Annotated in this window: 104 protein-coding genes and 3 tRNA genes (2 of these 107 running past the window's edge); 63 read left to right on the top strand and 44 right to left on the bottom strand. The window is 69.0% G+C overall.

All coding sequences use genetic code 11. The annotated features are described in order from the left end of the window. Both ASD65_RS04670 and ASD65_RS04665 read left to right on the top strand, forming a co-directional pair. Positions 1-860: the 3' portion of an ABC transporter permease gene (locus ASD65_RS04670; protein ID WP_056219145.1), read on the top strand. Its footprint begins 676 nt before the window's first position; only the last 860 of its 1,536 coding nucleotides appear in the window; its start codon lies off the left edge, out of view; it ends in the stop codon at positions 858-860. After that, a complete protein-coding gene (locus ASD65_RS04665; RefSeq protein ID WP_082561570.1) occupies positions 860-2,020 on the top strand; it encodes an ABC transporter permease in 1,161 nt (386 codons plus the stop codon). Before ASD65_RS04670 ends, ASD65_RS04665 begins: the two co-directional genes overlap by 1 nt. A 14-nt stretch (positions 2,021-2,034) precedes the next feature. On the opposite strand, the gene ASD65_RS04660 is transcribed toward ASD65_RS04665, so the two are convergent. Then, positions 2,035-2,646: a PH domain-containing protein gene (locus ASD65_RS04660; protein ID WP_056219142.1), complete on the bottom strand. Its 612-nt coding sequence runs from the start codon at positions 2,644-2,646 to the stop codon at positions 2,035-2,037. Between the two features lie 38 nt (positions 2,647-2,684). On the opposite strand from ASD65_RS04660, the gene ASD65_RS04655 reads away from it, so the two are divergent. From ASD65_RS04655 to ddaH, 9 genes are all read left to right on the top strand, one after another. Further along, positions 2,685-4,469, top strand: coding sequence for an ABC transporter ATP-binding protein (locus tag ASD65_RS04655; protein ID WP_056219138.1), 1,785 nt, complete (start codon positions 2,685-2,687; stop codon positions 4,467-4,469). A 149-nt stretch (positions 4,470-4,618) separates the two neighbouring features. Further along, positions 4,619-6,532 carry a translational GTPase TypA gene (typA, locus tag ASD65_RS04650; protein WP_056219135.1) on the top strand — a complete coding sequence of 638 codons (1,914 nt, stop codon included), beginning with the start codon at positions 4,619-4,621 and terminating at the stop codon, positions 6,530-6,532. Positions 6,533-6,681: 149 nt separating this feature from the next. Beyond that, complete coding sequence (locus ASD65_RS04645) at positions 6,682-7,374, top strand: AzlC family ABC transporter permease (protein WP_056224471.1); 693 nt, start codon at positions 6,682-6,684, stop codon at positions 7,372-7,374. Continuing rightward, entirely contained in the window at positions 7,371-7,685 is a 315-nt protein-coding gene (locus ASD65_RS04640) for an AzlD domain-containing protein (RefSeq protein WP_056219134.1), read from the top strand. Before ASD65_RS04645 ends, ASD65_RS04640 begins: the two co-directional genes overlap by 4 nt. A 34-nt stretch (positions 7,686-7,719) precedes the next feature. Next, entirely contained in the window at positions 7,720-8,127 is a 408-nt protein-coding gene (locus ASD65_RS04635; protein WP_056219131.1) for a DUF6113 family protein, read from the top strand. Positions 8,128-8,137: 10 nt separating this feature from the next. Beyond that, positions 8,138-8,530: a ferredoxin gene (fdxA, locus tag ASD65_RS04630; protein WP_056219129.1), complete on the top strand. Its 393-nt coding sequence runs from the start codon at positions 8,138-8,140 to the stop codon at positions 8,528-8,530. A gap of 10 nt (positions 8,531-8,540) precedes the next feature. Next, positions 8,541-9,656 (top strand): succinyldiaminopimelate transaminase, encoded by a 1,116-nt coding sequence (gene dapC / locus ASD65_RS04625; protein ID WP_056219127.1) that lies wholly within the window; start codon positions 8,541-8,543, stop codon positions 9,654-9,656. A 215-nt stretch (positions 9,657-9,871) separates the two neighbouring features. Further along, complete coding sequence (locus tag ASD65_RS04620) at positions 9,872-11,167, top strand: citrate synthase (RefSeq protein WP_082561569.1); 1,296 nt, start codon at positions 9,872-9,874, stop codon at positions 11,165-11,167. A gap of 4 nt (positions 11,168-11,171) precedes the next feature. Further along, positions 11,172-11,933 carry a dimethylargininase gene (gene ddaH / locus ASD65_RS04615; protein WP_056219124.1) on the top strand — a complete coding sequence of 254 codons (762 nt, stop codon included), beginning with the start codon at positions 11,172-11,174 and terminating at the stop codon, positions 11,931-11,933. Between the two features lie 13 nt (positions 11,934-11,946). Here ddaH and ppk2 read toward each other — a convergent pair whose 3' ends face one another. After that, positions 11,947-12,765, bottom strand: coding sequence for a polyphosphate kinase 2 (ppk2, locus tag ASD65_RS04610; protein ID WP_056224467.1), 819 nt, complete (start codon positions 12,763-12,765; stop codon positions 11,947-11,949). Between the two features lie 42 nt (positions 12,766-12,807). Next, a complete protein-coding gene (gene dapD / locus ASD65_RS04605) occupies positions 12,808-13,779 on the bottom strand; it encodes a 2,3,4,5-tetrahydropyridine-2,6-dicarboxylate N-succinyltransferase (RefSeq protein ID WP_056219122.1) in 972 nt (323 codons plus the stop codon). 52 nt (positions 13,780-13,831) lie between these two features. Here dapD and dapE point away from each other — a divergent pair, with 52 nt between their 5' ends. From dapE to ASD65_RS18690, 3 genes are all read left to right on the top strand, one after another. Further along, positions 13,832-14,908, top strand: coding sequence for a succinyl-diaminopimelate desuccinylase (gene dapE / locus ASD65_RS04600; RefSeq protein WP_056219120.1), 1,077 nt, complete (start codon positions 13,832-13,834; stop codon positions 14,906-14,908). After that, positions 14,890-16,116, top strand: coding sequence for a hypothetical protein (locus ASD65_RS04595; protein WP_082561568.1), 1,227 nt, complete (start codon positions 14,890-14,892; stop codon positions 16,114-16,116). The genes dapE and ASD65_RS04595 overlap by 19 nt, the downstream gene beginning before the upstream one ends. A gap of 93 nt (positions 16,117-16,209) precedes the next feature. After that, positions 16,210-16,383: a DUF3117 domain-containing protein gene (locus ASD65_RS18690; RefSeq protein WP_082561567.1), complete on the top strand. Its 174-nt coding sequence runs from the start codon at positions 16,210-16,212 to the stop codon at positions 16,381-16,383. Between the two features lie 62 nt (positions 16,384-16,445). Here the strand turns inward: ASD65_RS18690 and ASD65_RS04590 are convergent, their stop codons facing one another. Then, positions 16,446-17,084 (bottom strand): O-methyltransferase, encoded by a 639-nt coding sequence (locus ASD65_RS04590; RefSeq protein ID WP_056219115.1) that lies wholly within the window; start codon positions 17,082-17,084, stop codon positions 16,446-16,448. A gap of 73 nt (positions 17,085-17,157) precedes the next feature. Here ASD65_RS04590 and ASD65_RS04585 point away from each other — a divergent pair, with 73 nt between their 5' ends. Then, the gene (locus ASD65_RS04585; RefSeq protein ID WP_056219112.1) at positions 17,158-17,559 is read left to right on the top strand and encodes a hypothetical protein; all 402 of its coding nucleotides are present in this window, start codon (positions 17,158-17,160) and stop codon (positions 17,557-17,559) included. Between the two features lie 32 nt (positions 17,560-17,591). Here the strand turns inward: ASD65_RS04585 and ASD65_RS04580 are convergent, their stop codons facing one another. The 3 genes from ASD65_RS04580 to ASD65_RS04570 are packed head-to-tail and all read right to left on the bottom strand — an operon-like array spanning position 17,592 to position 20,565. After that, a complete protein-coding gene (locus ASD65_RS04580) occupies positions 17,592-18,749 on the bottom strand; it encodes an Mrp/NBP35 family ATP-binding protein (protein ID WP_056219109.1) in 1,158 nt (385 codons plus the stop codon). Then, entirely contained in the window at positions 18,746-19,264 is a 519-nt protein-coding gene (locus ASD65_RS04575) for a DUF1003 domain-containing protein (protein WP_056219106.1), read from the bottom strand. The genes ASD65_RS04580 and ASD65_RS04575 overlap by 4 nt, the downstream gene beginning before the upstream one ends. Next, positions 19,264-20,565: a magnesium transporter MgtE N-terminal domain-containing protein gene (locus tag ASD65_RS04570; RefSeq protein ID WP_056219104.1), complete on the bottom strand. Its 1,302-nt coding sequence runs from the start codon at positions 20,563-20,565 to the stop codon at positions 19,264-19,266. The genes ASD65_RS04575 and ASD65_RS04570 overlap by 1 nt, the downstream gene beginning before the upstream one ends. Before the next feature lie 91 nt (positions 20,566-20,656). Between ASD65_RS04570 and ASD65_RS04565 the strand changes: the two genes are divergently transcribed. After that, complete coding sequence (locus ASD65_RS04565) at positions 20,657-21,346, top strand: general stress protein (protein ID WP_056224465.1); 690 nt, start codon at positions 20,657-20,659, stop codon at positions 21,344-21,346. A 4-nt stretch (positions 21,347-21,350) separates the two neighbouring features. Further along, a complete protein-coding gene (locus tag ASD65_RS04560) occupies positions 21,351-22,037 on the top strand; it encodes an alpha/beta hydrolase family protein (protein WP_056219100.1) in 687 nt (228 codons plus the stop codon). A gap of 132 nt (positions 22,038-22,169) precedes the next feature. Here ASD65_RS04560 and ASD65_RS04555 read toward each other — a convergent pair whose 3' ends face one another. The 3 genes from ASD65_RS04555 to ASD65_RS04545 are packed head-to-tail and all read right to left on the bottom strand — an operon-like array spanning position 22,170 to position 26,448. Next, positions 22,170-23,963 carry a gamma-glutamyltransferase family protein gene (locus ASD65_RS04555; RefSeq protein WP_056219097.1) on the bottom strand — a complete coding sequence of 598 codons (1,794 nt, stop codon included), beginning with the start codon at positions 23,961-23,963 and terminating at the stop codon, positions 22,170-22,172. Beyond that, complete coding sequence (locus ASD65_RS04550; RefSeq protein ID WP_056219094.1) at positions 23,960-25,390, bottom strand: aminopeptidase P family protein; 1,431 nt, start codon at positions 25,388-25,390, stop codon at positions 23,960-23,962. The genes ASD65_RS04555 and ASD65_RS04550 overlap by 4 nt, the downstream gene beginning before the upstream one ends. Positions 25,391-25,428: 38 nt before the next feature. Further along, positions 25,429-26,448, bottom strand: coding sequence for an endonuclease/exonuclease/phosphatase family protein (locus tag ASD65_RS04545; RefSeq protein WP_056219092.1), 1,020 nt, complete (start codon positions 26,446-26,448; stop codon positions 25,429-25,431). A gap of 100 nt (positions 26,449-26,548) precedes the next feature. Here ASD65_RS04545 and ASD65_RS04540 point away from each other — a divergent pair, with 100 nt between their 5' ends. Beyond that, positions 26,549-27,412, top strand: a complete 864-nt coding sequence (locus tag ASD65_RS04540) for a PHP domain-containing protein (protein ID WP_200948618.1) — start codon at positions 26,549-26,551, stop codon at positions 27,410-27,412. Between the two features lie 59 nt (positions 27,413-27,471). Here the strand turns inward: ASD65_RS04540 and ASD65_RS04535 are convergent, their stop codons facing one another. Beyond that, on the bottom strand, positions 27,472-27,909 hold the full coding sequence (locus ASD65_RS04535; RefSeq protein ID WP_056219088.1) for an SHOCT domain-containing protein: 438 nt from the start codon (positions 27,907-27,909) through the stop codon (positions 27,472-27,474). 202 nt (positions 27,910-28,111) lie between these two features. Beyond that, entirely contained in the window at positions 28,112-29,611 is a 1,500-nt protein-coding gene (locus tag ASD65_RS04530; RefSeq protein ID WP_056219085.1) for a DEAD/DEAH box helicase, read from the bottom strand. A gap of 176 nt (positions 29,612-29,787) precedes the next feature. On the opposite strand from ASD65_RS04530, the gene ASD65_RS04525 reads away from it, so the two are divergent. Further along, positions 29,788-30,501, top strand: a complete 714-nt coding sequence (locus ASD65_RS04525; protein ID WP_056224463.1) for a ferritin-like fold-containing protein — start codon at positions 29,788-29,790, stop codon at positions 30,499-30,501. A gap of 17 nt (positions 30,502-30,518) precedes the next feature. Here the strand turns inward: ASD65_RS04525 and ASD65_RS04520 are convergent, their stop codons facing one another. Together ASD65_RS04520 and ASD65_RS04515 are read right to left on the bottom strand one after the other, a co-directional pair. Then, complete coding sequence (locus ASD65_RS04520; RefSeq protein WP_056219083.1) at positions 30,519-30,809, bottom strand: hypothetical protein; 291 nt, start codon at positions 30,807-30,809, stop codon at positions 30,519-30,521. Positions 30,810-30,812: 3 nt separating this feature from the next. Beyond that, on the bottom strand, positions 30,813-31,037 hold the full coding sequence (locus tag ASD65_RS04515; RefSeq protein ID WP_056219080.1) for a DUF3107 domain-containing protein: 225 nt from the start codon (positions 31,035-31,037) through the stop codon (positions 30,813-30,815). A gap of 154 nt (positions 31,038-31,191) precedes the next feature. On the opposite strand from ASD65_RS04515, the gene ASD65_RS04510 reads away from it, so the two are divergent. After that, the gene (locus tag ASD65_RS04510; protein WP_056219077.1) at positions 31,192-34,353 is read left to right on the top strand and encodes a UrvD/REP family ATP-dependent DNA helicase; all 3,162 of its coding nucleotides are present in this window, start codon (positions 31,192-31,194) and stop codon (positions 34,351-34,353) included. Then, the gene (locus ASD65_RS04505; protein ID WP_056224461.1) at positions 34,350-37,691 is read left to right on the top strand and encodes an ATP-dependent DNA helicase; all 3,342 of its coding nucleotides are present in this window, start codon (positions 34,350-34,352) and stop codon (positions 37,689-37,691) included. Before ASD65_RS04510 ends, ASD65_RS04505 begins: the two co-directional genes overlap by 4 nt. A gap of 61 nt (positions 37,692-37,752) precedes the next feature. Here ASD65_RS04505 and ASD65_RS04500 read toward each other — a convergent pair whose 3' ends face one another. Continuing rightward, on the bottom strand, positions 37,753-39,144 hold the full coding sequence (locus tag ASD65_RS04500) for a phosphotransferase (RefSeq protein ID WP_056219074.1): 1,392 nt from the start codon (positions 39,142-39,144) through the stop codon (positions 37,753-37,755). Positions 39,145-39,222: 78 nt separating this feature from the next. Here ASD65_RS04500 and nudC point away from each other — a divergent pair, with 78 nt between their 5' ends. Both nudC and ASD65_RS04490 read left to right on the top strand, forming a co-directional pair. After that, positions 39,223-40,137, top strand: a complete 915-nt coding sequence (gene nudC, locus ASD65_RS04495; protein ID WP_056219072.1) for an NAD(+) diphosphatase — start codon at positions 39,223-39,225, stop codon at positions 40,135-40,137. Continuing rightward, the gene (locus ASD65_RS04490; RefSeq protein ID WP_056224459.1) at positions 40,134-41,906 is read left to right on the top strand and encodes an ATP-dependent helicase; all 1,773 of its coding nucleotides are present in this window, start codon (positions 40,134-40,136) and stop codon (positions 41,904-41,906) included. Before nudC ends, ASD65_RS04490 begins: the two co-directional genes overlap by 4 nt. A 778-nt stretch (positions 41,907-42,684) precedes the next feature. Here the strand turns inward: ASD65_RS04490 and ASD65_RS04485 are convergent. Then, positions 42,685-44,055: a zinc-dependent metalloprotease gene (locus ASD65_RS04485; protein WP_056224457.1), complete on the bottom strand. Its 1,371-nt coding sequence runs from the start codon at positions 44,053-44,055 to the stop codon at positions 42,685-42,687. A gap of 172 nt (positions 44,056-44,227) precedes the next feature. On the opposite strand from ASD65_RS04485, the gene ASD65_RS04480 reads away from it, so the two are divergent. Both ASD65_RS04480 and ASD65_RS04475 read left to right on the top strand, forming a co-directional pair. Beyond that, complete coding sequence (locus ASD65_RS04480) at positions 44,228-45,352, top strand: YlbL family protein (protein ID WP_056219068.1); 1,125 nt, start codon at positions 44,228-44,230, stop codon at positions 45,350-45,352. Between the two features lie 83 nt (positions 45,353-45,435). Next, complete coding sequence (locus tag ASD65_RS04475) at positions 45,436-48,351, top strand: UPF0182 family membrane protein (protein ID WP_056219066.1); 2,916 nt, start codon at positions 45,436-45,438, stop codon at positions 48,349-48,351. A 54-nt stretch (positions 48,352-48,405) separates the two neighbouring features. Here ASD65_RS04475 and ASD65_RS04470 read toward each other — a convergent pair whose 3' ends face one another. The 7 genes from ASD65_RS04470 to idi are packed head-to-tail and all read right to left on the bottom strand — an operon-like array spanning position 48,406 to position 54,050. Beyond that, positions 48,406-49,302 carry a prenyltransferase gene (locus ASD65_RS04470; RefSeq protein ID WP_056219063.1) on the bottom strand — a complete coding sequence of 299 codons (897 nt, stop codon included), beginning with the start codon at positions 49,300-49,302 and terminating at the stop codon, positions 48,406-48,408. Next, entirely contained in the window at positions 49,299-49,637 is a 339-nt protein-coding gene (locus ASD65_RS04465; protein WP_056219060.1) for a lycopene cyclase domain-containing protein, read from the bottom strand. Before ASD65_RS04465 ends, ASD65_RS04470 begins: the two co-directional genes overlap by 4 nt. Beyond that, positions 49,634-49,984 (bottom strand): lycopene cyclase domain-containing protein, encoded by a 351-nt coding sequence (locus tag ASD65_RS04460; protein ID WP_056219057.1) that lies wholly within the window; start codon positions 49,982-49,984, stop codon positions 49,634-49,636. The genes ASD65_RS04465 and ASD65_RS04460 overlap by 4 nt, the downstream gene beginning before the upstream one ends. A 1-nt stretch (position 49,985) precedes the next feature. Then, the gene (gene crtI / locus ASD65_RS04455; protein WP_056219055.1) at positions 49,986-51,542 is read right to left on the bottom strand and encodes a phytoene desaturase family protein; all 1,557 of its coding nucleotides are present in this window, start codon (positions 51,540-51,542) and stop codon (positions 49,986-49,988) included. Then, positions 51,539-52,438 carry a phytoene/squalene synthase family protein gene (locus ASD65_RS04450; RefSeq protein ID WP_056219052.1) on the bottom strand — a complete coding sequence of 300 codons (900 nt, stop codon included), beginning with the start codon at positions 52,436-52,438 and terminating at the stop codon, positions 51,539-51,541. The genes crtI and ASD65_RS04450 overlap by 4 nt, the downstream gene beginning before the upstream one ends. Then, positions 52,435-53,502: a polyprenyl synthetase family protein gene (locus tag ASD65_RS04445; protein ID WP_056219049.1), complete on the bottom strand. Its 1,068-nt coding sequence runs from the start codon at positions 53,500-53,502 to the stop codon at positions 52,435-52,437. The genes ASD65_RS04450 and ASD65_RS04445 overlap by 4 nt, the downstream gene beginning before the upstream one ends. Beyond that, on the bottom strand, positions 53,499-54,050 hold the full coding sequence (gene idi, locus ASD65_RS04440; protein ID WP_056219046.1) for an isopentenyl-diphosphate Delta-isomerase: 552 nt from the start codon (positions 54,048-54,050) through the stop codon (positions 53,499-53,501). Before idi ends, ASD65_RS04445 begins: the two co-directional genes overlap by 4 nt. Before the next feature lie 68 nt (positions 54,051-54,118). Between idi and ASD65_RS04435 the strand changes: the two genes are divergently transcribed. The 5 genes from ASD65_RS04435 to ASD65_RS04415 all read left to right on the top strand — a co-directional run bounded on the left by ASD65_RS04435 (position 54,119) and on the right by ASD65_RS04415 (position 56,520). Next, positions 54,119-54,598: a MarR family winged helix-turn-helix transcriptional regulator gene (locus ASD65_RS04435; protein WP_235566602.1), complete on the top strand. Its 480-nt coding sequence runs from the start codon at positions 54,119-54,121 to the stop codon at positions 54,596-54,598. A gap of 63 nt (positions 54,599-54,661) precedes the next feature. Continuing rightward, positions 54,662-54,735, top strand: a tRNA-Met gene (locus ASD65_RS04430). A 267-nt stretch (positions 54,736-55,002) separates the two neighbouring features. Next, a tRNA-Met gene (locus ASD65_RS04425) sits at positions 55,003-55,076 on the top strand. 134 nt (positions 55,077-55,210) lie between these two features. Then, positions 55,211-55,726 (top strand): DUF6328 family protein, encoded by a 516-nt coding sequence (locus ASD65_RS04420; protein WP_056219040.1) that lies wholly within the window; start codon positions 55,211-55,213, stop codon positions 55,724-55,726. Further along, the gene (locus ASD65_RS04415; RefSeq protein ID WP_056219038.1) at positions 55,723-56,520 is read left to right on the top strand and encodes a carbon-nitrogen hydrolase family protein; all 798 of its coding nucleotides are present in this window, start codon (positions 55,723-55,725) and stop codon (positions 56,518-56,520) included. Before ASD65_RS04420 ends, ASD65_RS04415 begins: the two co-directional genes overlap by 4 nt. Positions 56,521-56,532: 12 nt before the next feature. On the opposite strand, the gene ASD65_RS04410 is transcribed toward ASD65_RS04415, so the two are convergent. After that, positions 56,533-57,732, bottom strand: a complete 1,200-nt coding sequence (locus ASD65_RS04410) for an aminotransferase class I/II-fold pyridoxal phosphate-dependent enzyme (protein ID WP_056224454.1) — start codon at positions 57,730-57,732, stop codon at positions 56,533-56,535. 100 nt (positions 57,733-57,832) lie between these two features. On the opposite strand from ASD65_RS04410, the gene ASD65_RS04405 reads away from it, so the two are divergent. From ASD65_RS04405 to ASD65_RS04395, 3 genes are read left to right on the top strand one after another with little or no spacing between them, the layout of a single operon-like run. Beyond that, the gene (locus ASD65_RS04405) at positions 57,833-59,584 is read left to right on the top strand and encodes a S1C family serine protease (protein ID WP_056219035.1); all 1,752 of its coding nucleotides are present in this window, start codon (positions 57,833-57,835) and stop codon (positions 59,582-59,584) included. Between the two features lie 44 nt (positions 59,585-59,628). Beyond that, the gene (locus tag ASD65_RS04400; protein WP_056219032.1) at positions 59,629-60,906 is read left to right on the top strand and encodes a CDP-glycerol glycerophosphotransferase family protein; all 1,278 of its coding nucleotides are present in this window, start codon (positions 59,629-59,631) and stop codon (positions 60,904-60,906) included. Then, positions 60,903-62,351, top strand: coding sequence for a CDP-glycerol glycerophosphotransferase family protein (locus tag ASD65_RS04395; protein ID WP_056219029.1), 1,449 nt, complete (start codon positions 60,903-60,905; stop codon positions 62,349-62,351). Before ASD65_RS04400 ends, ASD65_RS04395 begins: the two co-directional genes overlap by 4 nt. A gap of 9 nt (positions 62,352-62,360) precedes the next feature. Here the strand turns inward: ASD65_RS04395 and ASD65_RS04390 are convergent, their stop codons facing one another. Then, entirely contained in the window at positions 62,361-63,386 is a 1,026-nt protein-coding gene (locus ASD65_RS04390; protein ID WP_056224452.1) for a glycosyltransferase family 2 protein, read from the bottom strand. A 108-nt stretch (positions 63,387-63,494) separates the two neighbouring features. Here ASD65_RS04390 and ASD65_RS04385 point away from each other — a divergent pair, with 108 nt between their 5' ends. After that, positions 63,495-64,778 (top strand): CDP-glycerol glycerophosphotransferase family protein, encoded by a 1,284-nt coding sequence (locus ASD65_RS04385; protein WP_056219026.1) that lies wholly within the window; start codon positions 63,495-63,497, stop codon positions 64,776-64,778. 10 nt (positions 64,779-64,788) lie between these two features. On the opposite strand, the gene ASD65_RS04380 is transcribed toward ASD65_RS04385, so the two are convergent. Then, on the bottom strand, positions 64,789-66,165 hold the full coding sequence (locus tag ASD65_RS04380; protein WP_056224451.1) for a maltokinase N-terminal cap-like domain-containing protein: 1,377 nt from the start codon (positions 66,163-66,165) through the stop codon (positions 64,789-64,791). A 246-nt stretch (positions 66,166-66,411) separates the two neighbouring features. Between ASD65_RS04380 and ASD65_RS04375 the strand changes: the two genes are divergently transcribed. The 9 genes from ASD65_RS04375 to ASD65_RS04335 all read left to right on the top strand — a co-directional run bounded on the left by ASD65_RS04375 (position 66,412) and on the right by ASD65_RS04335 (position 76,029). Then, positions 66,412-67,260: a nitrilase-related carbon-nitrogen hydrolase gene (locus ASD65_RS04375; RefSeq protein ID WP_056219023.1), complete on the top strand. Its 849-nt coding sequence runs from the start codon at positions 66,412-66,414 to the stop codon at positions 67,258-67,260. Positions 67,261-67,277: 17 nt separating this feature from the next. Then, positions 67,278-68,714, top strand: coding sequence for a dihydropyrimidinase (gene hydA / locus ASD65_RS04370; RefSeq protein ID WP_056219020.1), 1,437 nt, complete (start codon positions 67,278-67,280; stop codon positions 68,712-68,714). 10 nt (positions 68,715-68,724) lie between these two features. Next, positions 68,725-69,741 carry a TIGR03842 family LLM class F420-dependent oxidoreductase gene (locus tag ASD65_RS04365; RefSeq protein ID WP_056219017.1) on the top strand — a complete coding sequence of 339 codons (1,017 nt, stop codon included), beginning with the start codon at positions 68,725-68,727 and terminating at the stop codon, positions 69,739-69,741. After that, on the top strand, positions 69,738-70,676 hold the full coding sequence (locus ASD65_RS04360) for an ABC transporter permease (protein WP_442922433.1): 939 nt from the start codon (positions 69,738-69,740) through the stop codon (positions 70,674-70,676). The genes ASD65_RS04365 and ASD65_RS04360 overlap by 4 nt, the downstream gene beginning before the upstream one ends. Next, a complete protein-coding gene (locus ASD65_RS04355) occupies positions 70,673-71,497 on the top strand; it encodes an ABC transporter ATP-binding protein (protein ID WP_056219014.1) in 825 nt (274 codons plus the stop codon). Before ASD65_RS04360 ends, ASD65_RS04355 begins: the two co-directional genes overlap by 4 nt. Further along, the gene (locus ASD65_RS04350; protein WP_056219012.1) at positions 71,497-72,297 is read left to right on the top strand and encodes an ABC transporter permease; all 801 of its coding nucleotides are present in this window, start codon (positions 71,497-71,499) and stop codon (positions 72,295-72,297) included. The genes ASD65_RS04355 and ASD65_RS04350 overlap by 1 nt, the downstream gene beginning before the upstream one ends. Before the next feature lie 67 nt (positions 72,298-72,364). Further along, complete coding sequence (locus ASD65_RS04345; protein WP_056219009.1) at positions 72,365-73,519, top strand: ABC transporter substrate-binding protein; 1,155 nt, start codon at positions 72,365-72,367, stop codon at positions 73,517-73,519. A 181-nt stretch (positions 73,520-73,700) separates the two neighbouring features. After that, positions 73,701-75,242, top strand: coding sequence for a CoA-acylating methylmalonate-semialdehyde dehydrogenase (locus ASD65_RS04340; protein ID WP_056219006.1), 1,542 nt, complete (start codon positions 73,701-73,703; stop codon positions 75,240-75,242). Between the two features lie 49 nt (positions 75,243-75,291). Then, a complete protein-coding gene (locus ASD65_RS04335; RefSeq protein ID WP_056219003.1) occupies positions 75,292-76,029 on the top strand; it encodes a dienelactone hydrolase family protein in 738 nt (245 codons plus the stop codon). On the opposite strand, the gene ASD65_RS04330 is transcribed toward ASD65_RS04335, so the two are convergent. The 5 genes from ASD65_RS04330 to ASD65_RS04310 all read right to left on the bottom strand — a co-directional run bounded on the left by ASD65_RS04330 (position 76,018) and on the right by ASD65_RS04310 (position 81,155). Further along, positions 76,018-76,251 (bottom strand): hypothetical protein, encoded by a 234-nt coding sequence (locus ASD65_RS04330; protein WP_056219000.1) that lies wholly within the window; start codon positions 76,249-76,251, stop codon positions 76,018-76,020. The genes ASD65_RS04335 and ASD65_RS04330 overlap by 12 nt on opposite strands. Before the next feature lie 48 nt (positions 76,252-76,299). After that, positions 76,300-77,571: a hypothetical protein gene (locus ASD65_RS04325; protein ID WP_056218997.1), complete on the bottom strand. Its 1,272-nt coding sequence runs from the start codon at positions 77,569-77,571 to the stop codon at positions 76,300-76,302. A gap of 19 nt (positions 77,572-77,590) precedes the next feature. Then, positions 77,591-79,318, bottom strand: a complete 1,728-nt coding sequence (locus tag ASD65_RS04320) for a S8 family peptidase (RefSeq protein ID WP_056218994.1) — start codon at positions 79,316-79,318, stop codon at positions 77,591-77,593. A gap of 88 nt (positions 79,319-79,406) precedes the next feature. Then, positions 79,407-80,411 carry a hypothetical protein gene (locus ASD65_RS04315; RefSeq protein WP_056218993.1) on the bottom strand — a complete coding sequence of 335 codons (1,005 nt, stop codon included), beginning with the start codon at positions 80,409-80,411 and terminating at the stop codon, positions 79,407-79,409. 51 nt (positions 80,412-80,462) lie between these two features. Continuing rightward, positions 80,463-81,155, bottom strand: coding sequence for a phosphocholine cytidylyltransferase family protein (locus ASD65_RS04310; RefSeq protein WP_056218990.1), 693 nt, complete (start codon positions 81,153-81,155; stop codon positions 80,463-80,465). A gap of 197 nt (positions 81,156-81,352) precedes the next feature. Between ASD65_RS04310 and ASD65_RS18685 the strand changes: the two genes are divergently transcribed. Genes ASD65_RS18685 through ASD65_RS04295 form a run of 3 tightly spaced genes read left to right on the top strand, consistent with a single transcriptional unit; the run spans position 81,353 to position 84,833 of the window. After that, on the top strand, positions 81,353-82,996 hold the full coding sequence (locus ASD65_RS18685; protein ID WP_235566601.1) for an ABC transporter ATP-binding protein: 1,644 nt from the start codon (positions 81,353-81,355) through the stop codon (positions 82,994-82,996). Further along, positions 82,972-84,540 carry a hypothetical protein gene (locus tag ASD65_RS04300; RefSeq protein WP_056218988.1) on the top strand — a complete coding sequence of 523 codons (1,569 nt, stop codon included), beginning with the start codon at positions 82,972-82,974 and terminating at the stop codon, positions 84,538-84,540. Before ASD65_RS18685 ends, ASD65_RS04300 begins: the two co-directional genes overlap by 25 nt. 26 nt (positions 84,541-84,566) lie before the next feature. Beyond that, on the top strand, positions 84,567-84,833 hold the full coding sequence (locus ASD65_RS04295) for a DUF3039 domain-containing protein (protein ID WP_056218985.1): 267 nt from the start codon (positions 84,567-84,569) through the stop codon (positions 84,831-84,833). A gap of 10 nt (positions 84,834-84,843) precedes the next feature. Here ASD65_RS04295 and ASD65_RS04290 read toward each other — a convergent pair whose 3' ends face one another. Next, positions 84,844-86,169 (bottom strand): nicotinate phosphoribosyltransferase, encoded by a 1,326-nt coding sequence (locus tag ASD65_RS04290; protein ID WP_056218982.1) that lies wholly within the window; start codon positions 86,167-86,169, stop codon positions 84,844-84,846. A 77-nt stretch (positions 86,170-86,246) separates the two neighbouring features. Between ASD65_RS04290 and murI the strand changes: the two genes are divergently transcribed. From murI to ASD65_RS04270, 4 genes are all read left to right on the top strand, one after another. Then, entirely contained in the window at positions 86,247-87,065 is an 819-nt protein-coding gene (gene murI, locus ASD65_RS04285) for a glutamate racemase (RefSeq protein WP_056218977.1), read from the top strand. Positions 87,066-87,093: 28 nt separating this feature from the next. Next, positions 87,094-87,846: a ribonuclease PH gene (gene rph / locus ASD65_RS04280; protein WP_056218974.1), complete on the top strand. Its 753-nt coding sequence runs from the start codon at positions 87,094-87,096 to the stop codon at positions 87,844-87,846. After that, a complete protein-coding gene (gene rdgB / locus ASD65_RS04275; protein ID WP_056218971.1) occupies positions 87,843-88,484 on the top strand; it encodes an RdgB/HAM1 family non-canonical purine NTP pyrophosphatase in 642 nt (213 codons plus the stop codon). Before rph ends, rdgB begins: the two co-directional genes overlap by 4 nt. A gap of 119 nt (positions 88,485-88,603) precedes the next feature. Next, positions 88,604-89,530: a cation diffusion facilitator family transporter gene (locus ASD65_RS04270; protein ID WP_056218969.1), complete on the top strand. Its 927-nt coding sequence runs from the start codon at positions 88,604-88,606 to the stop codon at positions 89,528-89,530. 9 nt (positions 89,531-89,539) lie between these two features. On the opposite strand, the gene ASD65_RS04265 is transcribed toward ASD65_RS04270, so the two are convergent. Next, a complete protein-coding gene (locus ASD65_RS04265) occupies positions 89,540-92,056 on the bottom strand; it encodes an ATP-dependent DNA ligase (protein ID WP_056218965.1) in 2,517 nt (838 codons plus the stop codon). A gap of 46 nt (positions 92,057-92,102) precedes the next feature. Here ASD65_RS04265 and ku point away from each other — a divergent pair, with 46 nt between their 5' ends. Further along, positions 92,103-92,999: a non-homologous end joining protein Ku gene (gene ku, locus ASD65_RS04260; protein WP_056218963.1), complete on the top strand. Its 897-nt coding sequence runs from the start codon at positions 92,103-92,105 to the stop codon at positions 92,997-92,999. A gap of 3 nt (positions 93,000-93,002) precedes the next feature. On the opposite strand, the gene ASD65_RS04255 is transcribed toward ku, so the two are convergent. The 4 genes from ASD65_RS04255 to ASD65_RS04240 all read right to left on the bottom strand — a co-directional run bounded on the left by ASD65_RS04255 (position 93,003) and on the right by ASD65_RS04240 (position 95,028). Further along, positions 93,003-93,794, bottom strand: a complete 792-nt coding sequence (locus ASD65_RS04255) for a DedA family protein (RefSeq protein ID WP_056218960.1) — start codon at positions 93,792-93,794, stop codon at positions 93,003-93,005. A gap of 68 nt (positions 93,795-93,862) precedes the next feature. Next, positions 93,863-93,944 (bottom strand) — tRNA-Leu (locus tag ASD65_RS04250). Between the two features lie 83 nt (positions 93,945-94,027). Then, the gene (locus tag ASD65_RS04245; protein ID WP_056218956.1) at positions 94,028-94,243 is read right to left on the bottom strand and encodes a PLDc N-terminal domain-containing protein; all 216 of its coding nucleotides are present in this window, start codon (positions 94,241-94,243) and stop codon (positions 94,028-94,030) included. Positions 94,244-94,335: 92 nt separating this feature from the next. Further along, entirely contained in the window at positions 94,336-95,028 is a 693-nt protein-coding gene (locus ASD65_RS04240) for a hypothetical protein (protein WP_156378778.1), read from the bottom strand. 103 nt (positions 95,029-95,131) lie between these two features. Between ASD65_RS04240 and ASD65_RS04235 the strand changes: the two genes are divergently transcribed. From ASD65_RS04235 to ASD65_RS04225, 3 genes are read left to right on the top strand one after another with little or no spacing between them, the layout of a single operon-like run. Then, positions 95,132-96,178, top strand: a complete 1,047-nt coding sequence (locus ASD65_RS04235) for a CpaF family protein (RefSeq protein ID WP_082561565.1) — start codon at positions 95,132-95,134, stop codon at positions 96,176-96,178. A gap of 9 nt (positions 96,179-96,187) precedes the next feature. Next, the gene (locus ASD65_RS04230) at positions 96,188-96,724 is read left to right on the top strand and encodes a hypothetical protein (RefSeq protein WP_056218951.1); all 537 of its coding nucleotides are present in this window, start codon (positions 96,188-96,190) and stop codon (positions 96,722-96,724) included. Beyond that, on the top strand, positions 96,705-97,064 hold the full coding sequence (locus ASD65_RS04225) for a hypothetical protein (protein ID WP_056218948.1): 360 nt from the start codon (positions 96,705-96,707) through the stop codon (positions 97,062-97,064). Before ASD65_RS04230 ends, ASD65_RS04225 begins: the two co-directional genes overlap by 20 nt. Before the next feature lie 278 nt (positions 97,065-97,342). Here the strand turns inward: ASD65_RS04225 and ASD65_RS18930 are convergent, their stop codons facing one another. The 3 genes from ASD65_RS18930 to ASD65_RS19130 all read right to left on the bottom strand — a co-directional run bounded on the left by ASD65_RS18930 (position 97,343) and on the right by ASD65_RS19130 (position 102,250). After that, entirely contained in the window at positions 97,343-97,816 is a 474-nt protein-coding gene (locus ASD65_RS18930; RefSeq protein WP_156378777.1) for a hypothetical protein, read from the bottom strand. 2 nt (positions 97,817-97,818) lie between these two features. Continuing rightward, positions 97,819-100,272, bottom strand: a complete 2,454-nt coding sequence (locus ASD65_RS04220) for an AAA family ATPase (protein WP_056218945.1) — start codon at positions 100,270-100,272, stop codon at positions 97,819-97,821. A gap of 493 nt (positions 100,273-100,765) precedes the next feature. Beyond that, positions 100,766-102,250, bottom strand: coding sequence for a recombinase family protein (locus tag ASD65_RS19130; RefSeq protein ID WP_056218943.1), 1,485 nt, complete (start codon positions 102,248-102,250; stop codon positions 100,766-100,768). A 123-nt stretch (positions 102,251-102,373) separates the two neighbouring features. On the opposite strand from ASD65_RS19130, the gene ASD65_RS19300 reads away from it, so the two are divergent. From ASD65_RS19300 to ASD65_RS04185, 7 genes are read left to right on the top strand one after another with little or no spacing between them, the layout of a single operon-like run. Further along, positions 102,374-102,529, top strand: coding sequence for a hypothetical protein (locus tag ASD65_RS19300; RefSeq protein WP_235566600.1), 156 nt, complete (start codon positions 102,374-102,376; stop codon positions 102,527-102,529). Further along, a complete protein-coding gene (locus tag ASD65_RS04210; protein ID WP_056218939.1) occupies positions 102,526-103,383 on the top strand; it encodes a type II secretion system F family protein in 858 nt (285 codons plus the stop codon). The genes ASD65_RS19300 and ASD65_RS04210 overlap by 4 nt, the downstream gene beginning before the upstream one ends. Then, positions 103,380-104,315 carry a type II secretion system F family protein gene (locus ASD65_RS04205; RefSeq protein WP_056218937.1) on the top strand — a complete coding sequence of 312 codons (936 nt, stop codon included), beginning with the start codon at positions 103,380-103,382 and terminating at the stop codon, positions 104,313-104,315. The genes ASD65_RS04210 and ASD65_RS04205 overlap by 4 nt, the downstream gene beginning before the upstream one ends. 25 nt (positions 104,316-104,340) lie before the next feature. Further along, positions 104,341-104,544: a hypothetical protein gene (locus tag ASD65_RS04200; protein ID WP_056218934.1), complete on the top strand. Its 204-nt coding sequence runs from the start codon at positions 104,341-104,343 to the stop codon at positions 104,542-104,544. A 3-nt stretch (positions 104,545-104,547) separates the two neighbouring features. Next, positions 104,548-104,946 (top strand): TadE/TadG family type IV pilus assembly protein, encoded by a 399-nt coding sequence (locus ASD65_RS04195; protein WP_056218931.1) that lies wholly within the window; start codon positions 104,548-104,550, stop codon positions 104,944-104,946. Then, positions 104,921-105,379 carry a TadE/TadG family type IV pilus assembly protein gene (locus tag ASD65_RS04190; protein WP_235566599.1) on the top strand — a complete coding sequence of 153 codons (459 nt, stop codon included), beginning with the start codon at positions 104,921-104,923 and terminating at the stop codon, positions 105,377-105,379. Before ASD65_RS04195 ends, ASD65_RS04190 begins: the two co-directional genes overlap by 26 nt. After that, positions 105,376-105,807: a pilus assembly protein TadG-related protein gene (locus ASD65_RS04185; protein WP_056218926.1), complete on the top strand. Its 432-nt coding sequence runs from the start codon at positions 105,376-105,378 to the stop codon at positions 105,805-105,807. The genes ASD65_RS04190 and ASD65_RS04185 overlap by 4 nt, the downstream gene beginning before the upstream one ends. Before the next feature lie 72 nt (positions 105,808-105,879). On the opposite strand, the gene ASD65_RS04180 is transcribed toward ASD65_RS04185, so the two are convergent. Beyond that, entirely contained in the window at positions 105,880-109,806 is a 3,927-nt protein-coding gene (locus ASD65_RS04180) for a S8 family peptidase (protein ID WP_056218922.1), read from the bottom strand. 97 nt (positions 109,807-109,903) lie between these two features. On the opposite strand from ASD65_RS04180, the gene ASD65_RS04175 reads away from it, so the two are divergent. Beyond that, entirely contained in the window at positions 109,904-110,884 is a 981-nt protein-coding gene (locus ASD65_RS04175; protein WP_235566598.1) for a helix-turn-helix domain-containing protein, read from the top strand. A gap of 134 nt (positions 110,885-111,018) precedes the next feature. Here the strand turns inward: ASD65_RS04175 and ASD65_RS04170 are convergent, their stop codons facing one another. After that, positions 111,019-111,804, bottom strand: a complete 786-nt coding sequence (locus ASD65_RS04170) for an SDR family NAD(P)-dependent oxidoreductase (RefSeq protein WP_056218920.1) — start codon at positions 111,802-111,804, stop codon at positions 111,019-111,021. Between the two features lie 105 nt (positions 111,805-111,909). Here ASD65_RS04170 and ASD65_RS04165 point away from each other — a divergent pair, with 105 nt between their 5' ends. Beyond that, entirely contained in the window at positions 111,910-112,542 is a 633-nt protein-coding gene (locus ASD65_RS04165; RefSeq protein WP_056218917.1) for a TetR family transcriptional regulator, read from the top strand. Between the two features lie 4 nt (positions 112,543-112,546). Here the strand turns inward: ASD65_RS04165 and ASD65_RS04160 are convergent, their stop codons facing one another. Both ASD65_RS04160 and ASD65_RS04155 read right to left on the bottom strand, forming a co-directional pair. Continuing rightward, entirely contained in the window at positions 112,547-113,854 is a 1,308-nt protein-coding gene (locus ASD65_RS04160; RefSeq protein ID WP_235566597.1) for an MFS transporter, read from the bottom strand. 105 nt (positions 113,855-113,959) lie between these two features. Continuing rightward, positions 113,960-114,219 carry the 3' end of an MFS transporter gene (locus tag ASD65_RS04155; RefSeq protein WP_156378776.1) on the bottom strand. Its footprint extends 1,036 nt past the window's final position, so only the last 260 of its 1,296 coding nucleotides appear in the window; its start codon lies beyond the right edge, outside the window — the gene reads right to left on this strand; it ends in the stop codon at positions 113,960-113,962.

The raw sequence follows: 114,219 nt of genomic DNA, 5'->3' as shown, positions 1-114,219 counted from the left end.
TCCTGAACCCGTCGCTCGGACCGATCCTCTCGCCGCTGCTGATCATCGCGTTCGGCGCCGGAATGGTGCTGCTGATCGCCGGAACGCGGGCGCGCTTCGCGTGGCGCACGGCCGGTGCGGTGGCCATCGTCCTGGTGGTCGCGTACTTCGCGCTGCAGCCGTTCCTGCCGGCATTCAACGGCTGGGGACTGTTCCTGCTGTTCGTCCTCGCACTGGGCGTCGGCCTGCTCGCCGGCTGGCTGCTCGGTGAGCACGACAAGGGCCAGGCCATGCGGATCGGTGCACTCACCGGCCTTCTGGGCATGGGCGTGATCATCCTCGATCAGTTCATGCGCAACTGGAACGCGTACCTGACGAACCCCCGGGTCAACGGTCGTCCGATCGCCACCGTGGGATCGCAGACGCCGAACCTGCAGGGCGACTTCTGGATCCAGGGGATCGACACGTTCACGCACCTGTTGCTGCCGACGATCAGCCTGATGCTCATCTCGTTCGCCGGGTACACGCGCTACGCGCGTGGCGGCATGCTCGAGGTGCTCAACCAGGACTACATCCGCACCGCGCGCGCCAAGGGTCTGCCTGAGCGCACGGTCGTCGTGCGCCACGCGTTCCGCAACTCGCTCATCCCGATCACCACGATCGTGGCCGCCGACGTCGGTGGCCTCATCGGTGGCGCGATCATCACGGAGCGCATCTTCGCGTTCTCCGGTATGGGCGCACTCTTCAACACGGGCCTCCAGGCCGGTGACCCGAACCCGGTTATGGCGTACTTCATCGTTATCGCGATCTTCGCCATCACCTTCAACTTCATCGCGGATCTCGCCTACTCGGCGCTCGACCCGCGAGTGAGGGCCAAGTGATGACCATCCCCATCGATCCCAGTTTCGAGTCCCCGGGCGCGCCCGCCGCAGAGGGCGGCGCCGTCCTGACCGCAGAGGACCGTGGCGTCAGCCAGGGTCGCCTGATCCTGCGCCGGTTCCTGTCGCACAAGCCGGCGCTGGTCAGCATCGTGCTCTTCATCTTCGTGGTCGGCTTCGCGGCCTCCGCGACGGGCGTCTTCGGTCTGCCCGGCTGGTGGAAGTACAACTACACGCAGCTCATGCCGCCGGTCAACGGCGGTGCACCGACGCTGTCGATCATCCCCGAGTTCCTCGGCGGCCCGGGCATCCAGTGGGGCGACCACCCGTTCGGCCAGAACAACGTCGGCAAGGACTACTTCGCCATGACGATGCGCGGACTGGTCAACTCGGCGTACATCATGTTCATCATCGGCCTCATCGCCGCCTTCATCGGCGTGGTGGTCGGCGCCATCTCCGGGTACTACCGCGGGTGGGTCGACGCGGTCCTGATGCGCATGACCGACATCGTCATCGTCATCCCGATCATCGTCATCGGCGCCGTCGTCGGTGTCGCGGTCGGTGGACTCGGACCGGTGCTGCTGGCGATCTTCCTCGGCTTCGTCGCGTGGACGGGCATCGCCCGTCTGGTGCGTGCCGAGTTCCTCAGCCTGCGCGAGCGGGAGTTCGTCGAAGCGGCGCGCGTGGCCGGTGCATCCGACATGCGCATCATCTTCAAGCACATCCTGCCCAACGCCATGGGTGTCGTGATCGTCTCGACCACGCTGCTGATCGCCGCGGCCATCATCCTGGAGACTTCGCTGTCGTTCCTCGGCTACGGCGTGAAGTCGCCCGAGGTGTCGCTGGGTCTGCTGATCAGCCAGAACGAGTCCGCGTTCCAGACGCGGCCGTGGCTGTTCTGGTGGCCCGCCGCGTTCATCGTGATCCTGTCGCTGCTGGTCAACTTCGTCGGTGACGGGCTGCGCGATGCGTTCGATCCGCGGCAGAAGCGCATCGTCTTCCGTCGCGTGAAGGATCTCCCCGAGGATGCCACCGTCGTCTCGGTGGACGGCACCGTGTCGGACGTTCCCGAGGGCGCCATCATGACGTCATCCGGGTACGCCACAGAGGTCGGCATCTCGAGCCAGGACCCGAAGGAAGACAGCGCGGAGCCGAACCGATGACTCCCGTGGTGCGGTCAGCCGTTCGTAGCCAGCAGCCAGCCGGTCGCGATGATCAGCGCCACGGACGCGGCGGCTACGGGCAGGTCCCAGTGGCGCGACACGGGGACGGCGTCGGCACTGCCGGCGTCGACACCGCCGCGTTCGACGCGCGCCTGCCACTGTTCGCGGACCACCGTGGCGGCGTTGCCCGACTCGGTGCCCAGCAGGTCGCCGGGCCGAAGGGCCGAGCCCGTCGCGCGGGCCTCGCGATTCGCGGCGCTGCGGCCCGCGAGCGAGGACGACAAGATTCCGGGGGCAGGAGCTGCCCACGCGGCGAACTTCTGTCCGGGCGTGTAGAGGGTCAGCGCGTACCGCGTGTCGACGTGAATGAGGGCGGACCACGGGATCTCGACGCGATGCGTCACGTTCTGCAGGGTCACGCCGGAGTCATCGACGCGCACGTAGGGACGCCACAGGCCCGCCCAGGCGAAGAAGGCCACCAGCAGAGCGGCGGGGTACACCCACGCCAGGCGCAGGTCACCGCTGGTCATGCCGCCGATCACCATCAGTGCAGCCACCACCCACAGCGCGATCGCCATGATGCGGTTGAACCGCGAATGCAGCGTGATAGCCGGGTAGTCGCTCATTTTCCCATTCTTCCAGTGCACGACGTCAGGAACGACCGATGAACCAGCTGCGCGGCCGCGACGGCTACAACGGACCCCTACTCGAGGTGAACGACCTGTCGGTCGACTTCGCCGTGGACAACTTCTGGGTGCCCGCCGCCAAGAAGCTGCAGTACTCCGTCGAGGGCGGCAAGGCCCTCGCGATCGTGGGCGAGTCCGGCTCGGGCAAGAGCGCCAGCTCGATGGCGCTGCTCGGCCTGCTCCCCAAGAACGCCCGCGTGCGGGGGAGTGTCAAGCTCGCCGGTCGCGAGATCCTCGGACTCAAGCCCGACGAGCTGCGCCGCGTGCGCGGCAGTGAGATCGCGGTGATCTTCCAGGAGCCGATGACGGCGCTCAACCCCGTCTACACGGTCGGCTTCCAGATCATCGAGACGCTGCGCATCCACTTCGGCATGACACCCAGCCAGGCCAAGGCCAGGGCGCTCGAGCTGCTCGATCTCGTCGAGCTGCCGGATCCGCTGAAGGCGTTCAACTCGTACCCGCACCAGCTGTCCGGCGGTCAGCGTCAGCGCGCCATGATCGCGCAGTCGATCTCGTGCGACCCGTGGCTGCTGATCGCGGATGAGCCGACCACGGCGCTGGATGTGACCGTGCAGGCCGAGATCCTCGACCTGATGCGCGACCTGCGCCACCGCCTCGACTCGGCGATCCTCCTGATCACGCACGACATGGGCGTGGTCGCCGACCTCGCCGATGACATCGTCGTGATGCGTCAGGGCGAGATCGTCGAGCGCGGCACCGTCGAGGGCGTCTTCGCCGCTCCGCAGCACGCCTACACGAAGCAGCTGCTTGCGGCCGTGCCGCGCATCGGCGAGGTCGGCGGGGAACGGATCGACACGACTGCGGCCCTCAGCGGTGACACGAGCTCGATCCGTCTGGCGGAGGTCGCCGCGGTCGAGGATGCCGAGCGTCGCTCCGGACTGGTGCCCGTGCTCCAGTTCGAGGACGTTGCGATCGACTACCCCAAGAAGGGGCGCGTCCCGGCGTTCCGCGCCGTCGAGCACGCCAACTTCACGATCTACCAGGGCGAAGTCACCGGCCTGGTCGGCGAGTCCGGCTCGGGCAAGACGACCGTCGGCCGTGCGGCCATCGGTCTCCTGCCGATCGCGGAGGGCAAGGCGTCCGTCGTCGGCCACGACATCTCCCAGGCCGACCGTCGTCTGCTGCACAAGGTGCACAAGGACGTCGGCATCGTGTTCCAGGACCCGTCGTCCTCGCTGAACCCCCGTCTGCCGATCGGCCAGTCCATCGGCGAGCCGCTGCTGCTGGCCGGCGAGGCGAAGGGCCGTGCGCTCGACAAGCGCGTCCAGGAGCTCCTGGATGCCGTGGAGCTGCCGAGGGCGTACCGCAGTCGGTATCCGCACGAGCTCTCCGGCGGTCAGAAGCAGCGTGTCGGCATCGCACGCGCCCTCGCGCTCGAGCCCAAGCTGCTCATCGCCGACGAGCCCACCTCGGCGCTCGACGTGTCGGTGCAGGCGACGGTGCTCGAACTGCTCAAGCGCCTGCAGCGCGACCTCGGGTTCGCGTGCCTGTTCATCAGTCACGACCTCGCGGTCGTCGACACGCTGGCCGACCGCATCATCGTGATGCACCACGGTCACATCGTCGAACAGGGTGCCACCGGTCAGATCCTGCGCGCGCCGAAGGAGGCGTACACGCAGCGCCTCATCGCCGCCGTGCCGATCCCCGACCCAGCCGAACAGCGGGTGCGTCGCGAGGCGCGTGCCGCTCTGCTCGAGGCCGAAGCGGCCGAGGCACAGGCCCGAGGCGGCGACGCAGCCTGACGCGAATCGCGTGAATGAGAAGAAGAGCGGATGCCCCGGCATCCGCTCTTCTTCGTCGTTATGGAGGGGCGGTCAGAAGTCGGTCAGGTCGAGTCGGCTAGAATGGACCGCCCGACTCCGGGCATCACCCCGATCTTTCAAGGACTCTCATGGCGCACGCCCTCCGGCCCGACCTGCGAAATGTTGCGATCGTCGCGCACGTCGACCACGGCAAGACGACACTTGTCGACGCGATGCTGAGGCAGACCGGCTCTTTCGGCTCTCACGAGCACATGGAAGAGCGCGCGATGGACTCGAACGACCTCGAGCGTGAAAAGGGCATCACGATCCTCGCCAAGAACACGGCGATCACGTACAAGGGTCTGCACGCCACCGACGGCCCCGTCACGATCAACGTGATCGACACGCCGGGTCACGCGGACTTCGGCGGCGAGGTCGAGCGCGGCCTGTCCATGGTCGACGGCGTCGTCCTGCTCGTGGACGCGAGCGAGGGCCCGCTGCCGCAGACCCGCTTCGTGCTGCGCAAGGCGCTGGAGGCCAAGCTTCCCGTCATCCTGCTGGTCAACAAGACCGACCGTCCCGACGCGCGCATCCCCGAGGTCGAAGAGGAAGCGCACGATCTGCTGCTCGGCCTCGCGTCCGACCTGGTCGATGACGTCCCGGACCTCGATGTCGACGCGCTGCTCGACGTGCCGGTCGTCTACGCCAGCGGTCGCGCCGGCGCTGCGTCGCGCAACCGCCCCGAGAACGGCAGCCTGCCCGACAACGACGACCTCGAGCCGCTGTTCGAGGCGATCCTCCAGCACGTGCCCGCGCCGTCCTACGACGACGAGGCACCGCTGCAGGCCTGGGTCACCAACCTCGACTCCAGCCCGTTCCTCGGCCGCCTCGCACTGCTTCGCGTCTTCAACGGCACGCTGAAGAAGGGCCAGACCGTGGCGTGGGTGCGTGCCGACGGCACTACCAGCAACGCGCGTATCACCGAGCTGCTGAAGACCCGCGCCCTGGAGCGCTACCCGGCCGAGAGCGCCGGCCCCGGTGACATCGTCGCCATCGCCGGCTTCGACGACATCACGATCGGTGAGACGATCGCCGACCCCGACGACGTGCGTCCGCTGCCGCAGATCCACGTCGACGACCCGGCCATCTCGATGACGATCGGCACCAACACCTCGCCGCTGATGGGCAAGGTCAAGGGACACAAGCTCACCGCCCGCATGGTCAAGGACCGCCTCGACCGCGAGCTCATCGGTAACGTCTCGCTCAAGGTCGTCGACATCGGGCGTCCGGATGCGTGGGAGGTGCAGGGCCGCGGTGAGCTGGCTCTCGCCATTCTCGTGGAGAACATGCGCCGCGAAGGCTTCGAGCTGACCGTCGGCAAGCCGCAGGTGGTCACCAAGCAGATCGACGGCAAGACGCACGAGCCGTTCGAGCACCTCACGATCGACGCCCCCGAGGAGTACCTCGGCGCGATCACGCAGCTGCTCGCTGCCCGCAAGGGCCGCATGGAGGGCATGTCGAACCACGGCACCGGCTGGGTGCGCATGGAGTTCGTCGTCCCCTCGCGCGGCCTGATCGGCTTCCGCACCGAGTTCCTCACCACGACCCGCGGCACCGGCATCGCGAACGCGATCTCGCACGGCTACGAGCCCTGGGCGGGACACATCTCGACCCGTCAGAACGGCTCTATCGTCGCCGACCGCATGGGTGTCGTCACGCCGTTCGCGATGATCGCGCTCCAGGAGCGGATGTCGTTCTTCGTGCAGCCCACGCAGGAGGTGTACGAGGGAATGGTCATCGGCGAGAACTCGCGCGCCGACGACATGGACGTGAACATCACCAAGGAGAAGAAGCTCACGAACATGCGTGCGGCCAGCTCCGACACGTTCGAGTCGATGACCCCGCCGCGCGTGCTGACGCTCGAGGAGAGCCTCGAGTTCGCCCGCGACGACGAGTGCGTCGAGGTCACCCCCGAGGTCGTGCGCATCCGCAAGGTGAACCTTGCCGCCTCCGAGCGTGCCCGCGCCACCGCGCGCCTCAAGCGTCAGGACGCCTCGTCCTGAGTCGGCTGAGCTGAAACGCCGCTGCCGTCCCGCCCTGTGCGGGACGGCAGCGGCGTTTCTGCGTTCGCCGTCGACGGAGGGCGCTCGCTAGGCTCGTCCGGGTGAGCACCGCATCCGACCCGCACGCACGTCGCGCGTGGCGCGACGGCATGGGCGTGGCGCTGGCCACCAGTGCCTACGGGATCTCCTTCGGCGCGCTGTCGGTCGCGGCGGGGCTGGATGTCTGGCAGACCTGCGTGCTGAGCCTGTTCATGTTCACCGGCGGGTCGCAGTTCGCCTTCGTCGGTGTGATCGGGGCCGGGGGACTGGCGGCCGCCCCGGCGGCGATCGCGTCCGCATCGCTGCTGGGCGTGCGCAACATCGCCTACGGCATGCGGATGTCGCCGGTGATCGGCGCCGGCGGATGGCGTCGCGCCGCCGCCGCGCTGTTCACGATCGACGAGTCCACGGCCGTGTCGCTCGCGCAGGAGACCCGGCGAGCCCGGCTGATCGGCTTCTGGGTGACCGGCATCGGGATCTACGTCGGGTGGAATCTCTCGACGCTGGCCGGTGCGCTGCTGGGCGATGTGCTGGGCGACCCTCGGGCGTATGGATTGGATGCCGCGGCCGCCGCGGCCTTCCTCGCGCTGCTGTGGCCTCGTCTGAAGCAGCGGCAGGCGATCGCCGTGGCTGCAGCGGCGGCCGTGGTCGCTGTCGTCCTCACGCCCGTGCTGATGCCCGGGCTGCCCGTGCTGGTGGCGGCGGTCGTCGCGATCGTCGTGGGGTGGTTCAACTGGCTGGGCCGCGACACCGCGCCGTCGGGGGAGCCCGACGACGTGCCCGAACGGGAGGGGCTGCCATGACGCTGTGGACAGCGGTGCTCGTGGCATCCATCATCTGCGTCGCCCTGAAGACGCTGGGCTACCTCGTGCCGCCGCGCGTGCTCGAGGCGCCGCGACCCGCGCGCATCGCGGACCTGCTGACGGTCGCCCTGCTGGCGGCCCTGGTCGCCGTGCAGGCGCTCGGAGTCGGTCAGGCGATCGTCGTGGACGCGCGCATCCCGGCGCTGCTCGTGGCGGCGGGACTGCTGATGCTGCGGGCACCGTTCCTGGTGGTCGTGGTCGCGGCGGCCCTCGTGGCGGGCCTGCTGCGGCTGTGGGGCTGGGCGGCCTGAGCACTGCCCCAGGTTCGCGATCTAGACTGGTGCGGTGACATTCTCCTGGTCCCGTGTCGGCACGTGGGTCATCGCGCTCCTCGTCGGCGCCGTCTACGGCTTGGCCGGCACCATCGCGCAGAGCTTCATGTGGGGTTGGTTCCCGCTCGGGCTCGTGCTGGCGATCATCGGCAGTGGTGCGCTGCTCGCGGCGGTGCGGCTGCTCACCGGCGACCGCTGGGCCGCCCTCGCCACGGGCCTCGGCATGATGTTGGCGACCATGGTCTTCTCGGGCCGGGGTCCCGGCGGGTCGGTCATCGTTCCGCAGGCGGCGGACGGAGCCTTCAGCCCGGGCGTGGTCTGGACGATCGCCGTGCCGATCCTGGTCGCGATCGTGGTGTCGTGGCCGGACCTGTCCCGTATGCGCGCTCTGTCGGAGAACCAGCGTCCCCAAGCGAACTAGACTTGTTCGTGTGACGTATGTGATCGCGCTTCCGTGCGTGGATGTGAAAGACCGTGCCTGCATCGACGAGTGTCCGGTCGACTGCATCTATGAAGGCGACCGGTCGCTCTACATCCACCCGGACGAATGCGTCGACTGCGGTGCGTGTGAGCCGGTCTGCCCGGTCGAGGCGATCTATTACGAGGACGACCTGCCTGAAGAGTGGTCGGACTACTACAAGGCCAACGTCGAGTTCTTCGACGACGTGGGATCCCCGGGCGGAGCCGCCAAGGTCGGCTCGGACTACTACAAGGCCAACGTCGAGTTCTTCGACGACGTGGGATCCCCGGGCGGAGCCGCCAAGGTCGGCGTGATCCACAAGGACCACCCGATCATCTCGGCGCTCCCGCCGCAGGCACCGTAGGCGCCGCGGGATGGGTGTCTCCGACCTCGCCGATTACCCGTGGGATGCCGTCGCGCCGTACGCGGCCCGGGCGCGCTCCCACCCCGACGGCATCGTCGATCTGTCCATCGGCTCGCCCGTCGATCCGACGCCGCGCGTCGTGGCCGACGCCCTCGCGGCAGCGACCGATGCGCACGCCTACCCGCAGACCGTGGGCACGCCCGCGCTCCGGGAAGCCATCGTCGACTGGTACGCGCGACGTCGCGGTGTGCCCGACCTGACCCCCGCGCATGTGCTTCCGACGATCGGCTCCAAGGAGCTCGTCGCCCTGCTGCCGCTGCTGCTCGATCTCGGCGCGGGAGGCATCGTCGTGCACCCGCGTGCCGCGTACCCCACGTACGAAGTGGGCGCCCGTCTCGTCGGTGCGACGCCGTTCGCGAGCGATGACCCCGCCGAATGGCCGGCGGGCACCGCGCTGATCTGGCTGAACTCTCCCGGGAACCCTGACGGCAGGGTGCTGGATGCTGCAGCCTTGGCCGCCGCGGTCGCCCGCGCGCGCGAACTCGGGGCGATTCTCGTCTCGGACGAGTGCTACGCCGAGCTCGGCTGGGACGGCGTGTGGGCGGACGAGCCCGTGCCCAGCGTGCTGGACCCGCGGGTGACCGCCGGCGACGTGCGCGGCATCCTGTCGGTGTACTCGCTGAGCAAGCAGTCGAACCTGGCCGGCTACCGTGCGGCGTTCCTCGCCGGCGATCCGGCACTCGTGGAGCGTCTGCTGACCGCGCGCAAGCACCTGGGGCTGATGCCCCCCGCGCCGGTGCAGTCTGCGATGATCGTCGCGCTCGGTGACGACGCGCACGTCGCGGCGCAGAAGGAGCTCTACCGGGCCAGGCGCGCCGTGCTCAAGCCGGCGGTGGAGGCCGCAGGCTTCCGCATCGATCACAGTGAAGCCGGTCTGTACCTGTGGGCGACCGAGGGCCGTGACGCGTGGGAGAGCATCGACCGTCTCGCGAGCGTCGGAATCCTCGCCGGACCCGGTCATTTCTACGGCGAGCACTACCCGCAGCACATCCGTCTCTCGCTCACCGCGACCGACGAGCGCATTGCCGCGGCCGCCGCACGACTGGCCGAGCTTCCGCGCGTCTGACGGGATGCTGCCGGCGCGGGAGAACAGGAGGATTCCTCCAGTGGAATCCCCAGGCGTTTGGCTGGTGCGGCAGTAGGCCTGCCCGCCCACTAGGCTGTAGGGACGCGGCGGTGCGGTATCTCCGACCTCCGTACCGGCACTCGGACCGCACCTCCATGGGGTTGTCCGCTGGACCGACGACACCCCGAACCGACCAGAAATCGCAAGGAGGCGCCGTGAGCGACGCGGACATCCAGCAGGAAAAAGCCACCCTCACCATCGGTGACAAGACGGCCGAATTCCCGTTGCTGCGCGGCACCGATGGGGCGCCGAGCATGGACATCTCGACCTTCACGCGACAGACCGGACACACGACGCTGGACTACGGCTTCGTGAACACCGCAGCGACGCGGTCGGCGGTCACGTTCATCGACGGCGACCAGGGCATCCTGCGGTACCGCGGCTATCCGATCGAGCAGCTGGCGCAGAACAGCACCTACCTCGAGGTCGCCTGGCTGCTCATCTACGGCGAGCTGCCGACGGCCGACGAGCTCGGCGAGTTCGACGAGCGCATCCGCCACCACACGCTGCTGCACGAGGACCTCAAGCGCTTCTTCTCCGCGCTGCCCCACACCGCCCACCCGATGTCGGTGATCTCCTCGGCGGTGTCGGCGCTCTCCACGTACTACGAGAACCAGTCCGACCCGCACAACCCCGAGCACGTCGAGCTCAACACGATCCGCATGCTCGCCAAGCTCCCCGTGATCGCGGCCTACGCGCACAAGAAGAGCGTCGGTCAGGCCTTCCTGTACCCCGACAACTCGCTGAGCTTCGTTGACAACTTCCTCAAGCTCAACTTCGGCGTCCTGTCCGAGCGGTACGAAGTCGACCCGGTCATGTCCCGTGCCCTCGAGCGTCTGCTCATCCTGCACGAAGACCACGAGCAGAACGCCTCCACCTCCACGGTGCGACTGGTCGGCTCCACCGGCGCCAACCAGTTCTCCTCGATATCCGCGGGCATCAACGCCCTATATGGCCCGCTGCACGGCGGCGCCAACGAGGCCGTCCTCGACATGCTCGCCCGCATCCGCGAGTCCGGCGAGAGCGTGCAACGCTTCGTCGAGCGGGTCAAGAACAAGGAAGACGGGGTCAAGCTCATGGGCTTCGGCCACCGCGTCTACAAGAACTACGACCCGCGGGCCAAGCTCGTCAAGGAATCGGCGGACGAGGTGCTGTCCGCCCTCGGCGTGAGCGACCCGCTGCTGGACCTCGCCAAGGAGCTCGAGGAGATCGCGCTCAGCGACGACTACTTCCGCGAGCGCCGGCTGTACCCCAACGTCGACTTCTACACGGGAGTCATCTACAAGGCGATGGGCTTCCCGACCCGCATGTTCACCGTGCTGTTCGCGATCGGCCGCCTTCCCGGCTGGCTCGCGCACTGGCGCGAGATGCAGTCCGACCCGCAGACCAAGATCGGCCGCCCGCAGCAGCTGTACGTCGGCGCCGCGGAGCGGAACTACCCCGGAATCTGATCGGATGCCGCGGCTCCTGGTCCGTCGCCCCTCACCGCATCTCGCGGACGGCGAGCTGACGCACCTCGACCGGGTACCGGTCGATCCGGCGCTCGCGCGCCGGCAGTGGGACGCGTACATCGAGGTCTATCGCACGCGCGGCTGGCAGATCATCGAGGTCGACCCCGTCGATGACCAGCCCGACGGTGTCTTCGTCGAGGACGCGGTCGTCGTCTTCGGCGACCTGGCGGTGCTGTGTCGTGCCGGTGCCGAATCCCGGCGCGGAGAGGCCGCCTCGGTCGCCGCGGCAGTCGCGGCATCCGGGCTCGAGACGACCGCGATCGAGGCGCCCGGAACCCTCGATGGCGGCGATGTGCTGAAGGTCGACCGCAAGGTCTATGTGGGTGCCTCTTCGCGTACGAATGCCGCCGGGATCGCGCAGCTGCGCGCGGCGCTCGGCCCGCGTGGATGGACGGTCGTCGAGGTGCCGGTGACGAGAGTGCTGCATCTGAAGTCCGGCGTGACCGCGCTGCCGGACGGCACGGTCGTCGGGTTCGCGCCCCTCGTAGACGACCCCGAGGCATTCGGACGGTTCCTCGGCATCCCCGAGGAGCACGGCACCGCCGTGGTCGTGCTCGATGCGGGGACGGTGCTGATGTCCGCCGATGCACCCGCGACCGCGGCGCTCTACCGCGATCGCGGGCTCGAGGTCGTGACGGCCGAGGTGACCGAGTTCGAGAAGCTCGAAGGCTGCGTCACCTGCCTGTCGGTGCGCATCCGCGACTGACGTCGGGCATTTCTCAGCCGTGCTCTGCCGATCTGAGAGCGGCGTGACGCGCTTCGACTTCGGCGGCGTGGTCGGGGACGTGCGTCGTCCAGTCCCGTGGAGGCCGCACATAGCCTCCCGACTCGGGACGCGGGGGAACCTGGATATCCGTGCGCTCCACGAGCTCGTACGGCACCTGGGAGAGCAGGTGCGCAATCATGTTGATGCGGCTGCGACGCTTGTCGTCGCTGTCCACCTCGAACCAGGGCGCTTCCGGAATGTCGGTGTGCACGAACATCGTGTCCTTCGCGCGCGAGTAGTCCTCCCATCTGGTGATCGACAGCACATCGTTCGGGCTGAGCTTCCAGCGCCGCATCGGATCCTCCGCGCGGGAGCGGAACCGGGCCTCCTGCTCGACATCCGAGACACTGAACCAGTACTTCAGCAGGATGATGCCGTCTTCGACGAGCATCCGTTCGAAGATCGGCGCCTGGTGCAGGAACCGGTGGTACTGCTCGTTCGTGCAGTAGCCCATCACGTGCTCGACACCCGCCCGGTTGTACCAGGAGCGGTCCATCAGGACGATCTCGCCGGCCGCGGGGAGATGCGGCACGTAACGCTGGAAGTACCACCGGGTCTTGTCGCGCTCACTGGGCGTCGGCAGCGCCACCACCCGAGTGACCCGCGGGTTCAGGTACTCCGACACGCGCTTGATGGTCGACCCCTTGCCCGCGGCATCCCGGCCCTCGAAGATCACCACGATGCGCGCGCCGGTCTGCTGGACCCAGGCCTGCATGTCGACGAGACGCGCCTGCAGTTCCTTCAACTCGGATTCGTAGAGCCTCTTGCGCATGCGCTTCGTCACGGATGCCGCCTCCTCGCGTTTGCGGTGATCCTACGCGTGCAGCGCCTCGTTGAGCGTGACGCCGACGCCGGCGCGCTGGACTGCCTCGACCGCGCCGGTGAGCGAGTTGCGACGGAACAGGATGCCGTCACGACCGGACAGCTCTGACCCCTTGACGGTCGGACGCGAGCCGTCGTGCAGGGCCGGGCCGTCTGCGAGCACGATCTTCGACCCTGCGGTGACGTACAGGCCCGCCTCCACGACGCAGTCGTCGCCGAGCGAGATCCCGATCCCGGCATTGGCGCCGAGCAGTGTTCGGGCCCCGACCGACACGCGGTGCGTGCCGCCGCCGGAGAGCGTGCCCATGATGGAGGCGCCGCCGCCGATGTCGCTGCCGTCGCCGACGGTGACGCCCTGCGAGATGCGGCCTTCGACCATCGAGGCGCCGAGGGTGCCGGCGTTGAAGTTGACGAAGCCCTCGTGCATGACGGTCGTGCCGGGGGAGAGGTACGCGCCCAGGCGCACGCGGGAGGCATCGGCGATGCGCACGCCGACGGGCGTCACGTAGTCCAGCAGACGCGGGAACTTGTCGAGCCCCTGCACCTGGATGCCGTCGCGCTGCAGGAACGGACGCAGACGCGTGTAGTCATCGGGATGCATCGGCCCGGCGTTGGTCCACGCGACATTGGGCAGGAAGCCGAAGATTCCGTCGAGGCTGACCTCGTTGGGGGCCGCCAGGCGGTGCGACAGGGCGTGCAAGCGCAGGTAGGCATCCGAGGTGGAGGTCGGCGCGGCGGCCAGGTCGATCTCGATGGCGACCGTCTCGACCGTCACGGCCCGGCGTGTGTCGGGCACGGCGAGCTGCTCCAGCGGGGCGGGCGGCATCGCCGGGTCATAGCCCAGCGGCAGTCGGCCGGACAGGGGCTCGGGGAACCACGTGTCCAGCACCGTCCCGGGGGCCGATCCGGACTCGTCGCACACCGTCGCGAGGCCGACGCCCCAGACCCATCGTTCATCGCTCATGACTCAACGCTAGCGAACCGGCGCCGAAGCCGGTGCTCGATAGACTCGGAGGATGCCGCAGCTCGATCTCTCCGCCAGTTCCATCGATCTCACGCGGGCGATCTGCGACATCCCGAGTGTCTCCGGTGACGAGCAGACCCTCGCCGATGCGATCGAGGCCGCCGTGCGCGACCTTCCGCACCTGGACTTCTACCGCGACGGCGACACCATGGTCGCCCGCACGCAGCTGGGCCGCGCCCAGCGCGTCGTGATCGCCGGTCACATCGACACGGTGCCGATCAACGACAACCTGCCGACGCGCGACATCGAGATCGATGGCGAGCCGTTCGTATGGGGCCGCGGTACCGTCGACATGAAGGCCGGTGTCGCCGTGCAGCTGAAGCTCGCGGCAGAGCTGACCGATCCCCGCGTCGACATCACCTGGATGTGGTACGACCACGAAGAGGTCGACGCCGACCTGAACGGACTGACACGGCTGGCGCGCACGCGCCCGGACCTGTTCGCCGGCGACTTCGCGATCCTCGGAGAGCCGTCCAACGGCCAGGTCGAAGGCGGCTGCAACGGCAACCTGCGGGCTCTCGTGCGCACGCACGGCGTCCGGGCGCACAGTGCCCGCGCGTGGGTGGGCGAGAACGCCATCCACCACGCAGCGCCCATCCTGGCGCGTCTGGCGGACTATGTGCCGCAGGAGGTGGCGGTGGAGGGACTCGTCTACCGCGAGGGACTGAACGCCGTGCGCATCCGCGGCGGGATCGCCGGCAACGTCATCCCCGACCTGTGCGAGGTCGAGGTCAACTACCGCTTCGCGCCCAGCACGAGCGCGGAACAGGCCGCGCAGTACGTGCGCGAGGTGTTCGAGGGGTTCGAGGTCGAGGTGGTCGACCTCGCCGACGGTGCACGGCCGGGGCTCGACGCGCCGCTCGCGCAGGAGTTCGTCGCCGCCGTCGGTGCCGAACCGCGCCCCAAGTACGGCTGGACCGATGTCGCGCGCTTCTCCGCGCTCGGGGTTCCCGCGGTCAACTACGGCCCCGGTGACCCCCAGCTCGCCCACCACGACCAGGAGCGCGTGCCGCACGCGCAGATCGTGGATGTCGAGCGCGGACTCCGATCGTGGCTGACGGCGCTCTGAGCGTCGCCCCCTCCCGCGGGGCATGGCGGTCGTTGCCCATCGCCGTGCGCATCGGCATCCTGTATCTGGCTGCTCGCCTGGTCACCACCGTCTTCCTGCTGATCGCGGCCGAGTTGTCCGGCGTCGGATCGCGCTTCGGCGACGGCGCCACCATCGCCGACCTCATGCTCGGCTGGGACGCGCAGTGGTACTGGTTCACGGCGGTCCACGGCTACCCGGACACGCTTCCGTTGACCGACTCCGGCCTCGTGGCGGAGAACCAATGGGCGTTCATGCCCATCTACGCGTACCTGTCCGCCGCGCTCGGGATGCTGCTCGGCTCATGGGGTGCCGGCGCCGTGGTGATCTCGCTCGTCGCGGGCTACCTGTCGTGCCTCGTGCTGTACCGGATGCTGCGACCGCGCACCGATGATTCCACCGCGCTCTGGGCGGTGCTGTTCTTCGCGGCGGGCCCGCTCGCGGCGATGTTCCAGGTCGGATACGCCGAGTCGCTGTTCCTGCTCTGGCTCTACCTGTCGCTCTGGATGGTGATGCAGCGACGGTACGGCTGGCTGTACCTCCTCATCCCGCTGATGGGATTCACCCGCCCGGGTGTGCTGGCGTTCGCCCTGTTCCTCGGGCTGTTCGGCATCTGGCGCTGGTTCTCGCGTCGCCGCGAGGCGCTCCCGGTGCGCGAGATCGTGCACATCGTCGCCCTCGGACTGCTCGCCGTGGTCGTCGGCTTCTCCTGGCAGGTGATCGCGGGCATCGTCACGGGCGACTCCGGCGCGTATCTGGCGACGGAGCTGTCCTGGCGCCGCAATTGGATCGTGGGAAGTCACGACGCCTTCCTGCCCTTCGACGGGTTCCTCCAGGCGGTGGGCTTCTGGTTCGGCACGTGGGGCGTCGGCCCCGTCGTCGGGTATGTCGTGTTCGCGGCATCCGTTCTCGGACTCGCGGCCGTCCTGCTCTTCGAGCCGCACGTCAAGCGCCTCGGCGTCGAGCTGCGTCTGTGGACGGCGAGCTACCTCGTGTACATCCTCGCGGTGTTCTTCCCGCAGTCGAGCATCTTCCGGCTCATGCTGCCGATCTCACCGCTGTGGGGGGCGGTGGCGATGCCGAGATCCCGGGTCTGGCGCGTGGCCGTGCTCGGGCTGTGCCTGCTCGGGCAGTGGTGGTGGATCTACAACGTGTACGCCCTCGGGAATACGTTCTGGCAGATTCCCTGATCACGGATTGAACATTCCGGGTGCGGCCGATTATCCCGTGTCCCGGCCGCAGGATAAACTGTTTGTGCATACCTACCACGAAAGGGAGCCACGATGGCAGCCATGAAGCCGAGAACCGGAGACGGGCCGATGGAGGCCGTGAAGGAGGGACGCCTCATTGTCGTTCGTGTTCCTCTCGAAGGCGGCGGACGCCTCGTCGTGTCCGTGAACGATGCTGAGGCCAAGGAGCTTTACGAAGTGCTCGGTGGGGTCGTCGCCCCCGCCTGACCTCTCGATGACACTGAAGCGGCCGATCCTCGGATCGGCCGCTTCTGCGTTTCCGTCGGGAATCAGACCGTCGACTGGAGAGTGGTGAGCTGCAGCAGGCCTTCGCCGACGATCGACAGCGCGCCGATGACGGCGGGGGAGGACTGCGTCTCCTGGATCAGCGACCGGTATGCCGTGGTGACCGCATCGCGTCGGACGGGATCGGCGACCGCGCCGGCACCCATCACGCGCGGCACGAGGACGGTGCCGCCGGCGCGCACCAGGCGCAGGCCGTGCTCGACGTACTCGATCACGCCCTCCGGATCGGCGTCGACCAGGACGATGTCGTAAGACGCCTCGTTCATGCGGGGGAGGACGTCGAAGGCCCTGCCCGCGATGAAGCGCGCCCGTGCCGGTGGCACCTTCGCCTCGGCGAACGCCTGCCGCGCCGCGTTGAGGTGCTCGGGCTCGTTGTCGATGGTGGTGAGCGTCGCGCGGGGCGAGCCGTGCAGCAGCCAGAGTCCGGAGACTCCCGCGCCGGTGCCGATCTCGACGATGTTCAGCGCTTGGGATGCCGCCGACAGCACCGCGATCTGCGCCCCCACGGGTGCACTGATCGGGTTCGCACCCAGCTCCATGGCGTGCGCACGAGCGCGGGCGATGTGCTCGGGCTCGACCGTCGCCTCTGCGGCGAACCGATAGTTCGCGTCCTGATCGCCCATGTGTCGCTCCTCCGCTCTCAGACTACGCGGGCGGGGGGCGCCGATCGCACAGGCGCGGCGGTAATCTGGATGCATGGTTCTGGGGCTGACGTTCGAGAAGCTGCTTGTGATCGCCGTGATCGCCGCAGTCGTGATCGGTCCTGAGCGCCTGCCGCGCTACGCCGAGGGATTGGCGCACTGGACGCAGCGGGCACGGGAGTTCCTGAAGGGCGCCCGCACGCGCGTCAAGGACGAGATGGGCGAGGATTTCGACGACGTCGACTGGCGCAAGCTGGATCCCCGTCAGTACGACCCGCGTCGCATCATCCGCGAGGCGCTGCTGGATGACGCGCCCGTCCCGACCGTGCGGGCTGCGGGCATCGCCGCCGCCGCCGTCAAGCCGCTCAGCGCGGCCGCTGCGGCGCCTCCCGGCGTGGTCGTGCGAGCGGATGGCTCGGCCGGCAGCGGGACGCCGTTCGACACCGAAGCCACCTGAGCTCGGGCTGACCGCAGCGACTGCCGTCCGGCTCAGCGCGGTGTGAACGGGAGCGGCCGTCCGGCCAGGCCCCGCGGTTCGGCGACGAGGCTCGCCGCAAGCTGCTCGATCGCGACCGCTGCGGGATCGTCGGGGTGCGTCGCGACCACCGGTGCTCCGGCATCGCTGTCCGCACGCAGGGCGACGCTGAGCGGGATCGACGCCCGCACGCGCACCTCGTTGCCGTCCGTGGACAGGGCGGCCGCGACGGCCGCTCCGCCGCCGGAGCCGAACAGCTCCAGCTGGGTGCCGTCCGGCAGTGTGAGGGCGGCCATGTTCTCCACGACGCCGATCACCCGCTGACCGGTCTGACGGGCGACCAGACCGCTGCGGACGGCCACATCGGCCGCCGCGCTCTGCGGCGTCGTGACGACCAGCACCTCGGCGTGCGGCAGGAACTGCCCCACCGAGATCGCGACGTCGCCGGTGCCGGGCGGCATGTCGATGAGCAGCACGTCGAGGTCGCCGAAGTACACGTCGGTGAGGAACTGCTGCACCGTCCGGTGCAGCATCGGTCCGCGCCAGGCGACGGCGCCGAGGGGGCCGTCGTCGTTGCCGCGCCGCAGGAACATGCCGATCGAAATGGTCTTCACGCCGTACGCGACCGCCGGCAGCATGAGGTCGTCGATGCGGGTCGGCGCGGGCGCCGCGCCGTCCGGACCGGTCAACCCGAGCAGCCCAGGGATGGAGAACCCGTGCACATCGGCATCGATGAGTCCGACGGCGAGTCCGCGTCGGGCCAGTGCCACCGCGAGGTTCGCCGTGACGGTGGACTTGCCGACACCGCCCTTGCCGCTGGTGACGGCGATCACACGGGTCAGCGACTCGGGGCCGAACGGCATCTCCCGCGCCGCGCGTCCGCCGCGCAGTCGCTCGGTGAGACCACGCCGCTCGTCGGGAGTCATCACGCCGATCGTGAGGTCGACGCCCGTGACGCCGGGAACGGATGCCGCAGCCGAGCGCACGTCGGATTCGATGCGCGCAGCGGCGGGGCATCCGACGATCGTCAGCACGATGCCGACGTGGGCGATCCCGTCGTCGACGGCGATGTCGCGGACCATGTCGAGGTCGGAGATGGGGCGGCGAAGTTCGGGGTCGACGACGGCGCCCACACTGCGGCGGACGGCATCGACGAGGTCGTCGGCGGTCATCGGCCTTCCCGCTCGCCGCGGTCGTCGAGCTTCTCGAGCATCGATCGCAGTTCGGCGCGCAGCACGTCCTTGGTCATGATCTCGCCCTGGAAGTCGGCGACGGCCATGCGCAGCGCCACGATCTCCCGCGCGAGGTACTCGGTGTCGGCCAGGTTGCGCTCGGCGCGCTGGCGGTCCTGCTCGATCTGCACGCGGTCGCGGTCGTCCTGACGGTTCTGCGCGAGCAGGATGAGCGGTGCCGCGTAGGACGCCTGCAGCGACAGGATGAGCGTCAGCAGGGTGAAGTTCGTCGCTTTCGGGTCGAACTGCAGCTCGACCGGCATGAGCGAGTTCCACAGCAGCCACACCGTGACGAAGATCGTCATCCCGATGAGGAACCCGGAGGTGCCCATCGCGCGGGCGAACGCCTCCGAGAATCGCCCGAAGCTGTCGCTCGATCCCTGCGGGTTGCGCCCGAGGAGTCCGGAGCGCCCGAGAGGCGCGTCCAGCGACGAGCGGCGAGGAGACCGCGCCATCATCGCCGCCTCGGGATGCTTGCGGTGGTCGTCGGAACGGATGCCGGCGCCTTCGGGGCGTCGTCGTCACCGTCGTGCGAACGCCAGTCCTCGGGCAGCAGGTAGTCCAGCACATCGTCGACGCTGACCGCGCCGACGAGGCGGTGCGCCTGGTCGACGACCGGGAGCGACACGAGGTTGTAGCTGGCGAGCATACGCGCGACTCCCGCGGCGGAGGACTGCGCGGGTACCGGGTCGAGCGTGTCGTCGATGATCGCGCCCAGACGCTCGTGCGGGGGATAGCGCAGCATCCGTTGGAAATGCACCGTTCCCAGCAGGCGACCGGTCGGCGTCTCGTACGGCGGGAGCGTCACGAAGACGGCGGCCGCGAGCGCAGGGTGCAGCTCGTGGCGGCGGATGAGCGCCAGCGCCTCGGCCACCGTCGCGTCGGCGGACAGCACGATGGGCTCGGGCGTCATCAGACCACCCGCGGTGTCGGGGCCGTACTGCAGCAGCGCGCGGACGTCGTCGGCCTCTTCGGGCTCCATCAGGTCCAGGAGCTCTTCCAGCCGCGCTTCCGGCAACTGACCGAGCAGGTCCGCCGCGTCGTCGGGCTCCATCGCGTCGAGGATGTCGGCGGCGCGCTCGTCGCCGAGGGCCTCGAGGATGTGCACCTGATCGCCTTCGGGCATCTCCTCGAGCGCGTCGGCGAGCCGGTCGTCGGTGAGTTCTTCGGCGACCTCGATGAGGCGATCCTCTGGAAGGTCGAGAAGGGTGTTGGCGAGGTCGGCGGCCTTGAGCTCGGAGTAGCTGGCCACGAGCTGCTCGGCGGACTGCGCCTCGCCGGGGACCTGCTCCTCGCGGATCTCGGTCCAGTTCGCGAACGTGGTGGGGCCCTTCGCGAAGGGCGAGGCGCTCGTCTTCGGGCGCCGCAGGAAGAGCTGGCCGATGTCCCACTCACCGAGGCGATTACGCTCGATGGCGACATCCTCGATGACCGCGCGACCGCTGCCGTCGTTCAGATAGACCTTGCGTCCGAGCAGCTCCGCCATGACACGGACCTCGCCGCCGCGCTCCTGGAAGCGCCGCACGTTGATGAGGCCGGTCGTGATGACCTGGCCGGTCTCGATCGAGGTGACTCGACCGATCGAGACGAACACGTGGCGGCGGCCGGGGATCTCCACCACGAGGCCGACGACACGGGGAGGGTCGTCTTTTCGATACACGACGACGACGTCCCGGACCTTGCCGAGTCGGTCGCCAGCGGGGTCGAAGACCGCGCAGCCGGCCAGGCGTGCGACGAAAACCCTCTGCGTGCTCACTTCTCCAGCGTAGTGCGACCTCCGACGATCCCACCGGGGCATGACGCCGAGTCCACAGGTCCGCGTCGGCGACGCATGCGAAGATGGGGACATGAGCATGATGGGCGGACGGCTCCCACCGGGCCGAGAGATCGTCGGTCCCACGGTGGCCAGCTTCAGCAAGTACGAATCCGCGCAGAAGGCGGTCTCGGCCCTCATCGCGGGCGAGGTTCCGGCGCGCGACATCGCCATCGTCGGGCAGGGGCTGCGCTCGATCGAGCGCGTGACGGGCCGCCTCGGCTACGCGACCGCGGCACGCTCCGGCGCGATCAACGGTCTGCTGCTCGGACTCTTCTTCTCCGCGATCTTCGTTCTGGGGTCGCCGGCGGTCTCGATCCCCGTGTTCGTGGGGGTGCTGTTCGTCGGCATCGCGATCGGCATGCTCCTGAGCCTGGTGACGTACTCGTTCGTGCGACGCCGTCGTGACTTCGCCTCGGTGATGCAGGTCGTCGCCGACTACTACGAGGTCACCGTGGCCGACACCAGCGTGCACCGCGCCCGGCAGATCCTCGGCCCGAACGCCGTCGCCGAGAGTCCCGCCGCCCCGGCGCCCGTCGTCGCGGCGCCGCTGGCGCGTCCGACCACGACCACGCCCACGCCCGCTCCCGCGGACCCGGCCGTCCATGAGCCGCCGCGCTATGGCGAACGTGTCGTCCCCACTGACGACGCGCCGACCGAGGCGCCGTCCGGCGATGCGTCGAGCCCTGCGGAGACGCCGGACGAGTCCGACCGCCCCGCCTGACCCGATGGACGCAGACGAGACGCTCGAGCGCATCTCCGTCGCGCTGCCCGCCGGGCCGGTCGAGGTCTCCGCGGCGTACGGCCGCCCGGACGCCGCATCCGTCACCGTCGCCATTGCCCACGGTGCCGGTGCCGGCTACGCGCATCCGTTCTACGTCGGCTTCGCCCGCGGCCTGCGCGCGCAGGGCTTCGCGACGCTGCGCTTCAACTTCCCGCACATCGAGACGGGCAGACGGATGCCGGGACCGCCCGCGCACGCGGTGCGCACGTGGGCTGCGGTGTCAGAGTGGACGGCCGCACGCGCGCCGGACGACGCGCTGTGGGCCTCGGGCAAGTCCTACGGCGGACGGATGGCGTCGATGGCCGCGGCCGAGGGCGCGATCGCGCCCGCCGGCCTGATCTACCTCGGCTATCCGCTGCATCCGCCGGGGGATCCCAGCAAGCCGCGCGTGGCGCATCTTCCCGATGTGGCCGGTCCGCAGCTGTTCATCGAGGGCACGCGCGATCCGTTCATCGACCCGCACGAGCAGCTGCTGGAGGCCGTCGCCTCCTGCCAGGACGCCACCCTCGAGTGGATCGAGGACGCTGCGCACTCGTTCGAGGTGAAGGGCCGCAAGCGCCCCGCGGACGAGATCGGCGCCGACCTCGCTCCGTTGGTCGCCGAATTCATCCGCGCTCGCTCGGAGGCCTAGCGCGGCACAAGTTCGGGGCCGGCCGGCGATACGCCGGGCCGAGGTCATCGCGGGGCGGCATGTCGCGGCGTAGCCCCGAAGCTGTGCACGAGGACGCCGTGCGGATGCTGCATCCCCGCCGTGCGCGGCGGCTCAGCGTCCGGCGGCGTAGCCCTGTGCTCCGCGCGGATTCGCGGCGGCCCACAGCACACCGCGCTCCCGGTCGATGCCGACGGCCGAAAGCCGGCCCAGGCTCCACACTCCCGCGCGTGCGACGACGTGTCCGCGCCGCTCGAGTCCGGCGATGACCTCGTCGCCGAGCCGGTCCTCCACGACGGCGCCGGCCGGCTGCCACGTGCGCGGCCAGAACGAGTCGATGCGCGCCGTGGAGTGGAAACCCGGTGCGTCGATCGCCTGCTGCGGCGTGTAGCCGCCGACGAGCATGCGCAGCAGGGCGGGCACCTGCCACTGGTCCTGCTGGTCGCCGCCGGGCGTGCCCATCGCGATGACGGCGCGACCGTCCTTGAGGACCAGGGTCGGGGTGAGCGTAGTGCGCGGGCGGAGTCCGGGGCGCAGCGCGGAGGGAGCCGCGGCGTCGAGCCACGTCATCTGCAGGCGCGTGCCCAGGCAGAACCCGAGCGCGGGAATCGTGGGGGAGGACTGCAGCCAGCCGCCAGAGGGCGTGACGGCGATGATGTTGCCCCAGCGGTCGACGACGTCGATGTGGCACGTGTCGCCGCGAGTCTGACCGGATGCCGCGACCGTGGGCTCACCGACGGCGCTGAGATCGGCATCCGTTCCGTCGTCTTCGCGCAGCCGCGGGGCGAACGGGGTGCGCCCGGGCAACTGCCCGGGCCGCCACTCCGTGGACGCGGCAGGAGTGATCTGCGCCCGCCGTTGTCGGGCGTACCCGTCGGCGAGCAGCGCGTCCAGCGGCACGTCGGCGTCGCCGTAGTAGGCGTCGCGATCGGCCAGGGCGAGCTTGATCGCCTCGAGGACGACGTGCGCGCCGCCCTCGGTCGACGGGTCGAGCTCGTCGTCGGCGTACCCGTCGAGGATCCGCAGCGTCTGCAGCAGCGCCGGACCCTGCGTCCATGCGCCGGCCTTGGCGATCGTGTGCCCGCGGAAGTCCGCCGTCACCGGCGTCTCGTAGCCGGCCGAGAAGGACGCGAAGTCCTCCGGCGTGATGACTCCGGCGTGATCGGTGCCGCTGGAGTGGCGGTGCGGCGTGGCCAGGAAGGCCGATGCCTCCCGGGCGACGAGGCCGTGGCTCCATTCGCGACGGGCTGCGTCGATGCGTGCCGCTCGGTCGCCGGCACCCTCGCCCGCGGCGATGAGCGCCTCCAGGACGGCCGCGTAGGCGGGATTGCACACGAGGGTGCCGGCTGCCGGAACGACGCCCTCCGGCATCCACAGGGCGGCGGAGGAGGGCCAGTGCTCCGCGAACAGGGCGGCGACGCGTCCGATCGTCGCGGCGACCTGGGGGAGCTGCGGATGGCCGTCCCGGGCGTAGCCGATGGCGAAGCCGAGCACGTCGGCGAGCTCCCACGTGCCGTGGTCGCGCAGCAGCGTGAGCCAGGCGTCGACCGCGCCGGGGATCGCCGCCGCGAGGCCGCCCGCGCCGGGCACGAGGTCGAGCCCCTCGCCGCGGAAGTGCTCGATCGTCGCGCCGGCGGGTGCCGGGCCCTGACCCATCAGCACGACGGGGGTGCCGGGGGCCTCCGCCGTGGCGAAGATGCCGACGAGGTCGCCGCCGGGGCCGTTGAGGTGCGGTTCGACGACGTGCAGCACGAATGCGCCCGCCGTGGCCGCATCGAACGCGTTGCCGCCGCGCTCGAGCACGGCTTGAGCGCTGGCGGTGGCGAGCCAATGGGTGGATGCCGCCATCCCGAAGGTGCCCTGCAAGGTGGGCCGCGAGGTGAAGGACGCGGGCGGCGTGAAACTCACCGCGTGAGCCCGCGTGCCACCCAGGCCTCGACGTCGTCCGCGGTCCGCGGGATCGCGGCCGAGAGGTTCACCGGGCCGTCGGCGGTCATCAGGATGTCGTCCTCGATGCGCACGCCGATGCCGCGGAACTCCGCCGGAACGGTCTCGTCGTCGATCTGGAAGTACAGACCCGGCTCGATCGTGAACACCATGCCGGGTGCCAGTTCGCCGTCGTAGTACATCTCGCGGCGGGCCTGCGCGCAGTCGTGCACGTCGATGCCCAAGTGATGGCTCGTGCCGTGCACCATGTAGCGACGGTGCTGGCCGCCGGTGTCGGCATCCAGCGCCTCTGCGGCGGTGACCGGCAGCAGGCCCCACTCGGCGACGCGCGCGGCGATGACCTGCATGGCCGCGTCGTGGACCGAGCGGAACTTGACGCCGGGGCGGGCAGCCGCGAAGGCCGCATCCGCCGCTTCGCGCACGGTCTCGTAGACCATCCGCTGCGTCGGCGTGAAGGTGCCGCTCACCGGGATGGTGCGCGTGATGTCGGCGGTGTAGAGGCTGTCGACTTCCACGCCGGCGTCGACGAGGATCAGGTCGCCCGGGACCACGGCCCCGTCGTTGCGGGTCCAGTGCAGGTAGCACGCGTGCGGGCCGGACGCCGCGATGGTGTCGTAGCCCTCCCAGTTGCCGTCGCTGCGTGCGCGCAGGTGGAATACGCCCTCGACGATCCGCTCGCCGCGCGGGTGCGCGACGATGCGGGGCAGTTCGGCGACGATGTCGTCGAAGCCGCGGGCGGTGACGTCGACGGCGAGCGTCATCTGCGCGATCTCGTACTCGTCCTTGATCAGGCGCAGCTCCGACACGAAACGCGTGAGGTCCTCATCGACGTCCACGACGAGGTCGGCGTCGCGCGCCTCGAAGGCATCGACGTGCTGTGTTGCGAGACCCAGGTCGGCCTCGACGCCGCCGAGCGCGGGGCGCGGGCCGATCCAGAACTCGCCGATCGACGCGTCGCTGTAGAACTCCGCGGTGGTGCGGTCTGCGCGCTCACGGAAGTACAGTGTGACGTCGTGGCCGGCGTCGCTCGGCTCGAAGACGAGGACCGATCCGGGTTCGGCGTCGTTCTCCCACCCGGTCAGGTGGGCGAAGGCGCTGTGCGCGCGGAACGGGTAGTCGGTGTCGTTGCTGCGCACCTTGGCATCGCCCGCCGGGACGACCAGGCGTTGCCCGGGGAACGCCGCCGACACCGCGGCACGGCGCCGCGCCGCGTAGGCCGCCTGCTCGCGCTGCGGCGGGGTGGACTCGGGCCGCTCGGCCCATCCCGTCGAGATCGTGTCGAGGAACCCCTGCGGGAACGGCTGGCGCCGATTCGTGGTCGCGTTCGCCTCCGCAGGCGGTGCCTGCTCCTCGGCTGCGGGTGTGGTGCTCTGCCCTGTCTCGCTCATGCGTCAAGTCTTACACGCGGGGTGCTGAGAGTGGAGGGTCAGGGCACCGGTTCGAGCTGGACGACGAGGGGTCGATGGTCGCTGCCGGAGCCATCCATGGAGCGCAGCACGACCGACCCGGTCGGCTTCCAGTGGCTCGAGGCCATCACGTGGTCGATCGGGGCGCCCATCACTGCGGGGAACTCGGTCGACCAGGTGCCCACTCCGCCGTTCCCGGTGTCGGCCGCAGCGTCGTGGCAGCGGCCGAGCGTGCCGCCGTCCATGCCGAGACCGCCCATGTGGTCGATCGTCGCGTTGAAGTCGCCGGCCATGATGACGTTGGGATCCACGCACTGGTCGGCCAGCCACTGCAGGTCGTCGCGCCAGTGCTGCATGTACGCCTGGCGAGGCGCGACGGCGTGCGCCGCGACCACGATGGGGCCGTCCCCGCTCGTGGGCATCGCGACCGCGCTGGGCACCGTCGAGGTGTTGCTCGTACCGTCGGTCGAGGAATCGATGACGGCGTAGTCGCCGAGGTCGGGGGAGATCAACAGCGTCGTGGAGCGCGCATCCCATCCGTCGGTGCCGTACTCGGCATGATGTGCCCACATCCTGTGCCCGAGATCGCGCATCGCGAGCGCCACCTGTTCGCCGGTCTCGATCGTGGTCTCCGGCAGCGTCACGATGTCGGCATCCATCGCCACGGCGATCTGCGCGACGGTCTCGGGGGAGGTCGCCGATCCGGCCGTGTTCCACGTCATGACGCGGATGCTGTCCGGGCCTTTCTCGGGGAGCGCGTCGGTGCCGATGCCGCGGCTCAGCAGGATCGCGCCGTTGGCGACGCCGGCGATGAGGGTCACGAGGGCGAGCGACAGAGCGAGCCCGCGGATCGGTCGCGCGATCGCCAGGAGGAGCAGCAGCACGAACGCGATGGCGAACGCGGCGGCGAGGAATCCGCGGAAGGAGACGATCTGGGCGATCGGGAAGGTGCGCTCCAGGCGGAAGAACTGCGGCCAGGTCAGGATAGCGGCCGCGATCGCGCAAAGGACGGTGACGAGGATACCGAGCAGGCGCAACACGTCCGCGACTCTATGCGAGCAGTCTGAGAAATCCACGGATGCCGCGGCACGCATCGCCGATTCCACCGGTCGGATCGGCCCATCGCGGTACGCTCGGATGATGCAGTCATCGCCTCGATTCCACGGCCCGAGCGACCTGCATATGCACTCGGTGCACTCGGACGGCACCGAGTCTCCTGCACAGGTGATGGCCGCCGCCCACCGGTACGGACTGCGGACCGCGGCGCTGACCGATCACGACACGACCTCGGGGTGGGCCGAGGCGGCCGAGGCCGCGTCATCCCTGGGCGTGACGTTCCTCCCCGGGATGGAGCTGTCCGCCAAGCACCAGTGGCGCAGCGTGCACGTCCTGGCATACCTCATCGATCCCGACGACCCTGCGCTGCGGGCCATGACCGATCGCATCCGCTCCTCGCGGATGGATCGGGCGCGAACGATGGCGGATCGCATCTCGCGCGACTACGACCTCGAATGGGCAGACATCGTCGCCCAGACCTCCGACGGCGCCACTGTCGGACGCCCGCACATCGCCGATGCGCTCATCGCCAAGGGGCACGTGCGCGACCGCGCCGAGGCTTTCTCCAGCATCCTGAGCCCGAACGGCGACTATTACATCGCCCTGTTCGCGCCCGACCCGGTCACGGCGGTCGAGCTGATCACCGGCGCCGGGGGAGTGGCGATCATCGCGCACCCGGCCGGTCGAGCAGGTTTGCTGCCGACGCCGTTGATGGAACGGATGCTGGATGCCGGTCTCGCCGGGTTCGAACTCGGTCATCGCGAGAACCTGCAGGACGGCATCTCGACCCTGCAGCGGCTCTGCGACGAGCGGGACCTCATCGTGACGGGGTCCAGCGACTATCACGGCCTCGGCAAGCCGAACTTGCCGGGGGAGAACACGACGTCGGACGGCATGGTCGCCCGCATCATCGATCGCGGCACCGGCAGCGCGCCGGTGTACCCATAGCCCGGGCGCAGAAAAGCCCCACTCCGTGAGGAGCGGGGCTTCTCCGAAGAGCAATCCGATCAGCTGAGCGCCTTCGCCTTGATGGCGTCGTACTCGGCCTGCGTGATCGTGCCCGAGTCGAGCAGACCCTTGGCCTTGGCGATCTCGTCGGCCGGGCTGCCGCCCGCTGCGCCGTTGGCGACCGACTGGATGTACGCGGCCTGTGCCGCCTCCAGCTGCTTGGCCTGCGCCTGGCTGCGCTCCGCCATGCCCCTGCCGCGGGCGATGAGGTACACCAGCGCGGTCAGGAAGGGCAGGAACAGAAGGAAGATGATCCAGACGGCCTTCCACCAGCCGTTCAGCTTGTGGTCGCGGAACAGGTCGCCGATGATGGCGAACAGCACGAAGAGGTAGGTGACGAAGACGAAGATCCACAGGAACCACCAGATGATGTCCCAGAAGGATCCCCAGAAGCCCTGGTATTCATAGGCGGTGTTGACCGCTTCAGCAAGTCGCACGATAGTGCCTTTCGAAAGAACTGTGAGATGGCGACGGTGTCGTCCACATTCACACTAGACCCACAGGAACCATCAGTCACGGAACATTTCGTTTCGCGTATATGACGTGTCGTAGCCGACCATCGGACTGCACATAAGGCTCCCGGGCACGAGAAAGGCGGCCGCGATGTCCGAAGACACCGCGACCGCCTGATCGTCTGGTTTACGCTGCGCCGGCCGGTGCACCGCCCGTGCGGGGGGCGCGGCGACGCCGACGACGACGCGGTGCCGCGTTGCCGTCGTGGTGCTCGTTGCCGCCGCCGTCGTGGGTGCCGGCACCATCGGCCGCATCGTGTGCACCGTGTTCCGTCGGAACCTCGGGAGCCGCAGGCGCGGTGGTGCGCTCGGCCGTCGCGGTCGCCGCGCCCTCCGAAGAACCGCCGCGGCGACGACGACGGCCGGTGCCGCCTTCACGCTCCGAGCGGTCCGAGCGGTCGGTGCGCGGGGCATCCGTCGTCTTGGGCTGCGCCTTCGGAGCCGTCGTGAGACGTCCCTTGGTGCCGGCGGGGATGTCGAGGTCGGTGTACAGGTGCGGGCTCGACGAGTACGTCTCGGTGGGCTCGGGCTGACCGAACTCGAGGGCGCGGTTGATGAGCGCCCACTTGTGCAGGTCGTCCCAGTCCACGAAGGTCACCGCGATGCCGGTCTTGCCGGCCCGGCCGGTACGACCGGCGCGGTGCAGGTAGGTCTTCTCGTCGTCCGGGATCGTGTGGTTGATCACGTGGGTGACATCGTCGACGTCGATGCCGCGGGCGGCGACGTCGGTCGCGATGAGCACGTCCTTCTTGCCGGCCTTGAACGCGGCCATCGAGCGCTCGCGCGCCTCCTGGCTCATGTCGCCGTGCACGGAGGCGGTGTTGAAGCCGCGGTCGCCGAGCTCGTCGGACAGACGCTGGGCAGCACGCTTCGTGCGCGTGAAGATCACGGTCTTGCCGCGACCCTCGGCCTGCAGGATGCGGGCGATGACCTCGTCCTTGTCGAGCGAGTGCGCGCGGTAGACGACGTGCTTGATGTTGGCCTGTGTGAGGCCCTCATCGGGGTCGGTCGCCCGGATGTGGATCGGGTTGGTCATGAACCGACGCGCCATCGCCACGATCGGGCCGGGCATCGTCGCCGAGAACAGCTGGGTGTGGCGGATCGCCGGCACCTTCTGGAAGATCTTCTCGATGTCGGGGAGGAATCCGAGGTCGAGCATCTTGTCGGCCTCGTCGAGTACGACCTCGGTCGCGTTCGAGAGGTCGAGCAGACGCTGGTTGTTCAGGTCGATGAGGCGCCCGGGGGTGCCGACGACGATCTGGGCGCCGGCCTTGAGCTGGTCGATCTGACCCTCGTAGGCCTTGCCGCCGTAGATCGCCACGACGCTGGTGCTGCGACCGGAGGTGAGCATGTCGATGTCTTCATAGACCTGCACGCACAGCTCGCGGGTCGGAACCACGATCAGGGCCTTGACGCCGTGCTCGGGGTTGAGACCGAGACGCTGCACCACGGGGATGCCGAAGCCGAAGGTCTTTCCGGTACCCGTCTTGGCCTGGCCGATGATGTCCTGGCCGGGAAGGCCGAGGGGGATCGTCTGCTCCTGGATGGGGAAGGCATCCACGATGCCCTTGCTTGCGAGGACATCCACGATGTCCTGATCGACGCCGAGTTCGGCGAAGGTCGTCACGATATGAGCCTGTCTGGCGGTGAGGTGCCGCCGGGGGTGAGAGGTCCACGCCCTTCACTCAGCCACAGGCGCGGGGGCCCGATCCGATGCCGGGACGCTTCAACGATACCGGAACCGGCCTGAGCGCTCCCCGGCGCCGCGCCGCCCGCTCATCGTGGTCCGACTAGGCTGTGCCCGTGGTGAAGTGGTTCTGGCAGCGGCGACCCGAGGATCGGGTGCTGCACCTCAAGTCTCGAGGAGACCTCGGCGACGCCACCCGCGTCGACTTCGAAGAGCTCGCCCCCGAGATCGACACCTTCCTGGGTCAGGCCGCCTACCTGCAGCTCGGATTCTTCGAGACGCTCAGCGAGCTGATCGCCTCCACGCCGGAGCTCGGGCAGAAGGAGTCGCTGTCGCGAGCCGCCGGGGCTGCACTGACCAAGCACGAAGAACTGGTCGCCCTCATCCGTGAGCGGGGCGATGACCCCACGACGCTGATGCTGCCGTTCCGCGAGCCGCTGGACGCGTTCCGCCGCGCCACGCACGGGGTGCGGCCGCAGGAGACGATGCTCTCGGTGCACATCACGGCCGGGATGCTGGACGACTTCTATCTGGCGCTGTCTGCGAGCTACGCCGACACGGGCCGTCGCGTCGCGATCATCCTGCAGGCGGATGACGACCGCGACGCCATCATCGACATCATCGGCGAGAGCATCGCCAGTGATGAGGAGTGGCGGTCGCTGCTCGCACTGTGGGGGCGTCGGCTCGTCGGCGACACCCTCCTGATCGCGCGCGCCGCGCTGCGTCCGACGACGCTCGGCGCGGCGGAGGAGAAGAAGGTCGAACCGGTCTTCACCGAATTGATGGCCGCTCACTCACGGCGCATGGACGCCATGGGGCTCGCGGCCTGAGGCCGCGGCATCCGTCTTCAGGCGATCTTGAGGCGCACGCGCTCGCGCTCGTCGTGCGCCGTGCGTACCCGCGCCAGCATGCTGACGATGGGGTAGACGACCACGAACGGCACGGCGAACGAGACGATCCAGATCCAGGGGTTGTCGATGCCGACACCGGCCCACGTGAAGATGAGCCAGACCAGGCCGCCCACGAAGGCACCGATCATCGGGGCCAGCGCGACTCCGCGCGTCTCACGCCCCGGTGCGAGGTAGTGCGCGGCGATGCCGAAGACGGCTCCCACGATGAACGCGAGCAGGATCTGCATGGGTCAGGCGACGAAGCCGATGCGGCGGGACTCTTCGGTCCCGAACTCGATGTAGGCGAGGCCCGCAGTGGGGACGATGTACGCGTTGCCCTTGTTGTCGGTGAACGACACGTGGGTGGCTGCGGCGTCCAGCGCGGCGGCGACGGACTTCTTCACGTCGTCGGACGGGTCGTTGGTCTCGAAGCTGAGCTCGCGGCCCGTGTTCGCGATGCCGATGCGGATCTCCACGGTGTCACTGCCTTTCTGCCTCCGGGTTGGTCCCGGGTGGCCCGGATCTCCCCGGCGCATGGCAACTCTACGACACACCGGGAACGGCGCAGGCCGCTTGCTGCACGCTCTCGGCGAACGGCCCATGTCGGCCATGGACGATAGCGTGGCGGGCATGACTGATCGGGGAGCAGCCGTCTCGGCGCGCGCGGTCGAGGCGCCCACGGAGCACCGATCGGATGCCGCGCAGCAGGCCGTCGTCGCGCTGCCGGCCGCGGCATCCGGTGTCGTCGTCGGCGCACCCGGCAGTGGCAAGACCACGACGCTGGTGGCACGGGTCGCGGCGCTGGTGGCCGCCGGGATCGACCCCGACGCGATCCTCGTGCTGACCCCGTCCCGGCAGACGGCGACCGTCCTGCGCGACCGGCTCGCCCTCGCCGTGGGGCGTGCCACGTCCGGGGCTCTGGCGCGGTCGGTGGCCTCATTCGCCTTCCAGATCGTGCGGGGCGCCGAAGTGCACGCCGGCAACGAGCCGCCGCAACTGCTCACCGGTGGCGACGAAGACCAGATCATCCAGGACCTGCTCGACGGGGATGCCGAGGACGAGGGGCACGCGCCGAGCCGCTGGCCGGAGTGGCTCGGTCCTGCGATCCGCGGCACGCGCGGGTTCCGCACCGATGTGCGCACCTTCCTCGCCGAGTGCGCGACGCTCGGCATCGAGCCGGCGCAGCTGCGCGCGCTGGGCGAGGCTCACACTCTGCCGGCCTGGATCTCGCTCGCCTCGTTCTACACCGAGTACCTCCGGGTGCGGGCCGACATGCGCGGTGCGCACCGCGACGCGGCGGGTCTCGTCCGCGAGGCGGTCGGCATCCTGCGGGTCGCACCGGCAGGTCCCACTCCGGTGCTGGGCGCGTTCGGCAGAGTCCGCGTGCTCCTGATCGACGACGCGCAGGAGCTCACCCTGGGCGGTGTCGAGCTGGTCGAGGCCTGCCGCGCGCGGGGCGTTGCAGTGTTGGCGTTCGGCGATCCCGACGTGGGTTCGGGCGCCTTCCGCGGCGCCATGCCGGAGAACTTCGCCCGGCTCGCCGGGTCGCTCGGCGCGATCTCAGTGCTCCCGACGGGGCACCGCGGCACCCCGGTGCAGACCGACCTCCTGCGCGAGGTGACGCAGCGCATCGGCGCGGTCGGCGTGGTCGCGCACCGCGCCGCACCGACGGGATCCGCGCCGGACGAGTCCGTGCAGGCGTTCGCGCTGCGCTCGGCCTCCGAGGAGTTCGACGCGATCGCGCGGCTCCTGCGCGAACGACACGTGCACGACGGCGTGCCCTGGGCGCAGTGCGCGGTCATCGCGCACGACACCCGGCAGGTCGCCGCGCTGGAGGCCGAGCTGACTGCGCGGGAGGTACCCGCTCGGGCGAGCGGCCCGGGGCGCGCGCTCGGCATGCTCCGCCCGGTGCGCGATCTGCTGCGCCTGGTGGAGATCGCGACGCGGGATGCCGCGACCTGGACGTCGGACGAACTCACCGACGTGCTGCTGGGTACCGTCGGCGGGCTCGACGCGATCGACGTCCGTCGTCTGCGCACCGCCCTGCGCCACACCGAGCTGGCCGCGGGCGGGGAGCGCGCCGGGCGGGAACTGCTCGCGTCGGCCATGACCCAACCGCTCGAGTTCGACCTCGTCGACACGCGCGAGGCCCGGCGCGCGGCTCGCACCGCCCGCACCCTGGCCGCGCTGCGCACCGAGTTCGACGGCGGCGGGTCGGCGCACGAGCTGCTCTGGACGGCATGGGAGCAGAGCCGCCTGGAGAAGCCCTGGGCCGAAGCGGCGCGAGGAACCGGGCCGCTCGCCGAGCAGGCGGGGCGGGATCTCGATGCCGTCGTGGCGCTGTTCGAGGCGGCGAAGAGGTTCGTCGAGCGGGGTCCCGATGCCGACCCGCGGGTGTTCGTCCGCGGCATCCTCGACAGCGATGTCGCCGAAGACCGCCTCGCGGCGCCCCCGCCGGAGCAGTCCGTGCGTCTCCTGACTCCGGCCGGCGCCCTCGGCACCGAGTTCGACACGGTCGTCGTTGCGGGGGTGCAGGAGGGCGTGTGGCCCAACACCAGGCTGCGCGGCGGGCTGTTGGACACGTGGCGACTCGCGGATGCCGCGACCCGCGTCGATGCCGCCGCCCCCGGCATCCTGGACCGCCGTCGCGCCGCCATGCACGATGAGTTGCGCCTGTTCGCCCGTGCGGTCTCGCGCAGCCGCTCCCGGCTGATCGTCACGGCCGTAGACGATGACGACACCGGACCGAGCGTGTTGTTCGAGTTCCTGCCGACGCCGCAGGGCGCGACGCGTGCGATGGAGCATCCGCTGTCCCTCCGAGGACTGGTCGCGCTGCACCGGCGCGCCCTCACCGACCCGTATGCGGCCCCACGGGCGCGCGAGCGCGCCGCCGGTCAGCTCGCGCTGCTGGCGGATGCCGCGGTCGCGGGCGCCGCGCCGATGCAGTGGTACGGCGTGGCGGCCCCGACCTCGACCGCCCCGCTGCGCGACCTCGCCAAGGAGGACGTGCGCGTCTCGCCGTCGCGGCTGCACGCGCTGGAGGAATGCCAGCTGAACTGGGTGATCGGCGATCTCGGCGGCGACCCGGGCGGAACGACGGCCGGGATCGGCACCATCATCCACGCCGCGCTCGAGCACGCCGAGGGCCAGGACGAAGAGAGCATCTGGAACGCCGTGATGGCGCGCTGGGGCGAGCTCTCGTTCGAAGCCGACTGGCGCGATCGCGCCGAGCAGACGCGGGCCCGCGACCTGGTGCGGCGACTCCATCTCTACCTGCGCCGCTTCGAAGCCGCGGGCGGGGTGCTGATCGGCGCCGAGCCCCACTTCGAGGTGGCGATCCCGGTCGATGATGCCGACACCTACGAGCACGGCGTGATCCTGTCGGGCTACATCGACCGCGTGGAGCTGATGCCGGATGACACCGTCGTGATCGTCGATCTGAAGACGGGCAAGCGCGAACCGCAGACCGACGCGAAGGTGCTGGACAACCCGCAGCTCGCGGCGTACCAGCTCGCCTTCGAGTCCGGCGCCATCCCCGAAGCCGCCGGGCACAAGCCGGGCGGAGCCGCGCTGCTCGTACTGCGACCCACGGCGGCACGGGCGGACTATGTGACACCGCGCCAGCCGCCGTTCGACGACGAACGCCGCGATGCGTTCCTCGGCCGCATCAGCGATGCCGTCGTGGTGATGCGCGGCGACCACTTCAGCGCACCGTACGAGGAGCACTGCCGTGACGAGCACTCGTACGGACTGTGCCGCATCCACACCATCTCGGCGGTGAGCGCGTCGTGACCGCACCCACTCCGGCCGCCCCGCTGTCGGCCGCCGTCATCGCCGCCGCGCTCGGCCAGTTCCCGCCCACCGTCGAGCAGACGGCGGTCATCGAGGCGCCGTTGGAGCCGGCACTCGTGGTGGCCGGAGCAGGCAGCGGCAAGACCGAGACGATGGCCGCGCGCGTCGTCTGGCTCGTCGCGAACGGCATCGTGCGGCGCGACGAGGTGCTCGGCCTCACGTTCACCCGCAAGGCCGCGGGAGAGCTCGCCGAACGCATCCAGCGCCGGCTCGCGCGCCTGGCCGAGTTCGAACGGCGCGGGCTGCTCCCCGCGCTTCCCGCACTGTGGGCGGATGGGAAGCTCGAAGTCTTCGGCGTGCTGGAGCGCGAGGGCGGTGCACAGCGGGATGCGGGACGCCACGCGGCGCTGGCCGAGCTGGCGGCCCAGCACGCGAGGGAGTCCGTGGCGGATCCGGATGCGGCATCCGCCGACGACGATTCGCTCCTGCACCGCCCCACCGTCTCGACCTACAACGCGTTCGCGGACGGCATCGTGCGCGAGCATGCGGTGCGGATCGGCTGGGACGCCGAGGCCGCCATCCTGTCCGAATCCGCGGCGTGGCTGCTGATGCGGAGGGTGGTCTTCGCCTCCGACGACCCCCGACTCGAACTGCGCGGCGAGGCCGTGCGCACCATCATCGACGGCGCGCTGCGCATCGCCCGCGACGGCGTCGACAACCTCGTCCCGATGGAGGAGCTGGAGGCGTTCCCCGAGCGATTCGCCGACGTGCTGGAACGACCGTCCACCCGCAAGGCCACCGTCGTCTACGCCGACGTCGCCGAAGCGAGCGACAAGGTCGCGGCGCTGTCGCTGCTGGCCGGCCTCGCGCGGGCGTACGCCGACCAGAAGCGGCGACTGGGCGTGCTGGACTTCTCCGACCAGGTCGCCGGCGCGGTGCAGATCGTGCAGAGCCACGCCTCGGTGGCCGAGGAGCTGCGTCAGCGCTACCGGGTGGTGCTCCTGGACGAGTACCAGGACACTTCGGTCGTCCAGACCGGGCTGCTCTCCGCACTGTTCGGCGGCACCGCGGTCATGGCCGTCGGCGACCCGCACCAGGCGATCTACGGGTGGCGCGGCGCGAGCGCCGGCAACCTCGGCGGATTCGCCGCAGCCTTCTCACCGACCGGCAGGTGCCTGAACTTCTCGCTGCTGACCAGCTGGCGCAACAGCGCCGACGTCCTGGCCGCGGCCAACGCCGTGCTCGCGCCGCTCGCGGTCAGCTCGCCCGTGACCGTCGAAGAGCTCCGGCCACGACCGGGCGCGCCCGACGGCGACGTGCAGCTCCTCTTCGACAGCGACCTCGACACCGAGGCCGATCGGGTCGCGGAGTGGTTCGCCGGCGTCCGCGCGGGTCGTGCGGCGGAGGGGCGCCCGACGACCGGGGCGATCCTGTTCCGCAGCAAGAAGCACATGGTCCGCTTCGGCGACGCACTCGGGCGTCGCGGCATCCCGCATCGCATCCTGGGCCTCGGCGGACTGCTGTCCACGCCCGAGGTCGTCGACGTGGTCGCGGCGCTCCGTGTCATCAGCGACCCGGCCGCCGGCTCGGCGCTCATCCGGCTCCTGGCCGGACCGCGATGGTCGATCGGCCTCGCCGACCTGCGCGTCCTGGCGCAGCTCGCGCGCCGCATCTCCCGCCACGACGCGGCGCTGCAGCCGCTCGCCCCCGAGGTCGCCGAGCAGATCCGCGCCGGCGCGGGGGAGGACGACGGATCCCTGGTGGACGCGCTCGACTTCGTGCTGCGGCATCCCGCCGACCACGGCTGGCTCGCCGAATTCACCCCTGGCGCGCGCGAACGGCTGCGCGAGGCCGCTGCGGTGTTCGCGGGACTGCGGCACGCGGTGGGGATGCCGATCCCCGACCTGGTGCGCTTGGTCGAGCTCGAGCTGCGGCTCGACATCGAGCTCGCGGCCAACGAGGCCCGGGGTCCGGCACGGATCGCGTCGGCACAGCTGCGCGCCTTCGTCGACGAGCTGCACGCGTTCCTCGCGGCGGACGAGACCGGCTCGCTGACGAGCCTGCTCGCGTGGCTCGAACATGCCGAGCAGCTCGACGAATTCGCGCCGCGCACCGAGCCGCCCGAGGACGACGTCGTGCAGCTGCTGACGATCCACGGGTCGAAGGGGCTGGAGTGGGACGCCGTCGCGGTGGTGCGACTGGTGAAGGACGAGCTGCCCAGTGCTCCGCGCGACACGAAGGGCTGGCTCGGCTTCGGCGTGCTGCCGTACGCCTTCCGCGGCGATGCGCCGTGGCTGCCCGTGCTCGCGTGGGAGGCACGCGACTCTCCGACGCAGCAGGATCTGAAGCAGGCGATCGAGGACTTCGTCGCCGCGAATCGTGCGCGGCAGCTGGCGGAGGACCGACGGCTCGCCTATGTCGCCGTCACCCGCGCCCGTGACCACCTGCTGCTGACCGGGTCGAGCTGGTCCGGCACGAAGAAGCCCCGCGACCGAAGTCCCTTCCTGGAGGAGATGGCGGCGGCGCTGCAGGTCGAACTGCCGGTGGACGACCCCGGCGAGAACCCGTACCTGGGGGAGCGGCGCACCCTCGAATGGCCCATCGACCCCCTCGGCGCGCGTCGTCCCCGCGTGCAGGAGGCGGCCGAGATCGTGCGCGCCGCGCTCGGCGCCGACCGTGCGGACCCCGAACCCGACCTGCGGCTGCTTCTTGCGGAGAGGGAGGCTCGCCGCGCGCCCACCGGCGGCAAGGCTCCGACGCGGATTCCGGCGTCCCGCTACAAGGAGTTCGTCACCGACTACTCCGGAACCGTCGCGCGGATCGCCCGACCGCTGCCCGAGCGGCCGTTCCGCCAGACCCGCCTGGGCACGCTCTTCCACGCCTGGGTCGAGGCGCGCTCCGGGACCGTGGGCGCGGGCGCCTCACTGGATGACGCCCTGTGGGAGAGCGATGAAGAGCTCGCGGATGCGCTCGGTGGCCCGCAGGACGCCGCCGAGCTCGCGCGCCTGCAGGCGCTGTTCGAGCGGTCGGAGTGGGCGACGCTGCAGCCGATCGAGGTGGAGACCGAGATCGACTTCGCCTATGAGGGGCTCGACGGCGAACCCCACGTCGTCATCTGCAAGCTCGACGCCGTGTACCGGCGCACGGATCGCGACGATCGCATCGAGATCGTCGACTGGAAGACCGGCCGCCCGCCCGCCGATGCGCGGGAGAAGGACGAGCGGATGCTGCAGCTCGAGCTGTACCGTCGCGCCTATCACGTGAAGCACGGCGTGCCGATGGACGAGATCGACGTCGCGCTGTACTACGTCGGTCACGACCTGGTGCTGCGCGGCTGAAGGCTGCCGCCGGCGCCGGCGCCGGCGTCCGGCGTCCGCCGTGCGCCGTGCGCCGGGAGTCCTACTGCCCGGCGCCGGTCCAGCGGCGCAAGGCGGCTTCGGCGGAACGGTCCGCCGCGGCCTGATCGTCATCGTCGGGCGCGGTGTCGCGGGAGAACGACTCGCGGGCGGACTCCTCGATCACGGCGGAGATGTCGATCGGCGCGGTCGAGACATCGTCGGACGCGAACGCGGGGGCGGGGGCGGGGTCCGGAGTTTCGGCGTGCGCCGCGGGCGCCGGGGGTTCGGCGACCTCAGTCGGCTCGGCCGACTCCGCCTGCGCGAACAGATCGGTGTGGTCGGCTGTGCGGGCCGGCGGGGTCTCGTCCTTGGCAGGCTCCTCGGCATACTCCGCGGCGAGGAAGAGCGAGAGCAGTGCGGGGTCGTACGCGTCGGTCTGCATCGACGTGTCGATGGCGGCGGCCGGAGCATCGGGCACGCGGTCGAGCAGCGCGATGGCGTCATCCACGTCGAGGCCGCCCTCGGTGAGCAGATCGTCGCCCTGCAGCCCCTGCGCGAGCGCGGTGAGCAGGCCGATCGCATCGTCGACGATGTCGGCGTCGCCGGCATCGTGGCCGTGCACGAGCCACTTGGCGAACTCGAGCTCGGCGTACAGGCGTGCGCGTTCGCGCACCAGCGCGTCCGGGGCGCGGTTGCTGTGCTCGGCGTATGCGCCGTACACGTCGTCGGCCGCCGTGGGGGCCGACGCGAGCCACTGCAAGTCGGTCGCGGGATCGCCCACGGCCAGCCCGTGCCATTCGAGGACGCCGGTCACCGTCGGTGCGTCGTCGACGTCTTCGAAGACGAACGATGCCGCGCCCGCTCCACCGAGCACCACCGCGGACTCGAACCGCCACAGAGTGTCGGCGGCGACGGCGCGATGCCAGCGGACCAGGAGCTCTTCGGGCACCCGGCGCGTGGCCTCGGCGCGATCGAGGAGTCGGACGACGTCGTCGCGCACCTGCTGCGGCGTGCGCACGGGCAGGCCCTCGGTGCGGACGATCGAGAGGGGGAGTGCGTGCAGCGCGGCCAGTGCCTCGCCGACCGAGGTCGCGGCACCGCGACCGGGAGGCAGATGGGCGGCGTCGACACGGTAGCCGGGGAGGAAGTCGACCACGACGGCCCGGGACTTCCCGAGGCCGGTCTCGCCGAGCAGCTCGGGCGCGCGGAACGGCAGCAGCCCGCGGACGCCGGGTGTGAGGGCGCGCAGTGCGCGCACCTCGGCGGCCAGTTCCTGGTCGACGGAGGGGTCCGCGGGAACCCGCACGACCACCTGTCGACCGTCGTCGAGCTGGGCCACCGCGGAGTCGTACCGACCGGAGATGCCCTCGGTCAGCACACCGACCCCGACGACCCCGACCCTCGGCAGAGCCGATGTCACGGACGCGGCTAGAGTGAGGGGAGAGCGTGCCATGAGCCCAGGTTAGGTCGGGTACGCCCGTGTGCCTTCGCGCCACGCCCGGTTTGTCGCCCAACGCAAGAGAGGTCCGCGATGACGGCGCCCGACAGCCCGAAACCACTCGCTTCGCCGCGCGCCGACATCGATCGCGCGGCAGACGAGCGCACCGTCGAGGGGCTCCTCGAAACGCTGCGTGCGGATGCCTCGAGCCGCGTCCTCGTCGTGCACGGCGACGCCGCACCGCTCTCGGACGAGGCCGCACTGCATTTCGTTGCTCCCGCGGAGGTCGCCGCCGACGCGGAGTGGGCCTTCCTCGGACGCGCGCCCGACGGTGCGGCCATCCTGGCAGCGGTGTTCCCGCGCGACGCCGAGGAGCCCGTCGCCGCTCCTGCCGGCTGGGGGGCGCTGCGGACGATCGGCGGCGAGCTGTCCGCCTTCGACGCCGCGACGTTCATCGAGGGACTGAGTCTCGGCCGCTGGCTGCTGGACGCCCCGTTCTGTCCGGCCTGCGGCGCGCGCACCGAACTGCGGCTGGCCGGCTGGTCGCGACACTGCCCCTCGTGCGGACGCGAGCACTTTCCGCGCACCGACCCCGCGGCCATTGTGGCGGTCACCAGCGCGCGTGATCCCGACCGCCTGCTCCTCGGCTCGAACGCCCTGTGGGGTGCTGACCGATTCTCCTGCTTCGCCGGATTCGCCGAGGCCGGTGAGTCGCTGGAGGCCGCCGTCATCCGCGAAGTGCGAGAGGAAGCCGGTGTGGAGCTCGTCGACCTGCGCTACCGCGGCTCGCAGGCCTGGCCGTATCCTCGGTCGCTCATGCTGGGCTTCCATGCGACGGCCGCCGACGACGCCGCGGCCCGACCCGACGGCGAGGAGATCGTCGCGGTGCGCTGGTTCCACCGCACCGAGATCGGCGCGGCGCTGGCCGGCAAGAGCGACATCATCCTGCCGGGATCGTCGTCGATCGCGCGACGCCTGATCGTCGAATGGCACGCGGGGACGGCATGAGCGAGGGAGCACTCCGCGGCCTCGACGAGCGCCAGCTCGAGGCGGTGCAGACGCTGCGTGGCCCCGTGCTCGTACTGGCCGGCGCGGGAACCGGCAAGACCCGGGTGATCACGCACCGCATCGCGCACGGCGTGGACACCGGCGCCTACTCTCCAGGTCGTGTGATGGCGGTGACCTTCACGGCCAAGGCCGCGGGCGAGATGCGCGGTCGGCTGCGCGCGCTCGGGGTCGAAGGAGTTGCGGCACGCACGTTCCACGCGGCCGCGCTCGCCCAGCTCAACTACTTCTGGCCGACGGTCGCCGGCGACTCTGCGCCCAGCATCATCGACAACAAGGTGCGGATGCTGGCGCACGCGGCGGACGGCCTCGGCATGGCCCCCGACAAGGCCACGCTGCGCGACATCGCCAGCGAGATCGAGTGGCGCAAGGTCACGATGCGCAGCGTAGATGCCTACGCCGCCGCGCGGCCCAACGGCGTGGGACGCTTCGACGTGTCCCGCGTCGTCGACCTGCAGAAGGCGTACGAGAAGCTCAAGGATGAACGGCGGCAGCTCGACTTCGAAGACGTCCTGCTGGCCTGTGCGGGAATGCTCGAGGCCGAACCCCGCATCGCCCAGGCCGTGTGGGAGCAGTACCGGCACTTCACCGTCGACGAGTTCCAGGACGTCTCGCCGCTGCAGCACCGAATGCTGGAACTGTGGCTCGGCGACCGGCGCGACCTGTGCGTCGTCGGCGACGCGAGCCAGACCGTGTACTCGTTCGCCGGCGCCGACGCACGGTTCCTGCTGGAGTTCGAGCACCGGCATGACGACACCCACGTCGTGCGCCTGGAGACCAACTACCGATCGGATGCCCCGATCCTGGCCGCGGCCAACGCCCTGATGCGCGATCGGCCCGGCGCCCTGGAGCTGCACCCGGCGGAGACCCGCGGTCGTCGCGAAGACCTGCCGCTTCCCACGGTCACCGCGTACGACAACGATGAGTCGGAGGCGCGGGGCGTGGCCGCCGCCATCGCCGCCCGCATCCACTCGGGCACAGACCCCCGCCGCATCGCGGTGCTCTACCGTGCTCACTCCCAGTCTCCCGAGGTGGTGCGTGCCCTCGCGGACCTGGGAATCGCGGCATCCGTTCTCGGCGGCAAGCGGTTCTTCGATGTCCCCGAGGTCCGTCAGGCCGTCATGGCGCTGCGCGGCGCGGCCGTCGCCCCTCTGAACGGCGGTCTCGTCGACACCGTGCGCGACGTGCTGCGCTCGCTCGGCCTGACCGACGAGCCGCCGCCCGCCGGCGGCGCTCTTCGTGACGCCTGGGAGGCGCGCTCGGCGCTGCTGCGCCTGGCGGAGGAGGCGCCGGCCGAGGTGACGCTGCGCGTCTTCGCCGATGACCTGATGGCCCGGGCCAAGTCGCAGGACGAACCGGCCATGCGCACGGTGACCCTGGCCACGCTGCACGCGGCCAAGGGCCTCGAGTGGGATCACGTGCATCTGGTGGGCTTCGCCGAGGGACTGCTGCCGATCTCCTACGCCACCACCTTCGAGGACATCGACGAGGAGCGCCGGCTGGCCTACGTCGGCATCACCCGTGCCGGTCGGACTCTCTCGCTGTCGTGGTCGCGAGGGGTGGGGAACCGGGAGCGTGGTCCGTCCCGGTTCGTGCGAGAGATCGGCAACGGCACTCTGCGTGCGGGCGATGCGAGCGCCATTTCCGCGGCAGCGAATCGTCGTGGATCAGCAGTGAGCGACCGATCGCGCGGGGCCGATCCGGGTCGCTGACGAGTCGCGCGGCGATCAGCCCGGCCTCGCCGATCACGGCGGCGCCGATCTGCGGGCTCCGCAGACCGATCAGCTGGGCGGCGATCCGCGGCCAGGCGGGGTCGTCGTCGCGGCGGTGCGCCTCGACGCAGGAGAGGCACGGCCCGTCTCCCGGTGAGATGAGAGGGCCGATCTCGGCCCGGTCGGCCGTGAACACGACCGGGAGATGCACGATGTCGCGGCTCGACAGGGCCGCGGCCCGGCCGGGTTCGATGACGTGGCCGCCGAGGAGGAGCACGACGGGTTCGAGCGCGTCCAGCTCGTCGTACGTGCCGAACCAGCGGGACGTGACGACGCAATGACCGGATGCCTCGAACGCGGTGACGAAGGCTGCGGCGTCTGCGGCGGAGAACCCGTCGGCGACGTGGAGCGACACGGGATACGCGACGGCGCGACCGGACTGCAGCAGCGCGGGCCGCAGCTGCGCGAGGAAATCATCCACAGCGGCTGGTGGCGCGCCAGCTTCGGCCGCCACGGCCGGGAACGACGGATCCAGGACGCCGCGCTGCAGCGCATGGACGAGGCGTTCCTGCCAGGGCAGCGGATCGTCCAGGACGAGCACCGCGTCCACGCCGAACTGCAGCCGCGTGTCGCTGCTCCAGACGGGTGGGTGGGCGGGATCCAATCGGAGCATGTCCCGATTGTGCGGGAATGTCGGGGCCTCGAACCGTTCTCCACAACAGGAGCTCGCTTCCGCCGCTCACCCCCACCTGGGGAGGAGCGGACGGAGCGTCAGCGGTCACACCGGGCGTGGATCCTCCGGGTCGGTGTCGGAGTCGTCATCGGAAGCGGTCGGCGCGTCGGGGGCGGATCCGTCCTCGCCGGCCAGCAGCGCCTCGAGCGCGGCATCGAACTCGTCCTGCACCGGCTCTTCACCGCGGGCCCGGGCCTCCAGCCGCGCGATCAGCGCCGCCGGATCGTCGATGTCCTCGGGGCTCGGCATGAGATCTGGGTAGTCCCACAGTGCGTCGCGCGCGGCGATGCCCACGGCATCCGTCACGGCACGCCACATCGCGGCGGCCTCGCGCATGCGGCGGGGCCGCAGCTCCAGCCCGAGGAGCGACTTGAGCGCCTGCTCCGCCGGTCCACCGACGGCGCGACGGCGCCGCACCGCCTCGGAGATGCGGTCCGTCGAGGGCAGACGCGACGTGGCGGCCTCGGTCACGACCTCGACCCAGCCCTCGATCATCGCCAGCACGTTCTCCATGCGCGCGAGCGCGGCGTCCTGCGCCTCCGAACGCGCCGGGATCAGCGCGCCGCTCTCGAGTGCGCGTCGCAGCTCTTCGGGCTCGGACGGGTCGAAGCGCGACGCGAGCTCCTCGAGGGCCTCCGTGTCGACGTGGATGCCTCGGGCGAAGTCGGTCACCTGCGACATCACGTGCAGGCGCAGCCAGCGCGCGTGCCGGAACAGCCGCGCGTGGGCGAGCTCCCGCGTCGCGATGTACAGCGCCAGTTGGTCGGCCGGGACCTCGAGATCGCGCCCGAAGTCGGCGAAGTTCTGGGGGAGGATGGCCGCTTCGCCGGAGGGCATCACCGGGATGCCGACGTCGCCACCGCTGACCACCTCGGTCGAGAGGCGTCCGATGACCTGGCCGAGCTGGGAGGCGAACAGCGAGCCGCCGACCGTGCGCATGAGGCGTCCGGCACCCTCGATCAGCCCCTGCATCTCCTCGGGGGCCTGCTCGCTCAGGGTCGCCGTCAGCGCGTCCGCGATGCTGGTGGCGACGGGCTCGGCGAGCTCCTGCCAGACCGGCAGGGTTTCCTCGACCCAGCCGCCGCGCGTGAGCGTGCGGGGCGGGGTCGCGAGGTCGGAGATCGTCGTGGCTTCGCCCAGCCACAGTGCGGCGAGGGCGAACGCCTGATCCAGGTCCGTGCGCTGGCCGTCGGTGACGCCCAGGCCGTCCTGGTTGGCGATGTGCAGGGCCTGGCGCTTGGCCATGTCCCACGACACTCCGCCCGGGTCGTTGCCGGCGCCCGTGAAGGCGCCCTGCAGCTGCCGCATCACGGCCTGCATCATGGCGGGGTCGATCTCCATCCCCGACAAGCGCGCGAGCTGCTCGGGGTCGACCTGGCCGTCGGCGCCTGCGGCACCGCCGAACAGCTGGCGCATCAGCTCCTGGAATTCTTCTTCCGGGCTGCGGTCTTCGTCTGGCACTTCAGCCGCCTTTCAGCCGGGTCATCACCTTGCGCTCTACGCTAGTCGCACGGATCATCGCACCACCCGGCAGAGACCTCCTCATGCTTACGCCGGTCGCGAACGACCAGGCAGAGAAAGGTCCCCAGTGGCGCTGTTCGACGAGAACGTGACGATCGTGCCGGCTCCGCGGAAGCGGGCGAGCCGCGCGACCGTGGCGGGAGTGTGGGCGCTGGTCGTCGCACTGGTGGTGCTCCTGGTGCTCACTTTCCTTCCGACGTCCTACGTGATCCAGCAGCCCGGACCGGTGTACGACACCCTGGGCGAGGCGCAGGCGGCGGACGGCACTGAGGTGCCCCTCATCTCGGTCGAGGGCGCCGAGACCTTCCCGACCGACGGCACGCTGGATCTGCTGACCGTGCAGGTCGTGGGCAATCGCGAGCGGACCCCCTCGTGGTTCGAGCTGGCGATGGCGTGGTTCGACCCGTCCCGCGCGGTACTGCCGATCGATGCCGTCTTCCCCGCGGGGCAGAGTTCCGAGCAGCGCAACGAGGAGAGCGCCGCGATGATGGTCGACTCGCAGAAAGAGGCCACTGCTGCCGCGTTGACCGAGCTCGGCTACGACATCACCCCGTTGCCCACCGTGTATTCGTTCGTCGACGGTTCGGCGGCGGAGGGCATCCTCGAAGAGGGCGATGTCATCCTCGCCGCCGATGGGCAGCCGGTGGCGGATGCCGCGGCTTTGCGCAAGATCGTCAACGCCGGCGAGGGCGCCCCGGTCGAGCTCACGATCGAGCGCGACGGCAAGGATCAGACGGTCACGATCACGCCGACGCTCTCCGAGGCGAACGGCGAGAAGGTGTGGCTGGTCGGGGTCACCTTGCTGACCGACTACGAGTTCCCGATCGACGTGACCATCCAGCTCAACAACGTCGGCGGTCCGAGCGCGGGCATGATGTTCGCACTCGGCATCATCGACACGCTCACCCCGGGCTCCCTCAACGGCGGCGAGAACGTCGCGGGCACGGGCACGATCACCGCGGACGGCACCGTCGGCCCCATCGGCGGCATCCGCCAGAAGATGTGGGGCGCGGTCGGCGCGAACGCCGACTGGTTCCTGGCCCCGGCCGCCAACTGCGACGAGGTCGTCGGACATGTGCCCGAGGGGCTGCGCGTGTTCGCCGTCGCGACGCTCGAGGACTCCCTGACGGCGCTCGAGGCGATCAGCTCGGGCGACGGACTGGATGCGCTGCCCACCTGCACGGCGAACTGACGCTTCCTGGGAGAACCCCCGGACTGTGCCGCGCGGCCGTCCCGCTAGGTACGGGTCGACGGGAGCGCGCCTAGGATGAAACGGTGACCTCGACCCCCGCGCCCAACCCGGCCACACCGAATCGTTCTCGAAGAATCATCGCGATCTCCCTCGCGATCATCGCCGCGCTCGTCGTGGCCTTCTTCGTCTTCGCCAACCTCTACTCGGACTGGCTGTGGTTCGATCAGCTCGGATTCGAGTCGGTGCTGGTGACCCAATGGGTGGCCCGGGTCGTGATGTTCGTCGTCGGGTTCCTCGGCATGGCCGTGCCGCTGTGGCTCTCGATCCAGCTCGCGTACCGGCTCCGCCCGGTGTATGCGCGCCTCAGCTCGCAGCTGGACCGCTACCAGGAGGTCGTCGAGCCGCTGCGTCGCCTGGCGATGTGGGGCATCCCGATCTTCTTCGGCTTCTTCGCCGGCTTCGCGGCCTCGGCGCAGTGGCAGACCACGTGGATGTGGTTCAACGGCGTCGCCACCTCCGTGAAGGACCCGGAGTTCGGGCTGGACACGGGCTTCTACCTGTTCGCCATGCCGTTCTACACGGCGCTGGTCGGGTTCGTCTCGGCCGTCCTGCTGATCTGCCTGCTCGTGACCGCACTGGTGGCGTACCTGTACGGCTCTGTGCGGATCGGTCAGCGCGAGCTGCGCATCTCCAAGGCCGCCCGCATCCAGCTGGCCGTCATCGCCGGCCTCTACCTGCTCGTGCAGGCCGCGAGCCTCTGGCTGGACCGCTACCGCACGATGACCGAGCCGGGTGGGCTGGGGCGCATCACCGGTCCCGGATACACCGAGACGCACGCCACGATCCCCGGTCAGACGATCCTCGCGATCGTCGCCGTGTTCGTCGCACTCCTCTTCTTCGTGACGGCGGTCATCGGCCGCTGGCGCTTCCCGCTCATCGCGACGGCGCTGCTCGTCGTCTCGGCCCTGGTGCTGGGGGTGGGCTACCCGTGGGTGGTCAGGACCTTCCAGGTGGTCCCGAACCAGCTGGCGCTGGAGAAGGAGTACTACCAGCGCAACATCGACATGACGCAGGCCGCCTACGGGATCGATGACCTCGATAAGAGCGACTACAAGGCGGTCACGGATGTCGAGCCCGGCCAGCTGCGATCGGATGCCCAGACGACGGCATCCATCCGCATCATGGACCCGTCGATCATCAACCCGACCGTCGCGCAGCTCGAGCAGTATCGCCCGTACTACCAGTTCCAGGATCCGCTGGACGTGGACCGTTACGAGATCAACGGCGAGTCGCAGGACACCATCGTCTCGGTGCGCGAACTGAACGTGAACAACGTCGGCCAGAACACCTCGTGGCAGAACACGGCTTTGGTCTACACCCACGGCTATGGACTGGTCGTGGCCAAGGGCAACGAGCGCACCGCCGACGGCGACCCGGTCTTCATCGAGAGCGGCATCCCGGCCAACGGCTTCCTCTCGGAGTCCGACTTCGAGCCTCGCGTGTACTTCGGCGAGGACTCGCCCGCGTACTCCATCGTCGGTGCGCCGAAGACGACCGCTCCGATCGAGCTCGACTACCCGTCGGGTAAGGGTGGCACGGAGGGCGCGAATGAGACCAAGACGACCTTCACGGGCGACGGCGGACCGAGCATCGGCGGCGTCTTCAACCGCCTCATCTACGCGCTCAAGTTCCAGTCCGAGCAGATCCTGTTCTCGGACTACGTCAACGAGAAGTCGCAGATCCTCTACGACCGCGACCCGAAGACCCGCGTGCAGAAGGCGGCGCCGTACCTCACGCTGGACAGCGACCCGTACCCGAGCGTTGTGGACGGCAAGATCGTCTGGATCGTGGACGGCTACACGACCAGCGCGACGTACCCGTACTCGACGACGGCGGGTCTCGCGCAGTCGATCGCCGACGCCAACAACACGGCCCCGCGCTTCGCGCTGGACAACATCAACTACATCCGCAACTCGGTCAAGGCGACGGTGGATGCGTACGACGGCAGCGTGACGCTGTACGCGTGGGACGAGAAGGACCCGGTGCTGCAGACGTGGCAGAAGGTCTACCCCTCCACGCTCAAGCCGATCAGCGACATGTCGGCCGACCTGATGAGCCACGTGCGCTACCCGACCGACCTGTTCAAGGTGCAGCGGGCCATGCTCGGGGTCTACCACGTCGATGACGCGCAGTCGTTCTTCCAGCGCGACAACGTGTGGGCGACCCCGGACGACCCGCAGAACGAGAACCGTCTGCAGCCGCCGTACTACCTGACGATGCAGATGCCCGGCCAGACCGCGCCGTCGTACTCGATGTTCACCTCGTTCATCCCGCAGGCGCAGGGCACGAACTCGCGCAACGTGCTGATGGGCTACCTCGCGGTGGACTCGAACGCCGGTGCGGAGGACGGCAAGAAGGGCGCCGGGTACGGCAAGCTCCGGATGCTGGTGATAGACGCCGATACGACGATCCCCGGTCCCGGCCAGGTGCAGAACACGTTCAACTCCGATCCGACGATCTCCGCTCAGATCAACCTGCTGAAGCAGGGGCAGTCGGCGGTGCTCAACGGCAACCTGCTGACCCTGCCCGTCGGTGGCGGCTTCCTGTACGTGCAGCCGGTGTTCGTGCAGGCCTCCAGCGGCACGCAGCTGCCGAAGCTGCAGAAGGTGCTCGTGGCCTTCGGGTCGCAGGTCGCGTTCGAGGACACCCTGAACGAGGCGCTGAACTCGCTGTTCGGCGGCGACTCCGGCGCCAACGCCGGCGATGAGGACGTGCAGCCGGGCGAGACCCCGACTCCGCAGCCCACGCCGACGCCGGGTGAAACGCCTGCGCCGACGCCCGAGCCGCCCACCGACGCCTACCAGGCAGCACTGCAGGAGGCGTCGACGGCCATGCTGGAGCGTCAGACGGCACTGCAGGCCGGCGATTGGGCCGCATACGGTGAGGCAGACGCCCGCCTGACCGCCGCGGTCGAGAAGCTCATCGCGCTCGGCGGCTGACACCGCACGTGAGAAGACCCCGCGGCCCGAAAGGGCGGCGGGGTCTTCTTCCGTTCACTCGGTGCGCAGCCAGTAGCCGATGAGCAGCAGAGTGACTCCGAACCCCGTCAGCTGATTGATCCAGAGGAATCGACGCCAGCCGCGGGTGGCGGTGATCGCGGTGTCATCGGTCACTCCGCGGAAAGGCCACACCACGAGGAGATACGGCACGGCAAGAAGCGCCGCGAGGGGGCCCGGCCATGCGGTCGCCAACATCACTGCTCCCGCCGCCGTGTAGCCGATCAAAGCGAACCATACGGTCCAGCGCGCGCCCATAGCGGTGGCGATCGACGAGATGTCGGCTGCGCGATCGGCGGCGACATCCTGCACTGCGCCGAAGGCGTGCGACGCGATGCCCCACAGGGCGAACGCGACGATGACCGCGGCGAGCTGCCACGTCCACACGGCTCCGGCCAGCACCAGACCGTATACGGCGGGGGAGAAGAAATGGATGCTGCTGGTGAGGGAGTCCGCGAACGGAACCTCTTTCAGGCGCAGCGGTGGTGCCGAGTAGAACACGACGAAGAAGAGGCTCACCGCCAGGATCAGCCAGGAGAGGGCGGACCCGACGATGACCAGGAAGACCACGAAGGGGATGCAGAGGATGCCCGCGGCCCAGAGCGTGATCGTGTGCAGTCGCCGATCCAGAACGGCGCCGTGTGCGCCGCCCTTTCGCGGGTTTCGCATGTCCGACTCATAGTCGAAGACGTCGTTGATGCCGTACATCGCCAGGTTGTAGGGGACGAGGAAGAAGAGGGTCCCCACGATGAGGACGACGTCGATCTCTCGCGTCGTCATCAGATAGGCAGCGGCGAAGGGGTATGCGGTGTTGATCCAGCTGACGGGTCTCGACGCGACGAGCAGCTCCCGCAGTGCAGTGGAGGCGTGCAGACGTTCGGCCGGGGCGCTCATCCGTCGCTCCCGTTCCGAGCGGATGCCGCGTCGACGGAGGCGCGGCGACTCATCAGGGTGAACGCTGCGGGGACGAGGAAGGCCGCACACAGCGGGTACGAAAAGTCCTCGAGCGGTGCGAGGCCGATGCGCAGTCCGCTCAGGTGCTCGGGCGGGTAGGTGAACAGCCCGGCCGCGATCATGAGGTTGTCGAAGACCGCGGTGAGCAGCACCAGCAACGCGGCAGCGATCGCGGATGCCGCCATCCGAGGTCCGAACTGCGGGCGACGCACCGTCGCGACCACCACGATGGCAGTCACGGCGACGAACGGAAGCACGATCAGGGTGTAAGTCATGCCGCACCGTCTGTGCGGTCAACGCGGGAGGCCGGTCGCCCGGGAAGGATCCGCAGCGCACCCGACCAGGCGACGAGGCCCAGGTAGCACAGGAAGGCCAGGAAGAACGGCTCCTCGATCGGAAGCTGCGGAGCGAGGTCGATCCCGACCATGAGCGGACTGTCGCCCTTGACGAATACCCCCGCAGCGATCCCGACGGCGTCCCAGACCAGGAAGAAGGCCGTTCCGATGCCCACAGCCGCGGCGGTGCGCCCGGGCGAGGTCCACGCCGCCAGCCGGAAGCGCGCGTCGAGGGCTGCGACTCCCGCAGCGCTGACCAGGATGGCGATCAGATAAAGCCCCGGCACGCTACAGCCTCGCGCCGGTCGGGGTCGGGAGCGGTCGGCTCGTGCGGTCGGCGCGCGTGCGCTTGAGCACGAGCTCTGCCGAGATCAAGCACATCGGGAGACCGACACCCGGCAGCGTCGAGGCACCGGCGTAGTACAGGCCTTCGACCCGCTTCGACTCATTCCGCGGGCGGAACATGGCGCTCTGATCGAGGGTGTGCGCCAGACCCAGGGCATTGCCCCGCCACGAGTGAAGGTCGGTGGCGAAGTCGCCGGGCGCCACCGTGCGACGTACGACGATGCGGTCGGCGAGGTCGGGGGCGCCACACCAGTCGGCGATCTGCTGGATGACGCGGTCGGCGGCCGCTTCCACGGCGGGATCGCCCGCACCGTCGATTCCGCCGCGCCCGATGGAGGGGTCGGCAGGCACGGGGACGAGTACGAAGAGATTCTCGTGGCCGGCTGGTGCCGCTTCGGGATCGGTCGCGCTCGGCCTGCAGACATAGATCGATGCGGGGTCGGGGATGCTCGTGTTCGCGCCGAAGATCTTCGTGAAGTTGCCGCGCCAGTCCTGCACGAACAGCAGTGAGTGGTGGGCGAGCTGGGGGAGGTCGCCGCGTACGCCGAGCATGAGCAGCAGCGCGCCCGGACTCGGCTTCTTCTTGCGCCACCACGATTCCGGGTAGGTCTGCAGTTCGGTGGGGAGCAGGGTCGTCTCGGTGTGATGCAGATCGGCCGTGGACACGACGACATCGGCGGGGACGACCTCACCGTCCGCGAGTCGCACTCCGACGGCGGCGGCACCGGCCGTCAGGATCTCGACCACTTCGGTACCGGTGCGGATCGACACATCGCGTGACCGCGCGAGTCGCTCGATCGCGGAGATGATCGTCGTGAATCCTCCCTGCGGATACAGCACGCCTTGGTCGAGATCGAGGTGACTCATCAGGTGGTACAGGCTCGGGACCTCGTAGGGGGAGCCTCCGAGGAAGACCGCCGGGTATTGCAGGATCTGCCGGAGGCGCTGGTCGGTGAATCGACGATCGACGTGGGAGGCGAGAGAGCGGGTCAGCAGCGGAGCGAGCCGGGGGAGCCTTCGCAGCAGCTGGGGATCGCGGAGGCCCGCGGTGGTGGCGTAGGTGTCGTACAGGAACCGCGTCACGGAGAGCGTGTACGCATCGGCGGCCGAATCGAGGTACGCGTTCAGCCGCGCACCCGCACCGGGTTCGACCGATTCGAACATGGCAGTCGCGGCATCCCGTCCCGACACGACGTCGAGCGGATGCTGTGCACCCTCCGTCTCGGTGAAGACACGGTATGCCGGTGTGAGCGGGACGAGGTCGAGTTCACGCTCTGCGGTGGTCCCGAGGAGGCGGAAGTAGTGCTCGAACACCTCCGGCATCAGGTACCAGCTCGGGCCTGTGTCGAAACGGAACCCTTTGCTCTCCCACACGCCGGCTCGACCGCCGAGGTCGTCGCGGGCCTCCAGCAGCGTCACGCGGTGACCGTCGTCGGCGAGGAGCGCAGCCGTCGCCAGACCGGCGATCCCGCCACCGATCACCACGGTGTTCCGTGTCATGACACGACCTCCGAGCGGGCGGGTTCGGGGCCGTCCGTGCGAGTGGGAGCGAAGCCCGCCCACGCGCGTGCCGCCAGGAGGAGCTTCAGGTGGTCGGGCACGCGAACGCGAGCTCCATCCGTTGAGGTGCGCCGCAGACGTCGAGAGAGCTCGGCGAACAGATCATGGGCCGCCGTGACAGCCCGGCGACAGTCGGCGGGCAGCAGTGGGATCGCTGCCGCGGCGGCCGCCAGGTCGGCGTCGATGCGGTCGATCACCGCGAGGCGCGCCTCGGGCTGCGCGGCGAGGTCGAGATAGTCGCGACCGAGGCGCGCTCGGTCGTCCTGTTCGTCCCGGAGAAAATTCACCTCCTGGAATGCGGCCCCCAGACGCCGGGCACCGTCCGCCAGGGTCGCATCCGGCGCGACCGGGTGCGACCTGCCGGCATTGACGAACGCCTGGAGGCACATCAGGCCGACAACCTCCGCGGAGCCGTACACGTAGGCATTGTGGGATGCCGTGTCGTGCTCCGTCCGGAGGGTGTCGGTCCGCATCGAGGAGAAGAACGGGTTCACGAGATCAGCACCGATGCCGCACTCACGGGCGGACACAGCGAACGCATGCACCACGAGGTTGGCGCTGAAACCGCTGTCGATGGCGGCGAGCACGTCATTCTCCAACTCGTCGAGGACCTTCCGCTCGGATGCCGCATCGAGTCCGGCATCCGATGCCGGCCCGTCGACGATCTCGTCAGCGACCCGCACGAGTGCGTAGATGTTGCGCACATGGGGGCGCACACGCCGCCCCAGGAGCCGGCAGGCGAGGGCGAACGACGTCGAATACGCGGCGATCACTGCGGCCGCGGCATCCTGCGCCGTCTTGTTGTACAACGCCAGACCGGTCGGTGTGTCACTCATGGAATACGCTCCGGGAGCGTAGCGGTGAGCGAGTGCAACAGGTCGCGGACGGCAAGGGGGAGATCGGATGCCTCGGCGTCGGCATCCGCCTGCGAAAGGGTGTCCTCGATGAGCAGGCGCAGCTGATCTCGGGCGCCACTGCGATCGAGCAACTGCTGTGCCTCGCGGACGGCGATCGGACCGGTATGGGCCAACGCGAGTGCCTCGCTGACCCGAGCCCACTCGGCAGTCTCCCGTGCGAGTGCGACCAGGGGAGTGCGCTTGGCTTCTCGCAGATCCGCGCCTTCCTCGCGCCCCGCCTCGATGCGGGTTCCGAACGCGCCGACAAGATCGTCGACGAGTTGGAAGGCGAGCCCGATCCTCTCGCCGATCCGCTGCAGCACCGGCATCGAGTCTGCCGGGGCGTTCGCGAGGACGGCTCCCGCGCGCAACGGCGCCGCGAACGAGTACACGGCGGTCTTGTCCCGAGCGGCACTCAGGGTCGCTTCTGAGGTGGCGCACTCGGCGGAGATCGAGTTCTCGACATCGGCGAGCTCTCCTGCGACAGAAGTGAACACCGCATCATCAAGCAGGTCCAGAAGAGCCGGCCGCATCCACGGATCGACCGGAGCGACGGCGAACATGCGCTCGGCTTCGTGCACGAGCAGATCCCCGGCGAGGATCGCGGCGGCGTCTCCGAGTTGCGTCTCGCCCGCCTCCAGTGCGCCCTGCAGGCGAGCGCGGGCACGGAATTCTCCGGCGACGTTCGGTACGCCGCGGCGGACCGTGTCGTGGTCGATGACGTCGTCGTGCACGACGAACGCGGTGTGCAGCAACTCGAACGCGGCTGCCACCGGGTACAACGCAGGCGCGCGCTCCCGGTCTCCGCCGAACGCGTCGAACGCGGCGACGACCAGTGCGGGGCGGAATCGTTTGCCGCCGGCCGTCGCCCGCGCGATCGCCTCTGCGAGCGCCGCTGCGCCCGGGCCGAGCGGCTCACATCGGCGGCGGATGCGGGCAATCGCCTCATCCACGCTGGCGTCGATCTCGTCTCGCACGATGCTCTCCACCGTCGGGGCGATCATGGCGATCGGTGGGTTTCGAGGGAGGTGTCGAACAGGTGGAGTTGCGAAGCTTGGAGGACGAGCCAGGGGCTGAAGGCCCAGGGCGTCGCGCGCAGCGCGGCGGCCAGGGCGCCGGGGTGCACCCACCGCGCGTCGATCACCTCGAGCGGGTTCAGCACCGGCTCGGTGTCGGCGCGCGCCGTGTAGACGGGGCAGATCTCGTGCTCGACGATCCCGCTCGCGTCGGTGGCGCGGTAGCGGAACAGTGGCAGCGCGAGCTCTATCCGAGTGAGGGATATTCCCAGTTCGTAGTCCGCACGTCGCTGCACGGCTTGGAGCACGGGCTCGGCGGGGCGTGGATGGCCGCAGAAGGAGTTGCTCCAGACCCCGGGCCACGTCTTCTTGCCGAGGGCGCGGCGGGTCACCAGAACCTCCCCGTCGTCGTTGACGACGTGGCACGAGAATGCGAGATGCAGCGCCGTGTCGGTACCGTGGACACTGCTCTTCGGCGCGGTGCCGATCTCTCTTCCCTCGTCGTCGAGGAGGACGACCAGATCCGTGTCGCTCAAAGCTTCCTCCATATTGCTAGTTTAGCTAGCGATCTCGTGGGACGATATTACATGACGGAAGAAGGCCCGTGACCACGACATCGGAGCGATGGCAACCGCAGACGCCACGTGATGCGGAAGTCATGCGCGTCCTCCAAGCCATTCGCGCCTTCAGCGATGCCATGGATCGTATGCACAGCGGCATGAAGGGGGACATGGAGATGAACTCCACCGATCTCGCCGCCTTGCGCATGCTGATCATGCGTGAACAGCGCGGACAGGACGTCAGTCCTCATGATGTCGCGCGCCACCTGCGAATATCAACGGCATCGACCACGAAGCTCCTCGATCGACTCTCCGAATCCGGTCACGTTCAGCGGCAGGCTCACCCCCGCGACAAGCGGTCGCGCATCGTCGTGCTCACCGACGTCTCCCGTCGCGAGTTCTTCAAGAATTTCGGAGCTACTCTGGCCGCGATGCGCGGGGTTGCAGAGAACTACCGTGAAGATGAACTCCAGGTCATCGCGCGTTTCATGAGCGAAGTCAGTGCGGCGATAGACCCGGAGTGAGGGCCTCAGAGGGGCTCGCCCGGCCAACGGGGCGGTGAACCCGTGGTAGATTATTACTCGTGACGCGGGGTGGAGCAGCTCGGTAGCTCGCTGGGCTCATAACCCAGAGGTCGCAGGTTCAAATCCTGTCCCCGCAACGAAAAGAAGAAGGCCCCCAGCTTGCTGGGGGCCTTCTTCTTTGTGTCGTAGGAACCGTTGCAGTGAACCTGCTTCAGGGGGTCCCGCGCCGCCCGAGGCTCTGCCCGCGGCGCAGCCGCGAGCAGAGTGGCGGCGTGGCCAAATCCTGTCCCCGCAACGAAAAGAAGAAGGCCCCCAGCTTGCTGGGGGCCTTCTCCTTTGTGTCGTCGGGGTCGCTCAGGTCTGGTTCGGGGCATGCCGGAGATCGGGTAAACTGATGAACGTGACGCGGGGTGGAGCAGCTCGGTAGCTCGCTGGGCTCATAACCCAGAGGTCGCAGGTTCAAATCCTGTCCCCGCAACGAAAATGAAGAAGCCCCCGGCTTGCTGGGGGCTTCTTCATTTGTGTCGTATGAACCGTTGCAGTCTCGGGGCGCGGTACTCGGCCGGTGCGCCCGGCTTGCCGCGGGTATCGCGCGGGGGCGAGGATGAGGGCATGGCCTCACGACGCGACTCCGACCCTGGGGACGACCGTGTCGACGGGCGCGACGAGACCGAGATCGAACGTGCCGACCGCAACTGGAACGAGGTTCTGCAGGAGCTGCGGGTCCTGCAGACCGGCACGCAGATCCTGACCGGCTTCCTGCTGGCCCTGGCGTTCCAGCCGGCGTTCGCCGAGCTGGACGCGGGTCAGCGCACGTTCTACCTGGCGCTTGTGGTGCTCGCCGCGCTGAGCGCCATCATCGCCCTGGCACCGGTCGCCCTGCACCGTGTGCTCTTTCGTCGGCGGGCAAAACCGCAGGTGGTCGCGTACGGGCATGCGGCGCTGGTGATCGCCCTCGTCACGGTCGCAGCCCTGATCGTCGGCGTCGTGGCCTTCGTCTTCGACATCGTGCTGGATGTCGGGGCATCCTGGATCGTCGTCGGCATTCTGGCGGCGCTCATCATCGTGTTGTGGCTGATCGTGCCCGCGATCATCCGGGCGCACCATTCCTTTCGGGAGCAACCATGACCGTCCTCGCCGTCGCCCAGTTCGCCCCCGCGGCCGACACGGCCGTCAACCTCCGCGTCGTCGGCGAGCTGGTGACCAAGGCGGTGGAGCGCGGCGCCCGGGTCGTGCTGTTCCCGGAGTACTCCAGCTACTTCATCGATCCATTCGACGAGACTCTCGCCGCACATGCCGAGGCCATCGACGGCCCGTTCGTCACTGCCCTCACCGTCCTTGCCGGGCAGCACGACGTCACGATCGTCGCGGGACTCCTGGAACGCGGTGGCGACGGTCACCGCGTGCGCAACACGGTGGTGGCAGTGGATGCCGGGGGAGTGCGGGCCCGCTATCGCAAGCTCCACCTCTACGACGCGTTCGGCCAGCGCGAGTCGGACTGGATCGAACCCGGTGAGATCTCCGCGCCTGAGACGTTCGAGGTGGACGGTCTCCGGTTCGGGCTGATGACGTGTTACGACCTGCGGTTCCCCGAAGTCGCCCGGCTGCTCGCCGATGCCGAGGTGGATGCGATCCTCGTCGCCGCCGAATGGGTCCGGGGTCCCCTCAAGGAGGACCACTGGCGCACGCTGCTGCACGCGCGGGCGATCGAGAACACGGTGTACGTCGCCGGCGCCGATCACCCGCCGCCGCTCGGCGTCGGGCACTCCATGGTCGTGGATCCTCAGGGAGTGGCGATCGCGACGATCGGTACGGCCACCGATGTCGCCGTCGCGCACCTCGATGCCGAAGCCGTGCAGCGCGTGCGGCGGGTCAATCCGTCGCTGCGGCTGCGGCGGTTCGGGGTAATGCCGCGCGGCTGAGTGGCGCCGCGCTCACCGGAGTGCGGAGAGACGGGATGCGGCATCCTCGATCACGTCGACCCGCTTGCACGCCGCGAACCGCACCAGCGTGCGATAGCGCGCGCGGTGCTCCGGCGTGACGAACGCGGTGAGCGGGATCGCGACCACGCCCGCGCGGACGGGGAGCTCGCGGCAGAAGGCATCGGCGTCCTCGGCGCCCAGGGCCGCGGCATCCGCCACCGTGAAGTAGGTGCCCGCAGGCGTGGAGACCTCGAAACCGGCGCGGAGCAGCCCGTCGCCGAGCAGATCGCGCTTGGCGCGAAGGGTGTCGGCGATGCCCCGGAAGAACTCGTCGGGCAGGCGCAGCCCGACGGCCGTCGCGGGCTGGAACGGCGCCCCGTTCACGTAGGTGAGGAACTGCTTGACCGCCAGCACCGCGTCCACGAGCGGGGCGGGACCGGTCGCCCAGCCGATCTTCCAGCCGGTCGTGGAGAACGTCTTGCCGCCGGAGGAGAGCGTCAACGTGCGCTCCCACGCTCCGGGCAGCGTCGCGATCGGCACGTGCGGGCCGTCGAAGGCGAGGTGCTCGTAGACCTCGTCGGTGACGATGATGGCGTCGTGCTCCTCGGCGAGACGCACGACCTCCGCGCGCACCTCGGCGCTGAAGACTGCGCCGGTCGGGTTGTGCGGATCGTTGACCAGGATGACGCGGGTGCGATCGTTGACCGCGCCGCGGAGCTCGTCGAGGTCGGGCTGGAAGTCCGGCCACTGCAGCGGCACCGTCACCAGACGTCCGCCGGCCAGCGCGACACAGGCGGCGTACGAGTCGTAGTACGGCTCGAACACGACGACCTCGTCGTCGGGACCATCGATGAGGGCGAGCAGGGCAGCGGCGAGCCCCTCGGTCGCGCCGGCGGTGACCAGGACCTCCGTGTCAGGATCGGGATGCAGCCCGTAGAAACGCGTCTGGTGCTCCGAGATCGCTTCACGCAGATCCGGGAGGCCGCGTCCCGGCGGATACTGGTTGGCTCCGGCGGAGATCGCTTCACGCGCCGCTTCGAGCACCGCCGCGGGGCCGTCCTCGTCGGGGAAGCCCTGCCCGAGGTTGATTGCACCGGTTTCGGCCGCCAATGCGCTCATCTCCGCGAAGATGGTGGGGCGGGTCGTACCGTCGTCGGCCATCAGGCCGGCGCCGGCCAGGGTGCGGCGCCAGGCTCCGGGAATCTCTCGCATCCTGTTCACGCTACTCGCATAGGTGAGTCCCATTCGCGCCATATGAAACGCACAGAATCGGTTGGCAGTCTGTTGATCGCAAGGCAGAGAGGAGCATCACATGAGCGACATCCAGGGCAACCGTCCCGACGACGTGACTGCCGCATCCGCCCCGGAGGCCGAATCGGCATCCGAGGTCCAGAACGCCACGCCCGCCGCCGCCGCGGCTGAGGCGTCCCCCGAGACCACCCCCGCGCCCGCACCGGAGCCGGTCGCCCCCAGCGCACCGGTTCAGCAGACCCCGCCGCCGGTGCCGCCGCAGGCTCCCGTCGCCCCCGCGGGCTGGCAGGCCGCGCAGACCGCGCCCACCGGCCAGGCACAGCCCGGTCAGCCCCAGGCGCAGCCTGGTCAGCCCCTGCAGGCCCAGCCGCAGTACCCGGCGTACAACGGTGGCCCCCAGGCCCCGCAGTACGGCGCTCCGCGGCCGCAGCACCCCGGCTACGCCGGCCAGCACGGTGGCTACGCCGGCCAGCAGCCCGCGGGCTACCCCGCGCAGCCCGGCGCTCAGCAGTACGCGACCGGCTCGGCCTTCGGCATGGGTCCGCAGGGCCAGACCCAGCCCACGCAGCCGCTCACCGGGTCGGTGACCACTGAGGCCCCCGCGACACCGAAGAAGAAGTCCGGTGCCGGAGCCGTGGTCGGACTGATCGTCGCCGCCGCACTCGTGGGCGGTGCCGCCGGTCTCGGTGGCGCCTACGCCGGCGTCAACCTGTGGAGCAACTCGGCCTCCGGCCCCGCCGCGGGGCCCTCGACCATCACAGTCAACAACACCGACTCGGTCACCAACACGACCGCGATCGCGGCCAAGGTGCTCCCGAGCGTCGTGACCATCGAGGCCTCCAACGGCAGCACCGGCGGAACCGGGTCGGGTGTCATCCTGACCGACGACGGCTACATCGTGACCAACACGCACGTGGTGACGTTGGACGGCGCCGCCGCGGACGCGTCCATCCGGGTGACCACCTCCGACGGACGTGTCTACGACGCGGAGATCATCGGCACCGACCCGACCTACGACCTCGCCGTCATCAAGCTGAAGGACGCCTCCGGCCTGACGCCGATCGAGTTCGCCGACTCCAGCAAGCTCAACGTGGGCGACCAGACGATCGCCGTCGGCGCGCCGCTGGGACTGTCCAACACGGTCACCACCGGCATCGTCAGCGCCCTGAACCGCTCCATCCAGATCGCCTCGTCGGCGGCACCCGACACGGGTGACACGGAGGACGGCAACGGTCAGCAGAACGGACAGAACGGGCCGTTCTACTTCGACATCCCCGGTCAGGGCAGCACCGGCCAGCAGGCGACCTCATCGATCTCGATCGCCGTGATCCAGACCGACGCGGCGATCAACCCCGGAAACTCCGGCGGCGCGCTCGTGAACGGCGACGGCAAGCTCATCGGCATCAACGTGGCGATCGCCACGGCCGGTGGCACCTCGACCGAGGCGGGCTCGATCGGCGTAGGGTTCTCGATCCCGTCCGACATCGTCAAGCGCGTCAGTGACGAGATCATCGCCGACGGCGCGGCGACTCACGGTCTGCTGGGCGCGAACGTGAAGAACGCGTCGGCGATCGAGGGCTCCACCATCACGGGCGCCTACATCGACGCGGCCGTGGACGGTGGAGCTGCCCAGGCCGCCGGACTTCAGAAGGGCGACATCGTGACGGCCTTCAACGGCGTCCCGGTCACCGACGCGACCGACCTCACGGCGCAGGTGCGCGCCGCAGCGGCCGGCAGCAAGGCGACGGTCACCTTCGTTCGCGACGGAAAGACCCAGACGGTCGACGTCACGCTCGGAACCCTCGCTCCGTAACGGCTCGGCCAAGACAGGACGCCACCCCGCGATAGGCTCGCGGGGTGGCGTCCTTCTCTTTCGGCGCGGGGAATGCGCGCAAGCTGACGCGCATCCCGCTGTACATCGCCGGACGCATCGCGACCGCCCTCATCCCGCGCACCCGTGACGAGTGGGTCTTCGGCTGCGGCGCGGGCATCGGAGACGGCGCGCTGGCACTGTGGGACGTCGTGGCGGCGCAGGGTCATCCCGCGGTCTGGCTGGTCGGCTCCGACCGCGAGGCGCGGGATGCCGCGGCCCGCGGCATCCCGACCCTTCCCAAGCACTCCCTGCAGGGCTTCTGGCGGACCGCGCGGGCGCGGACCGTGGTGGTCACGCACGGCTTCGGCGACGCGAACCGGTACGCGATCGCCGGCTCGTTCATCGTGCAGCTCTGGCACGGGATCCCGCTCAAGCGGATCGGGCTGGACTCGCCCGAGACGGTGCGCAGCGGCATCCTGCCGGACTCGACGCTCGTGCGCCGCCTGCTCGGCCTGCTGTATCGCCGGACGGTCCGGGCGATCGACCTCCTGCCCGCCGCCTCGCACCTCGTGCGGGGGCGCCTGGAATCCGCGTTCGCGCTGTCGGAGGACCGCGTGCCGGTCGTGGGGGAGCCGCGCGTCGACGTGCTCTCGCAGGGCACGTCCGCACAACGCCGTGTCGCGGCCCGGGAGCGTCTCGATGCGGCGATCGGGTCCGGGGGGGAGACGGCGCGGTTCGTGCTCTACGCGCCCACCTGGCGCGACGGCGAGCCCGACCCTGCCGTGCCGACCGACCAGGAGTGGCGTCGCGTGATCGAGGTGCTCGAACGACACGATGCCGTGCTGCTCGTGCGCTCGCATCCGCTCGGCGCGGGGGAGTACCTGCCGCCGCTGCCCACCGAGCGTGTGCGCACGCTCGGCAGCGCGCTCGTCTCGGACGTGACACCCCTGCTCCCTGCGATGGACGTACTGGTGACCGACTACTCGTCGCTCGCGTTCGATGCGTCGCTCGTCCCGCTGCCCACCCTCTTCCTGGCGCCGGACGTCACCGCCTATGCCCGTCGGCGAGGCTTCTACAGCACCTACGCCGACGTCGCGGGCACGGACTGGGCCCGCGACTGGACCGGCGCCGCCGAGCAGCTGGACGCCGTCCTGAGCGACGACGGAGAGCTCGAGCGTCGAATCGGGCGAGCGCGTGAACTCAGCGCGCGGGTGCATGCCTTCCGGGACGGCGCGAACACGGAGCGCGTGTACCGTGCCATTCTGGTGGCTCTGGGCGACGCGAGCGTCCGCCGCGACGATGCAGAGAGCGAGACCCCATGATCGAGGCACGGTTGCGGAGCGACGGCGATGCCGCTCTCATCCTGTCGGGGGTCGGTGCACGTCCCGCGGCCGTCGAACTGCGCGGCACCCGCGCCGTCGTCGGCGGCACGCTGACCGGCCGCGGCAAGACCTGGACCGCGGTGCTGCCACTGCGCGCCTCGCGGTGGGGCGGTCCGGCGCTGCCGCTGCCGAGTGGCGACTATCGCGTGCGGGTCGATCTGGTCGACGGGACCACGGCGCAGGTCGAGGCATCCGTCCCTCTTGCGCAGCTGGGCACGCTGCGTGCCGAACTCGATGACGGCGTGCTGCGGATCGGACCGCCGGTCGACCCCGCGTATGACTCCGGCGAAGGTCAGGACGCCCTCGAGCGGCGGTATGCGACGCGGACGGCGTCGCTGGAGAACGCGGTGTTCTTCGAGAGCTTCTACGGACGCAATGCCAGCTGCAATCCGCTGGCGATCGATCGCGAACTCACCCGCCTCGCCCCCGGCGTGACGCGCTACTGGAGCGTCGTGGACCTCTCGGTGCAGGTGCCCGAGGGCGCGATCCCGGTCGTGGACGGGAGCCCGGAGTGGTGGCGCGCCCGCGGTGCCGCGCGGCTCATCGTCGTCAACGACTGGCTGCGTCGCCGGTTCTCCCGCCGCCGCGGACAGGTGGTCGTGCAGACATGGCACGGGACCCCGCTCAAGCGGCTCGCCCTGCACCGTCCGGGCTTCGACCCGCGTCGCGCGGCCGCGGTCATCAAGGAGGCGCGTCGCTGGAACGTGCTGCTGGCGCAGAACCCGTACGCCGCCCGGATCCTCGGCAAGGCGTACGCGTTCCTCACCCGCCCGATCTGGGTGGAAGGCTACCCGCGCAACGACGTGCTGACCACCGGCGACGCCGGCGCTACTCGGGCGGCGCTGGGCATCGGCCCCGACGAGCGGGTACTGCTGTACGCGCCCACGTGGCGGGATGACCGCTCCGAGATGGTCGACTTCGTGGACCCGGCGGCGCTGGCCGCCGCGGCGGACGCCGTCGTGCTGGTGCGCGGGCACTCCCGCACGCTGCTTCCGGGGAAGGATGCCGCGGGCCCGCGGGTCGTGGATGTCACCGGCTTCCCGGACACCTCGCTCCTCCTGCTCGCCGCCGACGCCCTGATCACCGACTACTCGTCCGTGATGTTCGACTTCTCGGTCACCGGCAAGCCGATGTACTTCCTGGTGCCCGATATCGAGCACTATCGCGGCGAGCTGCGCGGGTTCTACTTCGATCTCGCCGCCCACGCCCCGGGTCCCGTCGTGCAGACCCAGGAGGACCTCGTGCGCGTGGTGCTGGAGGGCGATCCCGCGCAGTACGCCGAGCGCTACGCCGTGTGGCGCGAGAAGTTCAACGCCCGCGACGACGGTCACGCGGCCGAGCGCGTCGTCGCCCGCATCCTGGATCAGGGCTTCGTCGAGCGCTGACCGCCCGGCTCAGGGGAGCGGGGTGTTGCGGTCGCCGAGGCGGGACGTGTCGACCGTGTCGTGTGCGCCGCGGATGACGCCCCACAGGAAGCCTGCGCCCCACGCGAGGTGCATCGAGGGCAGCACCGCGAGCGTCCACAGCTTGTCGCGCCATCCCTTGCCGCCCCCGGCTCCGATGGCGACGGCAACGATCAGCACGGCGTAGGCCACCAAGGGCAGATACACGACGGATGCCGCGACCGCCCACCATCCGGCCAGGACCCCGGTGAGCTGCAACACGCCGACCACGATCGCCGCGGCGAGAACGACCACGAGGGCGGGCGGGGCGAAGAATCGCAGCGAGTTCCGGCGCCCGTAACGCCGCACCAGTTCGCCGCGCCACGCGCCGGTGGCGCGGAACTGACGCACCAGGCGCGCCCAGCTCTCCCGCGGCCAGTACGTGACGGAAAGCTCCGGATCGAACCACACGCGGTAGCCCGCGCGACGGATGCGGAGGTTGAGCTCCCAGTCCTCGCCGCGGCGGATCGACTCGTCGAACAGCCCGACCTCTTCGAGCACGGCGCGGCGCATCACCCCGAGGTAGGCGGATTCCGCCTCGCCCTCCTGCGTGCCGCCGTGATACGCGCCACCGCCGAGGCCGATCGGGGAGTTGTAGGCGCGAGCGACCGCGCGCTGGAACGGCGTGCGCCCGTCGGCGCGCATGACTCCGCCGACGTTGGCCGCACCGGTGCGCGTGAGGGTCTCCAGGGCACGCCGGGTGTAGCCGGGAGCGAGTTCAGAATGCGCGTCGACCCGCACGATCGTGGGGTAGAGGCTGGCGCGGATGGCGAGGTTGAGTCCGACCGGGATGTCGGCGGCCGGGTTGTCGACCAGCACGATGCGCGGGTCGGCGTCGGCGAGGCGCTGCGCCAGCTCGGTCGTGCCGTCCGTGGACGGTCCGAGCGCGAGGATCAGCTCGGACGGACCGGGCACATCCTGCTCGAGCACGGTCTCGACGGCGCGCTGCAGATAGGCGCGCTCGTTCAGCACCGGCATGACGAACGTGACGCCCGTGCCGTCCGTGACGGCCGGGGCATCCCGGCGTCCTGGTTCGTCGTCATGCACCCGTCGATCATGTCATGCACCCCTCGGTAGGATGGAACGATGGGCTTGGTCTCGGATGCACGTAAGGCCTCGAGGCTGCTGCGCAAGGCTGTCACGAGTCGTTCCGCCGTCGTCGATGTACGACGCACGATCGCCGCCAGGCCGCCGCATCCGCCCGGCCACTACAAGGTGGCGGTCTACTTCGCGGACGGCGCCGTCAACATGTACCAGATGCGTCAGTGGTACAAGCCGCTCGCCGACCTCGCCGAGACCTGGCCGGTGGTCGTGCTCAGTCGCGTCGCGACCGGAGCCCGGGCCATGCTCGCCGAAGACGCCCCGCCTGTTGCCTTCGTGCCCACGGTGCGCGACCTCGAGCGGTTCATCGCCACGCAGGACATCCGCGTCGTGCTGTACGTCAACCAGAACACCCGCAACTTCCAGATGTTCCGCTACGGGCGGCGCTGGCACGTGTTCATCAACCACGGCGAGTCCGACAAGATGTACATGACCACGAACCAGTACAAGGCGTACGACTACGCCTTCGTGGCGGGGGATGCCGCGCGTGAGCGCCTCTCGCGGGTGCTGTGGGACTACGACCTCGACAAGCGCACCATCGAGATCGGGCGTCCGCAGGCCGACCACTACTCGGGTGTGCTGCCCTACACGCCGGACGACCGCACCGTGATCCTGTACGCGCCGACCTGGGAGGGCGACCGTCCCTCGGCGCACTACGGCTCGATCGCGACGCACGGCGAGGCCCTCGTCGAGGCACTTCTGGCGACCGGCCGGCATCGCGTCGTGTACCGCCCGCACCCGCGGTCGGGCGTCGTGGACCCCGAGTACGGCGCGGCCAACCGCCGCATCATCGCGGCCCTCGCGGCTGCGAATGTCGAGGACCCGGGCGCGCACCACATCTTCGACGACGGCCCGGAGCTCGGCTGGCAGCTGGCCGCGGCCGATGTCGCCGTGGTCGACATCTCCGCGATGGTCTACGACAGGCTCGCCGCCGACAAGCCCCTCATGGTGACCCGCCCCGCCGATCCGGCTGCCGTGGTCGACCTGCACGGCTATCTGGCGGCGTGCGAGTGGCTGGATGCCGCAGCGGCGCCGTCGATCGTCGCGGAGGCTGAACGCGTCCTGGGCGACGAAGAGGCCACTGCACGGCTCGAGCACTGGGTCCGTCGCTACTTCGGCGACACGGCGCCGGGGGCGGCGACCGCGCGATTCCACGACGCGATCGCGCATCTCATGGACGAGTGGGACCGCTGGCACGAACTCTCCACCGACGATGACGAGGAAGAGGGCGACGAGGCCGATCCCGACGAGGCCGAACTCGACGAGTGAGCCGATCGGCTCAGCGCCGGACGTGGCGCGTCAGCAGCCGTTCGATCGCACCCAACGGGATCGACACCCACGTGGGACGGTTGCGGGCCTCGTAGATCGCCTCGTACACGGCCTTCTCCAACTCGAGCGCCTCCAGGAGCGCAGCCACGGGCCCGAGATGCACCCCGGAGCGCTCGGCGTAGCCGTCCAGGAACGCCGCGCGCGCCGTGCGTGACCATTCCGCCGCCGACTCGACGGCGTCGTCGGGCTGGTGCAGTCGGATCGAGCCCGCGACGTAGTCGAAGGATCGCAGCATCCCCGCAACGTCCCGCAGCGCCAGCTCCGGCCGTACGCGCTCGGGCATCGGGCGCATCGGCTCGCCCTCGAAGTCCACGAGCACCCATCCGCGGTCGGGCACGTGGATCACCTGCCCGAGGTGCAGGTCGCCGTGGATGCGCTGGAGTGCGGGCCACTCGATGGACAGCGCGCGGTCGTAGGCGGCGGAGATCGCCTCACGGTGCTCGGCGAGCGCCGGGACTTCCGCGATCGCGGTGGACAGCCGTCGCCGCCAGGCGGTGGCGGTGGCTTCCTGGTCGCTGCGCACGGTGGCGCGCGTGGGGAACAGTCGTGCGAGGTCGACGTGCACCTCGGCGGCTGCGACACCGATCGCGTGTGCGGGGGCTGAGAAGTCCTCGCCGACGTCGGCCGCGCGCAGGGCGAGGCGCCACGCGTCTTCGACGGCGGGCAGGAACTCCTGGGCGAACGCGAGCGAACCGCTGACGGACCCTGCCGCCGTCGTGAGGTCGGGCCACTGCCCCTCGACGGAGCCGATCGAGCGCGGCACGTACGGGGAGCCCGCGGCGGCGAGGGCGCTCTGCAGTTCGATGTCGGGATTGAGGCCGGGCTGGATCTGCCGGAACACCTTGCAGATGACCGGGACGGTCGCCCCGGCCGGCAGGTAGACGATGGAGGTGTTCGACTGCTCTCCGGTGATGACGTGCGCGGTGTGCTCGGCCCCCGTCTCCGGAGCGGATGACGCGGGCCACCCGACCGCGACGGTGCGCACGCCGCGTGCCCGTCCGCCGCTCGTGATCAGTCGGAGCAGCGCCTCGGTGTATGCCGGGTCGGTCGGGCCGTCGATCAGCGTCGTCCCGGGTTCCGGACTGCCGATCACCTGCGCCGCCTCGGCTGTCACGCTCGCGGTGGCACGGGCCACCAGAGGCACTTGGTAGAGCACGGCGGGCAGCGACCCCTCATCGGAGACGAGCAGCGTGCGCACCCGGACCTCCGCGGTGGGCTCGGTGAGATCCCACGAGGCGACGAAGCGCAGGTGCGGCGTGCGCCCCTTGGCGGAATACCAGCGCTGTCGTGGCATCCATGCGGCGAGGCACGCCAGCGTGCTGTCCATGTATGGAGGGTATTGCTGCGGGGGGTCGCTGTCGAGGACTTCTGCAAGCGCTTCCAGGAACGTGTTGACCATGGTGCGCGTGATGGTGCGCGGTGTACGTTCAGGGCATTCGTCCCGGATGAGACCGTGCGCGAAGGCGGCTTCATCGATGCGGATGAAGGCGGAGCACGATCGAAAGACCGGCGAAACAGCCGCGAAATGTCATCACCGAACAATGACAGAGCGGACGACACGAGGGAGGCGACAATGGCGATCGTACGAGCAGCCATCACGCAGACGACATGGACCGGCGACAAGGCATCCATGCTCGACAAGCACGAGGAGTTCGCCCGCGAGGCGAAGCGACAGGGAGCACAGGTCATCTGCTTCCAGGAGCTCTTCTACGGGCCGTACTTCGGCATCACCGAGGACAAGAAGTACTACCGGTACGCGGAACAGGCCGACGGCCCCATCGTGCAGCGCTTCGCGGCGCTCGCCAAGGAGCTGGAGATGGTGATGATCCTCCCGATCTACGAGGAGGACATCACCGGCGTCTACTACAACACGTCCGTGATCGTCGAGGCCGACGGCACCATCCTCGGCAAGTACCGCAAGCACCACCTGCCGCACCTCGACCGCTTCTGGGAGAAGTTCTACTTCCGCCCCGGCAACCTCGGCTACCCCGTCTTCGACACGTCCGTCGGCAAGATCGGCATGTACATCTGCTACGACCGTCACTTCCCCGAAGGATGGCGCGAGCTCGGCTTGAACGGCGCGCACATCGTCTTCAACCCCAACGCGACCAAGCCCGGCCTCTCGAATCGCCTCTGGGAGGTCGAGGGGCCGTGCGCCGCCGTCGCGAACGGCTACTTCGTGCTCCAGCCCAACCGCGTCGGGCGCGAGGACAACGAATACGGCGATCTCGCCGTCGACTTCTACGGCACCAGCCAGGTGATCGATCCCCGCGGCAACTTCGTGGGCGAGCGCGGATCGGGCACAGAGGAGGAGATCCTCATCCGCGATCTCGACATGGACATGGTGCAGCAGATGCGCGACGACTGGCAGTTCTATCGCGACCGTCGGCCGGATTCCTACACGTCGATTCCGAAGCCGTAGGTCGAAAGGAGCATCCGATGGCAACCACACTCATCACAGGCGGCACGGTCGTCAGCGCGACCGGCCGCGGCGCGGCCGATGTCCTCATCGACGGCGAGCGCATCGTGGCGGTACTCGAGCCCGGCTCGCAATTGCTCGGCACCGACCTGGCCGCATCCGTCGACACCGTCATCAACGCGAGCGGCAAATACGTCATCCCGGGCGGCATCGACGCGCACACCCACATGGAGCTGCCCTTCGGGGGCACCGCCGCGTCGGACACGTTCGAGACCGGCACCCGAGCGGCGGCATGGGGCGGAACGACGACGATCATCGACTTCGCCGTCCAGAAGTACGGCGAGCGCATCCAGGACGGGCTCGCGGCGTGGCATGCGAAAGCGGCGGGCAACTGCGCCATCGACTATGGCTTCCACCAGATCATCGGGGGAGTGGATGCCGATGCTCTGGCCGCGATGCCGGGGCTGATCGACGAGGGCATCACGAGCTTCAAGCTGTTCATGGCGTATCCGGGGGTGTTCTACTCCGATGATGCGCAGGTGCTGAAGGCGATGCAGGTCTCCCGCGCCACGGGCATGCTGACGATGATGCACGCCGAGAACGGCCCGGTCATCGACGTGCTCGCCGAGCAGCTGTATGCCGAGGGCAAGAGCGATCCGTACTTCCACGGCATCGCCAGGGCCTGGCAGATGGAGGAGGAGGCGACCCACCGCGCCATCATGCTGGCCAACCTCACCGGTGCACCGCTCTACGTGGTGCACGTGAGCGCGAAGCAGGCCGTCGAGCAGCTGGCGGCGGCGCGCGACAAGGGCCAGAACGCGTTCGGCGAGACCTGCCCGCAGTACCTGTACCTGTCGCTGGAGGAGCAGCTCGGCGCGAGCAGCCCCGAATGGGGACGCTTCGAAGGGGCGAAGTGGGTCTGCTCGACACCGCTGCGCTCCCACGAGGAGGGTCACCAGAAGTCGATGTGGCAGGCGCTGCGGACCAACGACCTGCAGATGGTCTCCACCGACCACTGCCCCTTCTGCATGAAGGACCAGAAGGAGCTCGGTCTCGGCGACTTCCGCAAGATCCCGAACGGCATCGGGTCGGTCGAGCACCGGATGGACCTCATGTACCAGGGCGTGGTCACCGGAGAGATCACCCTGGAGCGCTGGGTCGAGCTGACCAGCACCACCCCGGCCCGCATGTTCGGCCTGTACGGCACGAAGGGGGTCATCGCGCCCGGCGCAGACGCCGACATCGTGATCTACGACCCGAACGGACACACCTCGATCGGGTACGGCAAGACGCACCACATGAACATGGACCACTCGGCCTGGGAGGGCTTCGAGATCGACGGTCACGTGGACACCGTCGTCTCGCGCGGGCGGGTCATCGTCGACGACAACCAGTACCTGGGGGCCGCCGGCCACGGGAAGTACCTTCGCCGCGGTCTGAGCCAGTACCTGATCTAGGAGGACCACCATGGACTTCGGAGCCGTCCTTCAGACCAATCCACCGGCCTCGCGTACGATCGCGCTGGCCAAGCTCGCCGAACAGCACGGGTTCTCCCACGTGTGGACGTTCGACTCGCACCTGCTCTGGCAGGAGCCGTACGTCATCTACAGCCAGATCCTCGCCGAGACCCGCAAAGTGACGGTGGGTCCGTTCGTGACCAACCCCGCCACCCGGGACTGGACGGTCACAGCCTCGGTGTTCGCGACACTCAACGAGATGTACGGCAATCGCACGGTCGTCGGGATCGGACGGGGCGACTCGGCCGTGCGGGTCACGAACGGCAAGCCGACGACGCTGAAGGAACTGCGCGAGTCGATCCACGTGATCCGGGAGCTCGGCAACTCGCGGGAGGTGGAGTACAACGGCGCCACCCTGCGCTTCCCCTGGTCCGTCGGCAGCAGCCTCGAGGTGTGGGTCGCGGCCTACGGTCCCCTCGCGCTGAAGCTGGCGGGGGAGGTGGGCGACGGATTCATCCTCCAGCTCGCCGACATCGACATCGCGCGCTGGATGATCACGACGGTGCGGGATGCCGCGGAGAAGGCCGGCCGCGACCCCGCGAGCGTGAAGATCTGCGTGGCCGCGCCGTTCTACATCGGCGAGGATCGTGCGCACATGCGCGATCAATGCCGCTGGTTCGGCGGCATGGTGGGCAACCACGTCGCCGACATCGTTGCGAAGTACGGCGAGCACGGCGCCGTGCCGGACGCCCTCACCGACTACATCAAGGGCCGGCAGGACTACGACTACAACGAGCACGGGCGCTCCGGCAACACGCACACCCAGTTCGTGCCGGACGAGATCATCGACAGGTTCTGCCTGCTCGGCACGGCGGAGGAGCACATCGCCAAGCTGCAGCAGTTGAAGGAGCTCGGCGTCGACCAATTCGCCGGCTACCTCCAGCACGACAACAAGGAGGAGACCCTCCGCGTCTACGGGGAGACGGTGATCCCGGCGCTCGCCGAGCATCTGACGGCGAAGTCGTGACGTCATCCTTCGACACCGCGACGATCGCGGCACCGCCCGGGGCGCCGCGCAGGACGGCGCGTTCCGGCCGCGGCGGACTGAAGTGGCTGTGGGGCGCGGTCGGGCTGCTCGTCGTCGTCGTGGTCTGGGAGCTGTACAAGCTGCTCGCGCCCGCCGACGGCGTGCTGATCGGCGGACTTCGAGTGCTTCCCCGGACGACCGATCTCGCGATGCCGCATGTGTGGGACATGGCGGCACGATTCCTCGCGCCGGTGACCAGCGCCCCGGGTGCTCGGCCGCTCTGGCAGGAGGTCGCGCTGTCCGCGCTGCTCACCCTCGGGATCGCCGCTGTCGGCTGGCTCGTCGGGGTCGTGGTCGGGATCGGCCTGGCGATCGTGATGCAGCGGTGGCGCCTCGCGGAGTGGGGGCTGCTGCCGTGGATCGTGCTCAGCCAGACGGTGCCGCTCATCGCCTTCGCGCCCATCGTGAAGAGCTGGGGCTCCCGCGTGCAGATCGGTGCGTTCGAGTGGCAGGACTGGATGAGCGTGGCGTTGATCGCCAGCTATCTCGCGTTCTTCCCGATCGCGGTCGGCGCGCTGAAGGGGCTGCAGTCGCCCGATCGGATCCACACCGAGCTGATGCACACCTACGCGGCCGGCTATTGGTCCACACTGACACGGCTGAGGTTCCCCGCGGCCGTGCCCTACCTGATCCCGGCCCTGCGGCTCGGTGCCGCCAATGCCGTGGTCGGCGCGGTTGTGGCCGAGGTCTCGACCGGCCTGCAGGGCGGAATCGGCCGCATCCTGATCCAATACGCCGGCCAGGCGTCCGGTGATCCGGCCAAGGCGTGGGGCCCCATCTTCGGGGCGATCGTGCTGGGCCTGGTCGCCGCAGGGTCGGTGGCGCTGCTCGGCGTCATCCTCAAGAACTACCGACGTGTGGAGGTCAGCGCGTGAGCGCGAGTGAGGCAACGCCCGGAACTGCCGCGGTCGAAGTAGTGGGGGTCGACAAGACGTTCGAGACCCGGAGCGGCCAGGTGCACGCCCTGCAGGGGATCGACCTGACCGTCGCGGCCGGCGAGTTCGTCTCGTTGATCGGGCCGTCCGGCTGCGGCAAGTCGACTCTCATGCGGCTGATCGCCGACCTCGATCAGCCCACTGAGGGCGACATCCGGGTGTTCGGCAAGACGGCCGATCGCGCACGTCGTGACCAGGACTACGGCATCGCGTTCCAGCAAGCGGGTCTGCTCCCGTGGCGCACCGTGTCGGGCAACGTCTCGCTCCCCCTGGAAGTGCACCGGACGGATGCCGGGTCCCGCCGCGCGCGCGTGGCCCAATTGCTCGAGATGGTCGGGCTGTCCGACTTCGCCGACCGCTACCCCGACCAGCTGTCGGGCGGGATGCAGCAGCGGGTCGCGATCGCCCGTGCGCTCGCCGAGAGCCCGAGCCTGCTGCTGATGGACGAGCCGTTCGGCGCGCTCGATGAGATGACCCGCGAGCGGATGCAGACGGAGCTCGTGCGGATCTGTGCGGAGACGGGGGCAGCCGTGGTCTTCGTCACGCACTCGATCCCGGAGGCGGTGTTCCTCTCCGATCGCGTCGTCGTGATGTCGCCGCGTCCGGGGAGGATCCAGCAGATCCTGCCGATGGCGCTGCAGGCCACCGAGGCTCGCACGGAGGACCTGCGCGAGGACACGTCCTTCTTCGAGATGGTCACCGCGGTCCGTGAGGCCCTCCACCAGGGGACCCCGACCGCCAAGGGGGTGGAGACCCGCTGATGGCCACGGCATCCGTCTCCACCCGCGCACCGGCGTCGGCCCGCAGCGATACGTGGCTGCGCATCCTCGCACCGGTCGTGGTGGGAATCCTCGTGCTGGGCGCGTGGCAGTTCCTGGTGAGCGTCGTCGGGGTCAGCGACTACCTCCTGCCGAGCCCCGCCGCGATCGCGGAGCAGTTCGTGCAGTTCTGGCCGGCGATCCTCTCGGCGACCCTCATCACGGGAACGAATGCCCTCATCGGCCTCGTCGTGGGGTCGATCCTCGGCATCCTCCTCGCGGCCCTCGCCTCACGCTGGAGCGTGCTCGACCTGATGAGCGCTCCCGTCGTGGCGAGCCTGGCCGTGATCCCGATCGTCGCACTGGCACCCGTGTTGAACTCGATGTTCGGCGCCGACAGTCAGTTCGGTCGGCAGGCGATCGCCGCGCTCGCGTCGTTCGTGCCCGTGTTCCTCAATACCCTGCGCGGCTTCCGGCAGGTGATCCCCGTGCACCGCGATCTGATGCGGGCCTACGCGGCCGACGGCGGTCAGATCCTCCGGACCGTCACACTGCCGACCGCGGTGCCGTTCGTCTTCACTGGGATCCGTATCGCGTCGTCGCTCGCCGTCATCTCAGCCCTCGTGGCGGAGTACTTCGGCGGGCCGCGCGGCGGACTGGGCGGCATGATCTCCACCTCGGCGGCCACCAGTGCCTACGCCCGCGCCTGGGCGTACGTCTTCGCCGCCATCCTGCTCGGCCTGCTCTTCTACGTCGTCACCCTGCTGCTCGAGCGGCTCGCCACGAGGCGCCGCGGCACCTGAAGCCCTTCGCGTCCTCGCGCTCACCAGAGGCCGAGGTCACCTGCACCACCAGATGAAAGGAATTGACATGAGACACAGCACACGTCGCCTCCTGGCGGCCGGAGCGCTCACCCTCGTGGGCGCACTCGTCATGACCGCCTGTTCGGGTGGATCCAGCGGAGGCGCATCGGACAGCGCCGCGCCCGAGGGCGAGCTCACATCGGTGAAGCTGCAGCTGCAGTGGTTGCCGCAGGGCCAGTTCGCCGGCTACTTCGCCGCCGTGGATCAGGGCTTCTTCGAGGAGGAGGGACTGGACGTCGAGATCATCCCGTCCGGCGGCGACATCGTGCCGCAGGACGCGTTGGCCAACGGCGACGTCGACTATGCGATCGCGTGGGTGCCGAAGGTGCTCGGCTCGATCGAGGCGGGAGCGAACCTCACCGACATCGCGCAGATCTTCCAGCGCTCCGGCACTCTCCAGGTGTCCTGGGCCGATTCGGGGATCACCTCGGTGGCCGACTTCGAGGGGAAGAAGATCGGATCGTGGGGCTTCGGCAACGAGTGGGAGATCTTCGCGGCGATGGCCGCGGAAGGACTCGACGCCAGCACGGTGCAGATCATCACGCAGGACTTCAACATGAACGCCTTCCTGCAGGGCGACATCGACGCGGCACAGGCGATGACCTACAACGAGTACGCGCAGCTGCTGGAGACGACGAACCCGGACACGGGTGAGCTGTACCAGCCGGAGGACTTCAACGTCATCAGCTACGAGGACACCGAGGGCGCCATGCTGCAGGACGCCATCTGGGCCGACACGGCTCGCCTCGCCGACGACCAGGACTACCAGGACACCACTGTCAAGTTCCTCAAGGCCGTCATCAAGGGCTGGGTCTACGCGGCGGAGAACCCGCAGGAGGCGTCGGACATCACCATCGCGGCCGGCTCCGGCTGGGGCCCCAGCCACGAGCTGTGGATGGTGAACGAGACGAACAAGCTGATCTGGCCGTCGCCCGACGGCATCGGCATCATCGATGAAGCAGCCTGGACCAAGACGGTCGAAGGGGCTCTCGCTGCGGTCAACGAGACCGGGGCTCACCTCATCACCGAGGAGCCGCCCGCGACGGCGTTCTCCAACGAATGGATCCAGAAGGCGCTCGACGAACTCGCCGACTCCGGGCTCGACCTGACGGGGGAGAGCTTCACACCGATCGAGGTCACCCTCACCGAGGGCGGCCAGTAGCGGATGCATCGCGGGTGGTCGTCGCAGGACGCCCGCCCGCGATCTCGCTGATAATTCTCGCCACCGAGACGAGGTCGGGCGTATCCTGGCGCCGTTGGCCGAGGCCCGCGGCACAGACCGGCTCGGCCGCAGTTTTCGCCGAGGGACGATCGGAGGCGCCGACGCCCCGGAAGGAGTCATCATGACCGACACCACGACCACCCGACCCGGCAGCGAAGGCGCGCCCGTACCGGTCCCGACGATCGAGCACTGGGTCGGGGGCACGACCTGGGCGGGGGAGTCCGCACGGACCGCGCCCGTGTACGACCCCGCGCGCGGCATCGTGCAGAAGAACGTCCGCCTGGCGTCGCGCGCTGACGTGGATGTCGCGGTCGCGAACGCCCACGCTGCGGCGGTCGGATGGCGGGACGCCTCGATCGCCAAGCGGCAGACCGTGATGTTCGCGTTCCGCGAGCTGGTCAACGCGCGCAAGGACGAACTGGCCGCGATCCTCACATCCGAGCACGGCAAGGTGACGGCGGATGCCCTTGGAGAGATCGCGCGCGGCATCGAGGTCGTCGAGCTCGCCTGCGGCATGGCGACGATCACGAAGGGCGCGTACTCGGAGAACGTGTCGACCGGCGTCGACGTGTATTCGCTGCGGCAGCCCCTCGGCGTGGTCGGGATCATCAGCCCGTTCAACTTCCCGGCCATGGTGCCGCTGTGGTTCTTCCCCGTCGCGATCGCCGCGGGCAATGCCGTGGTGCTCAAGCCGAGCGAGAAGGATCCGTCGGCGTCGAACTGGCTCGCTGCCCGGATGCAGGAGGCCGGCCTTCCGGACGGCGTGCTGAACGTCGTCCACGGCGACAAGGAGGCCGTCGATGCGTTGCTCGTGCACCCCGACGTGCGGGCGATCTCCTTCGTCGGCTCGACCCCGATCGCGAAGTACATCTTCGAGACGGCGAGCGCCCACGGCAAGCGCGTCCAGGCGCTCGGCGGGGCGAAGAACCACATGCTGGTGCTCCCGGATGCCGATCTCGAACTCGCGGCGGATGCTGCCGTGAACGCGGGGTTCGGCTCCGCCGGCGAGCGCTGCATGGCGATCTCGGTCGTCCTCGCGGTCGATTCGGTCGCCGACCAGCTCATCGAGAAGGTGAAGCAGCGGATGTCGACCCTGCGCACCGGAGACGGTACGCGCGGGTCCGACATGGGTCCGCTCATCACCGGCGTGCACCGCGACAAGGTGGCCGGCTACATCGACCGGGCCACGGAGGACGGCGCGACGGTCGTGGTCGACGGCCGCGACGACGAGTTCGACGGTGACCCGGCCGGGTTCTGGCTCGGCCCCACGTTGATCGACGCCGTGCCGACCTCGTCCGCCGTCTACCGCGACGAGATATTCGGCCCCGTGCTGTCGATCGTGCGCGTGGAGGGCTACGAAGACGGCCTGGGCATCATCAACGCCAGCCCGTACGGCAACGGCACCGCGATCTTCACGAACGACGGGGGCGCCGCACGACGGTTCCAACGCGAGGTGCAGGTCGGCATGGTCGGCATCAATGTGCCGATCCCGGTGCCCGTGGCGTATCACTCGTTCGGCGGGTGGAAGGATTCGCTGTTCGGCGTCTCGAAGGCATACGGCGCGCACGGATTCGAGTTCTTCACCCAGGAGAAGGCCGTGACCTCCCGCTGGCTCGATCCGTCGCACGGCGGATTGAATCTGGGCTTCCCGCAGCACGAGTAGGACGGGGAAACGATCCCACGAACGAGCACGCATCTGCCACGATGAGCGGATGGATGCACTGGCCGGATGGACGCACGAAGAGTTCACCGCGGATGGGCGGACGCGCGACGTCTGGCGCCTGGGTACCGGACCCGGCGTCATCGTCATCCACGAGATCCCCGGCATCGAGCCCACGCTGGTCGCGTTCGCAGAGGAGATCGTCGCGCGCGGTCACACCGTGCTTTTGCCCCGGCTGTTCGGTCGTCCGGGCGCGGGATTCTCCGTCGGCAATGTCGTGGGCGATCTGTGGCAGTTCTGCGTGCGGCGGGAGTTCTCCGTGTTCGCCCGTGGCAAGACCAGCCCGATCGCGGGCTGGTTGCGCGCGCTCGCCCGCGATCTGCATGGCGAGGTCGGTGGGCCGGGCATCGGCGTGGTCGGTATGTGCTTCACCGGCGGATTCGCGTTGGCGATGATGGCCGACGCCCCGGTCATCGCCCCGGTGCTCGCCGAGCCGTCGCTCCCGGCGGCGGTGGGGTTCCGTCGTGGACGCACCGCGCGAGGTGCCGACCTGGGACTGAGCCCCACCGACCTGCAGGTCGTGCGCGGGTCACCGTGCGAGGTGCTGGGGCTGCGCTACCGCGACGATCCTGCCACGGGTACGCGCTTCGACACGCTGGCTCGCGAACTCGGCGACCGCTTCCTCGCGGTGGAGTTCGACGGTCCCGGTCATTCCGTGCTGACCATCGATCGGCAGCAGGAGGGCGTGGAGCGAGTGCTCGACTTCCTCGACGAGAAGCTAGCCGGCTGACTCCGGGCCGTCGTCACCGTCCGCCGGGATGCTTGCGGCCTCGACGATCTCGATCTGCGGCGCCACCGGGATGACGATCGACTCGACCGCGGTCGCCGCGAACAGGTCCAGCGACGGCATGCCGTCGGAGAGCGCCTCCGCGGCCGATCGCGGCGGCAGCGGTTCGGACGGCAGCCCTGCCCACTCGGTCGGCTCTTCGGGGCGTGATTGGAACAATCCCATGTCCCTATTGTGCGCCCGTGCCGTCACTTCGGCGCAGAACCCGCCGGATCAGCCGCCCGCGACGACGGCGGACAGGACGGCGTAGCCCACCTGTCGGCCCGCGATGTCGGAATGGCCGGTGATGAAGGCATCCGCATTGAGGTTGGAGACGCGCCCGCGCTGGAACGCGTACTTTCCGCCGACCTCCAGGAGCTTCGCCGCAGGGAGGGATGCGGGTGTCTTCAATGCGCCGTTGCGTCCGATCCCGCCATACGGATCCTTCTCGTCGCCGAGGCCGACACCGATCTGGTGGGCGAGGCGCGAGGCGATCGGATACGCGACGCCCACCGCCCTGTCGTTCTGCGTGAACGTGACCAGGATCGGGCCGTTCATCTTCGCGGGAACCTTGACGAAGATGCCGTCCTTGGCGCCGTCCCAGTCCTGCGACATTCCGAAGTGGCTGTACGCCGCCTGCAGCAGCGACATCGATGACACGGGCGCCGCTGTGGCCAGGGCCGCGGCCGTGACCGCGCGGCCGCCGAAGGAGTGCCCGACCAGATGCAGCCGGGCGGTGGGCGCTGCGGTGTGCAGCCGATCGAGCAGGGCGGCGATGCCCTTCTCGCCGACTACTCCCGCGCGCTCCTTCATCGTGTAGTAGGTCGTGATGTTCAGTAGATTGCGCGCCGCGCCGATGATCCCGTCGAGGAATCCGGCGGCTCCGCCGTCTTCGAGCGGCGGGAGACCGGCGGGGTCGATCGAGGCGGCACCGCCCTGGACGGCCGCTGCCGGGTCGTCCGCATCGCTGCCCTTCGCCGCACTCAGCACGTCATCGACGCTGCCCTCCTTGAGAACGTCGAAGGCCGCCTTGTCCTCGCCCTTCGTCGTGCGGGGGAGCGTCTGGCGCAGCAGCGCCAGGAACTCGCGCTGAGCATCGGCGGAACCGTCGAGCTTCGGCACCAGGGCGATGAGCTTGTTCGCGATCGTCGGATCCAGCACCCGTTCCCGGATCTGCGCCTGCAGAGCGGCGACGTCGTCCTCCACGCCTGCGCCGGCCCCCGACTCCGCGTCGTCCGCCCACTGGATCGACGGCCACAGCACGCCGATCACGACCACGCGCCGGGCACCGGCCCCGGCGACCTTGCCGCGCACGGCCGCGACCGAGTCGATCAGCCGCTCGTAGAGATCGCGCGCCTGGCCGAACGTGTTGTTCCAGCCATGGGTCAGCACGATCACGTCGGTGGCATCTTCGGAGCGGATGAGGGATGCCGCATCCGCGACCTGTTCGGGATGAACGAGGACGCCCTTCTTGTCGAACTCGACCTCGGCGTACGGCAGCTTCATGGCTCCACCCTCTCGACGGTTACACGCTCTGGATCGCCCGCATCGCGTCGATCAGACCCCGGCCCTGGAAGCTGCGCTCTCGTCCGAGATCGCTGGCCGTGTCCATCAGGATGCGCTTGAGGTCGTCGGGCTTACCGACGAACTCCCTGTGTACGGAGAGGAAGGCGGCGGCCACTCCTGATACATGCGGTGCCGACATCGAGGTGCCGGAGTCCTCGACGTACGTGATGTCGGTCGCCTTCTGCCCGCGCTTCACCGGAACTCCGGCGCGCGCCTTCTCCAACAGTTCGCCCGCACCGGCGCTCACCACACGTTCACCCGGCGCGACCAGATCGGGCTTGAGGCGGCCATCGCCGGTCGGCCCCTTGGAGGAGAAGTACGAAATGCCGGTGGAGTACGGCTTGATCGAGGTCGAGCCCACCGTGATCGCCCGGGCCGCGTTGCCCGGGTCATTGATGGTCATGCCGAAGCCCAGCCGCATCTCGCGTCCGGCCGAGTCTCGCGCTGCGCCGTACCCGGTGTTGCCCGCCGACACGACGACGCACACGCCGTCGGCGACGAGCCGGTCCACCTCGCGGCACACGGGCGACAAGCCCGTCGCGAACCAGGACGGGTCGAACGGGTAGCCCAACGAGAGATTCACCCCGTGCACGGCGAGGTCCCGGCCCCCGCGGTTGAGTTCCTGGATGTACTCCAGCGCCGCCAGCAGGGAGGCGAGGTCACCGGTGCGGTCATCGCGCAGCACTTTGAGCGAGAGGATCTTCGCGCGCGGCGCCATGCCGCTGATGCGCTCCAGCTCCACGCGCTGCACACCGGTGTCGCCCTCGGCCGTGCGGTACCAGGTGGCCGCGCAGATGGGCTTCGCCTTCGACGGAGCCACCTGGCCGCCCGCGATGATCCCGGCCACGTGCGTGCCGTGGCCGTTCGGATCACGAAGCGCTTCGGCGTCAGAGGCGCCCGCGACGAAACTGCGGGGGACGAGCGCGCCGGGCAGGTCGAGCGTGGCGTACGTCGCGAAGTGCGCGTGCTCGGCATGCAGCCCGGTGTCCAGTACGGCCCACACGATGCCGTCTCCGGTCGCATCGAACGAGCGCACGGCGGCGTCCGCCTTCACGGTGATGACCGACCGATGGATGGTGGCGCGCACCTCGAAGTTCGGCCAGATCCGGTTGATCAGGCTGCGCGGGGCGGTCTTGGACTCCTGCCGCCCGCCTCGGACGCGGCCGCCCTTGTCCGCGTCCACGCGGACGAGGGCGAGGATCTCGCTGCGGCTCATCGCCGCCATCACGTAGCTGCCGACACGCCATGCATCGCCCGGGGTTCCGCGTCCGCGCGTGGCGACGTGCACGAGGGCTTGCAGTTCGGCGACGACGGCATCCAGCGGCAGCCCGCTGTCGGTCCGCAGCTCGATCACGACCCCGATCAGCTCGCCGTCCTCGGCGGAGGACATGCGCTCGGCCAGCGGACGCGTGATGACGGAGTCGGTGACCAACGACACCGTGGTCGGCATATCGGGGAGGGTGAATGCGGGCTGGGTGCGGGCTGCGGCATCCGGAGTCGTACTCGGGGTCGGTGTCTCCGGAGACGACGCCTCCGCGTCGGCGGGTGGCGCTCCGCCCGCAGGAGAGCGCTTCGCCGGCTTCTCGCCCTGCGGCGCGGGCTTGGCCGGGTCCGGTGCGAGTTCCGGCTCCGATTCGATCGCGCGAAACTCGCGCGGCAGTTCGCGGTCGTTCTCCGTCGGCGACACGTCCCCTCGGTTTCTCTCCCCGCGGTGAGAGTACCGCCGCAGCTGCGTCTATGTCACCAACGGTGTCATGGCGTCCGCAAGCGCGCGGTCAGTGTGCGGCGGGGTCCTCGACGGCGGGCGCCGCATCCTGACCCTCGACGGCGGGCGCCGCATCCTGACCCTCGACGGCAGGCCCGGCCGCACGGGACGACCCGCGTCGTGAGGTCAGTGCGCCGCCGACGCGGCGACCGGCGTGCCCGACGGAGGCGACGCCCTTCGTGATACCGCCGACGACCGCGCTGCCGGCACGGACGATGCCGGTGCCGGCCGCGCGCTCCAGCGTCGAGGCGCCGGGCCGCGGTTCGAGTTCGGCGGGCAGCTGCACGGGCGGCATTCCGAACGCCCGCCGCGAGCCGACGAGGACGCGGCGTCCCAGGATGTTGTTGCCGGCACCGCCGACGACTGCGCCGATGCCGAACGGGAGCGCCTTGCCGATGAAGGAGGCGCTGCCCTTGGCGGCGAACTGGTGGATGAACGCGGTCTTGAGGCGGTCGACCAGCGGGCCGACGGCGGCGCGGGGGAGCGTCTTTGTGATCAGCTCGCCCCAGTAGCGGTCGCGGGTCGGCGCCTTGCCGGTGGCCTGCCCGGCGAGCTGGGCCACGAGGTCGGTGCCCTCCTTGCCGAGCATCATGGTCAGCACGAGCGCCCGCGCGCGGTCGGGGTTCTCGACCGGGATGCCGTGGACCTCGGCGACGGACTGCGCGAACAGCGTGGTGGCCTCCAGGAAGCCGACTGTCTCCACGCCGCTCAGCGCCAGCGTGACGCCGGTGCCGATGCCCGGGACGACGGCGGTGGCGCCGACCGCAGCGCCGCCGGTCGTGACGGCGGCGAGGTAGCGACGCTCCAGCATGCGCACGATGTCTGTCGTGGTGGCGTTCGGATGACGCAGGCGGATGCTGCGCAGATGCGCGACGACGACGGGCCGCTGGATTGCGAGCACCTTGTCGAGGGCGCGGATGACGCGGGGGTGCTCGTCGGAGCCCGTGGGCGGCATCCCACCCGTCCACGGCGAATCGCCGGGGAGCGAGTGGATGCGGTGAACCTTCTCGGCCATCACGCCGATCCTAAGCGCGGCTCGCTGAACGACGCCTGGGGGTCAGGCGTGTCAGACGAACTGGTTGGCCCGCTCGAGGTCTTCGGCGAAGTCCACCTCGACGGCGTACAGGTCGGAGATGTCCATCGGCTCCACGAGCAGGCCGTCCTCGGCGATCGCGAGCTCGAGGCCTCGCTCGAAGTAATCCTGGTCATCGACGCGCGTGAGCTGACGCACGAAGGCCCGCTTGTCTGCGCTGGAGATGTAGTTGATGCCGACAGCTTCGCCGATGCCGCCCTTGACGGTCTTGGACAGCTCCTTGATGAAGCCTTCGGGCGTGACGGTGTACTTGACCTCTTCGTCGCTGACCTTGGAGGTGTTGACGGAGACGAAGGACTGGTCGCGCTGGATCAGCTCGATCGCGCGGCCGAGAACGCGGGGGTCGAAGACGACGTCGCCGTTCATCCACAGCACGCCGCCCTTGCCGGAACGGCCGAGGGCGCGCAGCAGGCTCTTGGACGTGTTGGTCTGGTCGTACCGCTCGTTGTAGACGTAGTCGACCTCGGGGAAGGCCTCGACGATGGTCTCGGCGCGGTAGCCGACGACCGTCGTGATGCGGGCGGCGTCACCGAACGCGGCACGGATGTTGTCGTGCTGCTGCTGCATGATGCTGCGGCCGTCACTGAGCTCGGTCAGCGGCTTGGGCAGGCTGCGGCCTAGCCGCGAGCCCATGCCGGCTGCGAGGATTACGGTCTGAAGGGTCAAGATCTGCTCCTGGAGTACGAATTGTCACGGTCGGTTCACCGACATGACACTTCCTCGTGCCTGTTCCATGGTAACTATTCCCCCTGAGAAGGCGCAGAATGACGGGTCTCCGTTGTCGTTTCGTGACAAAGCGCGAATCCTGAGTAACTGCCGCAATGTTCCCGGGGTCTCCGTGTCGTGCTTGATAGGTTGGCTGAGTGACAGCCTCTCTGCCGGTTCCGCAGGAGTCCTATCCGGAACACCCGGATCGGACGGATGCGAATGCCCGGGGGGATGCGCCTATCGTCAAGCTGCCCCCCAAACCTCGTGTGCCCGCAGAGGAGGCTGCCGTCGCTCGTGAGACGGCGGATGCCGTGCCTCCGCGCCCACGCAAGCCCCCGCGTCCGCGCAAGCCCAAGGCCGGCGCGAAGTCTCGTCCGGCGGCGGTCATCGACCCGGGTCCGCCCCCGCCCCTGCCGATCGATGTGATCGCGGCCGACGTGGTCATCCCGCCGAAGCCGCCGTTGCCCGCCGGTGTCGCCGCGGCCGCCGCCGAGCAGGCGGAGGAGGCGGTCGTCGATTCCCCGGATGTCGAGGCGGCAGCCATTGCGGAGGTCGAGGTCGCCACCGAGGCTGAGATAGAGGTCGAGCCTGAACTCGAGGTCGAGCCTGAACCGGCGGTCGAGGCTGAGGCCGCGCCTGAGCGCGAGCCTGAAGACGAGGCTGAGCTTGAGGCTGGGACCGTCGAAGATCTGGAAGCTGAAGTCGCGGTCCTGCCCGAAGTCGAGGCAGAGTCGGATGCTGAGCCGGAGTCCGAACTCGAGGCAGAGCCCGAAGTCGAGGCAGAGCCGGAACTAGAAGTAGAAGTAGAAGTAGAGGTAGAGCTCGAGGCTGACACGGAAACCGAAGTCGAGCCCGAGCTCGAGCTTGAGCTTGAGGACGCTCTCGTTATTGAGACTGTCGCGGATGCTGCCCTCGACACGGAAGAAGTGGTCGAGACCGAACCGGTGGCGCACGAGTCGCACCTCGACGATGCCGCAACGGCGGCCCTCGTGGCGGCCCTGGACGATGCCCCGGTGGGTGCCTCCGTGCCCGCGCCCGCAGCATCCGTCCTCGTCGTTCGGGGACTCACGAAGTCGTTCGGTGAGACGCGCGCGGTCGACGGCATCGACCTGACGATCCCGGCCGGCACGTTCTACGGACTCGTCGGACCGAACGGCGCCGGCAAGACCACCACGCTGTCGATGATCGCCGGACTGCTCCGGCCCGACCGGGGGTCGATCGTCGTCAACGGCGTGGATGCCGGAACCGACCCCGTCGGTGCCAAGCGGGTGATGGGCGTCCTGCCCGACCGCCTGCGCACGTTCGACCGGCTCACGGGACGACAGCTCCTCTATTACTACGGCATCCTGCGCAAGCTGCCGCCCGCTGTCGTGGAGAGTCGCACCAACGATCTGGCCCGTGCCTTCGACCTCACCGATGCGCTCGGTCGCGTCGTCTCCGACTACTCCGCCGGCATGGCCAAGAAGGTCATGCTCGCCGGAGCGATGATCCACTCTCCGCGCCTGCTGGTGCTGGACGAGCCGTTCGAAGCAGTGGATCCGGTCTCCAGCGCGATCATCCTCGACATCCTCGGCACCTACGTCGAGCACGGTGGAACCGTCATCCTTTCCAGTCACGGCATGGACCTCGTCGAGCGGGTCTGCTCGCGTGTCGCCGTGATCGTCGCCGGCCAGGTGCTGGCCGAGGGCACCATCGCCGAGGTTCGTGGTGAGCTGACGCTGGAGCAGCGGTTCATCGAACTCGCCGGTGGTCTGAGCGACGTGGAGGGCCTGGAGTGGCTGCACACGTTCTCCGACTGAGGGCGGCGCTGCTGATCGGAACCTTCCGCGGTGATCCGTCGCATGTGACGCGGGTCGTGGTCGGACTGGTGCTGCTCGCCGCCGCGACCGCTGCCGCGTGCTGGGGACTGCTGACGCTGCGGGATGCCGATTCCGACGTCGCGCTGGCCGTCACCGTGCTGGGCGGTTCCGCTGTCACACTCGGGTTCGCGCTGGCTCCGCTCATGGCCGGCACGTCTGATCCGCTGGATCCCCGCCGGTTCGCGGTGTTCGGGCTGGCACCGCGCCCGCTGGCCGGTGTCCTGGCACTCGCAGGCCTGATCAGCGTGCCGATCTTCGCGCTCATCGCGCTCGGGGTCTGCCTCGTGATCGTGTGGGCCGCCCATGGCGTTCCCTGGGTCATCGGGGCGTGCAGTGTGCTCCTCGCGGTCTTCACGTGCGCGCTCTTCGCCCGTGTCGGCATGGCCGTGACGGCCTCCTTCCTGTCCGAGCGCCGCTCCCGCGAGCTGACGGGCGTCTTCGCGCTGGCCGTGCTCGTCGTGGTGGTCCCGGTCGGCGTCTTCCTCGCCTCGCTGGAGTGGCGCGGATCGGTGCCGACGCAGCTCGGCGAAGCCGTGACCGCGTTGGCGCTGACTCCCTTCGGCGCCGCGTGGGCGTTCCCCGCCCGGGTGGATCAGGGCGCCGGATCGGCGTGGACGTCGCTGCTGATCGCGGTCGCGACCGTCGTCCTGCTCGGCCTGCTCTGGACCTGGCTCGTGCATCGCCTTCTCACGACGACGGAGCGCCCGGCATCCGTCCGCGAACGCGGGGGTCTCGGCTGGTTCGCCGTCGCGCCCGGCACGCCTGGCGGTGGAGTGGCAGCTCGCAGCCTCGTCTATTGGATGCGCGACCGGCGCTACGTCGTGAACAGCGTCGTCGTGCCGATCGCCGCGCTGATCACGATCGTTCCCTTGGTCGTGGCCGGAGTTCCGATCGAGTATGCGGTGCTCGTGCCGGTGCCGATCGCCGCGGTGTTCTTCGGCTGGCTCCCCCACAACGACTTGGCGTTCGACTCGACCGCCGTCTGGATGCACATCGCCAGTGGCGTGCGGGGCGTGTCCGACCGGGTGGGCCGACTCATCCCGGTGCTGCTCATGGCCGTCCCGGTCCTGGCCATCGCGATCCCTGTCGTCATCGCCATCCAGGGCCGCTGGGCGCTCCTGCCGGCGATGGTCGGCGTATGCGCCGCGCTGTTCCTCTCCGGACTGGGCCTGTCGAGCATCTCGTCGGCGGTCGCACCGTACGCCGTCGCCCGGCCCGGTGACAGCCCGTTCCAGCAGCCGCAGCGCACCGGTTCGGCAGGAGCGATCGCCCAGGGCGTCGTCCTTCTCGGAGCCATCGCATTGAGCACGCCGGCCCTGTGGTGGGGATGGCTCGCGCTGACCAGCGATGTCCAGTACGCGACTGCCGCACTGTGGGGCGGGATCGCGATCGGCGTGACCGTGCTCGTGGTCGGCGTCGCGATCGGATCGCTGGCGTTCGAGCGCCGCGGTGGGCGTCTGATGGAGTTCGCCGAGTCCACGTGAGCCGTGGGGCGGCTAAACTGACGTCCATGAGCACTCCCCTCGAGAGCCCCGACCAGGGCGGCATCGCGACCCTCGACCGCGAGCTCGAAGAGCTCATCCGCGAAGAGAGCATCGAACCCGGAGATCACGAGCGCTTCTCGCACTACGTGAAGAAGGACAAGATCCTCGAATCCGCGATCACGGGCAAGCCCGTGCGCGCACTGTGCGGCAAGAAGTGGACGCCGGGTCGCGACCCGGAGAAGTTCCCGGTCTGCCCCACGTGCAAGGAGATCTACGAGTCGATGGTCAACTGACCATCTGAGGTCACTCGGCGTCGGTGAAGACGGTCGGGATCGCCGGTTCGGACCGGCTCAATGCGAGCGCCCGCACGGGAAGCTCCTCGCGCACCTGGGCGTGATGCGCGCGTGCGGCAGTCACGCCTGCGGCGCCCTCGTTCACGGCGTCGATCTCTCCGCCGACGACGAGCTCGACCTGGAGCGATCGCGCATCCGGATGCTCGGAAGCCGTGGCGACGGTCTCGAAGCCGTCCGAGACGATCACCAGTTCGCTGGTGGCGGTGCCGCGGTCGAGGGTGCGGAACGCGGCCTTGCGTCCGCCGCGGGAGCCCTTGTCGGTCGACTTCTTGGCGACGGCGACCCACCCGCCCGCCGAGTCCTGCCGTGCGACGAGCTTGTAGACCATGCCGGCGGTCGGGGTGCCGGAGCCGGTGACGACCGAGGTGCCCACACCGTAGGAGTCGACGGGGGATGCCGCGAGTGCGGCGATCGAGTATTCGTCGAGGTCGCTCGTCACGGTGATGCGCGTGCCGGTGGCGCCGAGGGAATCCAGCTGCTCCCGCACTTCGGCCGCCATGATCGGCAGGTCGCCGGAGTCGATACGCACGCCTCCGAGGCCGGTACCCGCGACGCGGATCGCGGTCTCCACGCCCTGACGGATGTCGTAGGTGTCCACGAGGAGGGTCGTGCCGACGCCGTGCGCGGCGATCTGCGCACGGAACGCGTCCTCTTCGGTGTCGTGCAGCAGTGTCCAGGAATGCGCGGCGGTGCCCATCGTGGGGATGCCCCAGGAACGCCCCGCTTCGAGGTTGGAGGTCGCGTCGAATCCGGTGATGTACGCCGCGCGGGCGGCGGCCACGGCCGAGTCCTCGCCGGCCCGGCGCGAACCCATCTCCGCGAGCGGACGGTCGCCGGCCGCGATCGTCATGCGCGCGGCCGCCGTGGCCACGGCGGAGTCGTGGTTCATCACGCTCAAGGCCAGGGTCTCCAGCACGACGGCCTCGGCGAACGTCCCCTCGACCGTGAGGATGGGGGAGCCTGGGAAGTACAGCTCGCCCTCGCGATAGCCGGTGATCGTGCCGCTGAACCGGTAGTCCTCGAGGTACGCGAGGGTCTCGGCATCCACCACGTTCTCATCGCGCAGGTATCGCAGCTCGTCCTCGCCGAAGCGGAAGTCGCGGATCAGGCTGAGCAGGCGCCCGGTGCCGGCCACGACGCCGAATCGGCGTCCGCCCGACAGGCGTCGTCCGAACAACTCGAACACGCAGCGCCGATGGGCGGTGCCGTCGCGGAGCGCCGCGTCCAGCATCGTCAACTCGTACCGGTCGGTCTGCAGTGCGGTGCTCCCCGTCATGGGGTCAGCCTACTGAGGCCGGCACCGCCCGTGCCGCTGCCAGGGTCGGACCGAAACCGACGGGTAGGCTGGAAATCGTGAACGATGCGCCGATCGGTATCTTCGACTCCGGAGTCGGCGGACTCACCGTCGCCCGCGCCGTCTCGGCGCTCCTCCCGCGCGAATCCCTCCTGTACATCGGCGATACCGCGCGCTCTCCGTACGGCCCGAAGCCGATCGCCGACGTGCGCCGCTACTCCCTCGAGGTGCTGGACACCCTCGTCGAGCAGGGCGTGAAGATGCTCGTGATCGCCTGCAACACGGCCTCCGCGGCGATGCTGCGCGACGCGCGCGAGCGCTACGACGTGCCGGTCGTCGAGGTGATCGGACCCGCCGTGCGCACCGCGATGTCCACCACCCGCAACGGACGCATCGGCGTGATCGGCACGGCCGGCACGATCGGCTCCCGGGCGTACCAGGACATGCTCGAGGTCAACGCGAAGCTCACCGTCTTCGCCGCGGCCTGCCCGCGGTTCGTCGAGTTCGTCGAAGACGGCATCACCGATTCGCCCGAGGTCCTCGAGGTGGCCGAGAACTACCTCGCCCCGCTGCGGCACGCCGGTGTCGACACGCTGGTGCTCGGCTGCACGCACTACCCGTTCCTCGAGGGCGCCATCAGCTACGTGATGGGGCCGGACGTCAGCCTGGTCTCCAGTGACAGCGAGACCGCCAAGGACGTCTATCGACAGCTCGTGAGCCGCGACCTGCTCGCCGGGCCCGATGCGATCCCCACCCACGTCTACGAAGCGACCGGCGATTCCGCCGACGAGTTCGTGCGCCTGGCCCACCGCCTGATGGGCCGCGAGGTGCGCGATGTGCAGCTCGTCCAGACCGGCGCGATCGACCTGCCGCGCTGAGGCGCGGCATCCCCATCCAAGGAGAAGAATGTCCGAGATCATCCGCGCCGACGGCCGTAGCGTCAGCGACCTGCGTCCCATCACCATCGAACGCGGCTGGAGCGCGCACGCCGAAGGCTCGGCGCTCATCAGCTTCGGCGGCACCAAGGTGCTGTGCACGGCATCCTTCACCAACGGCGTGCCGCGCTGGCTGACCGGCAAGGGCAAGGGCTGGGTCACGGCGGAGTACGCGATGCTGCCCCGCGCGACCAACTCGCGCAACGACCGTGAGGCCGTCAAAGGCAAGATCGGCGGACGCACGCACGAGATCTCGCGCCTGATCGGCCGCGCCCTGCGCGCCGTCGTCGACACGAAGGCGCTCGGCGAGAACACCATCGTCATCGACTGCGACGTGCTGCAGGCCGACGGCGGCACCCGCACGGCCGCGATCACGGGCGCCTACGTCGCTCTCGCCGACGCGATCGAGTGGGGTCGTGCGAAGAAGTTCATCGCGCAGAAGGCCACGCCGCTGATCGACTCGGTCGCCGCAGTCTCGGTCGGCATCATCGACGGCGAGCCGATGCTCGACCTCGCGTATGTCGAGGACGTCCGCGCCGAGACCGATATGAACGTCGTCGTCACGGGCCGCGGCCTGTTCGTCGAGGTGCAGGGCACCGCGGAGGGCGCGCCGTTCGACAAGCGCGAACTCGACGCTCTCCTCGAGCTGGGCGTCGCCGGCTGCGCGGATCTGCGCGACCTGCAGCTGGCCTCTCTCGCCGCCGCCGCCTCCGCAGCGGAGTGAGTGGCGTGCAGAACTCCTCGTCCTCGGGCGCAGAGCGCCGTGTCGTCGTGCTGGCGACCCACAATCCGCACAAGGTCGAGGAGTTCCGCACCATCGTGGCCACGACCCGGCCCGACATCGAGGTCGTCGGCTACGACGGTCCGGAGCCGGTCGAAGACGGCGTGACCTTCGCCGCGAACGCCCTGATCAAGGCCCGCGCCGCTGCCGCGCACACCGGGCTGCCCGCGGTCGCGGACGACTCCGGCATCTGCGTCGACGTCCTGGGCGGATCGCCCGGCGTGTTCTCGGCCTATTGGGCCGGGCACAAGAAGGACGCCGTGGCCAATCTCGAACTGCTGCTCGACCAGCTCTTCGACGTCGCCGACCCGCACCGCACCGCGCACTTCGTTTCGACGATCGCGCTGGTCGTGCCGGGCGAGAACCCGTCCGAGCGCGTGGTGGAGGGGATCTGGCCCGGTCGACTCGCGACGGCCCCGGCGGGGGCCGGTGGGTTCGGGTACGACCCGATCTTCATCCCGGACGGACAGGATGCGGCATCCGAGCGCACCGTCGCGGAGTGGTCGGCCGAGGAGAAGAACGCGGCATCCCACCGCGCCCGCGCGTTCGTCGAGCTCGTCCCGCTCCTCGCCACCCTCTGACCCGCCGTCGTCCCCGGAGCGCGTTGCCGCGTCTCGCGCAGCCGGGACTGAGAATCAGACTCATTCCCGAGAGGGCGGTTTGGCGTCTCGGCGGTCCGACCGCGGCCTAGCCTGGTCATATGCACGACCACGCACCCTCCGGCACGAGCGGCATCCGAGGCACCAGCAACCGGCGCCTTCTGGCGCTGTCGTTGACGATCACGTCGGTGGTGCTCGTCGTCCAGGTGATCGGCTCGGTGCTGTCCGGCTCGCTCGCGCTGCTCGCCGATGCCGCCCACATGTTCACGGATGTCGCGGCGCTGGTCATCGCGCTCATCGCGAGCACGGTCGCCGCCCGGCCGGCGAACGACCGGCGCACGTTCGGGTACCAGCGGGCGGAGGTCTTCGGCGCGCTCGTGAACGGCGTCATCCTGATCGTGCTGGCCGTCTGGGTCGCCGTCGAAGGCGTGATGCGGCTGCTCAACCCGGGCGACGTCGAGGTGGCCGGGGGAGTGATGCTCGTCGTCGCGATCATCGGCCTCCTCGCCAATGCCACAGCGATGTGGCTGCTGAGCGCGGCGCAGAAGAGCAACCTGAACGTGCGGGGCGCCTACATCGAGGTGCTCGGCGACCTCATCGGCTCGGCCGCGGTCATCGTCTCGGCCATCGTGATCGTGACAACGGGTTGGGCGCCCGCCGATGCCATCGCGTCGCTGTTCATCGCCGCCATGATCGTGCCGCGCGCGTTCGGGCTGCTCCGCGAGGTCGCTTCGGTGCTCAGCGAGGCCGCACCCAAGGGCATGCACGTCACCGAGATCCGCGAGCACATCCTCGGCACGCCCGGCGTTGTGGACGCGCATGACATCCACGTGTGGCAGCTGACCCGGGGCGCGCCGGTATTCTCCGCGCACGTCACCGTCGAAGACGCCGCGTTCGAAGACGGGCGTGCGGGCGAGATCCTCAGTCAGCTGCAGGGGTGCCTCGCGCAGCACTTCGACGTCGAGCACTCCACGTTCCAGCTGGAGCCGGCCGGACACGTCGAGCACGACGACTCCCAGCACGCCTGAAACCGCCGGTCAGTCCTCGCGGACCACGTCGTCGGGCGACTTGTCGGGCCGCAGCCCGCGCCACCGCGCCTGCCGAAGGATGCCGCCGGGTGTGAACTCGGCGAACTCGACCTCACCGACCAGCGTCGGCTGCACCCACAGGGCGTCGGAGGCGTCGACATCCGGCACCCCGACGAACGGATTCGTGTCGGTGCGGAGCGGCCTCAGGGCGGCCTCCAACTGTGCGAGGACGCTGTCGCTGAAGCCCGACCCGACGCGGCCCGCATACCGCAGTCCGTTGGGTCCCGGCACGCCGACCAGCAGTGAGCCGATGGCGTTGGTGCGGCCGCCCTTGCCCGGGCGGATCGCGCCGATCACGACCTCCTGCGTCCGGGTGAGCTTGACCTTGAGCCAGCGCTCCGAGCGGACGCCCCGGCGGTACGTCGATTCGGGGTCCTTCACGACGATCCCCTCGAGCCCGAACTCGTGGCTGGCCGCGAGGGCGCCGTCGACGTCGTCGAAGACCGGGGGCACGACGATCGCCGGGATCGCCGCGTGTGCCACGGACTCCAGGATGCCGCGCCGCTCCGCGAGTGGCCGTGCCGCTGCATCCGTCCCCGCGTGGGCGAGGACATCGAACAGGTAGTACTTCACCGGCGTGCGCGGCATCTCGCGCTCGATCTCGCGCGGTTTGGTGAGGTTCATGCGCGACTGCAGCCGCGGAAAGCTCGGCCGTCCCTTCGCATCGAGCGCGACGATCTCGCCGTCCACGATCGCCGGGTCGGGGCCGAGTCCGGCGTCCACCCGAGTGAGCTCCGGGTACTTCGCGGTGATGTCGTTGCCGCTGCGGGCCTGCAGCCGCAGGCGGGTGCCGTCCCAGATGCCGATGGCACGTATGCCGTCCCACTTCACTTCGACCCACGATCCACCGTGCTCCGCCCAGCGCTGTGCCGCGCTGCGCGCCATTCCCGGCGTCGCGTGCGTGGCGAGCATCGGCTCGATCCGGCCGAGACGGTCAGCAGGGGGCGGCGCGCCGGCTTCCACGCCCGCATCGGCATCAGACGTCGCGGCGTGATGCACTGCGGCACCCCGCGGCTCGTCGGCCTGCGGACTGGGTTCGACCGGCTCACCATCCGGCTGCGGGTGGCCCGCGGCATCCGTCTTCATCCGATGCAGCAGCCAGGTCGACTTCTCGCCCTCGCCATCGGTGCGGATGAACGCGAGGCGCACCCGTCCGAGTGGTCCTCCGGGTCGACCTTCAGCCGTGAAGATGACCTCGTCGTCGCGCCACTTCTCCAGTTCGTAGCGGCCGTCGTCCCAGATCGTCACGGTCCCGCCGCCGTACTCGCCGCGCGGGATGGTGCCCTCGAACGTGCCGTATTCGAGCGGGTGGTCCTCGGTCATGACCGCGAGGTTGTTGCGCCCGGAGGTCGGTGGCACGCCGCGCGGCACCGCCCAGCTCACGAACACACCGTCGTGCTCGAGACGGAAGTCCCAGTGCAGCCGGGTGGCGTGATGCTCCTGGATGACGAACCGCGGCAATTCGCCGGGAGTGGTCGCCGCGCCGAGCGGGTTGGACGGTACCGGCTCCGGGGTCTTCCCGGCCGTGCGCTTGGAGATGTAAGTGCTGAGGGGGCCCTCGTCGGCGGCGCGTCCGCCCGCGTGGAACCCGAGCGCTGCGAGCGGATCGCCGAGGCTCTCGGCGCGTTCGAGGACCTCTTCGAACGACAGCTGCCGCAGCTCGGGATCGTCCAGCTCCTCCCACGTGCGCGGCGCGGCGACGGTCGGATGCGGACGCCCGCGGAGCGAATAGGGCGCGATCGTCGTCTTGGCACCGTTGTTCTGGCTCCAGTCGATGAACACCTTGCCGGGGCGCAGCGACTTGCTCATCGCACTCACGACGAGGTCGGGATGGTCCGCTTCGATCGCCTGCGCGAGTGCCTTGGCGACGGCCGTGACCTGCTCGCTGGATTGCGTGCCGGGCAGCGCCGCGTAGAGGTGGATGCCTTTGCTGCCGCTGGTCACCGGGTACGGGTCCAGCCCCATGCCGCGCAGGATGTCGCGTGCCCATCGCGCGACCTGCGCGGTGTCCGCAAGCTCGACGCCCGGGCCGGGATCCAGGTCGAGCACGAGTCGGTCGGGGTTCGCCCGACCACCGTCCGGAGCGAACTGCCACTGCGGAACGTGCAGCTCCAGGCTCGCGACCTGCGCGAGGTAGACCAGGGTCGGCACGTCGCCGACGAGGGGATAGTCCTTGGCCCCGGTGGAGTGGTCGATCGGCATCCGGCGCACCCATTCCGGAGCACCGCGTTCGAGGTCCTTCGCGAAGAACGGCTCGCTCGGATGCTCGGTCGTACCGACGCCCTCGGGCCAGCGCTTGCGCGTCACGGGGCGGCCGACGAGGTGCGGAATCATCAGCGGAGCGATCCGCGTGTAGTAGTCGATGACCTCGCCCTTGGTCGTTCCGGTCTCCGGATACAGCACCTTGTCGAGGTTGGTGATACGCAGACGACGGCCTCCGATGCGCACCGTCTGCTCGCCTGCCATGCGCCCAGGGTAGCCGTGGGCGGTGTGACAGGTGTGTACTGGTGTGATGAGAGCGATCTGGAAAGGCGCCCTGACGTTCGGCCTCGTGAACGTCCCGGTCAAGGTGTACTCCGCGACCGAGGACCACGACGTGCCGCTGCACCAGGTGCACAACAAAGACGGCGGGCGCATCCGGTACCAGCGCATCTGCGAGATCGACGGCGAGGTCGTACCGTTCGCCGACATCGACAAGGCGTACGACGACGGTGAGCGCACGGTCGTGCTCACCAAGGAGGACATCGACTCGCTGCCCGCCGAGCGCAGTCGCGAGATCGACGTCGTGGAGTTCGTGCCCAGCGAGCAGGTCGATCTGCTGACCCTGGACCGGGCCTACTACCTCGAACCCGACGGCGCCTCGCCGAAGGCGTACGTGCTGCTGCGCAAGACGCTCGAGCAGACCGAGCGCACCGCCATCGTCCGCTTCTCGCTGCGCCAGAAGACCCGCCTCGCCGCGCTGCGCGTGCGCGGTGACGTGCTGGTGCTGCAGACGCTGCTGTGGGCAGACGAGGTGCGCGAGGCCGCGTTCCCCGCGCTGGATGAGCCGGTGCGGATCTCGGCGAAGGAGCTGGAGCTCTCGGCATCCCTCGTCGACAGCTTCGCGAGCGATTTCGACCCGTCGCAGTTCGTCGACGAGTACCAGGAGGAGTTGCGCACCCTCATCGACGCGAAGCTGGAGAAGGGCGATGCGCTCGACACGTCCGAGACCTTCGGCGACCGTGAGGTCGAGGAGACCGGCGGTGAGGTCATCGACCTCATGGAGGCGCTGCGTGCCAGCGTCGAGCGCAGCCGGGCGGCCCGCGCGGGTGCGGCGGACGGCACGAAGAAGGATGCCGCCTCCTCCGACTCGACGGCAGCGGAGAAGTCCGCGAAGTCGAGCAAGAAGAAGGCGGCGAAAGCCTCCTGAGCCTTACGGCCTCGGGGAGTCCTCGGGGCCGTCCGTGTGGGGCAGCTCGGGTGCGCGTTCGAAGACCTCGGGGTCCAGGACGAGTTCCTTGGCCTCTTCGGCGTCGGTGATGACGTCTTCTCCCGCTGCCGCAGCCTTCTTCGCCTTCGACCGCTCGCGGAGATAGTGCCACAGTGTGACCAGCGCGGTCCCGCCGACGGCGATGAGCAGGATGACGTCGATGTACTCGGTGACGAGATCGCGGACGAACGGGATGAATCCGATGGCATAGCCGAACATCGTGAGCCCGAAGCCCCAGAGGACGGCGCCGATCAGGTTGTAGAGCGTGTACTTGCCCTTGTGCATGTGCCCGACGCCGGCGGCGACCGGGGCGAATGTGCGGACAATCGGTACGAAGCGGGCCAGGATGATCGTCAGCCCGCCGAAGCGCTCGAAGAACGCGTTGGTGCGTTCGACGTTCTTGACGCTGAACAGACCGGATTCCTTGCGCTCGAAGATCGCCGGACCTGCCTTGTGTCCGATGAGGTATCCGACTTCACCGCCGACGAAGGCAGAAAGCCCGATCAGTAGGGCGACCCACCACACGCTCATGCCGAACACTCCGTGCGGGGCCGCCGTCGTCGAGTGCGACAGCAGTCCGGCGATGACCAGCAGGGTGTCGCCCGGGAGCAGGAAGCCGATCAGCAGTCCGGTCTCGGCGAAGATGATGAAGCACACGACGAGCAGGGACCAGGGGCCGGCCCACTCGATGATGGCGGCCGGGTCGAGCCACGGAATGAGAGCAATCTGATGCACGAAGGGGGTCCCGTCGGTGGAAGCAGGTCGGCGGTCGGCAGATCATCGGATGCTGAGGCATCCGATCGTGCGGAAGGTGGGACTTGAACCCACACGCTCGAAAGCACAGGAACCTAAATCCTGCGTGTCTGCCAATTTCACCACTCCCGCGAGTGGGATCAGTCTACTGGCGCGCCTGGACATCACCTGGGGGGTGAACCCCCGTTTCCGGTGCCGACTGCGGACGAGTCGCGTCAGCGCTTGATGCCGAAGCCGAAGTACGCCAGTGGGCCGATCCAGTTGATCAGGATGACCGGGATCCAGACCGGCTTGGGGCCGCGCACGTCCTCGGCCGGCCTGTTGCGGAGGTCCCAGAACGCCAGGAACGCGAAGGCGACCTGGGCGAGCCCGACCACGAACAGCGCGAGTCGTGCGATGGGACTGGTGGTTTTCTCCACTCGCTGAGTCATGTCCTCATCCTGCCACCGGCGTCGCGTGAGAGGGACCGCTGCGCGAAAACGAATCGCCCGGGTCACCCCTGGCGATTCGTCGATGCGGCCGCTCAGAGCCAGGTGAAGGGCACCATTGCGGTCATCACGACGGAGACGACGAAGACCGTCATCCCGAAGCCGACCAGGATCAGCTTCGTGCGCTCGCGCCGGACGACGGCGGCGACACCGAGGAGGAACAGCGTGATGGCCATCAGCGTCGCGGCCAGTGTGAGCCGGTCGCCGTACCCGTTGTACTCGTCGCCCTGAGCGACGGTGGCCGCGCTCGCGTCGTCCTTCTCCGCCCATGCGCCGTAGAGGGAAGCCTGGTAGTCCTCGTCATCGAGGGGGCTCGTGTACATGGTCGGGTCTGCGGCGTTCTCGGCATCCGCGCGCTGGATGGCACCGTCGAGGTCGTCGGAGACGTTCATGAAGTAGATCTCGTCGTAGGTGGCGGAGGCCACTGCCGCAGCCGCGGGATCGGTGCTCTCGGACGCGATGCTGAGCTCGGCGAGTCGAGACAGGGTCTGCGCGTCCTGGATGAACTGCTGGTTGGCCTCAAGGTACAGCGATTCGGCCTCGGTCTGCGCGTTCTGCCCTTCGGCGTACGCAGTGGCCTGCATGCCGTCGTACAGGGCGGCCTGGAAGGTGGCGTAGGCCGTGGCGACGGAGACGACGCCGAGCAGGATGACGACCAGGATTTCCATGCGGAAGGTTCTGGTCTCGGATTCGGGGGTTGCGGTCGGGGCCGCGACATTGTCAGACACGCTGTAACCGTATTGGCGTGGCCAGGCCGCCTCCGACCATGTGACGAAACGCCCCTGTGGATAGTTCGCGGGGCGGTCTCGGCGTGAAGCGCATCATGGACGGATGATTTCCGGACCCGCCGTCGCCACCGCTGTCGCGGAGCGTGTGCGCGAGCGCCTGCGGGCCGATCAGACCGACCCGGCGAGCCAGCCGGAGCTGACGGCCCAGATCGCTCGGGCCGAGGTCCGGCGGCACAACGACTTCGCTCTCGCGCGGGGTCTCGTGACCGTCGACGACGAAGCATCCTGTGTCCGTGACGTGCTCGCGGCCGTCGCCGGGTACGGACCGTTGCAGGTCTACCTGGACGATCCCACGGTCGAGGAGCTGTGGATCAACGCGCCCGATCGGATCTACGTGGCGCGCGGTGGGCGGTCCGAGCATCTGCCGCTGACGCTCACCGACTCCGCGGTGCGGGATCTCGTCGAGCGGATGCTGCATTCCACCGGTCGACGCGTCGATCTGAGCCAGCCGTTCGTGGACGCCTCTCTTCCCGATGGCTCGCGACTGCACGTCGTGATCCCGGACATCACGCGTCGGCACTGGTCGGTGAACGTGCGCAAATTCCTGCCGGCGTACCGGACCCTCGGAGCGTTGGTCGCATCGGGGTCGGTCGAACCGGCGGCGGCAACGCTGCTCGCAGGCGCCATGCGGTCGGGGAAGAGCGTGCTGGTCTCGGGTGCGACGCACGCCGGTAAGACGACGCTGCTAGGTGCGCTGATCGCCGCGTGTCCGCCGGAGCATCGCATCGTCACTGTGGAGGAGACCTTCGAGCTCGGCGTGGACGCGCCCGACATCGTCGCGCTGCAGGGCCGCCAGCCGAGCCTGGAGGGCAGCGGCGAGGTGACCCTGCGACGGCTTGTGAAGGAAGCGCTGCGGATGCGCCCCGACCGGCTCGTGGTCGGCGAGGTCCGCGATGCCGAAGCGCTGGATCTCGTGTTGGCCTTGAATACGGGTGTGCCGGATTACGCAATGGGCCTAAAACCCCGTAGTGCTCGACGATGGGGCCGGAGTCGACCCACAAATGTCCTATATCCCGTCCGAAATTCGAAGCAATCTTCTAAGGTCCACGGAATGACGCACAATCCTAAAGTGGGGAGCCGACTGCAATAGGCTTCGCCTGTGACCTTCGCCGCCAACTGGACGCCCAGCGACCACTTCGGCATGTGGCAACTGATAGTCGCAATTCTTGGATTCGGCCTCGCGTTCTGGCAGCTAGTCCGCACGGCGAACGCCACGGTGGCCTCCAACAAGGCACTACAAAGGCGGCTCTTGCACAACGATCTTCTCGTGATGTTGCCTGAGGTTCACGCGCTAGAAGACGCAGTCGATAGAGCCGCACGCGTTGGGGAGCGGGACGACGTATCGATGGCCCTGGTTTCATACAGCCGTCGTGTGACTTCGATGGTCGGAGCTCTCAAGTCCGATGCAGCCCTCAAAGACCACAAGGTGACGAAGGCGCTGGCCGCAGCGGCGAAAGCGGCGGGAGAATTGAAAGCAACCCTGTACGACGTTGAGAAGCCCGACGTGCGTGCTCTGGTTCGCCCGGTGCAGGTGAAGATTCAGACCGCGAGTCGTGAAACTGGTGAGGTGCTGGCCGCGCTACAGCGGTCGGGAGAATCTACGGATGGGAAGAAACGTGGACGCGCAGTCCGATAACGAAGCGCAGGCGATCCTCAAGGGTCTCGCTGCTCAAACGTCCTCTGGCAAGTTGGAGTGGGAAGCGTCCACCTTCGAGCCGGATGAGTACAAAGCCGAGTCGCGACGGTTCCAGTACTTCATTCGATCACGCGACGGTGATGGTAGTGCGCCCTACATCTTTGAGCTGTACACCCTCGGCGCAATCTCCGACGGAACATTGTTGGCGTTGTCGTCGAGTGATGCCGATGCGGCTACATTGCTCGCTTCGCTCTATCAGGGCGCGAAACGTGCCGCTTCTCCGTATCCGAACGGGATCGCAAGCGAGGTGCTGAGCGACTTGGGGAACCTCTCGGACTGAGTGGGTGGGCTTTTTCTGGTGGCGTTCGCATGCACCCCGCCCCAGTATCCATTTTCACCCGCAGGGGTCTGAAACATTCTGGTGAATAGATATAATCCGTTGTTGAGCGATCCTGCTTCGATGGGAATCTCAGCCCCTGCCAGATGTGCGCTGCCGAGATGATCCGAATGTTTGAAGTCTCTTCGATTCGAAACGCCGGAGGGCGCGGGGCAGACAGGAACCGGCACAGAAAAGCCCCCTGAACATGTGATCGGCTCAGAGGGCTTCGAGGGCTTCTGTCACAGACTCAAGGCGGCGCTGACAGCCTTAACGCGGGCTCGGGTGCGTTGGGCTTCGCTCCATAGCGCCCGGGCCGTCTCGGCACAGGATCGGCACGCAAGCCAACCAGATCCATCCCGTTCACCGTTCGGTAGGTGCTCCCCGAAGTGCCGCGTGATCGGCGGGTTGACTTCTCGGCATACGGGGCAGGTTTCTTCGGCGATCCTGCGCAGTTCCGCTTCTACTGCGAGCTTCGGTGCCACGACTGCCTCCCATGATTGGGCGGATCGGCTCAGGTGTTCGGCACGTGCGAGCACATCGGGAAGGCGATCCTCCATGAGCTTCGCCTGTGCTTCGCCGTTGAAGATCGTTCGAGCGGGGTCTTGCTCTTGCACAAGCTCCCACGCTGCGGCGTCGAGGTACTTGAACGGCTCGGGTGTTGCTGCGTCATAGGCCGCGCGCTGATCGGCGGGCACTTTAGGGGATGGGGACATTGTTACTTTCCTTTCTTGGTTGTGTCCGGCTCAGGGTCCGGCTCGGTTGTGGTGGTTTCGTCGTCATCGAGCAGAGCGGTTAGCTCGGCGTCTGTGACTCCGGTGAAGGGGCTTCGGGGTGCGTTTGAAATCCCGAGGGATGTCCCGAGGGATACAGGGATATCGGATGTGATGTCCTCCTCATCCCCCGGTACTGGTACCGGGGATGTAGGGACAACATCTGGACGCGTTGTGAAGCCGTCCCAGATCGCACGTTCGGCGTCGGCTTCTGGAGTCGGAGCTAGGTTGCTGATGAGCCGGAGACTCTTCGCGTTTCCGACTCCGGCCTCTTCGATCACGGAGCCGTCTTCGATCATGTCTGTCAGCGCTGCCAGCGCTCCGGGGGTGCTGTTCTTCCCGAGCCCGAGCGCGTCCCACAGCTTCGCGCGTGAGGGGAGCGATCCGCCGCCGTCCGTCAGAGCAAGTGCGATCCGCTCACGCTCGGCGGTGTGCGCTGCGGCTGCTTCTGCGAGGATCGCGCCGGTATCTGGAGCCTGTAGCGTCCAGGTCGAGACTTCGCCAGTTGCGTCGAGGTAGAAGGTTGCTGCGCACTCGCCTGCACGGACTCCGATATCTCCGCCGTTGTCCTTGCCCAGGATGAAACGGAGTCGTCCGTGCCCATCCTTTACGAGTCCACTACCGGTCGGCGCATCGAGATAGTAGATCGCGCCCTTGTAACCAGAGTGCTTCGCCTGGGAGCCGATGGGCATGAGCTTGTTCTGCGCATCCTTCGGGATGTGGTCCGTGACGATTACGCACGCTCCTGCGTCCGCAAAGTGACGGGGGAGCTTGAACCATGCTGTGACATCATCCGTGCGGTGGCTGTCCCCTCCGGTCAGGTTGTTGAACGACTCTGCGAACGTGTCGATGATGACCACCGAGGGCGAGCGCTGCATGAGTGATTCCAGTGCTTCCGAGGTTGGCATCTCGGTTGGCTTGACGTAGAGGAAGCGCGAGCGGATCACGTCATCCGGGATGCCGTAATTACGGAGTCGCTGCACGATGCGTCCGGGGTGCTCTTCGTAGTCGACGTAAAGCACGGTCTGACCATCCCGGAGAGCTTCGGCGCACACAGCAAGCGCGGCAAGGGTCTTGCCCGTGCCGCCCACCGCGTGGAACTCATTCACCGTTCCGGGGTAGAACAGTCCCATACCGTCAGTTCGGCGAAACACGGTCGGCTTGGGCGGCTCGTAATCATCTGCCATAACGTCAGACAGATCACGCGGAGCCCAACTGGCACACTCGGGAGCCGGAATTCCAAACGCCGCACTGGGGTGGGCTTGCTGAGCATCTTGAGCGCGCTCTATGGCTTCCGCACGCATCTGCGCCTGAGGTAGACGGCTCTCCCAGTCCCATCCAAACTCGGCTTCGGCTTGCTCGGGAGTGAGCGCTTCGAGCCGTGCTAGGTCGGAGACGGGAGTCGTGGCCGTGTGCTTGCGATACCAGTCGACAGACACAGCCCCGAACTCGTCTTCTAGCTCCGCCCATTCGTCGGTGTGCTTCGCGGCCTGCGTTCCAAGCGCGCTTGACCATGCTCGATCCATGCGCGCTTGACGCTCGGCTACCGACGTCCGGGTGTCCGTGCGCATGATGTACGCGTTAGAAATCTGCGCCCGTAGGGTCTCGATGCCTTCCGACTCCGGGAAGCGCACCGCGACCCATGCCAGAGACATGAGCGCCGCGTTCGCGTCGGGGTGGCGAGACGTGTCCGGGTGACGCTCTGAGACTGCGAGAACGCGCGGGGATAGCTCGCCACTCTCGAAGCGCGTAGGGCCGTCGTACGGGCGCTCAGCGCTGCTAGCGCGCGCATTGCTGCTCAGGTACTCGACCCAGGGTTCGGGAAGCTCGGCCACCATCTCGGCGATGTCCTGCGCGGTCGGGAAACGCTCTAGGGGAGCATCCTCGGGGGAGTACCACTGCTCTAGTTCGCCCGTCCGCCCGTTGATCGTCGGAGCTACGAACATGAAGCGGTGATGCTGGTCGACGATGTCTCCGGCCCGGTCCCCGGTCGCTGTGCGGTAGTCCCCGCCGAAGCGCGAGCCGGACGGCACACGGTAGAGACTCTTCCGGCGTGGGGCTCCCGCGCCGCGACTTGTGCTGTACAGCGTTGCGCCGCGAGTCCCCAGCGCGGTTTCGAGGTCGCGCACTGGGTTGGCGTAGTCGTCATCGAGTACGACGAATCCGTCAGGGACGAATAGAGCGGTGCGTGCGTAGGCCCAGCGGTCGCCGTCTCCGGCCCATCGCTCGGCCTTCGCGCGGCTCCACTTCTGAAAGCCTGCGGGGGGCTCGGCATTGACAGGGACAGGGCAGAGCCCAGCATCTGCGTAATGTTCCCAGGCGTCACGGTAAGGGAGGTAGGGAAGCGGGTAGTTCAGTTCCTCGGGGAGGATGCTCGACAGTTCAACCACAGTCGGCACCGCCGAATCCTTCGGAGTGTGCATCTCGCTGCGCGCGTGCGCGTTCGAGATTGTCCATATTCGCCTCGATGCGGTTGAGCGCTGCTAGTAGAACGCCTACGCCTCGAAGATGGGTTGCTACCGGATATGCCCCCGGTGCGGGGCTTGCTAGTCGATGGGTATCCATCACGGTTCTCATTCCCAGATACAGAAAACCCCCGTCAGGGTGAGAACCGCAAACGGAACCTGACGGGGGTGGAATCTGAAATCTGTGGGGTGGGTTGGCTGCGTATCCGTTGCGGTTGTTCTCGGTTCCATTATCCCACAGGATGAAACCCGAGTCTAAATGAATCCCAGGTCAGAAGGGTTTTCTTGACATCCTGGTATACACCTGTAGGTGTCGCCTTCCCTACTCTCTTAAGCGATTTCGCCTTTTGAAATGTCAAGTCGGAAGGCTCGAAATTGCCAGCATTTCGGTGCAACGAAATTGCAGAGTGTGAACGGTGCGGCACTGTCAGCGAGGATTGACCTTCACCCGCGCGAGCCCTCTGCCCGTGTGCACGACGACGCTGAGCGTCTGTTTCACGTAGTCTCTGCGGCGCTCGATGGATAGAGCCTCCCACCACACTAGGAACCGCTCAAAGCTCTCGGCAGAGTCGCCCCATTCCTCCCGGAGCAGTCGCACCCAATCGGCTTCGAGTCCTCGGGCAAGGGCCGTTTTCAACTCGGCGTCAAGCTTGTCCGCTGCGTCTGCGAGGTCAGACAGTTGCGCCTGAATCGGCGTGGGGTCGAGACCTCGGGTAGCGAGCAGACCGGATAGCCGGGAGCGCTCAGCGGCGTTATCGGCGATTACGGAGCGGAGTGCGGCTGTATCAGTGCGCCCTTCGGGAGTCGGGTCGATCCACCCGCCCGACACAAGCCCATAGAGCTTCCCAATCACCAGACGCTCGGCTCCCTCTGTCGGGACGGCTGCGTGTGTGCTGCCCTCAACGCGGGGGTAGGGAGCCCCGCAACGGTAGTAGACCCGTCCAGCCATGCGCCCGGAACCGTGGAACGTCTTCATGAGTGCCCCGCAGACACACTCAGCCGCTCCGGTGAGGAAATGGCGCTGTGGCTTCACGCCGCGCGAGGTTGCCCGGGAATCGATCACCGCAGTCACAAGCTCAAGCTGATCCGGGGTGATGATCTGCGGGCCGTCCGTGCTGATCACCCGCGACTCGATGAGGGGGAGCCCCCGCAGTTTCCTATCCGTGTTCTTACGTCGATCCTCGGCGCTCAGATGCGTCATGATTCCGGCGTTGCGTTGCCTCCGGAGAATCTGCCTTACAGCGGGGTGAGTCCACTTAGCGGGCTCGCCGTCCTTCGCCTTCGATGTGGGGCGAACGCCCGAGTCATTCCAGCGACGCACAATCTCTCCGATTGATGCTCCGTTGATCACGTCAACCACGGCACCCCGGATCATCTGCGCCTCGGGCTCTCTAATGGTGAGGCGATCAAGCTCGAAGCCGAACGGACGATTGCCCAGGATCGGCTTGCCCGCATCGATCAGTTCTTGGTTCTTCCGCTTTTGGCGCGCTGACTTGCGATCAATCTCGGCGGTAGCAACGGCGGCCTTGATGCGGGCGTACATCTGCCCGCCGTCGGTGCCAAGATCCGCCTCTCCGTTGGCTGTAACGATGCGGAGCCCTTCACGCTTCGCAATGTCGATCCAATCCTCAAGCTCCCGGGGCTGTCGGGTGAGCCTGTCGAGGTCGTAGACGGCGATTGCATCGAAGCGTCCCGCCTCGAAGTCAGACCGCATCTGCTCGTACTCGGGGCGCTTCACGTCACGGAGGTAGGCGGATACCGTGTCGGAGTAGATGCGTGTGAGGCTCCACCCCTTTTGCTCAACCAGAGCGATACAGTCTCCGCGTTGCCGTTCGATGGCCAGCCCGTCCGCCTTCTTGTCCTCGGAGATGCGTAGATAGACAGCGGCTCGGAGCGGAGTCTCGATGTTCATAGGTCTAAAGCTAACTCCGGTGTCCCCGGGGCGGCGACGATTCACGCGAACTCGGCAAAGGAGGCACTGGCGAAGCTCGCCGCTCTGCCGCTCCTAGCCGGACGCAACATCGACAGTGGATTCGTGCTGCCGGCGGTCGCGGCATCCGTCGACCTCGTGGTGCACTGCGCGCGGGATGCGTCGGGCCGCCGCGGGGTCGTGGAAGTCGTGCGTCCGACCGGTCGCGTCGTGGAGGGCGCCGTCGACGCAGAGACCCTGTACGCCTGGGGTGCCACGTGATCTTCGTCTGGGGAGTGGTCTTGGCCGCAGGGTTGTTGCTGACGATCTCGCCCTGGGTATGGCCGACGCGGGCGCGCACCACGTCGCCGGAAGCGCCGGGCCACCTCGCCCGACTCCTCGCCGCAGCGGGACTCGGGCACGTGCCGGCCAGGGGACTGGGGGTCGCGAGCCTGGGGGCTGCGTTGCTCGCGGCAGCGGTGGCCTGGCTCCTGGTGCCGCTGCCGGTCGTGGCCGCGATGGCCGGTGTCGCGGGGGCGTGCCTTCCGGCGATGTGGCTGCGTGCGCGCGCAGCCCGGCTCCGGAAAGCCCGCCGCGGATTGTGGCCGGACGTCTGCGATCTGCTGATCGCGTCCGTGCGTGCGGGGATGGCACTGCCGGATGCGGTCGCGAGCCTTGCGGAGTCCGCACCGGCGGTGCTGCGCCCGTCGTTCGCGCAGTTCGCCCGCGATCTCGCGGCATCCGGGCATTTCGACTCCAGTGCGCTGCGTCTGAAGTCGATGCTCGCCGACCCGATCGCCGATCGCATCATCGAGACGCTGCGGATGGCGCGCCAGGTGGGCGGCACCGAGCTGACTTCCGTGCTGCGGGCGCTCTCCGGCTCGGTGCGCGCCGATGCCGCGCTGCGCGCCGAGGTGGAGGCGCGGCAGTCGTGGATCCGCGGGGCCGCGGTGCTCGGCGTGGTGGCACCGTGGGTGATCCTCGCCATGCTGGCGATGCGGCCCGAGGGCGCGCACGCCTACGGCAGTCCCGAAGGTGTTGCCCTGATCCTCGTCGGGGCGGTGGTCTCCTTCGTCGCCTATCGGATCATGATGCGGATCGGGCGGCTGCCGGAGCCTCGGCGGTGGTTCGGATGACGGGGCTCGCGCTCAGCCAGCTCGCCATGTCCGTCGTGCTCGGCGGAGCACTGGGCGTCGGCATCGCACTGCTCGTCTCGCGCGCGCCGCGCTGGGGTGCGCCGAGCCTGTCGCGTCGGATCGCCCCGTACATCCGCGACGTCACCGATCCGCGGGGCACGACCGCATGGGCGCTCGCCGACTCGGCCTTCGCGTTCGACGGGCTGTGGCGGAGTGCGCAGCAGCGCTTCAGCGCCCTGATCGGGGGATCGCAGACCATCGAGCGGCGCCTGCGCCAGGCGTGCTGGTCGCAGGACGTCGCCGCCTTCCGTGGGCGCCAGCTGGCGTGGGCCGTGGGCGGCGTGCTGATCGGCGGCATCCTCGTCGTCATCGGTGCGCTGCTGGGCGCGTTCACGCCGGGCGCGGCGCTCGTCCCCCCGATGCTCGGTGTCGCCGGAGCCGTCCTCGCCGATGTGCGCCTGACGCGGGCCGCGCGGGCACGTGTTGCCCGGATGGAGGAAGAGCTGCCGACCGTCCTCGAGTTCCTCGCGCTGTGCCTGTCGGCGGGTGAGGGCCTGCTCGACTCGCTGCGCCGCGTTGGCGAGGTCGCCGCGGGGGACCTGACGAGCGAACTGCGTGCCGTGGTGCTGGCGGTCGGCACCGGGTCACCCCTCGCGGAGTCGCTGTCGCGGTTCGCCGACAAGCTGCAGATTCCCGCCCTGTCGCGCAGCGTCGACCACCTCGTGGCCGCGATCGATCGGGGCGCCCCGCTCGCGCAGGTGCTGCAGGCGCAGGCCGTCGACGCCCGGGAGGACGCCAAGCGCGGTCTCATCGAACAGTCCGGGCGCAAAGAGATCTTGATGCTGGTGCCGTTGGTGTTCTTGATCCTCCCGCTCAGCATCCTGTTCGCAGTCTTTCCGGGCGTGTTCATGCTTCGGCTCGGAATCGGATGACCGTGCGCGGTCGTGAGGAGTAACCATGGTTCAGGAATTCACCCGACGTATCGCCGTCCGACTGCGCAGCGCGTGGGGAGATGCGCTCGAGGACGAGCGCGGAGACGTCCCCGGATGGGTGTTGATCACGCTCATGACCGCCGGACTTGTCGTCGTGATCTGGGCGCTCGCCGGGCCCGCCCTCGCGGGACTGTTCGAACAGGCGATCGAGCGGGTCTCCGGGTTCTGACGCATGCGCGCATTCCGTGAGCGGAGTCAGGACGAGACGGGCTCGAGCCCCGTCGAGTTCGTGCTGGTCGGCGCTCTCCTCACGGTGCTCACGCTCGGCGTGCTGCAGTTCGGCCTCGCGATCTACGTGCGCAACGTCGTGCATGACGCGGCGGTGGAGGGTGCGTTCCATGCGGCGCTCGCCGACACGACTCTCGCCCAGGGCGGTGCCCGCACGGAGGAGATCGTGACGAGGGCAGTCGGCGGCGAGTATGCGACGGACGTCGCCGTCCGTGAGGTGCCTGTGCCCGACGGGAGCGAGATCGAGGTGACGGTGCGCACCACCCTTCCGCTGGTGGGACTGCTCGGCGCACCCCGTGCGCTGGAGGTGAGTGCGCGTGCACCCGTCGAATCCCTCGAATGATCCGGACGACGCAGGGTCGGCCGCACTCGAATTCATCCTCGTCGGCCTGCTGCTGCTCGTCCCGATCGTCTACCTCATCGTGTCGCTCGGGCTGATCCAGGGGCAGTCGCTCGGAGTGGAAGCAGGCGCCCGGCACATCGCACGGGCGGTATCGCAGGCGCCGGATGCCGCCTCGGCTCGTGATCGTGCCGACCGGGTGTTGTCGACCGTCGTGGAAGAGTACGGGATCGATCCCGCCACCGTGGACTTCGCGCTCACGTGCCGCCCCGCCGGAGCGACCTGTCCCGAGGCCGGTGCGACGATCGTCGTGACCCTCCGCGCGCAGGTGGCGCTACCGCTGGTCCCGCCGGTGCTCGGCCTGGAACAGCTCGCGCGCATCCCGATCCAGGCGTCCGCTGCGCAGAAGACATCACGCTTCTGGGGGTCGGAATGAGTAGGTGGCGCCGGGCTCGCCCCGACGATGAGGATGGCAGTGTGCTGATCCTGACCCTCGGCTACGCGGTTCTCGCCCTTGTCGCGGTGCTCATCTGCGTCGACGCGACGAGCATGTATCTCGCGCAGAAGCGCCTGGATTCCCTGGCGGATGCGGCGGCGCTCGCCGGTGCAGACGGCTTCACCCTCACGCTCGACGACTCTGCCGAGCCGACCGCACTGCTCACCGACGACGGCGTCCATGCCCAGGCGGAAGCGCTCGTCGCGGATGTCGGGGGAGAGGCGGTGCTGGTCGCCGCCGACACGCCGGACGGCCTGTCCGCCCGCGTAACGGTGGCGGGCGCGTGGCATCCACCGGTCCTCACCATGTTCGTGCCGGACGGCGTCGCGCTGGAAGCGACCGCGACCAGCCGCACCGCGCTGCGCTGAGACCGCCTACGGCCCAGGTGTGGGGGGAACACTTGGGCCGTAGGTCAGTTCTTGCTGCTCAGTGCCGCGGGATCAGCACCACCGAGGCCCGCCACCGTGACCGGGTCCACCACCGTGACCGGGTCCGCCGCCGTGACCGGAGCCCTGCCCGGAGCCCTTCGCCGGAGCGATCTCCATCGCCCGCTCGATCTCCTGGCTGAATGTGTTGCCCGCGGCATCCTGTGCCGTGACTCGAAGGTCGACCCAGCCGCCCTTGTCGGCGACAGGCATTTGAGCGGTGAAGCCGCTGACGTAGGCGCGCGAAGTGATGAAGATGTCGTTCGGGTCGTTCTCGACCGGGCCCGTGGGGGCACCTGTGCGAGCCGACTTGAGCGTGATCGTCGTCCACGCGCCGCCTGCCATGCGCATCTCGAGAGTCGCGCCGGTGATCTTGCCGGCCGGCACCGTGCCGGCGACATGACCGAGCTCGAGGTCGAGCTCGACGGTCGCGCCCTTCTTGCGCTTTTCGCCGACGCGTCCGTCCTTCGCCTGGTCGACGTCGTAATAGGCCTGGATCATCGGCAGGAGCCGGTTCGTCCAGTCGTCGACCGCGCCCTCCGAGGTGAAGGTCCACTGCGAGACCGTCCTTGTCGACTGAGCGATGTGCGATCCGTCGTGGGTCGTCGTGCTGACGACCTTCCAGTTGCCCTTGCCGTCGGCGAGGTCGTACACGTTGGCGCCTTGGTACCGGCTCGACCCGGCGAGGACGCCGTCGATCCACACATCAGTGAGCTGCGTGACCGGTGCGTTCTCGGCGTACGTGTCGAAGGCACCCGTGTGCATCGCATCCCCGCCGTCGGCCCAGCCGGGGATGTTGATCTGCGCGTAGCCCGCTGCCCGGTATGGCACCCAGTAGCCGGGGCCGACATACGGTCGCACGATGCCGCCATAGTAGCTGGCCTCGGTGCGCCCGCCCGCCTCGTAGGAGCGGAGCGTGTCGCGCATCTCCCACATGCCGTCGAGGATCATGACGTCCTGGTTCCACAGCACCTGGTCGGTGTTGATCCATTCGGCGCGGGTAGAGCCGCGGAGGGCACGCATCGGGTAGCCGGAGCTGTAGCCGACGCCGGGCGCGAAGTCGGCGCGCCACTCACCCATTGCCTCCTTCTTGCCGACGTAGGTCGTGTCGATCCGAGCGAGGTTCTTCGGCGCGTAATTCAGGTCGGCCGGGATCTCGCCATCGCTGAACCGGGCGATGTCGTAGATCACGTCCGAGTACGGTGTGCCGACGGCATTGACCGTCACGGGCTTCTTGGCCATCGAGGCGAGAAGGGCACGTCCATCGATGCCGCTGACGCTCGCAACCGGAATCGAGACGTCGGCCTCGAAGTCCTCGGAACCGACCCATTCGGTGAGCTCACCATCCGCGTCGTTCGCGACGATGAGCAGTGTGACGCCCGCCGCGGCCGCGTTCGCCGCCCGCTGGGAGGCCGAGACCGAATCGGAGCGGGTGACGACCGCGACCTTGCCCTTCGCGTTCGCCTGGGCGAACTCGTCAGCGCTTCCCGTCCCGGCGTTGACGGCCGTTGCACTGACCTTGCCGTCGAGGAACGTCGAGCCTATCTGCGGAATGATGTCGAGCGACTTCTTGCCGGCGGCGACCGTGAGCATCGGTGTCATGAGGCGCCACCGGGTCGTGAAGTTGAACTCCGCGTCGAGGGGCTTCATCGGCTGCGCCCAGATTTCGTCGGTCAGTACCGGCATGATCGCACTCCCGCGAAGTCCGTTCGCCGTGAAGTCGACCCGGCGGAACGTCTCATCTAGACCGTTCTTGCCGACGTCGACGGTGATCTGCTTGGCCGTGCGTGCGTCCAGCGCGACCGACTCATTGTGGTCGAGCGCGATGTGCGGGTCCCCGACGAGCACGGATGCGTTCGTGTCCGGCGTGCGGTTCACGTCGAGGAACGACATGACCGAATAGTTGCCCGCCATGAGTCGGATGGTCGTCTCTCCGTCCACGGCGATCGGATCGACGATCTCGAGGTCGGAGTTCCACACCCACGCGTAGGTGAGCGTCGGGTCACCGTTGAAGTCCGTTGCGGTCATCGTGAGGTCGTACCGCTCCGCCTCGGCGATTGTGCCGAGAGCCGTGCGTGTCACCGGCACGCCATCGATCGAACCGACGAGCGCGCCCGACAACTGCGTTCCCGCGGGGACCTTCGAGGGATCGACCGTCATGTTGACGGTACGGGTCTCACCTGCCGGGATCGTGAGCGAATCGGCATCCGTCGTCAGCGCGTCGAACGCGGCCTCGACCGAGAGAGGCCCCGGTCCGCTGTCCCCGCCGCCTGGCGTGGTGTCGGCGAGCGTGGGCGCCAGGTCGAGAACGACCTCCGCATCGGTGCGGTTCGTGAACTCGACGGCGCGCTCGACGGGGGTCGGTTCTTCACCCCACATGAGCATTCCGAAGTCGCCGGAGCCCGAGGCGATGACGGGGGCGTCAATCGCGGAGGCGATGTTCACGACGCCGGTGCCGCCCTGGTAGGCGGTGTAGCCGACATCCGTGGTCGTGCTCACGAGTGCAGCCCGGAGCTGCGCCGCGGTGTACTCCGGATGCTGCTGCTTGACGATCGCGGCAGCACCGGCGACGTGGGGCGTCGCCATCGACGTGCCGCTCATCGTGATGTAGTCGCCCTCGCCGGCACTGTCCGCAGAGCGGGCAGCCGTGACCTCACTGCCGGGACCGGTGAGGTCGGGCTTGAGCGCGCCCGAGCGGGACAGCGGTCCCTGGCTCGAGAAATATGAGAGCGTACCGCTCGGGTCATCGACCGAGCCGACGGTGAGCGCCTGAGCGGCCGAACCGGGGGAGCCCACGGACTCCGGGGCGCCGTTGTTGCCGGCAGCCACGACGAACAGCGCGCCGGTGTCCGCGGCGATGGTGTTGAGTGACTCAGCCATGAGGTCCTTGCCGTCCGATGCGCCGTACGACCCCAGGCTCATCGACACGATCGGGGCGCGCTGGCCCGCCCACTCCATCGCCTCGATGATCCACGAGTCCTGGCCGGAGCCATCGGATCCGCCGAGTACCTTGCCGATGAGCAGGGTCGCGCCGTCCGCGACGCCACGGTGCGTTCCGCCGCTCGCGGCGCCCGTGCCCGCGACCGTCGATGCGACGTGTGTGCCGTGACCGTGCTGGTCGGTCGCGACGTCCTCACCCGGGACGAAGCTCATCGACTCACTCGAGATGTGGCCCTGCAGGTCGGGGTGGGTGTCATCGACGCCCGTGTCGAGCACGGCCACGGTGACGCCGTCGCCGGTGTAGCCCTTGGCCCAGGCCTCGGGCGCGTGGATGTAGGGCACGCTCGAGTCGAGGGTCGCCTTCACCTTTCCGTCGAGGTGGATGGCGGCGATGCCACCGCTCAGTGACGGCTCCGACGACAACGACCGCGCGGTCGGTGCAGTCAGCTCGTCCCACGCCGCCGCGGTATCAGCGTGTTCGAGCGTCGCCGCCGAAGCATCGATGCTGGGCAGTTCCGCCCTGACCTCGAAGCCGGGCAGCGGGGCCGAGTAGCTACGAACCGCCCCATCGGAGTGCTCGAGGATGATCGGTGTCGCAGCGACGGACGCGTCGTCGTAGCCGTACTCGATCAGCAACGACACATTGAACAGATCGGGGTCCAGCACGCCTGCCGCGATGTAGGGAGTGGCGCTGTCGGGTACGACATGCAGATCGCCCGCCGCTTCGTAGGTCTGGACACCGGCACCGGGCTTCGCGGCTTCGACTTCGACTTCATGCCTGCCCCCGGTGACGTCGGTGACCGTCACCTGATCACCGGTGATCAGGGTGACGATGTGCGAGCTGCCGCCAGTCGGGGCGACGGGAGGCGTCGCCGCAGAGGGGGAAGCGGCGGCGGACGCCGGCAGAGCGGACAAGCCGATGCCTGCGATCCCGATAGCGAGGCCGCTCGTGGCGGCGACGATCGAGCGCAGGCGACGGCCGGATGGCGTGTGTCGTGACATGCGGGGGGAACCTCTCTGGGGGAAGGGGATTGCAGAGAACCTCTCATGGCCTGAGGCGTATGGTTATGGCGAAGAAATGCCATGGCCGGGATCCGCCATGATTCCTGACGAGGGGGATCGCGTGCTCGAAGCGCTGGGTCTCGATGCGGCACACACCTCCGTCTACCGATCCGTGCTCGCCGTGCCCGCAGCATCCGCTAACGAAGTCGCGGTCGAGATCGGGATGCCGGTGGCCCGCGTCCGGGCCATCATCGACGAGCTAGAGCAGCTGGGTTTGCTCGCACGGCAGGCGTCCCAATCCGATCGAGTGGTGGCGTCGCCACCCTCGATCGCGCTCAAGCCGCTGCTGCTCGAGCGCGAGCGCGGCCTGACTCGCGCGCACGAGGCGCTCCTCGAGTTCTCCGAGCTGTATCGCGGTGCCGCAGAACAGCGGAACGCCGCCGATGTAGTGGATGTGATCCTCGGGACGGATGCCGTCCGTCAGCGGATCGGTCAGCTCCAGGCTGCCGCAACGCACGAGGTTCGCGTGCTGGTACTCAGCGACATCGCTGTTCTGTCCGGCGCCGAGAACGTCGAGGAGGACCGTGCGCTCGAACGTGGCGTTCGCTACCGCGTGATCGTGGAGAGCGGTGTCCTGGAAAGACCCGGCTTCCTGGACGTTGCGCGCGGCGTGGGCGAGCTCGGCGAAGAGATTCGCGTGCTTCCGACTCTGCCGACTCGCATGTTCGTCGCAGACGATGGCATGGCGCTGCTTCCGATGCGCTCGCACGGAGAGACCGGCTCCTCGGGCGCGCTACTGGTGCACCCCAGCGGGCTGCTCGATCTTGTCACGGCCATCTTCGAGGAGTACTGGAAGTCGGCGACGCGCCTGCTCCCCGAAGATCATGCCTTGCAGGACGGCGTCGACCGAGAGCTGCTCAAGCTCCTCCTGCTCGGGCTCACCGACGTCACGATCGCGGCGCAGCTTCGTATCTCTCTGCGGACCGTCCAGCGAAGAGTCGCCGAGCTGATGGGGAAGGCTGCCGTCACCACGCGCATCCAACTCGGCGCTGAGGCCGTGCGGCGCGGCTGGGTGTAGACCGCCCGAATTGAGAACGAGGCGGCGCACATCGCCATCGCCGCGTGAGCGATGAGCGATGCGCGCCACCTCGTGTAGACCGCACGGCCAGGGTGCGAGGGGTCACCGCGGCCGGGCGGACAGTGGTGCCGGGATCAGAAGTGCGTGCCGCCGTCGATGCGCACCTCGGTGCCGGTGATGAAGGCGCCGTCCACGCTCGCGAGCATGGCGACGACCCCGGCGACGGCCTCGGGGCCGGCGAAGCCCTGCTTGATCGCCGGAGCGAGCTTCATGAACAGGCTGAAGTCGGCGTCGGCGGGCAGGCCCGGACCCTGGCTCTGCTTGCTCTCGCCGCTGCCGTCGGTCATCCCGGACGAGATCGACCCCGGCTGCACCGAGTTGAAGCGAATGCCCTGCTTGGCGTACTCGGCTGCGAGTGCGTGGGTCATCGACTGCACCCCGCCCTTGCTGGCCGCGTAGGCCGCCATATACGGGTGCGCGAACGCGGCCGACGTCGAACTGAAGTTGACGACAGCCGAGTCGGTGCCCTCGAGGAGCGCGGGGATGGCCTCGCGGATCATCAGGAACGCGCCGACGAGGTTGACATTGATGACCTGCTGGAACTGCTCCAGTGTGGTCTCGTGCGTGTGCGACGAGCGCAGGATGCCGGCGGCGTTGACGAGCACGTCGAGCCCGCCGAGCGCGGCGACGGCGGTGGCGACGCCTTCGCGCACCGATGCCTCGTCGGCGATGTTCACCACGACAGTGGTGAGACGGTCGGCGGCGTCACCGGCTTTGCTCACGGTGTCGGCGAGACCGGCTTCGCTCACATCCGCGGCGACGACGGCGCCGCCCTCGGACAGGATGCGGAGCACGGTTGCTTGGCCGATGCCGGAGCCTCCGCCGGTGACGATGGCGCGGCGACCTTCATAGCGGTTCATGCGGGTGACCTTTCAGTTCTCGGGAGAGTTCTCTACACGTTACGCCTTAATGGCACAACGTGCCAGTATGGCGGCGAGCGTCACGGTTCGCGTACGCTTCCGAGCGTGAACGAGAAACCGCCGACGCTGACCGCACGCCGCAAAGCCGCGACCCAGCTCGAGCTGGCCCGCGCCGCGGCGCGTCTGTTCACCGAGCGCGGACCCGAGGCGACGACCGCCGAAGAGATCGCGGCCGCCGGGGGAGTCGCGCTGCGCACGTTCTACCGCTACTTCCGCACGAAGGAGGATGCGGTCGCCCCGCTTTTGACTGTCGGCGCCGAGCATTGGCGCGCGCTGCTCGCCGCATCCGATCGCTCCGTCGATCCGCTCCTCGCCATCGAGCACGCGATCGCCACGGCGCTCTCGCCCTCTGACGGGGAGGACCCGGGTGGCCCGGACGGCGTGCACTGGATGCGCGGGCTGCTGCGCGCCGGCGTCGACGATCCGGCCCTCATGAACGTCTGGTACCGCGTCAATCGTGAGTCCGAGAACCAGCTGCGCGGTGTGATCCTGGAGCTCGCGGGTTCATCCGGCGACGATCTCACCGCGCGTCTCGTCGCTGCGGCGGCGACCGACTCCATCCGCATCGCGTTCGAGGCGTGGGCCGAAACGGATGATCCGGACAAGGGTCCCGGTTCGCCCGTGGAGCGCGCGGTGCACAACTTCCGCCGCTTCTCCGCCGGCTTGGGCAACGGATAGCGCCTCAGCGCTGGCGCGGGACGTAGCGCGGGATGTAGACGAGCAGTCCGACGGCGCCGACGAGACCGATCACGCCGATCAGTCCGGTCGCGACCGACAGGGTCGAAACGGCGGTGACCGCCGCCACCAGCAACGGCGCGGAGGCGCCACCGGCGTCCGTCAGTGTGCGCCACGAACCGAGGAACGGCGCGGGATTCGCGGGCGGTGCGACGTCGGCACCGAGGGTCATCAGGATGCCGCTGGAGAGGCCGTTGCCGATCCCGACGACGACCGCGGCGGCGATGAACCACGTGACTGCGGAGTCCAGGTCGTGTGTGAACGCGAGGCCCACGAAGGCGAGGCCCATGAGCACCATCGACGGCAGCGCGGCCCACAGGCGGCCCCAGCGGTCCATGATCTGCCCCGATGTGTAGAACAGCCCGAACTCCAGGGCTCCGGTCAAGCCGATCGTGAGCGCGATGGCCTGGGCGTCCATGCCGATCGACACGCCCCACAGAGGCAGGAGGTAGACCCGCGCCTGGCGGATGGCGGACAGCGTCGCGGCCGAGAGGCCCAGCCGCGCCAGCAGTCCGCGGTAGGCCCACATCGTGCGGAACACGCCCTGCCGTTCGGCCGTCGGGATCGACCCGGTCACCGATTCGCCGGTGTCATCGGCGACGTCATCCTCGACGCGCGGCGCCGCGTTGCCCGGCATGAGTCCCTCGCGGGCGAGCTCCTCCTCGGGATCTCGACCCACGAGGACGAGGACGATGAGCACCACGAGGCATCCGACGAAGAACCACGGGATCGCCTGTTGGCCGGCGTTGGTCGCGAGCAGTGCGGCCGCGATGAACGGGCCGACGAAGAAGCCGAGCCGGAAGGATCCGCCGAGCACCGATAGTGCCCGCGCACGGAAGGAGAGGGGGACGCGTGTCGTCATGAACGCATGCCTCGCGAGTCCGAACGCCGACGCGCACAGGCCGATGCAGAACACCGCGACCGCCAGCGTGCCGATGTTCGGCGCGAAGACGACCCCCAAGCCGCCGAGGAGGGCGAGCGCACCCGCAATCGCCATGGTGTATCGCTCGCCGATGCGGGCCACGGCCCACCCGGCGGGGAGGTTGCCGATCAGCCGTGCCACCACGATCGCGGAGGCCACGAGTGCCGCTTCCGACACGCCCGCACCGAGATTGGTCGCCATGATCGGGAGGAGGGGGAGCAGTGCGCCCTCGCCGAGTCCGAACAGCAGAGTCGGACCGTAGATCATCGGGGCGAAGCGCCGCAGCATCTGCGATGTTCCGGCATCGAGCGATGGCGAAGGACCCCGGCTCATGGGGCGCTCTGCGAACAACGGTCGATGTGGATCACGGCTCCCCACGCTATCGCCACCCGCGGTGCGTCGGGCGCACTCTACGGATGCGGCATCCGCCGCAGGTGTTCAGCTGTCGTTGCGCACACGGGGCACGAACATGGGTACCCAGCGGGCGAAGGCGGCGGCGCCGAGCAGCCCGATGACGCCGACCATGCCGGTGGCGACCGAGAGGCTGGCCACAGCGGTGACACCGGCGACCAGCAGCGGGGTCACCGCACCGCCGAAGTCGGTCAGGGTGCGCCATGACCCGAGGAACGGCGCGGGGTCGTCCTGCGGCGCGATGTCGGCTCCGATGGTGAGCAGGATGCCGCTGGAGAGGCCGTTGC

Source organism: Microbacterium sp. Root61 (genome assembly GCF_001427525.1).
Lineage (GTDB): Bacteria > Actinomycetota > Actinomycetes > Actinomycetales > Microbacteriaceae > Microbacterium.
The sequence above is the reverse complement of the archived record's forward strand: the minus strand, read 5'-3'. Positions and strand labels throughout refer to the sequence as shown.

Excerpts from the sequence above, each read along its gene's own strand:
- ASD65_RS04640 (WP_056219134.1), top strand. The coding sequence starts at position 7,371 with ATGACGCTGTGGACAGCGGTGCTCGTGGCATCCATCATCTGCGTCGCC.
- ASD65_RS04420 (WP_056219040.1), top strand. The coding sequence starts at position 55,211 with ATGGCCTCACGACGCGACTCCGACCCTGGGGACGACCGTGTCGACGGG.
- typA (WP_056219135.1), top strand. The coding sequence starts at position 4,619 with ATGGCGCACGCCCTCCGGCCCGACCTGCGAAATGTTGCGATCGTCGCG.
- ASD65_RS04395 (WP_056219029.1), top strand. The coding sequence starts at position 60,903 with ATGATCGAGGCACGGTTGCGGAGCGACGGCGATGCCGCTCTCATCCTG.
- ASD65_RS04645 (WP_056224471.1), top strand. The coding sequence starts at position 6,682 with ATGGGCGTGGCGCTGGCCACCAGTGCCTACGGGATCTCCTTCGGCGCG.
- ASD65_RS04175 (WP_235566598.1), top strand. The coding sequence starts at position 109,904 with ATGATTCCTGACGAGGGGGATCGCGTGCTCGAAGCGCTGGGTCTCGAT.
- ASD65_RS04580 (WP_056219109.1), bottom strand. The coding sequence starts at position 18,749 with ATGACCGCCGACGACCTCGTCGATGCCGTCCGCCGCAGTGTGGGCGCC.
- ASD65_RS04195 (WP_056218931.1), top strand. The coding sequence starts at position 104,548 with ATGCGCGCATTCCGTGAGCGGAGTCAGGACGAGACGGGCTCGAGCCCC.
- ASD65_RS04325 (WP_056218997.1), bottom strand. The coding sequence starts at position 77,571 with ATGAAGCTGCCGTACGCCGAGGTCGAGTTCGACAAGAAGGGCGTCCTC.
- ASD65_RS04465 (WP_056219060.1), bottom strand. The coding sequence starts at position 49,637 with ATGACTTACACCCTGATCGTGCTTCCGTTCGTCGCCGTGACTGCCATC.
- rph (WP_056218974.1), top strand. The coding sequence starts at position 87,094 with ATGTCCGAGATCATCCGCGCCGACGGCCGTAGCGTCAGCGACCTGCGT.
- ASD65_RS18690 (WP_082561567.1), top strand. The coding sequence starts at position 16,210 with ATGGCAGCCATGAAGCCGAGAACCGGAGACGGGCCGATGGAGGCCGTG.
- ASD65_RS04380 (WP_056224451.1), bottom strand. The coding sequence starts at position 66,165 with ATGGACAGCACGCTGGCGTGCCTCGCCGCATGGATGCCACGACAGCGC.
- ASD65_RS04655 (WP_056219138.1), top strand. The coding sequence starts at position 2,685 with ATGAACCAGCTGCGCGGCCGCGACGGCTACAACGGACCCCTACTCGAG.
- hydA (WP_056219020.1), top strand. The coding sequence starts at position 67,278 with ATGGCAACCACACTCATCACAGGCGGCACGGTCGTCAGCGCGACCGGC.
- ppk2 (WP_056224467.1), bottom strand. The coding sequence starts at position 12,765 with ATGCGCAAGAGGCTCTACGAATCCGAGTTGAAGGAACTGCAGGCGCGT.
- ASD65_RS04180 (WP_056218922.1), bottom strand. The coding sequence starts at position 109,806 with ATGTCACGACACACGCCATCCGGCCGTCGCCTGCGCTCGATCGTCGCC.
- ASD65_RS04365 (WP_056219017.1), top strand. The coding sequence starts at position 68,725 with ATGGACTTCGGAGCCGTCCTTCAGACCAATCCACCGGCCTCGCGTACG.
- ASD65_RS04390 (WP_056224452.1), bottom strand. The coding sequence starts at position 63,386 with ATGCCGGTGCTGAACGAGCGCGCCTATCTGCAGCGCGCCGTCGAGACC.
- ASD65_RS04540 (WP_200948618.1), top strand. The coding sequence starts at position 26,549 with ATGCAGTCATCGCCTCGATTCCACGGCCCGAGCGACCTGCATATGCAC.
- ASD65_RS04330 (WP_056219000.1), bottom strand. The coding sequence starts at position 76,251 with ATGGGATTGTTCCAATCACGCCCCGAAGAGCCGACCGAGTGGGCAGGG.
- ASD65_RS04500 (WP_056219074.1), bottom strand. The coding sequence starts at position 39,144 with ATGGCACGCTCTCCCCTCACTCTAGCCGCGTCCGTGACATCGGCTCTG.
- ASD65_RS04445 (WP_056219049.1), bottom strand. The coding sequence starts at position 53,502 with ATGATCGCCCCGACGGTGGAGAGCATCGTGCGAGACGAGATCGACGCC.
- ASD65_RS04410 (WP_056224454.1), bottom strand. The coding sequence starts at position 57,732 with ATGCGAGAGATTCCCGGAGCCTGGCGCCGCACCCTGGCCGGCGCCGGC.
- ASD65_RS04585 (WP_056219112.1), top strand. The coding sequence starts at position 17,158 with ATGGTTCTGGGGCTGACGTTCGAGAAGCTGCTTGTGATCGCCGTGATC.
- ASD65_RS04385 (WP_056219026.1), top strand. The coding sequence starts at position 63,495 with ATGGGCTTGGTCTCGGATGCACGTAAGGCCTCGAGGCTGCTGCGCAAG.
- ASD65_RS04340 (WP_056219006.1), top strand. The coding sequence starts at position 73,701 with ATGACCGACACCACGACCACCCGACCCGGCAGCGAAGGCGCGCCCGTA.
- dapE (WP_056219120.1), top strand. The coding sequence starts at position 13,832 with ATGCCGCAGCTCGATCTCTCCGCCAGTTCCATCGATCTCACGCGGGCG.
- ASD65_RS04510 (WP_056219077.1), top strand. The coding sequence starts at position 31,192 with ATGACTGATCGGGGAGCAGCCGTCTCGGCGCGCGCGGTCGAGGCGCCC.
- ASD65_RS04470 (WP_056219063.1), bottom strand. The coding sequence starts at position 49,302 with ATGAGCGCCCCGGCCGAACGTCTGCACGCCTCCACTGCACTGCGGGAG.
- ASD65_RS04590 (WP_056219115.1), bottom strand. The coding sequence starts at position 17,084 with ATGGGCGATCAGGACGCGAACTATCGGTTCGCCGCAGAGGCGACGGTC.
- ASD65_RS04565 (WP_056224465.1), top strand. The coding sequence starts at position 20,657 with ATGAGCATGATGGGCGGACGGCTCCCACCGGGCCGAGAGATCGTCGGT.
- ASD65_RS19130 (WP_056218943.1), bottom strand. The coding sequence starts at position 102,250 with ATGAACATCGAGACTCCGCTCCGAGCCGCTGTCTATCTACGCATCTCC.
- crtI (WP_056219055.1), bottom strand. The coding sequence starts at position 51,542 with ATGACACGGAACACCGTGGTGATCGGTGGCGGGATCGCCGGTCTGGCG.
- nudC (WP_056219072.1), top strand. The coding sequence starts at position 39,223 with ATGACGGCGCCCGACAGCCCGAAACCACTCGCTTCGCCGCGCGCCGAC.
- ASD65_RS04350 (WP_056219012.1), top strand. The coding sequence starts at position 71,497 with ATGGCCACGGCATCCGTCTCCACCCGCGCACCGGCGTCGGCCCGCAGC.
- dapD (WP_056219122.1), bottom strand. The coding sequence starts at position 13,779 with ATGAGCGATGAACGATGGGTCTGGGGCGTCGGCCTCGCGACGGTGTGC.
- ASD65_RS04550 (WP_056219094.1), bottom strand. The coding sequence starts at position 25,390 with ATGAGCGAGACAGGGCAGAGCACCACACCCGCAGCCGAGGAGCAGGCA.
- ASD65_RS04170 (WP_056218920.1), bottom strand. The coding sequence starts at position 111,804 with ATGAACCGCTATGAAGGTCGCCGCGCCATCGTCACCGGCGGAGGCTCC.
- ASD65_RS04660 (WP_056219142.1), bottom strand. The coding sequence starts at position 2,646 with ATGAGCGACTACCCGGCTATCACGCTGCATTCGCGGTTCAACCGCATC.
- ASD65_RS04575 (WP_056219106.1), bottom strand. The coding sequence starts at position 19,264 with ATGGCGCGGTCTCCTCGCCGCTCGTCGCTGGACGCGCCTCTCGGGCGC.
- ASD65_RS04265 (WP_056218965.1), bottom strand. The coding sequence starts at position 92,056 with ATGGCAGGCGAGCAGACGGTGCGCATCGGAGGCCGTCGTCTGCGTATC.
- dapC (WP_056219127.1), top strand. The coding sequence starts at position 8,541 with ATGGGTGTCTCCGACCTCGCCGATTACCCGTGGGATGCCGTCGCGCCG.
- ASD65_RS04415 (WP_056219038.1), top strand. The coding sequence starts at position 55,723 with ATGACCGTCCTCGCCGTCGCCCAGTTCGCCCCCGCGGCCGACACGGCC.
- ASD65_RS04560 (WP_056219100.1), top strand. The coding sequence starts at position 21,351 with ATGGACGCAGACGAGACGCTCGAGCGCATCTCCGTCGCGCTGCCCGCC.
- ASD65_RS04485 (WP_056224457.1), bottom strand. The coding sequence starts at position 44,055 with ATGCGCCAGCTGTTCGGCGGTGCCGCAGGCGCCGACGGCCAGGTCGAC.
- ASD65_RS04185 (WP_056218926.1), top strand. The coding sequence starts at position 105,376 with ATGAGTAGGTGGCGCCGGGCTCGCCCCGACGATGAGGATGGCAGTGTG.
- ASD65_RS04270 (WP_056218969.1), top strand. The coding sequence starts at position 88,604 with ATGCACGACCACGCACCCTCCGGCACGAGCGGCATCCGAGGCACCAGC.
- ASD65_RS04450 (WP_056219052.1), bottom strand. The coding sequence starts at position 52,438 with ATGAGTGACACACCGACCGGTCTGGCGTTGTACAACAAGACGGCGCAG.
- ASD65_RS04205 (WP_056218937.1), top strand. The coding sequence starts at position 103,380 with ATGACGGGGCTCGCGCTCAGCCAGCTCGCCATGTCCGTCGTGCTCGGC.
- ASD65_RS04245 (WP_056218956.1), bottom strand. The coding sequence starts at position 94,243 with ATGACTCAGCGAGTGGAGAAAACCACCAGTCCCATCGCACGACTCGCG.
- ASD65_RS04520 (WP_056219083.1), bottom strand. The coding sequence starts at position 30,809 with ATGCAGATCCTGCTCGCGTTCATCGTGGGAGCCGTCTTCGGCATCGCC.
- ASD65_RS04405 (WP_056219035.1), top strand. The coding sequence starts at position 57,833 with ATGAGCGACATCCAGGGCAACCGTCCCGACGACGTGACTGCCGCATCC.
- ASD65_RS18930 (WP_156378777.1), bottom strand. The coding sequence starts at position 97,816 with ATGTCCCCATCCCCTAAAGTGCCCGCCGATCAGCGCGCGGCCTATGAC.
- ASD65_RS04160 (WP_235566597.1), bottom strand. The coding sequence starts at position 113,854 with ATGAGCCGGGGTCCTTCGCCATCGCTCGATGCCGGAACATCGCAGATG.
- ASD65_RS04235 (WP_082561565.1), top strand. The coding sequence starts at position 95,132 with ATGATTTCCGGACCCGCCGTCGCCACCGCTGTCGCGGAGCGTGTGCGC.
- ASD65_RS04665 (WP_082561570.1), top strand. The coding sequence starts at position 860 with ATGACCATCCCCATCGATCCCAGTTTCGAGTCCCCGGGCGCGCCCGCC.
- ASD65_RS04335 (WP_056219003.1), top strand. The coding sequence starts at position 75,292 with ATGGATGCACTGGCCGGATGGACGCACGAAGAGTTCACCGCGGATGGG.
- ASD65_RS04490 (WP_056224459.1), top strand. The coding sequence starts at position 40,134 with ATGAGCGAGGGAGCACTCCGCGGCCTCGACGAGCGCCAGCTCGAGGCG.
- ASD65_RS04345 (WP_056219009.1), top strand. The coding sequence starts at position 72,365 with ATGAGACACAGCACACGTCGCCTCCTGGCGGCCGGAGCGCTCACCCTC.
- ASD65_RS04375 (WP_056219023.1), top strand. The coding sequence starts at position 66,412 with ATGGCGATCGTACGAGCAGCCATCACGCAGACGACATGGACCGGCGAC.
- ASD65_RS04295 (WP_056218985.1), top strand. The coding sequence starts at position 84,567 with ATGAGCACTCCCCTCGAGAGCCCCGACCAGGGCGGCATCGCGACCCTC.
- ASD65_RS04200 (WP_056218934.1), top strand. The coding sequence starts at position 104,341 with ATGGTTCAGGAATTCACCCGACGTATCGCCGTCCGACTGCGCAGCGCG.
- ku (WP_056218963.1), top strand. The coding sequence starts at position 92,103 with ATGAGAGCGATCTGGAAAGGCGCCCTGACGTTCGGCCTCGTGAACGTC.
- ASD65_RS04315 (WP_056218993.1), bottom strand. The coding sequence starts at position 80,411 with ATGGCCGAGAAGGTTCACCGCATCCACTCGCTCCCCGGCGATTCGCCG.
- ddaH (WP_056219124.1), top strand. The coding sequence starts at position 11,172 with ATGCCGCGGCTCCTGGTCCGTCGCCCCTCACCGCATCTCGCGGACGGC.
- ASD65_RS04290 (WP_056218982.1), bottom strand. The coding sequence starts at position 86,169 with ATGACGGGGAGCACCGCACTGCAGACCGACCGGTACGAGTTGACGATG.